Origin of the sequence: Escherichia sp. WS568, assembly GCF_046486085.1 — a bacterium.
GTDB classification, from domain to species: domain Bacteria; phylum Pseudomonadota; class Gammaproteobacteria; order Enterobacterales; family Enterobacteriaceae; genus Escherichia; species Escherichia coli.
This window is the reverse complement of record NZ_JBJQMC010000008.1, coordinates 57,672-171,120: the sequence shown is the minus strand read 5'-3', so window position 1 is coordinate 171,120 and position 113,449 is coordinate 57,672. Positions and strand designations below refer to the sequence as shown.

The 113,449-nt window shown below is 50.2% G+C and carries 116 protein-coding genes and 5 pseudogenes (2 of these 121 only partly in view); 66 read left to right on the top strand and 55 right to left on the bottom strand.

Annotation, left to right across the window (positions count from 1 at the left end; translation table 11 throughout):
• From ACJHWR_RS11670 to murJ, 3 genes are all read left to right on the top strand, one after another.
• On the top strand, positions 1-98 hold the final stretch of the coding sequence (locus ACJHWR_RS11670; protein WP_000877109.1) for a YceH family protein. 550 nt of this gene lie to the left of the window's left edge; 98 of the gene's 648 nt are visible here — the last part of the coding sequence; its start codon lies beyond the left edge, outside the window; the stop codon is at positions 96-98.
• A gap of 1 nt (position 99) precedes the next feature.
• Positions 100-1,023, top strand: coding sequence for a Gfo/Idh/MocA family protein (locus ACJHWR_RS11665; protein WP_000736133.1), 924 nt, complete (start codon positions 100-102; stop codon positions 1,021-1,023).
• 109 nt (positions 1,024-1,132) lie between these two features.
• On the top strand, positions 1,133-2,668 hold the full coding sequence (gene murJ / locus ACJHWR_RS11660; RefSeq protein ID WP_001050672.1) for a murein biosynthesis integral membrane protein MurJ: 1,536 nt from the start codon (positions 1,133-1,135) through the stop codon (positions 2,666-2,668).
• 39 nt (positions 2,669-2,707) lie between these two features.
• Here the strand turns inward: murJ and flgN are convergent, their stop codons facing one another.
• From flgN to flgA, 3 genes are all read right to left on the bottom strand, one after another.
• Positions 2,708-3,124, bottom strand: coding sequence for a flagella biosynthesis chaperone FlgN (gene flgN, locus ACJHWR_RS11655; RefSeq protein WP_000197351.1), 417 nt, complete (start codon positions 3,122-3,124; stop codon positions 2,708-2,710).
• Between the two features lie 4 nt (positions 3,125-3,128).
• Positions 3,129-3,422, bottom strand: coding sequence for a flagellar biosynthesis anti-sigma factor FlgM (gene flgM / locus ACJHWR_RS11650; RefSeq protein ID WP_000020883.1), 294 nt, complete (start codon positions 3,420-3,422; stop codon positions 3,129-3,131).
• 75 nt (positions 3,423-3,497) lie between these two features.
• Positions 3,498-4,157, bottom strand: a complete 660-nt coding sequence (gene flgA, locus ACJHWR_RS11645; RefSeq protein ID WP_000879684.1) for a flagellar basal body P-ring formation chaperone FlgA — start codon at positions 4,155-4,157, stop codon at positions 3,498-3,500.
• A 155-nt stretch (positions 4,158-4,312) separates the two neighbouring features.
• On the opposite strand from flgA, the gene flgB reads away from it, so the two are divergent.
• From flgB to flgL, 11 genes are all read left to right on the top strand, one after another.
• Positions 4,313-4,729, top strand: coding sequence for a flagellar basal body rod protein FlgB (flgB, locus tag ACJHWR_RS11640; protein WP_000884702.1), 417 nt, complete (start codon positions 4,313-4,315; stop codon positions 4,727-4,729).
• Positions 4,730-4,732: 3 nt separating this feature from the next.
• Positions 4,733-5,137, top strand: coding sequence for a flagellar basal body rod protein FlgC (flgC, locus tag ACJHWR_RS11635; RefSeq protein ID WP_001196452.1), 405 nt, complete (start codon positions 4,733-4,735; stop codon positions 5,135-5,137).
• Between the two features lie 11 nt (positions 5,138-5,148).
• Positions 5,149-5,844 carry a flagellar hook assembly protein FlgD gene (gene flgD / locus ACJHWR_RS11630; protein WP_000020471.1) on the top strand — a complete coding sequence of 232 codons (696 nt, stop codon included), beginning with the start codon at positions 5,149-5,151 and terminating at the stop codon, positions 5,842-5,844.
• A 24-nt stretch (positions 5,845-5,868) separates the two neighbouring features.
• A complete protein-coding gene (flgE, locus tag ACJHWR_RS11625) occupies positions 5,869-7,074 on the top strand; it encodes a flagellar hook protein FlgE (RefSeq protein ID WP_000885845.1) in 1,206 nt (401 codons plus the stop codon).
• A gap of 19 nt (positions 7,075-7,093) precedes the next feature.
• Positions 7,094-7,849 (top strand): flagellar basal-body rod protein FlgF, encoded by a 756-nt coding sequence (flgF, locus tag ACJHWR_RS11620; protein ID WP_000349311.1) that lies wholly within the window; start codon positions 7,094-7,096, stop codon positions 7,847-7,849.
• Between the two features lie 136 nt (positions 7,850-7,985).
• The gene (flgG, locus tag ACJHWR_RS11615) at positions 7,986-8,768 is read left to right on the top strand and encodes a flagellar basal-body rod protein FlgG (RefSeq protein ID WP_000625837.1); all 783 of its coding nucleotides are present in this window, start codon (positions 7,986-7,988) and stop codon (positions 8,766-8,768) included.
• Positions 8,769-8,820: 52 nt separating this feature from the next.
• Positions 8,821-9,519, top strand: coding sequence for a flagellar basal body L-ring protein FlgH (gene flgH, locus ACJHWR_RS11610; protein ID WP_001305886.1), 699 nt, complete (start codon positions 8,821-8,823; stop codon positions 9,517-9,519).
• 11 nt (positions 9,520-9,530) lie between these two features.
• Positions 9,531-10,628 carry a flagellar basal body P-ring protein FlgI gene (gene flgI, locus ACJHWR_RS11605; RefSeq protein WP_001441925.1) on the top strand — a complete coding sequence of 366 codons (1,098 nt, stop codon included), beginning with the start codon at positions 9,531-9,533 and terminating at the stop codon, positions 10,626-10,628.
• Complete coding sequence (gene flgJ / locus ACJHWR_RS11600; protein ID WP_012311956.1) at positions 10,628-11,569, top strand: flagellar assembly peptidoglycan hydrolase FlgJ; 942 nt, start codon at positions 10,628-10,630, stop codon at positions 11,567-11,569. The genes flgI and flgJ overlap by 1 nt, the downstream gene beginning before the upstream one ends.
• A 65-nt stretch (positions 11,570-11,634) precedes the next feature.
• Positions 11,635-13,278, top strand: a complete 1,644-nt coding sequence (flgK, locus tag ACJHWR_RS11595) for a flagellar hook-associated protein FlgK (protein ID WP_000096448.1) — start codon at positions 11,635-11,637, stop codon at positions 13,276-13,278.
• Positions 13,279-13,289: 11 nt separating this feature from the next.
• Positions 13,290-14,243, top strand: coding sequence for a flagellar hook-associated protein FlgL (gene flgL / locus ACJHWR_RS11590; RefSeq protein ID WP_001212763.1), 954 nt, complete (start codon positions 13,290-13,292; stop codon positions 14,241-14,243).
• Positions 14,244-14,337: 94 nt separating this feature from the next.
• Here flgL and ACJHWR_RS11585 read toward each other — a convergent pair whose 3' ends face one another.
• The 3 genes from ACJHWR_RS11585 to rne all read right to left on the bottom strand — a co-directional run bounded on the left by ACJHWR_RS11585 (position 14,338) and on the right by rne (position 18,429).
• Entirely contained in the window at positions 14,338-14,832 is a 495-nt protein-coding gene (locus tag ACJHWR_RS11585) for a GNAT family N-acetyltransferase (protein WP_000613626.1), read from the bottom strand.
• The gene (locus ACJHWR_RS11580) at positions 14,829-15,122 is read right to left on the bottom strand and encodes a DUF1778 domain-containing protein (protein WP_001110446.1); all 294 of its coding nucleotides are present in this window, start codon (positions 15,120-15,122) and stop codon (positions 14,829-14,831) included. Before ACJHWR_RS11580 ends, ACJHWR_RS11585 begins: the two co-directional genes overlap by 4 nt.
• Before the next feature lie 133 nt (positions 15,123-15,255).
• Positions 15,256-18,429, bottom strand: a complete 3,174-nt coding sequence (rne, locus tag ACJHWR_RS11575; RefSeq protein ID WP_000827403.1) for a ribonuclease E — start codon at positions 18,427-18,429, stop codon at positions 15,256-15,258.
• A gap of 572 nt (positions 18,430-19,001) precedes the next feature.
• On the opposite strand from rne, the gene rluC reads away from it, so the two are divergent.
• Positions 19,002-19,961, top strand: a complete 960-nt coding sequence (gene rluC, locus ACJHWR_RS11570; protein ID WP_000846337.1) for a 23S rRNA pseudouridine(955/2504/2580) synthase RluC — start codon at positions 19,002-19,004, stop codon at positions 19,959-19,961.
• A 110-nt stretch (positions 19,962-20,071) separates the two neighbouring features.
• Here the strand turns inward: rluC and yceF are convergent, their stop codons facing one another.
• Positions 20,072-20,656: a 7-methyl-GTP pyrophosphatase gene (gene yceF, locus ACJHWR_RS11565; RefSeq protein WP_001125202.1), complete on the bottom strand. Its 585-nt coding sequence runs from the start codon at positions 20,654-20,656 to the stop codon at positions 20,072-20,074.
• A gap of 198 nt (positions 20,657-20,854) precedes the next feature.
• Between yceF and yceD the strand changes: the two genes are divergently transcribed.
• From yceD to ptsG, 14 genes are all read left to right on the top strand, one after another.
• Positions 20,855-21,376, top strand: a complete 522-nt coding sequence (gene yceD / locus ACJHWR_RS11560) for a 23S rRNA accumulation protein YceD (RefSeq protein ID WP_001174481.1) — start codon at positions 20,855-20,857, stop codon at positions 21,374-21,376.
• A 51-nt stretch (positions 21,377-21,427) separates the two neighbouring features.
• On the top strand, positions 21,428-21,601 hold the full coding sequence (gene rpmF / locus ACJHWR_RS11555; RefSeq protein WP_000290727.1) for a 50S ribosomal protein L32: 174 nt from the start codon (positions 21,428-21,430) through the stop codon (positions 21,599-21,601).
• A gap of 80 nt (positions 21,602-21,681) precedes the next feature.
• Positions 21,682-22,752 (top strand): phosphate acyltransferase PlsX, encoded by a 1,071-nt coding sequence (gene plsX, locus ACJHWR_RS11550; RefSeq protein ID WP_000197578.1) that lies wholly within the window; start codon positions 21,682-21,684, stop codon positions 22,750-22,752.
• 67 nt (positions 22,753-22,819) lie between these two features.
• Entirely contained in the window at positions 22,820-23,773 is a 954-nt protein-coding gene (fabH, locus tag ACJHWR_RS11545) for a beta-ketoacyl-ACP synthase III (protein WP_000288132.1), read from the top strand.
• Between the two features lie 15 nt (positions 23,774-23,788).
• Positions 23,789-24,718, top strand: a complete 930-nt coding sequence (gene fabD, locus ACJHWR_RS11540) for an ACP S-malonyltransferase (RefSeq protein WP_000191372.1) — start codon at positions 23,789-23,791, stop codon at positions 24,716-24,718.
• Positions 24,719-24,730: 12 nt separating this feature from the next.
• On the top strand, positions 24,731-25,465 hold the full coding sequence (fabG, locus tag ACJHWR_RS11535) for a 3-oxoacyl-ACP reductase FabG (RefSeq protein WP_001008535.1): 735 nt from the start codon (positions 24,731-24,733) through the stop codon (positions 25,463-25,465).
• A gap of 210 nt (positions 25,466-25,675) precedes the next feature.
• Positions 25,676-25,912, top strand: a complete 237-nt coding sequence (acpP, locus tag ACJHWR_RS11530) for an acyl carrier protein (protein WP_000103754.1) — start codon at positions 25,676-25,678, stop codon at positions 25,910-25,912.
• A gap of 87 nt (positions 25,913-25,999) precedes the next feature.
• Positions 26,000-27,241 (top strand): beta-ketoacyl-ACP synthase II, encoded by a 1,242-nt coding sequence (gene fabF / locus ACJHWR_RS11525; protein WP_000044679.1) that lies wholly within the window; start codon positions 26,000-26,002, stop codon positions 27,239-27,241.
• 119 nt (positions 27,242-27,360) lie between these two features.
• On the top strand, positions 27,361-28,170 hold the full coding sequence (gene pabC, locus ACJHWR_RS11520) for an aminodeoxychorismate lyase (protein WP_000478679.1): 810 nt from the start codon (positions 27,361-27,363) through the stop codon (positions 28,168-28,170).
• Positions 28,171-28,172: 2 nt separating this feature from the next.
• Positions 28,173-29,195 carry a cell division protein YceG gene (gene yceG, locus ACJHWR_RS11515; RefSeq protein ID WP_000756812.1) on the top strand — a complete coding sequence of 341 codons (1,023 nt, stop codon included), beginning with the start codon at positions 28,173-28,175 and terminating at the stop codon, positions 29,193-29,195.
• Positions 29,185-29,826 carry a dTMP kinase gene (gene tmk / locus ACJHWR_RS11510; protein ID WP_001257007.1) on the top strand — a complete coding sequence of 214 codons (642 nt, stop codon included), beginning with the start codon at positions 29,185-29,187 and terminating at the stop codon, positions 29,824-29,826. The genes yceG and tmk overlap by 11 nt, the downstream gene beginning before the upstream one ends.
• Positions 29,823-30,827 (top strand): DNA polymerase III subunit delta', encoded by a 1,005-nt coding sequence (holB, locus tag ACJHWR_RS11505; RefSeq protein ID WP_001267967.1) that lies wholly within the window; start codon positions 29,823-29,825, stop codon positions 30,825-30,827. The genes tmk and holB overlap by 4 nt, the downstream gene beginning before the upstream one ends.
• A gap of 10 nt (positions 30,828-30,837) precedes the next feature.
• Positions 30,838-31,635, top strand: coding sequence for a metal-dependent hydrolase (locus ACJHWR_RS11500; RefSeq protein ID WP_000480245.1), 798 nt, complete (start codon positions 30,838-30,840; stop codon positions 31,633-31,635).
• A gap of 294 nt (positions 31,636-31,929) precedes the next feature.
• The gene (gene ptsG / locus ACJHWR_RS11495; protein WP_000475719.1) at positions 31,930-33,363 is read left to right on the top strand and encodes a PTS glucose transporter subunit IIBC; all 1,434 of its coding nucleotides are present in this window, start codon (positions 31,930-31,932) and stop codon (positions 33,361-33,363) included.
• Between the two features lie 59 nt (positions 33,364-33,422).
• Here ptsG and fhuE read toward each other — a convergent pair whose 3' ends face one another.
• Positions 33,423-35,612 (bottom strand): ferric-rhodotorulic acid/ferric-coprogen receptor FhuE, encoded by a 2,190-nt coding sequence (gene fhuE, locus ACJHWR_RS11490; protein WP_000953418.1) that lies wholly within the window; start codon positions 35,610-35,612, stop codon positions 33,423-33,425.
• A 333-nt stretch (positions 35,613-35,945) separates the two neighbouring features.
• Here fhuE and hinT point away from each other — a divergent pair, with 333 nt between their 5' ends.
• The 8 genes from hinT (at position 35,946) to ACJHWR_RS11450 (ending at position 42,216) form a co-directional block, all read left to right on the top strand.
• Positions 35,946-36,305 (top strand): purine nucleoside phosphoramidase, encoded by a 360-nt coding sequence (gene hinT / locus ACJHWR_RS11485; RefSeq protein ID WP_000807125.1) that lies wholly within the window; start codon positions 35,946-35,948, stop codon positions 36,303-36,305.
• A gap of 2 nt (positions 36,306-36,307) precedes the next feature.
• Positions 36,308-36,685 carry a YcfL family protein gene (locus tag ACJHWR_RS11480; protein WP_001225289.1) on the top strand — a complete coding sequence of 126 codons (378 nt, stop codon included), beginning with the start codon at positions 36,308-36,310 and terminating at the stop codon, positions 36,683-36,685.
• 13 nt (positions 36,686-36,698) lie between these two features.
• A complete protein-coding gene (gene lpoB / locus ACJHWR_RS11475) occupies positions 36,699-37,340 on the top strand; it encodes a penicillin-binding protein activator LpoB (protein WP_000164439.1) in 642 nt (213 codons plus the stop codon).
• The gene (gene thiK, locus ACJHWR_RS11470; protein ID WP_001116603.1) at positions 37,321-38,145 is read left to right on the top strand and encodes a thiamine kinase; all 825 of its coding nucleotides are present in this window, start codon (positions 37,321-37,323) and stop codon (positions 38,143-38,145) included. Before lpoB ends, thiK begins: the two co-directional genes overlap by 20 nt.
• A gap of 10 nt (positions 38,146-38,155) precedes the next feature.
• Positions 38,156-39,181 carry a beta-N-acetylhexosaminidase gene (gene nagZ / locus ACJHWR_RS11465; protein WP_000529284.1) on the top strand — a complete coding sequence of 342 codons (1,026 nt, stop codon included), beginning with the start codon at positions 38,156-38,158 and terminating at the stop codon, positions 39,179-39,181.
• A 22-nt stretch (positions 39,182-39,203) separates the two neighbouring features.
• A complete protein-coding gene (gene ycfP, locus ACJHWR_RS11460) occupies positions 39,204-39,746 on the top strand; it encodes an alpha/beta hydrolase YcfP (protein WP_000587933.1) in 543 nt (180 codons plus the stop codon).
• A 399-nt stretch (positions 39,747-40,145) separates the two neighbouring features.
• Complete coding sequence (ndh, locus tag ACJHWR_RS11455; protein WP_012311941.1) at positions 40,146-41,450, top strand: NADH-quinone dehydrogenase; 1,305 nt, start codon at positions 40,146-40,148, stop codon at positions 41,448-41,450.
• A gap of 226 nt (positions 41,451-41,676) precedes the next feature.
• Complete coding sequence (locus tag ACJHWR_RS11450; protein WP_001043459.1) at positions 41,677-42,216, top strand: glycine zipper 2TM domain-containing protein; 540 nt, start codon at positions 41,677-41,679, stop codon at positions 42,214-42,216.
• A 61-nt stretch (positions 42,217-42,277) separates the two neighbouring features.
• On the opposite strand, the gene comR is transcribed toward ACJHWR_RS11450, so the two are convergent.
• Positions 42,278-42,910 carry a TetR family copper-responsive transcriptional repressor ComR gene (comR, locus tag ACJHWR_RS11445; RefSeq protein ID WP_001308562.1) on the bottom strand — a complete coding sequence of 211 codons (633 nt, stop codon included), beginning with the start codon at positions 42,908-42,910 and terminating at the stop codon, positions 42,278-42,280.
• Between the two features lie 240 nt (positions 42,911-43,150).
• On the opposite strand from comR, the gene bhsA reads away from it, so the two are divergent.
• Entirely contained in the window at positions 43,151-43,408 is a 258-nt protein-coding gene (gene bhsA, locus ACJHWR_RS11440) for a multiple stress resistance protein BhsA (protein WP_000800153.1), read from the top strand.
• Positions 43,409-43,489: 81 nt separating this feature from the next.
• Here bhsA and ldtC read toward each other — a convergent pair whose 3' ends face one another.
• The 3 genes from ldtC to ACJHWR_RS11425 form a co-directional block, all read right to left on the bottom strand.
• On the bottom strand, positions 43,490-44,452 hold the full coding sequence (gene ldtC / locus ACJHWR_RS11435; protein WP_019842382.1) for a L,D-transpeptidase LdtC: 963 nt from the start codon (positions 44,450-44,452) through the stop codon (positions 43,490-43,492).
• A 144-nt stretch (positions 44,453-44,596) separates the two neighbouring features.
• Positions 44,597-48,043 carry a transcription-repair coupling factor gene (gene mfd, locus ACJHWR_RS11430; protein ID WP_012311878.1) on the bottom strand — a complete coding sequence of 1,149 codons (3,447 nt, stop codon included), beginning with the start codon at positions 48,041-48,043 and terminating at the stop codon, positions 44,597-44,599.
• Positions 48,044-48,170: 127 nt separating this feature from the next.
• Entirely contained in the window at positions 48,171-49,244 is a 1,074-nt protein-coding gene (locus ACJHWR_RS11425; protein WP_000810223.1) for an acyltransferase family protein, read from the bottom strand.
• 260 nt (positions 49,245-49,504) lie between these two features.
• On the opposite strand from ACJHWR_RS11425, the gene lolC reads away from it, so the two are divergent.
• Genes lolC through cobB form a run of 5 tightly spaced genes read left to right on the top strand, consistent with a single transcriptional unit; the run spans position 49,505 to position 54,419 of the window.
• Positions 49,505-50,704, top strand: a complete 1,200-nt coding sequence (gene lolC, locus ACJHWR_RS11420) for a lipoprotein-releasing ABC transporter permease subunit LolC (RefSeq protein WP_000284714.1) — start codon at positions 49,505-49,507, stop codon at positions 50,702-50,704.
• Complete coding sequence (gene lolD, locus ACJHWR_RS11415; RefSeq protein WP_001033701.1) at positions 50,697-51,398, top strand: lipoprotein-releasing ABC transporter ATP-binding protein LolD; 702 nt, start codon at positions 50,697-50,699, stop codon at positions 51,396-51,398. Before lolC ends, lolD begins: the two co-directional genes overlap by 8 nt.
• A complete protein-coding gene (lolE, locus tag ACJHWR_RS11410) occupies positions 51,398-52,642 on the top strand; it encodes a lipoprotein-releasing ABC transporter permease subunit LolE (protein ID WP_001251368.1) in 1,245 nt (414 codons plus the stop codon). The genes lolD and lolE overlap by 1 nt, the downstream gene beginning before the upstream one ends.
• Positions 52,643-52,670: 28 nt before the next feature.
• Complete coding sequence (gene nagK, locus ACJHWR_RS11405) at positions 52,671-53,582, top strand: N-acetylglucosamine kinase (protein ID WP_000291270.1); 912 nt, start codon at positions 52,671-52,673, stop codon at positions 53,580-53,582.
• Between the two features lie 15 nt (positions 53,583-53,597).
• Positions 53,598-54,419 (top strand): Sir2 family NAD+-dependent deacetylase, encoded by an 822-nt coding sequence (gene cobB, locus ACJHWR_RS11400; RefSeq protein ID WP_000952736.1) that lies wholly within the window; start codon positions 53,598-53,600, stop codon positions 54,417-54,419.
• Positions 54,420-54,556: 137 nt separating this feature from the next.
• Here the strand turns inward: cobB and ACJHWR_RS11395 are convergent, their stop codons facing one another.
• Genes ACJHWR_RS11395 through potA form a run of 6 tightly spaced genes read right to left on the bottom strand, consistent with a single transcriptional unit; the run spans position 54,557 to position 59,672 of the window.
• Positions 54,557-55,345: a TPM domain-containing protein gene (locus tag ACJHWR_RS11395; RefSeq protein ID WP_000723291.1), complete on the bottom strand. Its 789-nt coding sequence runs from the start codon at positions 55,343-55,345 to the stop codon at positions 54,557-54,559.
• Positions 55,342-55,803: a DUF3592 domain-containing protein gene (locus tag ACJHWR_RS11390; RefSeq protein WP_001313748.1), complete on the bottom strand. Its 462-nt coding sequence runs from the start codon at positions 55,801-55,803 to the stop codon at positions 55,342-55,344. The genes ACJHWR_RS11395 and ACJHWR_RS11390 overlap by 4 nt, the downstream gene beginning before the upstream one ends.
• 57 nt (positions 55,804-55,860) lie before the next feature.
• Positions 55,861-56,907, bottom strand: coding sequence for a spermidine/putrescine ABC transporter substrate-binding protein PotD (gene potD / locus ACJHWR_RS11385; RefSeq protein WP_000759309.1), 1,047 nt, complete (start codon positions 56,905-56,907; stop codon positions 55,861-55,863).
• On the bottom strand, positions 56,904-57,698 hold the full coding sequence (gene potC, locus ACJHWR_RS11380) for a spermidine/putrescine ABC transporter permease PotC (protein ID WP_000580316.1): 795 nt from the start codon (positions 57,696-57,698) through the stop codon (positions 56,904-56,906). Before potC ends, potD begins: the two co-directional genes overlap by 4 nt.
• Positions 57,695-58,552 (bottom strand): spermidine/putrescine ABC transporter permease PotB, encoded by an 858-nt coding sequence (gene potB / locus ACJHWR_RS11375; protein WP_410226696.1) that lies wholly within the window; start codon positions 58,550-58,552, stop codon positions 57,695-57,697. The genes potC and potB overlap by 4 nt, the downstream gene beginning before the upstream one ends.
• Positions 58,536-59,672 carry a spermidine/putrescine ABC transporter ATP-binding protein PotA gene (gene potA / locus ACJHWR_RS11370; RefSeq protein ID WP_000531594.1) on the bottom strand — a complete coding sequence of 379 codons (1,137 nt, stop codon included), beginning with the start codon at positions 59,670-59,672 and terminating at the stop codon, positions 58,536-58,538. Before potA ends, potB begins: the two co-directional genes overlap by 17 nt.
• A gap of 249 nt (positions 59,673-59,921) precedes the next feature.
• Here potA and pepT point away from each other — a divergent pair, with 249 nt between their 5' ends.
• Entirely contained in the window at positions 59,922-61,148 is a 1,227-nt protein-coding gene (pepT, locus tag ACJHWR_RS11365; RefSeq protein ID WP_000359446.1) for a peptidase T, read from the top strand.
• Between the two features lie 48 nt (positions 61,149-61,196).
• Here pepT and roxA read toward each other — a convergent pair whose 3' ends face one another.
• From roxA to rluE, 8 genes are all read right to left on the bottom strand, one after another.
• Complete coding sequence (roxA, locus tag ACJHWR_RS11360; protein WP_001295435.1) at positions 61,197-62,318, bottom strand: [50S ribosomal protein L16]-arginine 3-hydroxylase; 1,122 nt, start codon at positions 62,316-62,318, stop codon at positions 61,197-61,199.
• A 75-nt stretch (positions 62,319-62,393) separates the two neighbouring features.
• Positions 62,394-63,854: a two-component system sensor histidine kinase PhoQ gene (phoQ, locus tag ACJHWR_RS11355; protein ID WP_000735408.1), complete on the bottom strand. Its 1,461-nt coding sequence runs from the start codon at positions 63,852-63,854 to the stop codon at positions 62,394-62,396.
• The gene (gene phoP / locus ACJHWR_RS11350) at positions 63,854-64,525 is read right to left on the bottom strand and encodes a two-component system response regulator PhoP (protein ID WP_001265481.1); all 672 of its coding nucleotides are present in this window, start codon (positions 64,523-64,525) and stop codon (positions 63,854-63,856) included. The genes phoQ and phoP overlap by 1 nt, the downstream gene beginning before the upstream one ends.
• A 168-nt stretch (positions 64,526-64,693) precedes the next feature.
• Positions 64,694-66,064, bottom strand: a complete 1,371-nt coding sequence (gene purB / locus ACJHWR_RS11345) for an adenylosuccinate lyase (protein WP_000423739.1) — start codon at positions 66,062-66,064, stop codon at positions 64,694-64,696.
• Between the two features lie 3 nt (positions 66,065-66,067).
• On the bottom strand, positions 66,068-66,709 hold the full coding sequence (gene hflD, locus ACJHWR_RS11340; protein ID WP_001295971.1) for a high frequency lysogenization protein HflD: 642 nt from the start codon (positions 66,707-66,709) through the stop codon (positions 66,068-66,070).
• Positions 66,710-66,744: 35 nt separating this feature from the next.
• Positions 66,745-67,851 (bottom strand): tRNA 2-thiouridine(34) synthase MnmA, encoded by a 1,107-nt coding sequence (gene mnmA, locus ACJHWR_RS11335; RefSeq protein WP_001353282.1) that lies wholly within the window; start codon positions 67,849-67,851, stop codon positions 66,745-66,747.
• A gap of 53 nt (positions 67,852-67,904) precedes the next feature.
• Positions 67,905-68,366, bottom strand: coding sequence for a phosphatase NudJ (gene nudJ, locus ACJHWR_RS11330; RefSeq protein ID WP_000476093.1), 462 nt, complete (start codon positions 68,364-68,366; stop codon positions 67,905-67,907).
• A 9-nt stretch (positions 68,367-68,375) separates the two neighbouring features.
• Entirely contained in the window at positions 68,376-69,029 is a 654-nt protein-coding gene (rluE, locus tag ACJHWR_RS11325; protein ID WP_001248701.1) for a 23S rRNA pseudouridine(2457) synthase RluE, read from the bottom strand.
• Between the two features lie 171 nt (positions 69,030-69,200).
• Between rluE and icd the strand changes: the two genes are divergently transcribed.
• Positions 69,201-70,451 carry an NADP-dependent isocitrate dehydrogenase gene (gene icd / locus ACJHWR_RS11320; protein ID WP_000444487.1) on the top strand — a complete coding sequence of 417 codons (1,251 nt, stop codon included), beginning with the start codon at positions 69,201-69,203 and terminating at the stop codon, positions 70,449-70,451.
• Positions 70,452-70,553: 102 nt separating this feature from the next.
• On the opposite strand, the gene ACJHWR_RS11315 is transcribed toward icd, so the two are convergent.
• The 6 genes from ACJHWR_RS11315 to bluF form a co-directional block, all read right to left on the bottom strand.
• Positions 70,554-70,877: an anti-adapter protein IraM gene (locus tag ACJHWR_RS11315; protein WP_000871294.1), complete on the bottom strand. Its 324-nt coding sequence runs from the start codon at positions 70,875-70,877 to the stop codon at positions 70,554-70,556.
• Between the two features lie 258 nt (positions 70,878-71,135).
• Positions 71,136-71,180, bottom strand: coding sequence for a protein YmgK (locus ACJHWR_RS11310; protein WP_120795380.1), 45 nt, complete (start codon positions 71,178-71,180; stop codon positions 71,136-71,138).
• 236 nt (positions 71,181-71,416) lie between these two features.
• Complete coding sequence (locus tag ACJHWR_RS11305; protein WP_019842521.1) at positions 71,417-71,527, bottom strand: hypothetical protein; 111 nt, start codon at positions 71,525-71,527, stop codon at positions 71,417-71,419.
• Between the two features lie 52 nt (positions 71,528-71,579).
• Positions 71,580-71,984 carry a DUF1398 domain-containing protein gene (locus tag ACJHWR_RS11300; RefSeq protein WP_000373096.1) on the bottom strand — a complete coding sequence of 135 codons (405 nt, stop codon included), beginning with the start codon at positions 71,982-71,984 and terminating at the stop codon, positions 71,580-71,582.
• A 220-nt stretch (positions 71,985-72,204) separates the two neighbouring features.
• Positions 72,205-72,936 (bottom strand): DNA-binding transcriptional repressor BluR, encoded by a 732-nt coding sequence (bluR, locus tag ACJHWR_RS11295; RefSeq protein ID WP_000332300.1) that lies wholly within the window; start codon positions 72,934-72,936, stop codon positions 72,205-72,207.
• 204 nt (positions 72,937-73,140) lie between these two features.
• Positions 73,141-74,352 (bottom strand): blue light-responsive regulator BluF, encoded by a 1,212-nt coding sequence (gene bluF, locus ACJHWR_RS11290; RefSeq protein WP_012311660.1) that lies wholly within the window; start codon positions 74,350-74,352, stop codon positions 73,141-73,143.
• A gap of 313 nt (positions 74,353-74,665) precedes the next feature.
• On the opposite strand from bluF, the gene ycgZ reads away from it, so the two are divergent.
• From ycgZ to ACJHWR_RS11255, 7 genes and pseudogenes are all read left to right on the top strand, one after another.
• Complete coding sequence (gene ycgZ / locus ACJHWR_RS11285; RefSeq protein ID WP_000554153.1) at positions 74,666-74,902, top strand: regulatory protein YcgZ; 237 nt, start codon at positions 74,666-74,668, stop codon at positions 74,900-74,902.
• A 42-nt stretch (positions 74,903-74,944) separates the two neighbouring features.
• On the top strand, positions 74,945-75,217 hold the full coding sequence (locus tag ACJHWR_RS11280; protein WP_000858011.1) for a hypothetical protein: 273 nt from the start codon (positions 74,945-74,947) through the stop codon (positions 75,215-75,217).
• A gap of 28 nt (positions 75,218-75,245) precedes the next feature.
• Entirely contained in the window at positions 75,246-75,512 is a 267-nt protein-coding gene (ariR, locus tag ACJHWR_RS11275; RefSeq protein WP_000888777.1) for a biofilm/acid-resistance regulator AriR, read from the top strand.
• Positions 75,513-75,624: 112 nt separating this feature from the next.
• The gene (ymgC, locus tag ACJHWR_RS11270) at positions 75,625-75,873 is read left to right on the top strand and encodes a protein YmgC (protein ID WP_001330600.1); all 249 of its coding nucleotides are present in this window, start codon (positions 75,625-75,627) and stop codon (positions 75,871-75,873) included.
• Positions 75,874-76,204: 331 nt separating this feature from the next.
• Positions 76,205-77,728, top strand: coding sequence for a cyclic diguanylate phosphodiesterase (locus ACJHWR_RS11265; protein ID WP_012602364.1), 1,524 nt, complete (start codon positions 76,205-76,207; stop codon positions 77,726-77,728).
• 131 nt (positions 77,729-77,859) lie between these two features.
• Positions 77,860-78,078, top strand: coding sequence for a cell division-associated protein YmgF (ymgF, locus tag ACJHWR_RS11260; RefSeq protein ID WP_001065862.1), 219 nt, complete (start codon positions 77,860-77,862; stop codon positions 78,076-78,078).
• Between the two features lie 399 nt (positions 78,079-78,477).
• Positions 78,478-81,126: pseudogene (locus ACJHWR_RS11255) on the top strand (ECIAI39_1904 family autotransporter adhesin).
• 57 nt (positions 81,127-81,183) lie between these two features.
• Here ACJHWR_RS11255 and ACJHWR_RS11250 read toward each other — a convergent pair.
• The 3 genes and pseudogenes from ACJHWR_RS11250 to ACJHWR_RS11240 all read right to left on the bottom strand — a co-directional run bounded on the left by ACJHWR_RS11250 (position 81,184) and on the right by ACJHWR_RS11240 (position 82,041).
• A complete protein-coding gene (locus ACJHWR_RS11250) occupies positions 81,184-81,519 on the bottom strand; it encodes a YmgD family protein (RefSeq protein WP_000979977.1) in 336 nt (111 codons plus the stop codon).
• Between the two features lie 3 nt (positions 81,520-81,522).
• Positions 81,523-81,867, bottom strand: a complete 345-nt coding sequence (locus ACJHWR_RS11245) for a YMGG-like glycine zipper-containing protein (protein ID WP_000726974.1) — start codon at positions 81,865-81,867, stop codon at positions 81,523-81,525.
• A gap of 1 nt (position 81,868) precedes the next feature.
• A pseudogene (locus tag ACJHWR_RS11240) lies at positions 81,869-82,041 on the bottom strand (hypothetical protein).
• Between the two features lie 100 nt (positions 82,042-82,141).
• Between ACJHWR_RS11240 and ACJHWR_RS11235 the strand changes: the two are divergent.
• The 3 pseudogenes from ACJHWR_RS11235 to ACJHWR_RS11225 all read left to right on the top strand — a co-directional run.
• A pseudogene (locus ACJHWR_RS11235) lies at positions 82,142-82,326 on the top strand (hypothetical protein).
• Positions 82,296-82,406: pseudogene (locus tag ACJHWR_RS11230) on the top strand (ATPase); the annotation flags it as partial. The pseudogenes ACJHWR_RS11235 and ACJHWR_RS11230, both read left to right, overlap by 31 nt.
• Before the next feature lie 34 nt (positions 82,407-82,440).
• Positions 82,441-82,785: pseudogene (locus ACJHWR_RS11225) on the top strand (autotransporter outer membrane beta-barrel domain-containing protein); the annotation flags it as partial.
• Positions 82,786-83,151: 366 nt separating this feature from the next.
• Here ACJHWR_RS11225 and minE read toward each other — a convergent pair.
• Genes minE through minC form a run of 3 tightly spaced genes read right to left on the bottom strand, consistent with a single transcriptional unit; the run spans position 83,152 to position 84,953 of the window.
• Positions 83,152-83,418 carry a cell division topological specificity factor MinE gene (minE, locus tag ACJHWR_RS11220; RefSeq protein ID WP_001185665.1) on the bottom strand — a complete coding sequence of 89 codons (267 nt, stop codon included), beginning with the start codon at positions 83,416-83,418 and terminating at the stop codon, positions 83,152-83,154.
• Between the two features lie 3 nt (positions 83,419-83,421).
• Positions 83,422-84,234, bottom strand: coding sequence for a septum site-determining protein MinD (gene minD / locus ACJHWR_RS11215; RefSeq protein ID WP_000101055.1), 813 nt, complete (start codon positions 84,232-84,234; stop codon positions 83,422-83,424).
• 23 nt (positions 84,235-84,257) lie between these two features.
• Positions 84,258-84,953: a septum site-determining protein MinC gene (minC, locus tag ACJHWR_RS11210; RefSeq protein ID WP_000072536.1), complete on the bottom strand. Its 696-nt coding sequence runs from the start codon at positions 84,951-84,953 to the stop codon at positions 84,258-84,260.
• A 519-nt stretch (positions 84,954-85,472) separates the two neighbouring features.
• Here minC and ACJHWR_RS11205 point away from each other — a divergent pair.
• Positions 85,473-85,841, top strand: coding sequence for a YcgJ family protein (locus ACJHWR_RS11205; protein ID WP_001056845.1), 369 nt, complete (start codon positions 85,473-85,475; stop codon positions 85,839-85,841).
• A 102-nt stretch (positions 85,842-85,943) separates the two neighbouring features.
• On the opposite strand, the gene pliG is transcribed toward ACJHWR_RS11205, so the two are convergent.
• A complete protein-coding gene (gene pliG, locus ACJHWR_RS11200; RefSeq protein ID WP_000693755.1) occupies positions 85,944-86,345 on the bottom strand; it encodes a g-type lysoyme inhibitor PliG in 402 nt (133 codons plus the stop codon).
• Positions 86,346-86,587: 242 nt separating this feature from the next.
• On the opposite strand from pliG, the gene ACJHWR_RS11195 reads away from it, so the two are divergent.
• From ACJHWR_RS11195 to ACJHWR_RS11185, 3 genes are all read left to right on the top strand, one after another.
• Positions 86,588-86,881: a YcgL domain-containing protein gene (locus ACJHWR_RS11195; RefSeq protein WP_001295992.1), complete on the top strand. Its 294-nt coding sequence runs from the start codon at positions 86,588-86,590 to the stop codon at positions 86,879-86,881.
• A gap of 71 nt (positions 86,882-86,952) precedes the next feature.
• Positions 86,953-87,612, top strand: a complete 660-nt coding sequence (locus ACJHWR_RS11190) for a fumarylacetoacetate hydrolase family protein (RefSeq protein ID WP_000284279.1) — start codon at positions 86,953-86,955, stop codon at positions 87,610-87,612.
• Positions 87,613-87,703: 91 nt separating this feature from the next.
• On the top strand, positions 87,704-88,150 hold the full coding sequence (locus ACJHWR_RS11185; protein ID WP_001306825.1) for a YcgN family cysteine cluster protein: 447 nt from the start codon (positions 87,704-87,706) through the stop codon (positions 88,148-88,150).
• A gap of 206 nt (positions 88,151-88,356) precedes the next feature.
• Here ACJHWR_RS11185 and hlyE read toward each other — a convergent pair whose 3' ends face one another.
• Positions 88,357-89,268, bottom strand: a complete 912-nt coding sequence (gene hlyE / locus ACJHWR_RS11180; protein WP_001306826.1) for a hemolysin HlyE — start codon at positions 89,266-89,268, stop codon at positions 88,357-88,359.
• A 371-nt stretch (positions 89,269-89,639) separates the two neighbouring features.
• Here hlyE and ACJHWR_RS11175 point away from each other — a divergent pair, with 371 nt between their 5' ends.
• Entirely contained in the window at positions 89,640-90,059 is a 420-nt protein-coding gene (locus ACJHWR_RS11175; protein WP_000897372.1) for a translesion error-prone DNA polymerase V autoproteolytic subunit, read from the top strand.
• On the top strand, positions 90,059-91,327 hold the full coding sequence (gene umuC, locus ACJHWR_RS11170) for a DNA polymerase V catalytic protein (RefSeq protein ID WP_000457628.1): 1,269 nt from the start codon (positions 90,059-90,061) through the stop codon (positions 91,325-91,327). The genes ACJHWR_RS11175 and umuC overlap by 1 nt, the downstream gene beginning before the upstream one ends.
• 45 nt (positions 91,328-91,372) lie before the next feature.
• On the opposite strand, the gene dsbB is transcribed toward umuC, so the two are convergent.
• Both dsbB and nhaB read right to left on the bottom strand, forming a co-directional pair.
• Entirely contained in the window at positions 91,373-91,903 is a 531-nt protein-coding gene (dsbB, locus tag ACJHWR_RS11165) for a disulfide bond formation protein DsbB (RefSeq protein WP_000943459.1), read from the bottom strand.
• A 145-nt stretch (positions 91,904-92,048) separates the two neighbouring features.
• The gene (gene nhaB / locus ACJHWR_RS11160; protein ID WP_000406366.1) at positions 92,049-93,590 is read right to left on the bottom strand and encodes a Na(+)/H(+) antiporter NhaB; all 1,542 of its coding nucleotides are present in this window, start codon (positions 93,588-93,590) and stop codon (positions 92,049-92,051) included.
• Between the two features lie 222 nt (positions 93,591-93,812).
• Here nhaB and fadR point away from each other — a divergent pair, with 222 nt between their 5' ends.
• Positions 93,813-94,532 (top strand): fatty acid metabolism transcriptional regulator FadR, encoded by a 720-nt coding sequence (gene fadR / locus ACJHWR_RS11155; RefSeq protein ID WP_000234823.1) that lies wholly within the window; start codon positions 93,813-93,815, stop codon positions 94,530-94,532.
• Between the two features lie 51 nt (positions 94,533-94,583).
• Here the strand turns inward: fadR and ACJHWR_RS11150 are convergent, their stop codons facing one another.
• On the bottom strand, positions 94,584-96,116 hold the full coding sequence (locus ACJHWR_RS11150; protein WP_000190853.1) for a SpoVR family protein: 1,533 nt from the start codon (positions 96,114-96,116) through the stop codon (positions 94,584-94,586).
• A gap of 329 nt (positions 96,117-96,445) precedes the next feature.
• Here ACJHWR_RS11150 and dadA point away from each other — a divergent pair, with 329 nt between their 5' ends.
• Together dadA and dadX are read left to right on the top strand one after the other, a co-directional pair.
• Entirely contained in the window at positions 96,446-97,744 is a 1,299-nt protein-coding gene (dadA, locus tag ACJHWR_RS11145) for a D-amino acid dehydrogenase (protein WP_001266908.1), read from the top strand.
• Between the two features lie 9 nt (positions 97,745-97,753).
• A complete protein-coding gene (gene dadX, locus ACJHWR_RS11140) occupies positions 97,754-98,824 on the top strand; it encodes a catabolic alanine racemase DadX (protein ID WP_000197872.1) in 1,071 nt (356 codons plus the stop codon).
• Between the two features lie 169 nt (positions 98,825-98,993).
• Here the strand turns inward: dadX and ACJHWR_RS11135 are convergent, their stop codons facing one another.
• From ACJHWR_RS11135 to ldcA, 4 genes are all read right to left on the bottom strand, one after another.
• Positions 98,994-100,430, bottom strand: a complete 1,437-nt coding sequence (locus ACJHWR_RS11135) for a hypothetical protein (RefSeq protein ID WP_000135820.1) — start codon at positions 100,428-100,430, stop codon at positions 98,994-98,996.
• Between the two features lie 338 nt (positions 100,431-100,768).
• Positions 100,769-100,930 carry a hypothetical protein gene (locus ACJHWR_RS11130; protein WP_000342121.1) on the bottom strand — a complete coding sequence of 54 codons (162 nt, stop codon included), beginning with the start codon at positions 100,928-100,930 and terminating at the stop codon, positions 100,769-100,771.
• 119 nt (positions 100,931-101,049) lie between these two features.
• Positions 101,050-102,786 carry a potassium/proton antiporter gene (locus ACJHWR_RS11125; RefSeq protein ID WP_000340206.1) on the bottom strand — a complete coding sequence of 579 codons (1,737 nt, stop codon included), beginning with the start codon at positions 102,784-102,786 and terminating at the stop codon, positions 101,050-101,052.
• 94 nt (positions 102,787-102,880) lie between these two features.
• A complete protein-coding gene (gene ldcA, locus ACJHWR_RS11120) occupies positions 102,881-103,795 on the bottom strand; it encodes a muramoyltetrapeptide carboxypeptidase (RefSeq protein WP_000051558.1) in 915 nt (304 codons plus the stop codon).
• A 99-nt stretch (positions 103,796-103,894) separates the two neighbouring features.
• Here ldcA and emtA point away from each other — a divergent pair, with 99 nt between their 5' ends.
• A complete protein-coding gene (emtA, locus tag ACJHWR_RS11115) occupies positions 103,895-104,506 on the top strand; it encodes a membrane-bound lytic murein transglycosylase EmtA (RefSeq protein ID WP_001295994.1) in 612 nt (203 codons plus the stop codon).
• 1 nt (position 104,507) lies between these two features.
• Here the strand turns inward: emtA and ACJHWR_RS11110 are convergent, their stop codons facing one another.
• Positions 104,508-105,242: a flagellar brake protein gene (locus tag ACJHWR_RS11110; RefSeq protein ID WP_000020130.1), complete on the bottom strand. Its 735-nt coding sequence runs from the start codon at positions 105,240-105,242 to the stop codon at positions 104,508-104,510.
• A 200-nt stretch (positions 105,243-105,442) separates the two neighbouring features.
• Here ACJHWR_RS11110 and ACJHWR_RS11105 point away from each other — a divergent pair, with 200 nt between their 5' ends.
• The gene (locus tag ACJHWR_RS11105) at positions 105,443-105,697 is read left to right on the top strand and encodes a GlsB/YeaQ/YmgE family stress response membrane protein (protein ID WP_000511315.1); all 255 of its coding nucleotides are present in this window, start codon (positions 105,443-105,445) and stop codon (positions 105,695-105,697) included.
• A gap of 49 nt (positions 105,698-105,746) precedes the next feature.
• Here the strand turns inward: ACJHWR_RS11105 and ACJHWR_RS11100 are convergent, their stop codons facing one another.
• The 7 genes from ACJHWR_RS11100 to treA all read right to left on the bottom strand — a co-directional run.
• Positions 105,747-107,717, bottom strand: coding sequence for a TonB-dependent receptor plug domain-containing protein (locus ACJHWR_RS11100; RefSeq protein ID WP_023141939.1), 1,971 nt, complete (start codon positions 107,715-107,717; stop codon positions 105,747-105,749).
• Positions 107,718-107,742: 25 nt separating this feature from the next.
• Entirely contained in the window at positions 107,743-108,597 is an 855-nt protein-coding gene (gene modD, locus ACJHWR_RS11095; protein ID WP_000576819.1) for a ModD protein, read from the bottom strand.
• Entirely contained in the window at positions 108,594-109,406 is an 813-nt protein-coding gene (locus ACJHWR_RS11090) for a class I SAM-dependent methyltransferase (RefSeq protein ID WP_000904007.1), read from the bottom strand. Before ACJHWR_RS11090 ends, modD begins: the two co-directional genes overlap by 4 nt.
• A 9-nt stretch (positions 109,407-109,415) precedes the next feature.
• On the bottom strand, positions 109,416-110,174 hold the full coding sequence (locus ACJHWR_RS11085; protein WP_000173310.1) for an ABC transporter ATP-binding protein: 759 nt from the start codon (positions 110,172-110,174) through the stop codon (positions 109,416-109,418).
• Positions 110,171-111,151: a FecCD family ABC transporter permease gene (locus ACJHWR_RS11080; RefSeq protein WP_001261263.1), complete on the bottom strand. Its 981-nt coding sequence runs from the start codon at positions 111,149-111,151 to the stop codon at positions 110,171-110,173. Before ACJHWR_RS11080 ends, ACJHWR_RS11085 begins: the two co-directional genes overlap by 4 nt.
• Entirely contained in the window at positions 111,151-112,173 is a 1,023-nt protein-coding gene (locus tag ACJHWR_RS11075) for an iron ABC transporter substrate-binding protein (RefSeq protein ID WP_000060153.1), read from the bottom strand. The genes ACJHWR_RS11080 and ACJHWR_RS11075 overlap by 1 nt, the downstream gene beginning before the upstream one ends.
• 329 nt (positions 112,174-112,502) lie before the next feature.
• Positions 112,503-113,449, bottom strand: the 3' portion of a protein-coding gene (gene treA, locus ACJHWR_RS11070; protein ID WP_000841922.1) for an alpha,alpha-trehalase. The gene runs 751 nt beyond the window's last position; the window shows 947 of its 1,698 coding nt (coding positions 752-1,698); the start codon falls outside the window, past its right edge; the stop codon is at positions 112,503-112,505.

Genomic DNA, 113,449 nt, shown 5'->3' with positions numbered 1-113,449 from the left:
TTGACGGTGATTTACAGGCACGCGTCGAAGCCCTGGAAATCGAAGTGGCAGAACTGAAACAGCGTCTTGATTCGTTGCTGGCCCATCTGGGAGATTAAAGTGAAAAAATTACGTATCGGCGTAGTGGGGTTAGGCGGCATCGCGCAAAAAGCGTGGTTACCGGTGCTGGCGGCAGCGTCTGACTGGACGTTACAAGGTGCGTGGTCGCCTACGCGCGCCAAAGCCCTGCCAATTTGTGACAGCTGGCGCATTCCTTATGCTGATTCGTTATCCAGCCTTGCCGCCAGTTGCGATGCGGTTTTTGTGCATTCCAGCACCGCCAGCCACTTTGACGTGGTCAGTACGTTACTCAATGCGGGGGGACATGTCTGTGTCGATAAACCGCTGGCAGAAAATCTGCGCGATGCTGAACGGCTGGTGGAACTGGCGGCGCGGAAAAAATTGACGTTGATGGTCGGTTTTAACCGTCGTTTCGCACCACTCTACGGTGAGTTAAAAACGCAACTCGCCACCGCAGCCTCGCTAAGAATGGATAAACATCGTAGCAATAGCGTCGGGCCACACGATCTTTATTTCACGTTGCTGGATGATTATCTGCATGTGGTGGATACCGCGCTGTGGTTGTCGGGCGGTAAAGCCTCTCTGGATGGCGGTACGCTACTGACTAATGACGCTGGCGAAATGCTGTTTGCCGAGCACCATTTTTCGGCCGGTCCTTTGCAGATCACCACCTGTATGCATCGCCGTGCCGGAAGTCAGCGTGAAACCGTGCAGGCCGTGACTGACGGTGCGCTCATCGACATTACGGATATGCGCGAATGGCGTGAGGAGCGCGGGCAGGGCGTAGTGCATAAACCGATTCTTGGTTGGCAGAGTACGCTTGAGCAACGTGGATTTGTCGGCTGTGCGCGGCACTTCATTGAATGCGTGCAAAATCAGACAGTTCCGCAAACCGCCGGCGAACAGGCAGTGCTGGCGCAACGTATCGTTGACAAGATCTGGCGCGATGCGATGAGTGAATAAACCCTGTAACATCTGGCGGTAGCAATTCACCATAATCCAGGTAGACTATTCGCCTCTTTCAGCGCCTGCCTTGCAGGCGTTTTGCCCGTGGGTCTGGATTAGAACACCGATGAATTTATTAAAATCGCTGGCCGCCGTCAGCTCGATGACCATGTTTTCGCGTGTGCTTGGCTTCGCACGTGACGCAATTGTCGCCAGAATCTTTGGCGCAGGGATGGCAACCGACGCCTTTTTCGTCGCTTTTAAACTTCCTAACTTGTTGCGCCGTATTTTTGCCGAAGGGGCATTTTCCCAGGCATTTGTACCGATTCTGGCGGAATATAAAAGCAAGCAGGGTGAAGACGCCACGCGGGTCTTTGTCTCTTATGTTTCTGGCCTGCTGACACTTGCGCTGGCGGTTGTGACGGTCGCTGGCATGCTCGCTGCACCGTGGGTGATCATGGTGACCGCGCCTGGCTTCGCTGACACTGCCGACAAATTTGCCCTGACCAGCCAGCTACTAAAGATAACCTTTCCCTATATCTTGCTGATCTCCCTGGCGTCGCTGGTGGGAGCGATTCTGAATACCTGGAACCGCTTCTCAATTCCGGCGTTTGCCCCGACATTGCTCAATATCAGCATGATTGGCTTTGCGCTGTTTGCCGCACCGTACTTTAATCCACCGGTGCTGGCGCTGGCCTGGGCTGTTACGGTCGGCGGCATCCTGCAGCTGGTGTATCAGCTACCGCATCTGAAGAAGATCGGCATGCTGGTTTTGCCACGCATTAACTTCCACGATGCCGGAGCAATGCGCGTGGTGAAACAGATGGGACCGGCGATCCTTGGCGTCTCTGTGAGCCAGATCTCCTTAATCATCAACACCATTTTTGCCTCGTTTCTTGCTTCCGGTTCGGTGTCTTGGATGTATTACGCCGACCGCTTAATGGAGTTTCCGTCCGGTGTACTGGGCGTGGCGCTTGGCACCATTTTGCTGCCGTCGCTGTCGAAAAGTTTTGCCAGTGGCAATCATGATGAATACAACCGTTTGATGGACTGGGGGCTGCGTCTTTGTTTCCTGTTGGCGCTGCCGAGTGCGGTTGCGTTGGGCATTCTTTCCGGTCCGTTAACCGTTTCGCTGTTCCAGTACGGTAAATTTACCGCCTTTGATGCGCTGATGACCCAGCGGGCGTTAATTGCCTACTCGGTGGGTTTGATTGGCCTGATTGTAGTGAAAGTGTTGGCTCCTGGCTTTTATTCCCGCCAGGACATTAAAACGCCAGTGAAAATTGCCATCGTTACGCTGATTTTAACGCAATTGATGAACCTGGCGTTTATCGGTCCGTTGAAACATGCCGGGCTGTCACTTTCTATTGGTCTGGCGGCGTGTCTGAATGCTTCGCTGCTTTACTGGCAGTTGCGTAAGCAGAAAATCTTTACCCCGCAACCTGGCTGGATGGCGTTTCTGTTGCGTCTGGTAGTGGCGGTACTGGTGATGTCGGGCGTGCTTTTAGGTATGTTACATATCATGCCGGAGTGGTCATTGGGTACCATGCCCTGGCGCTTACTGCGTTTAATGGCGGTCGTGCTGGCGGGGATTGCCGCGTACTTCGCTGCACTGGCGGTACTGGGCTTCAAAGTTAAAGAATTTGCCCGCCGGACGGTGTAACAATGCATTCCGGCCTGCAGTGCAGGCCGGAGATAATCTTCAGATCGAAATCTTTTTACTGCCGCGATGGGTTGTTGAGGTCTGACCGTTCGCCCCATATAGCGTCGGTTCCTGATGCGGTTTCAACATTTCCAGCGCCTGTTGATTGCGCTCAATCTGTCCTTCCAGTAACCAGCCGTTATGTTGATTCATTTGACGTAGTTGCTGCGTTTTCACAGTAATTTCCTGCCAGCGTTGACTAATATCAACGCTATTTGCTGAATTGGGTTCTTTCCTGCGTAACTGTTCGAGGTAATCCAGCGTCGCCAGCAGTGAGCTTTTTTGTTCTGTAATCCATTGCAACTGGCTGCCGTTGATCTGCCCCATTGAGAGATGTTGCTGCTCTTGATCCATTACCGTTTTGAGATCGTTAAGCACAGCGGACATCTGGTCGAGGATCTCTGCAAGACGCGTCATACGATCAGTTACTCTGCAAGTCTTGCTGCGCTTCGTTGATCAGCGCATCGGCAATTTTGCCGGTGTCCATTTTTAGTTCACCGTTACGAATCGCCAGCTTTAACGCTTCGACACGTTCAGGATTGATATCACTGCTGCCGGGTTGCATCAGTTTTGCTTGCGCGTCGCTTAACGTCACACTGGTGCTGGTGGCGGCGGTTGTTTTTGCCGCCCGGGTATTCGTTACCGGCGCGTCAGTGGTTTCACGCGGTTGAACGGTGCTTACGGGCTTCAGAGGTGAAGTGCGGTCAATACTCATGGTTTATTCCTCATTGAGGGCGCTTTTATCATGTGTTGCTTATTTATCGGCAAGGGACGGGTAATCTTTAACAGCTTACAGGTTTATAAGAATATTCCCATCTGCATCAACAACGCCGCTGACCACCTGTCCCGATACCATGCGCACCCGCGCATTCTGTGCGACGGCAGCATTGTTCAGCGCCTGACCTTCTGCGTTGGCGCTAAACCCATCACCGCTGGCGATCACGTTGACGCGTTGTCCCGCTTTTACCCGCCATGCCTGGCGAAACTGGGTTAACTGGATAGGTTGATCGGGTGATATATCGCGCAGGCTAACGGCATCAACAAGTTGATTGATATCCAGCACCGTACGCGGTGGCAGGGTATCCAGCCTGCCGCGTTTCAGTTTGACATTGCCAGCTTCCAGTTTTCCTCCCCGCACAATGGGCATCGCGGCAACCACATAATTTCCTGTAGCCTGCACATTAACTTGTAAATATCGTTTGTCGTTACCGCAGCGAGCCAACACATTCACATTGCCCCACAGGCGGGAATTATTGCTCATCGAAAGCAATGGCTGCTCGCACGGCGGTAGTAGATTGGGCGCTGTACGAATAGAAACACGAACCTCATCACTTACCCCCGCGAGCTGGGCGCTAAAAAAGGTGTGCAATTGCGATGTGAGATTGCTCGCCGCACTTAACGGACTGAACAGTATCGCGATGATCGCCACGCGACGTTTTATTGCCAGCATTTTCGCCCCCCAGCCATTTCTACAACGTGAATTGTACCTGTCCGCAATGACCATCAACGGCATAAATAGCGACCCATTTTGCGTTTATTCCGCCGATAACGCGCGCGTAAAGGCATTTAAGCTGATGGCAGAATTTTGATACCTGCGGAGGAGATATGCTCGATAAGCTCGACGCCGCCTTACGTTTTCAACAAGAGGCGCTCAATCTGCGCGCCCAGCGTCAGGAAGTGCTGGCAGCAAACATCGCCAATGCCGATACCCCTGGTTATCAGGCTCGCGATATCGATTTTGCCAGTGAACTTAAAAAAGTCATGCAACGTGGACGGGATGCAACAAGTGTGGTTGCACTGACGATGACCTCAACGCAACACATTCCGGCGCAGGCGCTGACGCCTCCTACCGCAGAACTGCAATACCGTATTCCGGACCAGCCTTCGCTTGACGGTAATACCGTCGATATGGATCGCGAACGCACCCAGTTTGCCGATAACAGCCTGCAATACCAGATGAGCCTTAGCGCGTTGAGCGGGCAAATCAAAGGCATGATGAACGTTTTACAGAGCGGAAATTAACGGATGGCACTGCTGAATATTTTTGATATCGCCGGTTCGGCGTTAACTGCCCAGTCCCAGCGCCTGAACGTGGCGGCCAGTAATCTGGCGAATGCTGATAGCTTGACCGGTCCCGATGGACAGCCATATCGGGCAAAACAGGTGGTATTTCAGGTTAACGCTGCGCCAGGTGCTGCGACAGGCGGCGTAAAAGTTGCCGATGTTATAGAAAGTCAGGCCCCGGACAAACTGGTTTATGAACCGGGTAATCCGCTGGCGGATGCAAAGGGCTACGTGAAAATGCCAAACGTTGATGTCGTCGGGGAGATGGTTAACACCATGTCGGCGTCACGCAGTTATCAGGCCAATGTTGAAGTGCTCAACACGGTGAAAAGCATGATGCTGAAAACCCTTACGCTCGGTCAATAAAGGAGAAAGCTATGTCCATTGCGGTAACAACCACCGATCCGACAAATACCGGCGTCAGCACCACCAGTAGTAGTTCGCTCACGGGCAGCAACGCCGCAGATTTACAAAGCAGTTTTCTGACTTTGTTGGTGGCGCAGCTGAAAAACCAGGACCCGACCAATCCAATGGAAAACAACGAGCTGACGTCGCAATTGGCACAAATCAGCACGGTCAGCGGGATTGAAAAACTCAATACCACGCTCGGATCTATTTCCGGACAGATTGATAACAGCCAGTCGTTACAGGCCAGTAACCTGATCGGTCACGGTGTGATGATCCCCGGTACCACAGTTCTTGCGGGAACCGGCAGTGATGAAGGGGCTGTGACCACGACCACGCCGTTTGGTGTTGAGCTGCAACAGGCGGCAGACAAAGTTACGGCCACCATCACCGATAAAAACGGTGCAGTTGTCCGTACCATTGATATCGGTGAACTGACTGCCGGAGTCCACAGTTTCACCTGGGACGGTACGTTGACTGACGGCAGCACTGCGCCGAACGGTTCTTACAATGTAGCGATTAGCGCCAGTAGCGGTGGTACACAACTGGTTGCCCAGCCGCTGCAGTTTGCTCTGGTGCAGGGTGTGATCCGCGGCAACAACGGTAATACGCTGGATCTCGGCACTTACGGCACCACCACCCTCGACGAAGTACGGCAGATAATTTAAGCCTTCACATTTCAGGAGTCAGTCATGGCCTTTTCTCAAGCGGTTAGCGGATTAAACGCTGCCGCCACCAACCTCGATGTTATTGGCAACAATATCGCCAACTCCGCCACCTACGGCTTTAAATCAGGCACGGCCTCTTTTGCCGATATGTTTGCCGGTTCGAAAGTGGGACTGGGGGTAAAAGTTGCCGGTATCACTCAGGACTTTACCGATGGCACGACCACCAACACCGGGCGAGGTCTGGACGTTGCTATCAGCCAGAACGGTTTTTTCCGTCTGGTAGACAGCAACGGTTCGGTGTTCTACAGCCGTAACGGACAATTTAAGCTGGATGAAAACCGTAACCTGGTGAATATGCAAGGTTTACAGCTGACGGGTTACCCGGCAACCGGTACGCCGCCGACTATTCAGCAAGGGGCGAATCCGACCAATATTTCGATCCCGAATACCCTGATGGCAGCGAAAACTACCACCACGGCGTCGATGCAGATCAACCTGAATTCCAGTGATCCGCTTCCCTCTGTTAAAGCATTCGATGCCAGCAATGCGGATAGCTATAACAAAAAAGGTTCGGTGACTGTTTTCGATAGTCAGGGTAATGCTCATGATATGAGCGTTTATTTTGTGAAGACCGGGGATAACAACTGGGATGTTTACACCCTGGATAGCAGTGATCCAACAGGCACAGCTAACCCTGCAACGACGCTGGTGTTTAATGCCAATGGCGTTCTGACCTCAGATCCAACAAAGGATATTACCACCGGCGCAATTAACGGCGCAGATCCCGCCACGTTTAGCCTGAGCTTCCTCAACTCCATGCAGCAAAATACCGGCGCGAACAACATTGTGGCAACCACCCAGAACGGCTACAAACCGGGCGATCTGGTGAGTTATCAAATCAATGATGACGGTACGGTTGTCGGCAACTATTCCAACGAACAAACCCAACTGCTGGGGCAGATTGTACTGGCGAACTTTGCCAACAACGAAGGTCTGGCATCCGAAGGCGACAACGTCTGGTCTGCGACGCAATCTTCTGGCGTGGCGCTGTTGGGGACAGCCGGGACGGGCAACTTTGGCACCCTGACCAACGGTGCGCTGGAAGCGTCCAACGTCGATCTCAGTAAAGAACTGGTCAATATGATCGTTGCCCAGCGTAACTATCAGTCTAACGCCCAGACCATCAAAACCCAGGACCAGATCCTCAACACGCTGGTTAACTTACGCTAATCGCTGACGGGATAGCTCAATGGATCACGCAATTTATACCGCGATGGGAGCAGCCAGCCAGACGCTGAATCAACAGGCGGTAACCGCCAGTAATCTGGCCAATGCCTCTACGCCCGGTTTTCGCGCGCAGTTAAACGCCTTGCGCGCAGTGCCGGTGGAAGGGCTTTCACTGCCCACGCGCACGCTGGTAACGGCGTCAACGCCGGGTGCAGACATGACGCCCGGTAAGATGGATTACACCTCGCGCCCGCTGGACGTTGCGTTGCAGCAGGATGGCTGGCTGGCCGTGCAGACCGCTGACGGTAGCGAAGGGTATACGCGTAATGGCAGCATTCAGGTTGATCCCACCGGGCAACTGACAATTCAGGGACATCCGGTGATAGGCGAGGCTGGGCCAATTGCTGTGCCGGAAGGGGCGGAAATCACTATTGCTGCCGATGGCACAATCTCGGCGCTGAATCCGGGCGATCCGGCAAATACGGTTGCGCCAGTGGGGCGTCTGAAACTGGTGAAAGCCACGGGCAGCGAAGTGCAGCGCGGTGACGACGGCATTTTTCGTTTAAGCGCGGAAAGCCAGGCCACGCGTGGGCCGGTACTGCAGGCAGATCCAACCTTGCGTGTGATGTCGGGAGTTCTGGAAGGCAGTAACGTCAATGCCGTTGCGGCAATGAGCGACATGATTGCCAGCGCGCGGCGTTTTGAAATGCAGATGAAGGTGATCAGCAGCGTCGATGATAACGCAGGCCGTGCCAACCAACTGCTGTCGATGAGTTAATTAAACGATTGATGACATTGCAATAAAAGCGCGCGGACTATTCTCTCGCCCATTTTGGGAGAGGTTAGGGTGAGGGGAAATTCGCACCGTCGCGTGCTTCTGCTCTGCTTGTCACTAATCCACTACAGGACAATTTATGATCAGTTCATTATGGATCGCCAAAACGGGCCTTGACGCCCAGCAAACCAATATGGACGTCATTGCCAACAACCTGGCAAACGTTAGTACCAACGGTTTTAAGCGTCAGCGCGCGGTGTTTGAAGATCTGCTGTATCAAACCATTCGCCAGCCGGGGGCACAGTCTTCCGAACAAACCACCTTACCATCCGGATTACAAATCGGTACGGGGGTACGCCCGGTCGCCACTGAACGCTTACACAGCCAGGGCAACCTGTCGCAAACCAATAACAGCAAAGATGTCGCGATTAAAGGGCAGGGCTTTTTCCAGGTGATGTTGCCAGATGGCTCATCAGCCTATACCCGTGACGGCTCTTTCCAGGTGGATCAGAACGGGCAGCTGGTGACGGCTGGTGGTTTTCAGGTGCAGCCAGCGATCACCATTCCGGCGAATGCGTTAAGTATCACCATCGGTCGTGATGGCGTGGTCAGCGTAACCCAACAAGGCCAGGCAGCTCCGGTTCAGGTTGGGCAGCTCAATCTCACCACCTTTATGAATGATACCGGACTGGAGAGTATTGGCGAAAACCTCTACACCGAAACGCAATCCTCCGGTGCACCGAACGAAAGCACGCCGGGCCTGAACGGCGCGGGACTGCTGTATCAAGGGTATGTTGAAACGTCTAACGTCAACGTGGCGGAAGAACTGGTCAATATGATTCAGGTGCAACGCGCTTACGAAATCAACAGTAAAGCGGTATCCACCACCGATCAGATGCTGCAAAAACTGACGCAACTCTAAGGCATAACCGGTGGCAGATTCACCGGTTTACTGATTTTTGAAGATGATAGCCATGCAAAAAAACGCTGCGCATACTTATGCCATTTCCAGCTTGTTGGTGCTTTCACTAACCGGCTGCGCCTGGATACCCTCCACGCCGCTGGTACAGGGGGCGACCAGTGCACAACCGGTTCCCGGTCCGACGCCCGTCGCCAACGGTTCTATTTTCCAGTCTGCTCAGCCGATTAACTATGGCTATCAACCGCTGTTTGAAGATCGTCGACCACGCAATATTGGCGATACGCTGACCATCGTGTTGCAGGAGAACGTCAGCGCCAGCAAAAGCTCCTCTGCGAATGCCAGCCGTGACGGTAAATCTAATTTTGGCTTTGATACTGTGCCGCGCTATTTGCAGGGGCTGTTTGGTAACGCTCGTGCCGATGTCGAAGCCTCCGGTGGTAACACGTTCAACGGAAAGGGCGGGGCCAATGCCAGCAATACCTTTAGCGGCACGTTGACGGTGACGGTTGACCAGGTACTGGTCAACGGCAACCTACATGTGGTGGGTGAAAAACAGATTGCCATTAATCAGGGTACCGAATTTATTCGCTTCTCTGGCGTGGTTAATCCACGCACCATCAGCGGCAGCAATACCGTACCGTCTACTCAGGTGGCGGATGCGCGCATTGAATACGTAGGCAATGGCTACATTAACGAAGCGCAAAATATGGGCTGGTTGCAGCGTTTCTTCCTTAACCTGTCGCCAATGTAAGTGAGGCTGTGGTGATTAAATTTCTCTCTGCATTAATTCTTCTACTGGTTACGACGGCGGTTCAGGCTGAGCGTATTCGCGATCTCACCAGTGTTCAGGGGGTAAGGCAAAACTCACTGATTGGCTATGGCCTGGTGGTGGGGCTGGATGGCACCGGTGACCAGACAACTCAGACGCCGTTTACCACACAAACGCTTAATAACATGCTCTCACAGCTGGGAATTACCGTTCCGACGGGCACCAATATGCAGCTAAAAAACGTCGCTGCGGTAATGGTGACGGCGTCACTTCCACCGTTTGGACGCCAGGGGCAAACCATTGACGTGGTGGTTTCTTCCATGGGAAATGCCAAAAGTCTGCGTGGCGGTACGTTATTGATGACACCGCTTAAGGGCGTTGACAGTCAGGTGTATGCGCTGGCACAGGGCAATATTCTGGTTGGCGGCGCAGGGGCCTCCGCTGGCGGTAGCAGTGTTCAGGTGAACCAACTGAACGGTGGACGGATCACCAATGGTGCGGTTATTGAACGTGAATTGCCCAGCCAGTTTGGCGTCGGGAATACCCTTAATTTGCAACTTAACGACGAAGATTTCAGTATGGCGCAGCAAATCGCTGACACCATCAACCGCGTGCGTGGATATGGCAGCGCCACCGCGTTAGATGCGCGGACTATTCAGGTGCGCGTACCGAGTGGCAACAGTTCCCAGGTCCGTTTCCTTGCCGATATCCAGAATATGCAGGTTAATGTTACCCCGCAGGACGCTAAAGTAGTGATTAACTCGCGCACTGGTTCGGTGGTGATGAATCGCGAAGTGACCCTCGACAGCTGCGCGGTAGCGCAGGGGAATCTCTCGGTTACGGTAAATCGGCAGGCCAATGTCAGCCAGCCAGATACACCGTTTGGTGGCGGGCAGACTGTGGTTACTCCACAAACGCAGATCGATTTACGCCAGAGCGGCGGTTCGCTGCAAAGCGTACGTTCCAGCGCCAGCCTCAATAACGTGGTGCGTGCGCTCAATGCGCTGGGCGCTACGCCGATGGATCTGATGTCCATACTGCAATCAATGCAAAGTGCGGGATGTCTGCGGGCAAAACTGGAAATCATCTGATGATCAGCGACAGCAAACTACTGGCAAGTGCGGCCTGGGATGCACAATCGCTCAACGAACTTAAGGCGAAAGCGGGCGAAGATCCGGCGGCAAATATCCGTCCGGTGGCCCGCCAGGTGGAAGGGATGTTCGTGCAGATGATGTTGAAAAGCATGCGCGACGCTTTACCAAAAGATGGCCTGTTCAGCAGCGAGCACACTCGCCTGTATACCAGTATGTATGACCAGCAGATTGCCCAACAGATGACGGCGGGCAAAGGTCTGGGGCTGGCAGAGATGATGGTTAAACAGATGACGCCAGAACAACCATTGCCAGAGGAGTCCATGCCAGCAGCACCGATGAAATTCCCGCTCGAAACCGTGGTGCGTTATCAAAATCAGACGCTTTCGCAGCTGGTGCAAAAGGCCGTACCACGTAACTACGATGATTCGCTGCCGGGTGACAGTAAAGCATTCCTCGCGCAACTCTCGTTGCCCGCCCAACTGGCAAGCCAGCAAAGCGGTGTGCCACATCATTTGATCCTCGCTCAGGCGGCGCTGGAATCTGGCTGGGGACAACGGCAAATCCGCCGTGAAAACGGCGAGCCGAGCTATAACCTGTTTGGCGTCAAAGCCTCTGGCAACTGGAAAGGGCCAGTCACTGAAATCACCACGACTGAATATGAAAATGGCGAAGCGAAGAAAGTAAAAGCGAAGTTTCGGGTCTACAGCTCGTATCTGGAAGCATTGTCGGATTACGTTGGGCTGTTAACGCGTAACCCGCGCTACGCCGCCGTGACGACCGCCGCGAGTGCGGAGCAGGGGGCGCAGGCCCTACAGGACGCGGGCTATGCCACCGATCCTCACTATGCCCGCAAACTCACCAGCATGATTCAGCAGATGAAATCGATAAGCGACAAGGTGAGCAAAACCTACAGCATGAACATTGATAATCTGTTCTGAATAACTCAAGTCCGGCGGGTCGCTGCCGATAATACTCTGTAATTGAAGGCTTATAAGGAACCTCCATGTCCAGCTTGATCAATAACGCCATGAGCGGACTGAACGCGGCCCAGGCGGCGTTAAATACGGCAAGTAATAATATCTCCAGCTATAACGTTGCCGGATATACCCGCCAAACCACTATTATGGCGCAGGCCAATAGCACGTTGGGCGCTGGCGGCTGGGTTGGCAATGGCGTCTACGTTTCTGGTGTGCAGCGTGAGTATGATGCGTTTATTACCAACCAGTTACGTGCTGCGCAGACGCAAAGTAGCGGCCTGACTGCCCGCTATGAGCAGATGTCGAAAATCGACAATATGCTCTCCACCAGTACCTCTTCGTTGGCAACACAGATGCAGGATTTCTTCACCAGCCTGCAAACGCTGGTGAGTAACGCGGAAGACCCGGCAGCGCGCCAGGCGCTGATTGGGAAATCAGAAGGGTTGGTGAATCAGTTTAAAACCACCGATCAATATCTGCGCGACCAGGACAAACAGGTCAATATCGCGATAGGTGCCAGCGTTGATCAGATCAACAATTACGCTAAACAAATCGCCAGCCTGAACGATCAGATCTCCCGCCTGACAGGCGTGGGGGCAGGGGCGTCACCTAACAATCTGCTGGATCAACGCGATCAACTGGTGAGCGAATTAAACCAGATTGTTGGCGTAGAAGTCAGCGTTCAGGATGGTGGCACTTATAACATCACGATGGCCAATGGCTACTCACTGGTTCAGGGAAGTACGGCGCGGCAGCTGGCGGCAGTTCCTTCCAGCGCCGACCCTTCTCGTACGACTGTCGCTTATATTGATGGGACGGCTGGCAATATTGAGATCCCGGAGAAATTGCTGAATACCGGGTCGCTGGGCGGCATTCTGACATTCCGTTCTCAGGATCTGGACCAGACGCGTAATACGCTCGGACAACTGGCGCTGGCATTTGCCGAGGCTTTCAACACCCAACACAAAGCCGGATTTGATGCTAACGGCGATGCCGGTGAAGATTTCTTTGCTATCGGTAAGCCCGCGGTTCTGCAAAACACGAAAAACAAAGGTGACGTTGCGATCGGTGCAACGGTAACTGATGCCTCCGCGGTACTGGCGACAGATTACAAAATCTCGTTCGATAATAATCAGTGGCAGGCCACCCGCCTTGCCAGCAATACCACTTTTACGGTGACGCCGGATGCCAACGGTAAAGTGGCATTTGATGGTCTGGAGTTGACGTTTACAGGAACGCCTGCCGTTAACGACAGCTTCACGTTGAAACCGGTAAGTGACGCCATCGTCAACATGGATGTATTAATCACTGACGAAGCGAAAATCGCCATGGCGAGCGAAGAAGATGTGGGTGATAGCGACAACCGCAACGGTCAGGCCCTGCTGGATCTGCAAAGCAACAGTAAAACGGTGGGCGGTGCGAAATCCTTTAACGACGCTTATGCCTCGTTAGTGAGTGATATCGGTAATAAAACCGCGACGTTGAAAACCAGTAGCGCCACGCAAGGTAATGTGGTGACGCAGCTTTCCAATCAGCAGCAGTCGATTTCCGGTGTCAATCTCGATGAGGAGTACGGAAATCTGCAACGTTTTCAGCAGTATTACCTGGCGAATGCGCAGGTTCTGCAGACGGCAAACGCGATTTTTGATGCGCTGATTAACATTCGCTAAGGGGAGATAAAATGCGTTTCAGTACCCAGATGATGTACCAGCAAAACATGCGCGGCATCACCAATTCTCAGGCAGAATGGATGAAGTACGGTGAACAGATGTCGACGGGTAAGCGAGTCGTTAACCCTTCAGATGATCCCATTGCTGCATCACAAGCTGTTGTTCTCTCCCAGGCACAGGCGCAAAACAGCCAGTACACGCTGGCGCGTACTTTCGCCACTCAAAAAGTGTCACTGGAAGAGAGTGTACTTAGCCAGGTCACCACTGCTATCCAGAATGCTCAGGAAAAAATTGTCTACGCCAGCAATGGCACCTTGAGTGACGATGACCGGGCCTCGCTGGCTACGGATATTCAGGGGCTTCGTGACCAGTTGCTGAATCTGGCGAACACCACTGACGGTAACGGGCGCTACATTTTTGCCGGTTATAAAACAGAATCCGCACCGTTTAGCGAGGTGGATGGCAAATACGAAGGCGGAGCAGAAAGTATTAAACAACAGGTCGATGCTTCGCGTTCGATGGTGATAGGGCACACGGGGGACAAAATTTTCGACAGTATTACCAGCAACGCGGTAGCGGAACCAGACGGTAGCGCTTCTGAAACCAATCTTTTTGCCATGCTGGATAGCGCCATCGCAGCCCTGAAAACGCCGGTCGCGGATAGCGAAGCGGATAAAGAAACCGCCGCTGCGGCACTGGATAAAACCAACCGCGGACTGAAAAACTCGCTGAACAATGTGCTGACTGTTCGCGCGGAATTAGGCACGCAGCTGAACGAACTGGAGTCGCTGGATTCATTAGGTAGCGATCGCGCTTTAGGGCAAACGCAGCAGATGAGCGATCTGGTTGATGTGGACTGGAATGCAACTATTTCATCTTACATCATGCAGCAAACGGCATTGCAGGCGTCGTATAAAGCATTTACCGATATGCAGGGATTGTCGCTCTTCCAGCTCAACAAATAATTTCGCTTTAAAACATATCATGAAACTGGGTATGTTTTGTCTGCCTGCTCTGGGATCGCCGGGGCGGGCATTTTTTTGCATGAGACATAACGAACTATTTAAGACATTCCTGCAAATCAGCCAATGTTGCCATCAGTATCATAGAATCGACAGGCGATGGTTCAAACCCCACTCGCAGATAAAACTCACGGGCCTGGTCTGATAACGCATGGACCAACATTCCGCGAATACCAATGACTTCAGCCGCCTGTAGTACTCGTAGACCGGCATCTCTGACCATCGCACGACCGATGCCCTGACCCTGTAATGATTTATCTATTGCCAGACGACCAAGTACTACAACAGGGATCGGTTCTGGCATATTTCGGCGAAATCGTCCTGTCGCGACATACGTTTCAACGGCGCTGGAAGCAAGCGAATAATATGCCAAAACGTTGCTATACGTATCACAGCTAACAAATGTACGTGATGCGCCGGCAAGCTGATTTTTTAGGGCTCTCTGCTTTAGCCAGTTATCCATCGTTTCTACTCCCGAGCAAAAAGAGGTGAATTGATGCCTTGCCATGAGTGGCTCGGGGGCCTGAATCATTTTTTTTGCTCCCACGGCGCGGGTGTTTGCATGGTTTTGCGTAATGCAGCATTGGGCGCGGGGGGCTGATCCAGACGATTCAAAAATAGCTGGTAATCATCAGAATCGATCCTGAAAATTCTCTGCTCAATGAGCGCCTCTTCAGCTGCGGCTCTGGCGGCCTCAAGGACAAATTCGGTGCGATTTTTTCCTCGGGCTTTAGCGGCCCGGTCAATAAGATCGCGTTCTGCGGGTTTTATGCGCAAGTTTAAAGATTCGCGCCTGGCTGGAATGTTATTGGCTGCTGGCATAAATATATCCTTCGGCTTTGCGTGGATGATAATTATACAGCACATGTAACGCTAATGTCATTACAGCAAAGATGCTACCCCTGAAATAAAAAAGCCCTGGCAGTTACCAGGGCTTGATTACTTGAGCTAATTATTACTCAACAGGTTGCGGACGCGCAGGAGCGGCAGAGGCATGATGCGTTGCCGTATGACCTCCTGCGGCACCTTTGCCTTCGAAGGCAAAAGTAGGGCGCTGCCAGTCACTGTGACGCGGTGCCTCCGGAACATATTCCGGTGCCGGAGCGCGCGTCATTGGCGCGGTAGCGTGGTTATGCTCAACGGTGATCTCTGGTTCAACCGCGGCTACCGTTTCAACTTCTGCTGCGACTGGTGCGGCAGGTTGAGCAACAACTTCAGGTTCAGCAACCACAACCTCAGCAGTTTCGGCAACTTCTTCAATATCAGCCGTCTCTTCCTGCGGTTCAACTACCGGTTCTGCGTGTTCTGCAACTTCCTGGGCTACGGCAACATCAGACTCGGTAATCACCTGCGGCTGTTCAGTTACCGCGGCGGCAATTACTTCAGGATGCGTCGTTTCAACCACTTCCGGTTGCGGTTCGGCAACGTGAACGGGGGCTTCTACGACTTCAGCCACTTCTTCAACAACCGGTGCGCTAACAACCGGTTCGACAGCGGCGGCGACAGGGACCTCAGTCACCATCGGCTGCACTTGTACTTCTTCCTGTTCGCGCTGCTCTTCAACCTGTACATCTTGTGGACGTACAATCGGATAGCGGATCCAGACTTTGCCAGAGGCCAGTTCCGGAGACGCGCACGCTACGGTCAACGGCATTGGCGATTGGGTTGGATAACGCTCGTCACGATAGCGACGACGACGCTGACCACTCACGCGCAGGTGACGAGGCGAGCGGCGAGAACGACGCGGCATGCCACCGTTGTCACGGTTATCGGCATTGTTCTCTTCTTGCTGTTCTGGTGCAGCTTGCGCTACGACTGGCAGCGGGACTTTCACCAGTTCTGTGCGTGGAGCTGGCGCTTCCTGAACAATTGGTTCGCCAGCGACAGTTTCTTCAACCACCGGTGCGACTACCGCTTCTTCGGCTACGCTTTGCTCGTAACGCACTTTCTGATTGAGCTGACGCTGTTTACGACGCGGCTGAACCGGACGTACACGTTCTTCCTGTTCGGTTTCCTGAACAGATTGCTCTTCAACATTCAGCGCCTTCGCTTCTTGTTGCGCCTGACGTTTATCATCGTTACGGCGGCGGCTACGTTCACGACGCGGCGCTTGCTGCTCGTCGGTGGTACGCGCTTTTTCCGTTACCTCAGCCTGCTGACGGCTCTCACGCGTCTCGACAGTCTGCTGCTGTGCCTGGCGACGATTACGACGGTTTTCTTCGCGATTATCGCTGCCTTCTGTACGTTCACTACGGGAGTCGCGGCGCTCATTACGGTCACGGCGGTTGTTCTGACGAGGCTTGCGACGATCCTGTTGACGTTCCGGTTTCGCTTCTGCTTTCGGTGCTGGTTGCTCGGCCGGTTTGGTTTCTTCACCACCGCTGAACAGCGCTTTCAGTGCGCTGAAGAAGCGGCTCAACAACCCTGGTTGTGCAGGAGATGCTGGTGTTGCCGTTGCAGCTTTAGGTGCTGGGGCTACAACAGGCGCGGCAGGTTCAGCTGGGGTTGGCGCTGGCGGCACATCCGGCATGGCAAAGGTTGCCAGCGCAGGTTGTTCCGGACGCTTACGTTCAGCGAACTCTTCTTCAGACGGCAGCGCCATCGCTTCTTCATGCAGCTTCGGCAGCATGTAGCTTAAGGTTGGAGTTTCTTCCCCTTTACGCACGCGCAGCACATGGTAGTGCGGGGTTTCCATCTGATCGTTTGGCACAATCACACAGCGCACGCCGTCCTGACGAGTTTCAATCGCATTCACTGCAGAACGTTTTTCATTCAGCAGGTAAGACGCGATTGGCACAGGAACAATGGCGTGAACTTCCTGAGTGTTCTCTTTCAGCGCTTCTTCTTCGATCAGACGCAGAATAGAGAGCGACAACGATTCGTTGTCACGCACGGTACCAGTACCGGAGCAGCGCGGGCAGACGTGATGGCTGGATTCACCCAGTGATGGGCTCAGACGCTGACGGGACATTTCCAGCAGGCCAAAGCGAGAAATATGGCTGATTTGAATACGCGCACGGTCCTGACGCACCGCTTCACGCAGACGATTTTCTACCGCACGCTGGTGGCGTACAGGCGTCATGTCGATGAAGTCGATAACAATCAGGCCGCCGAGGTCACGCAGGCGCAGCTGACGAGCAATCTCATCGGCAGCTTCGAGGTTAGTGTTAAACGCGGTTTCTTCGATATCGCCGCCGCGGGTCGCGCGTGCGGAGTTGATGTCGATGGCCGTTAACGCTTCGGTGCTGTCGATAACAATCGAACCACCGGATGGCAGACGAACTTCACGCTGGAAGGCGGACTCGATCTGCGACTCGATCTGGTAGTGGCTGAACAGCGGGATCTCGCCGGTGTACAGTTTGATTTTGCTGCTGAAATCCGGGCGGCCTAATGCAGCGATATGCTGACGTGCCAGTTCGAGCACTTTCGGGTTATCGATAAGGATTTCACCGATGTCCTGGCGTAAGTAATCGCGGAATGCGCGAACGATTACGTTGCTCTCCTGATGAATCAGGAACGGAGCCGGGCGGCTTTCAGCGGCTTTTTTGATGGCTTCCCAGTGTTTCAGACGGAAGCTTAAATCCCATTGCAGCGCCTCAGCAGATTTGCCGACGCCAGCGGTGCGCACGATAAGCCCCATGCCTTCCGGCAGTTCAAGGCTTGCCAGTGCTTCTTTTAATTCGGTACGGTCGTCGCCTTCGATACGACGAGAAATGCCACCCGCGCGCGGGTTGTTCGGCATCAGAACCAGATAGCTACCCGCCAGACTGATAAAGGTGGTTAATGCCGCGCCTTTGTTGCCGCGCTCTTCTTTATCGATCTGAACAATGACTTCCTGACCTTCACGCAACACATCTTTAATGTTGGGACGACCATGAGCACTGTAGTTAGCAGGGAAATATTCGCGGGCAATTTCTTTTAGTGGGAGGAAACCGTGACGTTCAGCGCCGTAATCAACAAAAGCAGCTTCCAGACTCGGTTCAATGCGGGTGATTTTACCTTTGTAGATGTTTGCCTTTTTCTGCTCGTGCCCTGGACTTTCGATATCCAGGTCATACAGACGCTGCCCATCTACAAGGGCAACGCGCAACTCTTCCTGCTGAGTTGCGTTGATTAACATTCTTTTCATCGTAACTTACTCATTATTCTTACATTGACGACTAAGCTGCGGGCAAAGTAACGCCTTTCCGGGTGTGAACCGATGGCCTCGTGTCTAGTCGCGTCGCCAACCTCACGGTTATCGTCAGCTCAAAGAGGCGCAGAGTGTCGGTTGCCCGTTTTTCATGCGGAAAAACAGCGCAATTATCAAAGAAACAGACTGGGTATTACTCTCCAGAAATATTTCCATCTACCGGTAAGGACTGCAACCCGCAGCCCGCTAACTGCCTGAAAGATCAATACGTCTTACGCCATTGCTGCGTGGATGATCGGTCGGGCAAAATGGGTTATTCCGTAAAATTTCTTGTTTTAACAAGGATGGACACGGAAACGGCCTCATTATTCCACTGCAAGCCTTGTTATAGCAAGATGACTTTTACCATTTATCACCCGCTTACTCACAGTTTTTTCACTTCTTGCTGGTGATTGGTTTAATAACCATCAATAAAGTGATCACGTAGTGAAGTAATAAGGTGCAAAACTAAATATAAGCATAGAAAAATGAGTGGCGCGAATCCTGTTGGCTAATTAGAATCGCCCACCATGAAAACAGAGACTCCATCCGTAAAAATTGTTGCTATCACCGCTGACGAAGCGGGGCAACGTATCGATAACTTTTTGCGTACCCAATTGAAAGGTGTACCAAAAAGTATGATTTACCGTATTTTGCGTAAAGGCGAAGTGCGGGTGAACAAAAAACGTATTAAGCCTGAATATAAACTCGAAGCGGGTGATGAGGTACGTATCCCACCGGTTCGCGTTGCTGAACGGGAAGAAGAGGCGGTTTCGCCACATCTGCAAAAGGTGGCAGCGCTGGCGGACGTCATCTTATATGAAGATGACCATATCCTGGTGCTGAATAAACCTTCCGGTACGGCGGTACATGGCGGCAGTGGTTTAAGCTTCGGCGTTATCGAAGGTTTGCGGGCGTTGCGCCCGGAAGCGCGGTTCCTTGAACTGGTTCATCGTCTCGACCGGGACACTTCAGGTGTGTTGCTGGTAGCGAAAAAACGCTCGGCGTTGCGTTCTCTGCATGAGCAATTACGTGAAAAAGGGATGCAAAAAGATTACCTGGCGCTGGTGCGCGGTCAGTGGCAGTCGCATGTGAAGAGCGTTCAAGCGCCGTTATTGAAAAATATTTTGCAAAGCGGCGAACGTATCGTGCGTGTCAGTCAGGAAGGCAAACCGTCGGAAACACGCTTTAAAGTGGAAGAACGCTATGCATTTGCCACCCTGGTGCGTTGTAGCCCGGTAACAGGGCGTACTCATCAGATCCGTGTGCATACACAATATGCGGGTCATCCGATTGCCTTTGACGATCGCTACGGTGACCGTGAATTTGACAGACACCTCACTGAAGCAGGCACGGGATTAAATCGCCTGTTCCTGCACGCCGCAGCGTTGAAGTTTACTCATCCGGGGACCGGTGAGGTGATGCGTATTGAAGCGCCGATGGATGAAGGTTTGAAGCGTTGTTTGCAAAAGCTGCGTAACGCGCGCTAATACAAGCATATAAACCTGATAATGGGTGTTGGGGTTCAGTTCAGTTTACGCCGCATCAGGCCGCCAGCACCGATTGCCGGATGCGACGTAACCGCATCCGGCGCAAACAACTATCCCATCAGCGGGTTTTTCCCTTCCCGACGTAACATCTGACACAGCGCGATTAGCGGTAAACCAACCAGCGTGTTAGGATCACGCCCCTCTAAACGCTCAAACAGCGTAATGCCAAATCCTTCACTCTTAAAGCTACCCGCGCAGTGCAGAGGATGCTCCTTACGCACGTAATTATCAATCTCCGCCTCGCTCAGGTGACGGAAATGGACGTCAAAAGGCTCCACTTCTGTTTGCAGATGCCCATTCGCCGAATTAAACAACGCCAGTCCAGTATAGAAGGTGACGATATTGCCGCTGGCTTTGCGTAATTGCAGACGGGCATTTTCTTCCGTTAACGGTTTACCGGTGATTTCGCCATCAAGAACACATACCTGGTCTGAACCAATAATTAAATGATCCGGATAACGTGACGCCAGAGATTGCGCTTTTTCTTGTGCCAGTCGAAGCACCAACTGTCGCGGTGATTCGTCGCTGCGTGGGGTTTCGTCGACCTCTGGTGCTGCACATTCAAAAGAGATTTGCAGTTTTTCCAGAAGAGCGCGACGCCAGGGCGAAGTGGAGGCTAAAATAAGTTTAGGCATATTTTTTTCCATCAGATATAGCGTATTGATGATAGCCATTTTAAACTATGCGCTTCGTTTTGCAGGTTGATGTTCGTTATCAGCACTGAACGAAAATAAAGCAGTAACCCGCAATGTGTGCGAATTATTGGCAAAAGGCAACCACAGGCTGCCTTTTTCTTTGACTCTATGACGTTACAAAGTTAATATGCGCGCCCTATGCAAAAGGTAAAATTACCCCTGACTCTCGATCCGGTTCGTACGGCTCAAAAACGCCTTGATTACCAGGGTATCTATACTCCTGATCAGGTTGAGCGCGTCGCCGAATCCGTAGTCAGTGTGGACAGTGATGTGGAATGCTCCATGTCGTTCGCTATCGATAACCAACGTCTCGCAGTGTTAAACGGCGATGCGAAGGTGACGGTAACGCTCGAGTGTCAGCGTTGCGGGAAGCCGTTTACTCATCAGGTCTACACAACGTATTGTTTTAGTCCTGTGCGTTCAGACGAACAGGCTGAAGCACTGCCGGAAGCGTATGAACCGATTGAGGTTAACGAATTCGGTGAAATCGATCTGCTTGCAATGGTTGAAGATGAAATCATCCTCGCCTTGCCGGTAGTTCCGGTGCATGATTCTGAACACTGTGAAGTGTCCGAAGCGGACATGGTCTTTGGTGAACTGCCTGAAGAAGCGCAAAAGCCAAACCCATTTGCCGTATTAGCCAGCTTAAAGCGTAAGTAATTGGTGCTCCCCGTTGGATCGGGGATAAACCGTAATTGAGGAGTAAGGTCCATGGCCGTACAACAGAATAAACCAACCCGTTCCAAACGTGGCATGCGTCGTTCCCATGACGCGCTGACCGCAGTCACCAGCCTGTCTGTAGACAAAACTTCTGGTGAAAAACACCTGCGTCACCACATCACTGCCGACGGTTACTACCGCGGCCGCAAGGTCATCGCTAAGTAATCACGCGTCTGCGTGATGAAGCTTAGTGAGGATTTTCCCCAGGCAACTGGGGAAAGACCAAACCGGGCGGCGACGATACCTTGACACGTCTAACCCTGGCGTTAGATGTCATGGGAGGGGATTTTGGCCCTTCCGTGACAGTGCCTGCAGCATTGCAGGCACTGAATTCTAATTCGCAACTCACTCTTCTTTTAGTCGGCAATCCCGACGCCATCACGCCATTACTTGCTAAAGCTGACTTTGAACAACGTTCGCGTCTGCAGATTATTCCTGCGCAGTCAGTTATCGCCAGTGATGCCCGGCCTTCGCAAGCTATCCGCGCCAGTCGTGGGAGTTCAATGCGCGTGGCCCTGGAGCTGGTGAAAGAGGGTCGAGCGCAAGCCTGTGTCAGTGCCGGTAATACCGGGGCGCTGATGGGGCTGGCAAAATTATTACTCAAGCCCCTGGAGGGGATTGAGCGTCCGGCGCTGGTGACGGTATTACCGCATCAGCAAAAGGGCAAAACGGTGGTCCTCGATTTAGGGGCCAACGTCGATTGTGACAGTACAATGTTGGTGCAATTTGCCATTATGGGCTCAGTTCTGGCTGAAGAGGTGGTGGAAATTCCTAATCCTCGCGTGGCGTTGCTCAATATTGGTGAAGAAGAAGTAAAGGGTCTCGACAGTATTCGGGATGCCTCAGCGGTGCTTAAAACAATCCCTTCTATCAATTATATCGGCTATCTTGAAGCCAATGAGTTGTTAACTGGCAAGACAGATGTGCTGGTTTGTGATGGCTTTACAGGAAATGTCACATTAAAGACGATGGAAGGTGTTGTCAGGATGTTCCTTTCTCTGCTGAAATCTCAGGGTGAAGGGAAAAAACGGTCGTGGTGGCTACTGTTATTAAAGCGTTGGCTACAAAAGAGCCTGACGAGGCGATTCAGTCACCTCAACCCCGACCAGTATAACGGCGCCTGTCTGTTAGGATTGCGCGGCACGGTGATAAAAAGTCATGGTGCAGCCAATCAGCGAGCTTTTGCGGTCGCGATTGAACAGGCAGTGCAGGCGGTGCAGCGACAAGTTCCTCAGCGAATTGCCGCTCGCCTGGAATCTGTATACCCAGCTGGTTTTGAGCTGCTGGACGGTGGCAAAAGCGGAACTCTGCGGTAGCAGGACGCTGCCAGCGAACTCGCAGTTTGCAAGTGACGGTATATAACCGAAAAGTGACTGAGCGTACATGTATACGAAGATTATTGGTACTGGCAGCTATCTGCCCGAACAAGTGCGGACAAACGCCGATTTGGAAAAAATGGTGGACACCTCTGACGAGTGGATTGTCACTCGTACCGGTATCCGCGAACGCCACATTGCCGCGCCAAACGAAACCGTTTCAACCATGGGCTTTGAAGCGGCGACACGCGCAATTGAGATGGCGGGCATTGAGAAAGACCAGATTGGCCTGATCGTTGTGGCAACGACTTCTGCTACGCACGCTTTCCCGAGCGCAGCTTGTCAGATTCAAAGCATGTTGGGCATTAAAGGTTGCCCGGCATTTGACGTTGCAGCAGCCTGCGCAGGTTTCACCTATGCATTAAGCGTAGCCGATCAATACGTGAAATCTGGGGCGGTGAAGTATGCTCTGGTCGTCGGTTCCGATGTACTGGCGCGCACCTGCGATCCAACAGATCGTGGGACTATTATTATTTTTGGCGATGGCGCGGGCGCTGCGGTGCTGGCTGCCTCTGAAGAGCCGGGAATCATCTCCACCCATCTGCATGCCGACGGTAGCTATGGTGAGTTGCTGACGCTGCCTAATGCTGACCGTGTGAATCCAGAGAATTCAATTCATCTGACGATGGCGGGCAACGAAGTCTTCAAGGTTGCGGTAACAGAACTGGCGCACATCGTTGATGAGACGCTGGCGGCGAATAATCTTGACCGTTCTCAACTGGACTGGCTGGTTCCGCATCAGGCTAACCTGCGTATTATCAGTGCAACGGCGAAAAAACTCGGTATGTCGATGGACAATGTCGTGGTGACGCTGGATCGCCACGGTAATACCTCTGCGGCCTCTGTCCCGTGCGCTCTGGATGAAGCTGTACGCGACGGGCGCATTAAGCCGGGGCAGTTGGTTCTGCTTGAAGCCTTTGGCGGTGGATTCACCTGGGGCTCCGCGCTGGTTCGTTTCTAGGATAAGGATTAAAACATGACGCAATTTGCATTTGTGTTCCCTGGACAGGGTTCTCAAACCGTTGGAATGCTGGCTGATATGGCGGCGAGCTATCCAATTGTCGAAGAAACGTTTGCTGAAGCTTCTGCGGCGCTGGGCTACGACCTGTGGGCGCTGACCCAGCAGGGGCCAGCTGAAGAACTGAATAAAACCTGGCAAACCCAGCCAGCGCTGTTGACTGCATCTGTTGCGCTGTATCGCGTATGGCAGCAGCAGGGCGGTAAAGCACCGGCAATGATGGCTGGTCACAGCCTGGGGGAATACTCCGCGCTGGTTTGCGCTGGTGTGATTGATTTCGCTGATGCGGTGCGTCTGGTTGAGATGCGCGGCAAGTTCATGCAAGAAGCCGTACCGGAAGGAACGGGCGCTATGGCGGCAATCATCGGTCTGGATGATGCGTCTATTGCGAAAGCGTGTGAAGAAGCTGCAGAAGGTCAGGTCGTTTCTCCGGTAAACTTTAACTCTCCGGGACAGGTGGTTATTGCCGGTCATAAAGAAGCAGTTGAGCGTGCTGGCGCTGCCTGTAAAGCTGCGGGCGCAAAACGCGCTCTACCGTTACCAGTGAGCGTACCGTCTCACTGTGCGCTGATGAAACCAGCAGCCGACAAACTGGCAGTAGAATTAGCGAAAATCACCTTTAACGCACCAACAGTTCCTGTTGTGAATAACGTTGATGTGAAATGCGAAACCAATGGTGATGCCATCCGTGACGCACTGGTACGTCAGTTGTATAACCCGGTTCAGTGGACGAAGTCTGTTGAATACATGGCAGCGCAAGGCGTAGAACATCTCTATGAAGTCGGCCCGGGCAAAGTGCTTACTGGCCTGACGAAACGCATTGTCGACACCCTGACCGCCTCGGCGCTGAACGAACCTTCAGCGATGGCAGCGGCGCTCGAGCTTTAAAAGAGGAAAATCATGAATTTTGAAGGAAAAATCGCACTGGTAACCGGTGCAAGCCGCGGAATTGGCCGCGCAATTGCTGAAACGCTCGCAGCCCGTGGCGCGAAAGTTATTGGCACAGCGACCAGTGAAAATGGCGCTCAGGCGATCAGTGATTATTTAGGTGCCAACGGCAAAGGTCTGATGTTGAATGTGACCGACCCGGCATCTATCGAATCTGTTCTGGAAAAAATTCGCGCAGAATTTGGTGAAGTGGATATCCTGGTCAATAATGCCGGTATCACTCGTGATAACCTGTTAATGCGAATGAAAGATGAAGAGTGGAACGATATTATCGAAACCAACCTTTCATCTGTTTTCCGTCTGTCAAAAGCGGTAATGCGCGCTATGATGAAAAAGCGTCATGGTCGTATTATCACTATCGGTTCTGTGGTTGGTACCATGGGAAATGGCGGTCAGGCCAACTACGCTGCGGCGAAAGCGGGCTTGATCGGCTTCAGTAAATCACTGGCGCGCGAAGTTGCGTCACGCGGTATTACTGTAAACGTTGTTGCTCCGGGCTTTATTGAAACGGACATGACACGTGCGCTGAGCGATGACCAGCGTGCGGGTATCCTGGCGCAGGTTCCTGCGGGTCGCCTCGGCGGCGCACAGGAAATCGCCAACGCGGTTGCATTCCTGGCATCCGACGAAGCAGCTTACATCACGGGTGAAACTTTGCATGTGAACGGCGGGATGTACATGGTCTGACCGCGATTTGCACAAAATGCTCATGTTGCGCGCAGTCTGCGTGGTTATGAGTAATAATTAGTGCAAAATGATTTGCGTTATTGGGGGGTAAGGCCTCAAAATAACGTAAAATCGTGGTAAGACCTGCCGGGATTTAGTTGCAAATTTTTCAACATTTTATACACTACGAAAACCATCGCGAAAGCGAGTTTTGATAGGAAATTTAAGAGTATGAGCACTATCGAAGAACGCGTTAAGAAAATTATCGGCGAACAGCTGGGCGTTAAGCAGGAAGAAGTTACCAACAATGCTTCTTTCGTTGAAGACCTGGGCGCGGATTCTCTTGACACCGTTGAGCTGGTAATGGCTCTGGAAGAAGAGTTTGATACTGAGATTCCGGACGAAGAAGCTGAGAAAATCACCACCGTTCAGGCTGCCATTGATTACATCAACGGCCACCAGGCGTAAGTGAACATCTCCAGGCGGTCGTTCGACCGCCTGAGTTTTATCTTTTTGTCCCACTAGAATCATTTTTTCCCTCCCTGGAGGACAAACGTGTCTAAGCGTCGTGTAGTTGTGACCGGACTGGGCATGTTGTCTCCTGTCGGCAATACCGTAGAGTCTACCTGGAAAGCTCTGCTTGCCGGTCAGAGTGGCATCAGCCTAATCGACCATTTCGATACTAGCGCCTATGCAACGAAATTTGCTGGCTTAGTAAAGGATTTTAACTGTGAGGACATTATCTCGCGCAAAGAACAGCGCAAGATGGATGCCTTCATTCAATATGGAATTGTCGCTGGCGTTCAGGCCATGCAGGATTCTGGCCTTGAAATAACGGAAGAGAACGCAACCCGCATTGGTGCCGCAATTGGCTCCGGGATTGGCGGCCTCGGACTGATCGAAGAAAACCACACATCTCTGATGAACGGTGGTCCACGTAAGATCAGCCCATTCTTCGTTCCGTCAACGATTGTGAACATGGTGGCAGGTCATCTGACTATCATGTATGGCCTGCGTGGCCCAAGCATCTCTATCGCGACCGCCTGTACTTCCGGCGTGCACAACATTGGCCATGCTGCGCGTATTATCGCGTATGGCGATGCTGACGTGATGGTTGCAGGTGGCGCAGAGAAAGCCAGTACGCCGCTGGGCGTTGGTGGTTTTGGCGCGGCACGTGCATTATCTACCCGCAATGATAACCCGCAAGCGGCGAGCCGCCCGTGGGATAAAGAGCGTGATGGTTTCGTACTGGGCGATGGTGCCGGTATGCTGGTACTTGAAGAGTACGAACACGCGAAAAAACGCGGTGCGAAAATTTACGCTGAACTCGTCGGCTTTGGTATGAGCAGCGATGCTTATCATATGACGTCACCGCCAGAAAATGGCGCAGGCGCAGCTCTGGCGATGGCAAATGCTCTGCGTGATGCAGGCATTGAAGCGAGTCAGATTGGCTACGTTAACGCGCACGGTACTTCTACGCCGGCTGGCGATAAAGCTGAAGCGCAGGCGGTGAAAACCATCTTCGGTGAAGCTGCAAGCCGTGTGTTGGTAAGCTCCACGAAATCTATGACCGGTCACCTGTTAGGTGCGGCGGGTGCAGTAGAATCTATCTACTCCATCCTGGCGCTGCGCGATCAGGCTGTTCCGCCAACCATCAACCTGGATAACCCGGATGAAGGTTGCGATCTGGATTTCGTACCGCACGAAGCGCGCCAGGTAAGCGGAATGGAATACACGCTGTGTAACTCCTTCGGCTTCGGTGGCACTAATGGTTCTTTGATCTTTAAAAAGATCTAAGTTGTCATTTCCCACCCTTATAAAAGGTCCGCTTGCGGGCCTTTTTTCTTAGCTTTTATTCCGACTTGTTCCGTAGTGAACATGCTGCCACACTAACAATTCTCTGATAAGGAGCCGGTATGTTCTTAATTAACGGTCATAAGCAGGAATCGCTGGCAGTAAGCGATCGGGCAACGCAGTTTGGTGATGGTTGTTTTACCACCGCCAGAGTTATCGACGGTAAAGTCAGTTTGTTATCGGCGCATATCCAGCGACTACAGGATGCTTGTCAGCGGTTGATGATTTCCTGTGACTTCTGGCCTCAGCTTGAACTAGAGATGAAAACGCTGGCAGCAGAACAGCAAAATGGTGTGCTGAAAGTGGTGATCAGTCGCGGTAGTGGCGGGCGAGGATACAGCACATTGAACAGCGGACCGGCAACGCGGATTCTCTCCGTTACGGTTTATCCCGCACATTACGACCGTTTGCGTAACGAGGGGATGACGTTGGCGCTAAGCCCGGTGCGGCTGGGGCGCAATCCTCATCTGGCAGGTATTAAACATCTTAATCGGCTTGAGCAAGTATTGATCCGCTCTCATCTTGAGCAGACAAACGCTGATGAGGCGCTGGTCCTTGACAGCGAAGGGTGGGTTACGGAATGCTGTGCGGCTAATTTGTTCTGGCGGAAGGGCAACGTAGTTTATACGCCGCGACTGGATCAGGCAGGTGTTAACGGCATTATGCGACAATTCTGTATCCGTTTACTGGCACAATCCTCTTATCAGCTTGTCGAAGTGCAAGCCTCGCTGGAGGAGGCGTTGCAGGCAGATGAGATGGTTATTTGTAATGCGTTAATGCCAGTGATGCCCGTACGTGCCTGTGGCGATGTCTCCTTTTCGTCAGCAACGTTATATGAATATTTAGCCCCACTTTGTGAGCGCCCGAATTAGTCATGAAAAAAGTGTTATTGATTATCTTGTTATTGCTGGTGGTACTGGGTATCGCCGCTGGTGTGGGCGTCTGGAAGGTTCGCCATCTTGCCGACAGCAAATTGCTTATCAAAGAAGAGACGATATTTACCCTGAAGGCTGGGACCGGACGTCTGGCGCTCGGTGAACAGCTTTATGCCGATAAGATCATCAATCGCCCACGGGTTTTCCAATGGCTGCTGCGTATCGAACCGGATCTTTCTCACTTTAAAGCCGGGACTTACCGCTTTACACCGCAGATGACCGTGCGCGAGATGCTGAAATTGCTGGAAAGCGGTAAAGAAGCACAGTTCCCTCTGCGACTGGTAGAAGGGATGCGTCTGAGCGATTACCTCAAGCAATTGCGTGAGGCCCCGTATATCAAGCATACGCTGAGCGACGATAAGTACGCCACCGTAGCGCAGGCACTTGAACTGGAAAACCCAGAGTGGATTGAAGGTTGGTTCTGGCCAGACACCTGGATGTATACCGCCAATACCACCGATGTCGCGTTACTCAAGCGAGCGCACAAGAAAATGGTGAAAGCGGTCGATAGCGCCTGGGAAGGGCGTGCGGACGGTCTGCCCTATAAAGATAAAAACCAGCTGGTGACGATGGCATCAATTATCGAAAAAGAAACCGCCGTTGCCAGTGAACGCGATCAGGTTGCCTCGGTATTTATCAACCGGTTACGCATTGGTATGCGCCTGCAGACCGACCCGACCGTGATTTACGGGATGGGAGAGCGTTATAATGGCAAACTTTCTCGTGCAGACCTGGAAACGCCGACAGCGTATAACACCTATACCATTACCGGTTTGCCGCCAGGTGCAATAGCTACGCCGGGGGCGGATTCGCTGAAGGCTGCTGCGCATCCGGCAAAAACGCCGTATCTCTATTTTGTGGCCGATGGTAAAGGTGGTCACACGTTTAATACCAATCTTGCCAGTCATAACAAGTCTGTGCAGGATTATCTGAAAGTGCTTAAGGAAAAAAATGCGCAGTAAGTATATCGTCATTGAGGGGCTGGAAGGCGCAGGCAAAACTACCGCGCGTAACGTGGTGGTTGAGACGCTCGAGCAACTGGGTATCCGCGACATGGTTTTCACTCGGGAACCTGGCGGTACGCAACTTGCCGAAAAGTTAAGAAGCCTGGTGCTGGATATCAAATCGGTAGGCGATGAAGTCATTACCGATAAAGCCGAAGTTCTGATGTTTTATGCCGCGCGCGTTCAACTGGTAGAAACGGTCATCAAACCAGCGCTGGCTAACGGCACTTGGGTGATTGGCGATCGCCACGATCTCTCCACTCAGGCGTATCAGGGCGGCGGACGTGGTATTGACCAACATATGCTGGCAACATTGCGTGATGCTGTTCTCGGGGATTTTCGCCCCGACTTAACGCTCTATCTCGATGTTACCCCGGAAGTTGGCTTAAAACGTGCGCGTGCTCGCGGCGAGCTGGATCGTATTGAGCAAGAGTCTTTCGATTTCTTTAATCGCACCCGCGCCCGCTATCTGGAACTGGCAGCACAAGATAAAAGCATTCATACCATTGATGCCACCCAGCCGCTGGAGTCCGTGATGGATGCAATCCGCACTACCGTGACCAATTGGGTGAAGGAGTTGGACGCATGAGATGGTATCCATGGTTACGACCTGATTTCGAAAAACTGGTAGCCAGCTATCAGGCCGGAAGAGGTCACCATGCGCTACTCATTCAGGCGTTACCGGGTATGGGCGAGGATGCTTTAATCTACGCCCTGAGCCGTTATTTACTCTGCCAACAACCGCAGGGCCACAAAAGTTGCGGTCACTGTCGTGGATGTCAGTTGATGCAGGCTGGTACGCATCCCGATTATTACACCCTGGCTCCCGAGAAAGGGAAAAATGCGCTGGGCATTGATGCGGTACGTGAAGTCACCGAAAAGTTAAATGAGCACGCACGTTTAGGTGGTGCGAAAGTTGTCTGGGTAACCGATGCTGCCTTACTGACCGACGCCGCGGCTAACGCATTGCTGAAAACGCTTGAAGAGCCACCAGCAGAAACCTGGTTTTTCCTGGCTACCCGCGAGCCTGAACGTTTACTGGCAACATTACGTAGTCGTTGTCGGTTACATTACCTTGCGCCGCCGCCGGAACAGTACGCCGTGACCTGGCTTTCACGCGAAGTGACAATGTCACAGGATGCATTACTTGCCGCATTGCGCTTAAGCGCCGGTTCGCCTGGCGCGGCACTGGCGTTGTTTCAGGGAGATAACTGGCAGGCTCGTGAAACATTGTGTCAGGCGTTGGCATATAGCGTGCCATCGGGCGACTGGTATTCGCTGCTGGCGGCCCTTAATCATGAACAAGCTCCGGCGCGTTTACACTGGCTGGCAACGTTGCTGATGGATGCGCTAAAACGCCATCATGGCGCTGCGCAGGTGACCAATGTTGATGTGCCGGGCCTGGTCGTCGAACTGGCAAACCATCTATCTCCCTCGCGCCTGCAGGCTATACTGGGGGATGTTTGCCACATTCGTGAACAGTTAATGTCTGTCACAGGCATCAACCGCGAGCTTCTCATCACCGATCTTTTACTGCGTATTGAGCATTACCTGCAACCGGGCGTTGTGCTACCGGTTCCTCATCTTTAAGAGAGACATCATGTTTTTAGTCGACTCACACTGCCATCTCGATGGTCTGGATTATGAATCTTTGCATAAGGACGTGGATGACGTTCTGGCGAAAGCCGCCGCACGCGATGTGAAATTTTGTCTGGCAGTCGCCACAACATTACCGGGTTATTTACACATGCGGGATCTGGTAGGCGAACGTGACAACGTCGTATTTTCTTGTGGCGTGCATCCACTCAACCAGAATGATCCCTACGATGTAGAAGATTTACGCCGTCTGGCGGCAGAAGAGGGCGTTGTTGCGCTGGGTGAAACCGGGCTGGATTATTATTACACGCCGGAAACTAAAGTACGTCAGCAAGAGTCCTTCATCCATCATATCCAGATTGGTCGTGAACTGAACAAGCCGGTTATCGTCCACACCCGTGACGCCCGCGCCGATACGCTGGCAATTCTGCGCGAAGAAAAAGTGACGGATTGCGGTGGCGTACTACACTGTTTTACAGAGGATAGAGAAACGGCGGGTAAATTACTGGATCTCGGATTTTACATCTCCTTTTCCGGCATTGTGACCTTCCGTAATGCGGAGCAACTGCGCGATGCTGCGCGTTATGTCCCCCTGGATCGGTTACTGGTGGAAACTGACTCACCTTACCTTGCGCCGGTACCGCATCGAGGAAAAGAGAATCAACCTGCGATGGTTCGTGACGTTGCAGAATACATGGCTGTGTTGAAAGGTGTTGCCGTTGAAGAACTGGCGCAGGTAACCACCGATAACTTCGCCCGTCTGTTTCACATCGACGCTTCCCGCCTTCAATCCATCCGTTGAATGAGTTTTTTTAAAGCTCGTAATTAATGGCTAAAACGAGTAAAGTTCACCGCCGAAAATTGGGCGGTGAATAACCACGTTTGAAATATTGTGACATATGTTTTGTCAAAATGTGCAACTTCTCCAATGATCTGAAGTTGAAACGTGATAGCCGTCAAACAAATCGGCACTGAATTATTTTACTCTGTGTAATAAATAAAGGGCGCTTAGATGCCCTGTACACGGCGAGGCTCTCCCCCCTTGCCACGCGTGAGAACGTAAAAAAAGCACCCATACTCAGGAGCACTCTCAATTATGTTTAAGAATGCATTTGCTAACCTGCAAAAGGTCGGTAAATCGCTGATGCTGCCGGTATCCGTACTGCCTATCGCAGGTATTCTGCTGGGCGTCGGTTCCGCGAATTTCAGCTGGCTGCCCGCCGTTGTATCGCATGTTATGGCAGAAGCAGGCGGTTCCGTCTTTGCAAACATGCCACTGATTTTTGCGATCGGTGTCGCCCTCGGCTTTACCAATAACGATGGCGTATCCGCGCTGGCCGCAGTTGTTGCCTATGGCATCATGGTTAAAACCATGGCCGTGGTTGCGCCACTGGTACTGCATTTACCTGCTGAAGAAATTGCCTCTAAACACCTGGCGGATACTGGCGTACTCGGGGGGATTATCTCCGGTGCGATCGCAGCGTACATGTTTAACCGTTTCTACCGTATTAAGCTGCCTGAGTATCTTGGCTTCTTTGCCGGTAAACGCTTTGTGCCGATCATTTCTGGCCTGGCTGCCATCTTTACTGGCGTTGTGCTGTCCTTCATTTGGCCGCCGATTGGTTCTGCAATCCAGACCTTCTCTCAGTGGGCTGCTTACCAGAACCCGGTAGTTGCGTTTGGCATTTACGGTTTCATCGAACGTTGCCTGGTACCGTTTGGTCTGCACCACATCTGGAACGTACCTTTCCAGATGCAAATTGGTGAATACACCAACGCAGCAGGTCAGGTTTTCCACGGCGACATTCCGCGTTATATGGCGGGTGACCCGACTGCGGGTAAACTGTCTGGTGGCTTCCTGTTCAAAATGTACGGTCTGCCAGCTGCCGCAATTGCTATCTGGCACTCTGCTAAACCAGAAAACCGCGCGAAAGTGGGCGGTATTATGATCTCCGCGGCGCTGACCTCGTTCCTGACCGGTATCACCGAGCCGATCGAGTTCTCCTTCATGTTCGTTGCGCCGATCCTGTACATCATCCACGCGATTCTGGCAGGCCTGGCATTCCCAATCTGTATTCTTTTGGGGATGCGTGACGGTACGTCGTTCTCGCACGGTCTGATCGACTTCATCGTTCTGTCTGGTAACAGCAGCAAACTGTGGCTGTTCCCGATCGTCGGTATCGGTTATGCGATTGTTTACTACACCATCTTCCGCGTGCTGATTAAAGCACTGGATCTGAAAACGCCGGGTCGTGAAGACGCGACTGAAGACGCAAAAGCGACAGGTACCAGCGAAATGGCACCGGCTCTGGTTGCTGCATTTGGTGGTAAAGAAAACATTACTAACCTCGACGCATGTATTACCCGTCTGCGCGTCAGCGTTGCTGATGTGTCTAAAGTGGATCAGGCTGGCCTGAAGAAACTGGGCGCAGCGGGCGTAGTGGTTGCTGGTTCTGGTGTTCAGGCGATTTTCGGTACTAAATCCGATAACCTGAAAACCGAGATGGATGAGTACATCCGTAACCACTAATCCGTAAGACGTTGGGGAGACTAAGGCAGCCAGATGGCTGCCTTTTTTACAGGTGTTATTCAGAATTGATACGTGCCGGTAATGCTGAAATTACGCGGTGCGCCGTAGACGATAGAACCTTCCACGTTGGTATCGTAGGTTTTGTCGAACAGGTTATTGACGTTCCCCTGTAACGAGAAGTTTTTCGTCACCTGGTAGCGGGTGAAGAGATCCACCAGCGCGTAGCTACCTTGCTCGGCGCGGAAGGTGCCATACGGTGTCACGGTGTCGGTATACACGCGATTTTGCCAGTTAACACCACCGCCGACCGTCAACTCTAGCATGACAGGCAACCGATAGCTGGTGAACATTTTAATCGTGGAGCGTGGCAGATTAGGATTAACGGCGTTTCCTTCGTTATCCTCTGCAATATAGCGCGTTGCGCCAAACGTCAGCTGCCAGTTGTCGGTAATTGCGCCGTTGAGTTCAAATTCCACACCTTTACTGACTGTCCCATCCACCGCTTTATAGGCGGTTTCGCCGTTGCTGCCGGGGATAGGTGTACCGGTGGACTGAGCGACATTATCCTGCTCAATACGGAAGATGGCTAACGTGGTGGTCAGACGGCTATTCATCCAGTCCGATTTCAGACCCAACTCGTAGTTGTTACCGGTGATTGGAGTCAGATATTTACCTGAACTGTCACGATCATTTTGCGGCTGGAAAATAGAGGTATAGCTGGCGTAGGTCGACCAGTTGTCATTGATGTCAAACACCAGACCAGCATAAGGCGTGGTGTGGTTTTTCTCCATGCTGTAAGTCAGCGTATCAACCCGCCAGTTGGTATAACGAGCGCCGAGGATCAGATGCAGCGGATCGGCAAGGGTGACACGAGTGGCAGCATATAACGATTTCATATGTGTGGTATCGTCCTGCGCCAGGCTCTGTGGTGACCAGTCGGTTTGTGGGAAATTGCCATTAAAGTTGTAGAAACTGCCAATTTCATCCGGGAAGATGTTGGCCCATGAACTGAAGTAACGATTGTTTTGTTTGCTGTAACTGCCACCAAACATTAGATTGTGCTGACGACCAAACAATTCATAACTACCGTCAGCGAACAAATCCAGCGCATCAACTTTACGTTTGCCGCTGTTCCAACCGGTGCCGCCGACATAATCAAAACCAGGTCCATAATTACTGTATGGCCCAACCAGCATACCATCCGCTTTGTTTACATAGGCATCGACATACATCATTTTGCTGTCAAATTCGACTTCAGAGTGGGTGGCATTCAGCGTCGCTTGCCAGGTATCAGCAAACCGCTGCTTCAGGGTCATAAAGACCTTGTTGATCTCTTTATCGTTGTACGCCCAGTCAGGTGCGGTACTGCGTGCGCGATCGTAACTGTTGCTGCTGCCATCAGTATTCCAGCGCGGTAAACCGCCCCAGGTTGGGCTATTAACATCAATACGCTGATATTCGTAACCGGCTGAAAGCATCGTAAGATCGCCTAAATCAGCATCGACAATGCCGGAGAAGAAGGTCTTTTCACTGTTGTAGCGGTCCAGCCATGAGTCGTTATTCTGGTAGCCGCCGACAATTCGTGCGCGGATTTTACCATCTTCGGTGAGTGGGCTTTGTAAATCCGCCACATACCGTTCTTTGTTCCAGCTACCGTATTCCGCCGAGACATCGCCTTTAAATTCACGACTGGTCGCGTGTTTTCGAACCATATTAATTGCCGCAGATGGATTACCCGTCCCGGTCATGAGGCCTGTCGCGCCACGCACTACTTCTACGCGTTCAAACAGTGCCATATCAGAAAGTGCGTCGCCCAGATTCCAGCGCGATTCAAAATAGGTGGGGATACCATCAACCATATAGTTATCGATCTGGAATCCGCGGGAATAATAAAGAGCACGATCGGAATCCGCCTGACTTTTGCTGATCCCCAGCGTGTTTTCCATCACTTCGCCCAGCGTTTGTAACTGCTGATCTTCCATCCGCTGCTGGCTAACAATAGTGACCGACTGAGGAATATCACGTTGAGTCATCTGCATTTTTGTACCCGCAGAGGTAGACGTTACGTTGTAATCATTTTCGCCATCATCTGGGGCTGTGGCTGAACCCTCAACAATCACCGTTTCTTCAGTGACTGGTGCAGCAAAAGCGGCGGAAGGTAATAGTGCCAGTGCTATGCAACCGGCAAGGAGTGACGATTTGATGATAGCTTGATGTTGATTATCCCTGTTAAATTGTGTCGAAAGCATTTGAAATCTCTTGGTTTATGTTGGCGTCAGGCTCATGCCGGAGCAGGGTGATGAGCGGTTATATTTAGTGTGCGAATAATTTTGTATGTAAATGCAAATGAGAAATATACGCATTCATATTTAGTGTGTAAACCAAACAGAGAATGTCTTTTCAGCGCATTCGCAGGCAGAAATGGGAATAATGGCGATATATACGGCAGCAAAACGATTTTTTGCTTAAGAAATCGTGAGTTAAGGTTGAAAGAGCAGGTTTAACTCGACCATACTCTATACTCGCAGTGTGGCGCGGCGTAGCATGGCGCAACGCATGGCTATTTGAAAAAGGAAAATGTCGTGGCAGAAGAAACTATATTCAGCAAAATTATTCGTCGTGAGATCCCCTCCGATATCGTCTACCAGGATGATCTGGTAACGGCGTTTCGCGATATTTCGCCGCAAGCGCCAACGCATATTCTGATCATTCCGAATATCCTCATTCCGACTGTGAACGACGTGTCTGCTGAGCATGAGCAGGCGCTGGGACGCATGATCACCGTAGCGGCAAAAATTGCTGAGCAAGAAGGTATTGCCGAAGATGGCTATCGTCTGATCATGAACACCAACCGCCACGGCGGACAAGAGGTTTACCACATCCATATGCACTTGTTGGGTGGCCGTCCGCTTGGACCAATGCTGGCGCATAAAGGTCTGTAACGATGAGAAAAGGATGCTTTGGGCTGGTGTCTCTGGCGTTGTTAGTGCTGTTGGGCTGTCGTTCACATCCGGAAATTCCGGTGAATGATGAGCAATCGCTGGTGATGGAGTCATCTTTATTGGCTGCGGGCATCAGTGCAGAAAAGCCCGTCCTTTCGACATCTGATATTCAACCTTCAGCATCCTCAACGCTTTATAACGAAAGGCAAGAACCCGTTACCGTTCATTATCGTTTTTACTGGTATGACGCCAGAGGGCTGGAGATGCATCCTCTGGAAAGGCCACGCAGCGTTACCATTCCCGCACATTCGGCGGTCACGCTGTACGGCAGCGCCAATTTTCTGGGGGCGCACAAAGTCAGACTTTATCTATATTTGTAAGGGGTGAATCTTGATGACAAAAATGAGTCGCTACGCCTTGATTACCGCGCTGGCGATGTTTCTCGCCGGGTGTGTGGGGCAACGTGAACCTGCGCCGGTAGAAGAAGTGAAACCAGCGCCGGAACAACCAGCCGAGCCGCAACAGCCTGTCCCCACAGTGCCATCGGTGCCGACGATACCGCAGCAGCCAGGCCCAATTGAGCACGAAGATCAAACTGCACCGCCTGCGCCGCATATTCGCCATTATGACTGGAATGGCGCAATGCAGCCGATGGTCAGTAAGATGCTTGGGGCTGATGGCGTGACTGCGGGTAGCGTCCTGCTGGTTGATAGCGTTAACAACCGTACTAACGGTTCGCTGAATGCCGCAGAAGCGACCGAAACGCTGCGAAATGCGCTGGCTAATAACGGTAAATTTACCCTGGTTTCCGCCCAGCAGCTGTCGATGGCTAAGCAACAATTAGGTTTGTCGCCGCAGGACAGTTTAGGCACCCGTAGTAAAGCCATAGGCATTGCCCGCAATGTTGGCGCTCATTACGTGCTGTACTCCAGCGCCTCTGGCAACGTTAACGCTCCGACCCTACAAATGCAGCTGATGCTGGTGCAGACGGGCGAAATTATCTGGTCAGGTAAAGGTGCCGTTTCGCAGCAATAATCCCCTCACGCGCGACGAATTGCTGTCGCGCTTTTTCCCGCAGTTTCATCCCGTCACGACGTTTAATAGTGGGCTTAGTGGCGGGAGTTTTCTCATTGAACATCAGGGCCAGCGTTTTGTTGTGCGTCAGCCGCACGATCCTGATGCGCCGCAGTCCGCGTTCTTGCGCCAGTATCGGGCTTTATCACAACTACCCGCATGCATTGCACCGAAGCCGCATTTATATCTCCGTGACTGGATGGTAGTCGACTATCTGCCCGGCGAGGTAAAAACGTATTTGCCGGATACTAACGAACTGGCAGGCTTGCTGTATTATCTACATCAACAACCGCGTTTTGGCTGGCGAATAACGCTGTTGCCGTTACTGGAACTGTACTGGCAGCAAAGCGATCCGGCGCGGCGGACAGTGGGTTGGCTGCGAAGGTTAAAACGTCTGCACAAAGCGCGGGAACCACGGCCTTTACGCTTAAGTCCATTGCATATGGATGTCCACGCCGGAAATTTAGTGCATAGCGCGTCAGGGTTAAAACTCATCGACTGGGAGTATGCCGGAGATGGTGATATCGCGCTGGAACTGGCGGCGGTCTGGGTGGAAAATACTGACCAGCACCGGCAATTGGTCAATGACTATGCCACTCGCGCGAAGATTTATCCGGCGCAATTATGGCGTCAGGTCAGGCGATGGTTTCCCTGGCTGCTGATGCTCAAAGCAGGGTGGTTTGAGTACCGCTGGCGACAAACCGGCGATCAACAATTTATCAGGCTGGCCGATGACACCTGGCGGCAGCTATTAATAAAACAATAAGGAGAGCAGTGTGGGTCCAGTAATGTTGGATGTCGAAGGTTACGAACTGGACGCGGAAGAGCGTGAAATACTGGCGCATCCGCTGGTGGGAGGGCTGATTCTCTTTACGCGTAACTATCATGATCCTGCCCAGTTACGTGAACTGGTGCGCCAGATCCGCGCAGCTTCGCGCAATCATCTGGTGGTGGCGGTTGATCAGGAAGGTGGACGCGTGCAGCGTTTTCGTGAAGGTTTTACCCGCTTGCCAGCGGCACAATCATTTGCTGCGCTGTTGGGAATGGAAGAAGGCGGAAAACTGGCGCAAGAGGCAGGTTGGTTGATGGCCAGCGAAATGATTGCTATGGATATTGATATCAGCTTTGCGCCAGTGCTGGACGTCGGGCATATCAGCGCGGCGATTGGCGAGCGTTCTTATCATGCCGATCCCGAAAAAGCCCTGGCAATTGCCAGCCGGTTTATTGATGGTATGCATGAAGCCGGAATGAAAACTACCGGGAAACACTTCCCAGGTCACGGTGCAGTAACGGCAGACTCACACAAAGAAACACCGTGCGACCCACGTCCGCAAGCGGAGATTCGCGCTAAAGATATGTCGGTCTTCAGTTCCTTAATCCGCGAAAATAAACTCGACGCCATTATGCCTGCGCATGTGATCTACAGTGATGTTGATCCGCGTCCGGCGAGCGGTTCTCCCTACTGGCTGAAAACCGTTTTGCGTCAGGAATTGGGTTTTGACGGCGTGATTTTCTCTGACGATTTATCGATGGAAGGCGCAGCGATTATGGGCAGTTATGCCGAGCGTGGACAGGCATCACTGGATGCAGGTTGCGATATGATCCTGGTCTGCAATAATCGTAAAGGGGCCGTCAGCGTGTTAGATAATCTGTCACCGATCAAGGCAGAACGTGTTACACGTTTGTATCATAAAGGTTCATTTTCGCGACAGGAACTGATGGACTCGGCTCGCTGGAAAGCGATCAGCGCCCGTCTGAATCAGTTACATGAACGCTGGCAGGAAGAGAAGGCAGGTCATTAACCCTGGCTTATGTGAGGAAGCGATGATTATCTATTTGCACGGTTTTGACTCTAACAGTCCGGGTAACCACGAGAAAGTCTTACAATTGCAGTTTATTGACCCGGATGTACGGCTAATAAGCTACAGTACGCGGCATCCGAAACATGATATGCAGCATTTGCTCAAAGAAGTGGACAAAATGTTGCAACTGAACGTCGACGAGCGCCCGCTCATTTGTGGTGTTGGTCTGGGCGGTTATTGGGCTGAGCGGATTGGTTTTCTCTGTGATATCCGCCAGGTGATCTTCAACCCCAATTTGTTCCCTTATGAGAACATGGAAGGGAAGATTGATCGCCCGGAAGAGTATGCCGATATTGCCACTAAGTGTGTGACCAACTTCCGTGAGAAGAATCGCGATCGTTGCCTGGTGATTTTGTCGCGTAATGATGAAGCGCTTAACAGCCAGCGGACATCTGAAGAGTTGCATCATTATTACGAGATTGTCTGGGACGAAGAGCAGACGCACAAATTCAAGAATATCTCCCCGCATTTACAGCGCATTAAAGCGTTCAAAACCCTCGGGTAAATGCCCTCGTCGCATCAGGTAACCTTGCCGGTACCTGATGCGCTCCGGATTCTGTGGGTCGGATAAGGCGTTCACGCCGCATCCGACAGTCGAGCATCAATGCCTGATGCGCTTCTTATCAGGCCTACCAAACGCCCTCCATACACACCTCACTCTATATCATTCTCACAAATCAGCTCAAATAATAAACAACAAACTCTGTTTTTTGATCTCACCCGGTAAAGTCGCCTATCTTTTCAGCAACAAAACTTGATTAACATCAATTTTGGTATGACCAATGCACCATTCATGTTATTCTCATTAGCGAAGAACATTTTCATTGCTGTAACCTGTTGTTAATTAAGAGCTATGTTAATAACTATTAGTTAACAATTGGTTAATAAATTTAAGGGGGTCACGTTGACTACGCCATTGAAAAAAATTGTGATTGTCGGCGGCGGTGCTGGTGGGCTGGAAATGGCGACACAGCTGGGACATAAGCAGGGACGCAAGAAAAAAGCCAAAATTACGCTGGTCGATCGTAACCACAGCCACTTGTGGAAACCGCTGCTGCACGAAGTGGCGACTGGCTCGCTTGATGAAGGCGTCGATGCGTTGAGCTATCTGGCCCATGCGCGCAATCATGGTTTCCAGTTCCAGCTGGGTTCCGTCATTGATATCGATCGTGAAGCGAAAACAATCACTATTGCAGAACTGCGCGACGAAAAAGGTGAATTGCTGGTTCCGGAACGTAAAATCGCCTATGACACCCTGGTAATGGCGCTGGGTAGCACCTCTAACGATTTCAATACGCCAGGTGTCAAAGAGAACTGCATTTTCCTCGATAACCCGCACCAGGCGCGTCGCTTCCACCAGGAGATGCTGAATCTGTTTCTGAAATACTCCGCCAACCTGGGCGCGAATGGCAAAGTGAACATTGCGATTGTCGGCGGCGGCGCGACGGGTGTAGAACTCTCCGCTGAATTGCACAACGCGGTCAAGCAACTGCACAGCTACGGTTATAAAGGTCTGACCAACGAAGCCCTGAACGTAACGCTGGTAGAAGCGGGCGAACGTATTTTGCCTGCATTGCCGCCACGTATCTCTGCTGCGGCCCATAGTGAGTTAACGAAACTTGGCGTTCGCGTGCTGACGCAAACCATGGTCACCAGTGCTGATGAAGGCGGCCTGCATACTAAAGATGGCGAATATATTGAGGCTGATCTGATGGTGTGGGCAGCCGGGATCAAAGCGCCAGACTTCCTGAAAGATATCGGTGGTCTTGAAACCAACCGTATCAACCAGCTGGTGGTGGAACCGACGCTGCAAACCACCCGCGATCCAGACATTTACGCTATTGGCGATTGCGCGTCATGCCCGCGTCCGGAAGGGGGCTTTGTTCCGCCGCGCGCTCAGGCTGCACACCAGATGGCAACTTGCGCAATGAACAACATTCTGGCGCAGATGAACGGTAAGCCGCTGAAAAGTTATCAGTATAAAGATCACGGTTCTCTGGTATCGCTGTCGAACTTCTCCACCGTCGGTAGCCTGATGGGTAACCTGACGCGCGGCTCAATGATGATTGAAGGACGAATTGCGCGCTTTGTATACATCTCGCTATACAGAATGCATCAGATTGCGCTGCATGGTTACTTTAAAACCGGATTAATGATGCTGGTGGGGAGTATTAACCGCGTTATCCGTCCACGTTTGAAGTTGCATTAATCGGCTTGTACTGGCGGATGGGGCATAAACGCCTCATCCGCCCTGGACAAATGGTACGAGCGGTAGGCCTGATAAGACGCGTTAAGCGTCGCATCAGGCATTCCTTCAGACTCCTCCGAATCCTTAAGTATTTCCAGCCATTCTCGCGCTTTTCATCTTCTGTCTGATAGCTGCTTTTCTCCTTCGCTTGCATGATTGGCATAACTGCAAAGAAGGAGGTGTTCCCGTGAATAAATCAATGTTGGCGGGTATCGGGATTGGTGTCGCAGCTGCGCTGGGCGTAGCGGCAGTGGCCAGTCTGAACGTGTTTGAACGTGGCCCGCAATACGCTCAGGTTGTTTCTGCAACCCCAATCAAGGAAACGGTTAAAACACCGCGTCAGGAGTGTCGCAACGTCACAGTGACCCATCGTCGACCGGTGCAGGATGAAAATCGCATTACCGGGTCGGTGCTCGGCGCTGTTGCTGGTGGCGTGATAGGGCATCAGTTTGGTGGTGGTCGCGGTAAAGATGTCGCTACTGTTGTGGGGGCGCTGGGTGGTGGATATGCCGGTAACCAGATCCAGGGCTCTCTCCAGGAAAGCGATACTTACACGACTACGCAACAGCGTTGTAAAACGGTGTATGACAAGTCAGAAAAAATGCTCGGTTATGATGTGACCTATAAGATTGGCGATCAGCAGGGCAAAATCCGCATGGACCGCGATCCGGGTACGCAGATCCCGCTAGATAGCAACGGGCAACTGATTTTGAATAACAAAGTATAACAAGGCTGTACTCTGCAATTTAGCCCCTCATTCGCTCAGGCTGAGGGGCTTTTTTTGCGCCTTATTTCACCAGTTCGGGCCATAAACGCAAAGTCGTTCGGGCAATCTGCATCAGTTTTTCCAGCGATGCACCTTCGCGTGCGCTGATCGACATCCCCTGAATAATACAATTAAGGAATTCTGCCAGATGCGTCACGTCACAGTGGGTCGGGATTTCCCCGCGCGCTTGTCGTTGACATAAAAACTGCTGCAAAGTGCGCTCTTGCATCGCATGGCGTGATTTCAGCGTATTGCCGATATCTCCGGAATCCGGGGAGAGGGTGGTGCAGTTGTTGATCATAAAGCAGCCAGCCGGGGTGTCTTTGCTGGTAAAGCAGTTGGCGATGGCAGCAAAATAGTCAGCCAGCGCAGACTCCACGCTTTTCTCTTCACAAAACAGCTGTGCTTCATGCTTAGCGGCAAAACGATCGATATAGCGGTCGAGTACGGCGCGGAATAACCCCTCTTTGTTGGTAAATTCCGCGTATAGCGTGGGCGCTTTAGCTCCGGTCGCTTCAACGAGGTCCGCAAGAGAAGTCGCTTCATAACCGTGTTGCCAGAACAATTTCATGGCCTTATCAAGCGCGGCATCCCTGTCGAACACTTTTGGGCGGCCACGGCTTTTTTTTACACATTGTGTTGAGTCAGTTGCCATGATGCCGTTGTACCTGGTGACTGTGAATGAAAGGTTATTATAAAAATAATCACCTCCGTTCACCAGTCCAGATCCCATAAAAATAATTGCTTTCTATTTAACTGAAATTTAAAGATTTTCAAATTAATTAATGATTGTTATAAAAAATATCTTGTATGTGATCCAGATCACATCTATCATTTAGTTATCGATCGTTAAGTAATTGCTTGCGACGTCATTCATCTGCATAAGGCCACTATTATGAAAAACGTAAAAACCCTCATCGCTGCGGCGATTTTAAGCTCAATGTCATTTGCCAGCTTTGCGGCTGTCGAAGTTCAGTCAACGCCAGAAGGCCAACAAAAAGTCGGTACTATCAGTGCTAACGCGGGGACAAATCTGGGATCGCTGGAAGAGCAGCTGGCGCAAAAAGCGGATGAGATGGGCGCAAAATCTTTCCGTATTACTTCTGTAACCGGTCCGAATACCCTCCATGGAACAGCAGTAATTTATAAATAAGCATTAACCCTCATTAATGCCTGCTACTGCTGATTTTTTCCCCGCGACATGCCGTGTCGCGGGGATTTTTTTATCCAGGATTTACAGAGTTTGTGGGCTCACTTGATGACGGCGGACATCCACCGGCATCCCGGAACGGACATCCATCACATGTTGCATCACTTCAGCGTCAGTTTGTGCTGCATCTTTAAATGATTGCATTGCGCTATTCAGCGTAATTGGCAGCAGCTGCGGATCGTCATCAATCTTCTCAGACAGCGGCTGATGTACTTCAACCAGACGCGCACCGTTTGGTTCGGCAGAGACTTTTATCGGAGTGTTGATGATATTCACTTTGGTGCCTGGGGTGACCTGGCTAAAGAGTGTTTTGATATCGTCATCCCGCAGACGAATACAGCCAGAACTTACCCGCATGCCAATGCCGAAATCGGCGTTCGTACCATGAAGCAAATAAACGCCGCCATAGGCCGCCAGACGAATCGCATGATGGCCCATTGGGTTATCCGGTCCAGCCGGCACTACCGCAGGCAACTCAATTCCCTGTGCTTTATAACGGGCGCGGATGTTTGCCGTTGGCGTCCAGGTTGGGTTTGCACGTTTGTCTGAAACGGTGGTCACCATTGTTGGTGTCAGCGTGTCACCACCCAACTGACCAATGCCGATGGGATACACGGTTACCGAATTTTTACCCGGCGGGTAGTAATAGAGACGCAGCTCCGCAATGTTGATCACAATGCCTTCACGCGGCGCGTCTGGAAGTAGGGTTTGCAACGGGATCGTTAACACGCTACCCGCGCGCGGTACGTAAGGATCAACGCCGGGGTTAGCCTGTAACAGCGCGAGAAAGCCGACGTTATATTTTTTGGCGATGGCTTCCAGAGAACCACCGTCATTTTCCACAACATGAAATTTGTTTTCACCAACCAGACGACTGCCCGCAGGCGGCAGCGGCCAGGTGTTGGCTTTTGCCGGTAGCGCCAGCGCCACGGCAGCGGCGAACGTAAAAAACGTTAGCCAGCGAGAAAAATGCGTTTTGATCATCACCAAAAATCCATAATAAATATAAGGTTATTGTAATAAACAGATAAGCCTGAATTATGGATGGTGACAGTGTCGGATAGTGCAGGGAAGTGCAAAGAATTTGTAAATGTTGCAGATGGGGGCGCAGAAACGCCCCTAATCTAACCATCAAGCGATCGCGTTCTCTTCCAGTTCACGCATAAACTGGCGTACCCATTCGATACGCGTTTTCCGCTCACTCAAATCCTGAATAAACTTCAGGCGCGTCGGGCCATCGAGGCGATAATGCTGCGGCTGTTTTTGCAGCAAACCAATCAACCAGGCCGGATTAACGTGATTCTTCTCGGCAAATTCGATCACGCCGCCTTTCTCATTACCTTCCAGCTTCCTGATCCCCAGTTTCTGCGCTTGCTGGCGCAGACGGGCAATATCCAGCAGGGTACGCGCCGGATCCGGCAGCAGGCCGAAGCGATCGATAAGCTCGACTTTGATCTCTTCCAGTTCGTTTTCCGTTTTGGCGCTGGCAATACGTTTATAGAACGACAAACGCGTATTCACGTCAGGAATGAAATCATCTGGCAATAGCGACGGTATCCGCAGCTCGACTTCTGTTTGCTGGCTGGTGAGATCTTCCAGCGACGGCTCGCGTCCGGCTTTCAGCGCATCGACGGCGTTTTCCAGCAACTCCATATACAGCGAGAAACCGATGGTTTCCATTGAGCCGCTTTGTTCTTCGCCAAGCAGTTCACCCGCGCCGCGGATCTCCAGATCGTGCGTTGCCAGCGCAAAACCTGCACCGAGATCTTCCAGCGAGGCAATCGCTTCAAGACGTTTTTGTGCATCGGTAGTCATCGCTTTTGGATGCGGTGTCAGCAACCATGCATATGCCTGATGATGCGAACGTCCGACGCGACCGCGTAACTGGTGCAGCTGCGCCAGACCGAAGTGATCCGCGCGTTCAATGATAATGGTGTTGGCTGTCGGGATGTCGATCCCGGTTTCGATAATGGTGGTACAAACCAGCACGTTGAAACGTTGATGATGGAAATCATTCATCACCCGTTCCAGTTCGCGCTCACGCATTTGCCCGTGACCGATGGCGATCCGCGCTTCTGGCACCAGTTCTGCCAGCCGTTCGGCGGCTTTCTGGATGTTTTCCACATCATTGTAAAGATAATAAACCTGCCCCCCGCGCAAAATTTCACGCAGGATCGCCTCCCTGACCACCAGGCTGTCATACTCACGGACAAAGGTTTTAACTGCCAGACGACGGGCGGGCGGCGTGGCGATAATCGACAGGTCACGCATTCCGCTCATTGCCATATTCAGCGTACGTGGGATCGGCGTTGCGGTAAGTGTCAGAATATCCACGTTCGCCCGCATCGCTTTAATGCGCTCTTTATGACGCACCCCGAAGCGGTGTTCTTCATCGACAATCAGCAGACCTAAATCTTTAAACTTGACGTCATTTTGCAGCAGTTTGTGCGTACCGATCAGAATATCGATTTTCCCTTCCGCCACTTCCGCAAGGATTTGCGTCTGCTCTTTGGCGCTACGGAAACGGGAGATCATTTCGATGCGTACTGGCCAGTTAGCGAAACGGTCGCGGAAGTTGTCGTAATGCTGCTGCGCGAGAAGGGTGGTAGGCACCAGCACCGCCACCTGCTTGTGGTTATCTACTGCCAGGAAAGCGGCGCGCATCGCCACTTCTGTTTTACCAAAGCCAACATCGCCGCACACCAGACGATCCATTGCCAGCGGCTGACACATGTCGCTAAGTACCGCATTAATGGCCTGTGCCTGATCCGGCGTGGTTTCAAACGGGAAGCTGTCGCAGAACAACTGATACTGCTCACGATCGTGTTTAAACGCGAAGCCCTCTTTGGCGGCTCGTTGCGCGTAGATATCCAGCAATTCTGCTGCCACATCACGCACTTTTTCCGCCGCTTTCTGCCGAGCGCGTGACCACGCATCGCCGCCAAGTTTATGCAGCGGGGCGTTTTCTTCCGCGCCACCCGCGTAACGGCTAATCAGATGCAGTGACGACACCGGAACATACAGTTTGGCGTCGTTGGCATAGGTGAGCATCAAATACTCGCCAGTAATGCCGCCCGCTTCGAGCGTGGTCATTCCGGCATAGCGGCCGACACCGTGCTCCAGATGGACCACCGGCTGACCAATATGCAGCTCCGCGAGGTTACGGATCAGTGTATCGGGGTTGATGGTGCGGCGAGAGTCCTGACGACGACGGGCAACACGTTCACCGAGCAGATCGCTTTCGCAAATCAGCGCCAGATTACGCACCGTATCGACAAAACCATGTTCGGCAGCGCCAATCATCAGATAACGCCCACGGTCTTTGGCTTCATCAAGACGCATAATGCGTTGAGGAGCAATTTTAATTCGCGCGAGCAGTTCACCCAGCGCTTCACGGCGACCTTCACTTTCTACCGAGAACACCACCGGACCGTCGAAAGACTCGAGGAACTTACGCAGCGCATCCAGCGGTGCTTTTTGTTGTGCCTGAACGGCCAGGTCTGGCAGTTTCTGGAAACCTAAATTGGCATTCGCGGCTTTTGTCGGTAAATGTTCAGTTTTTAGCTGCACTCGGGGCCAGTTTTTCAGCTCTGAGAAGAGCTCGTCCACCCGCAGCCAGAGCGATTGTGGTGGCAACAGTGGGCGCATCGGATCGACGCCGCGATTCTCAAAACGCGCCAGCGTGTCAGCCTGGAAACGTTCGGCACTGTTTTCCAGATCGCCAGTATTCACCAGCAAGGTATTGGCAGGGAAATAACTGAACAGCGGCGGCAGTGGTTCGCTGAAGAATAGCGGCTGCCAGTACTCGATCCCGGCAGGTAATGTGCCTTTACTCACTTGCTGGTAAATATGTTCCGGATCGCGCTTCACTTCGAAGGTATCGCGCCACTGGCTGCGGAACAGTTCAATTGCCGCTTTATCGGTCGGAAATTCGTGCGCGGGCAGCAGATTGATCGCTTCTACTTCCTCCAGCGTGCGCTGGCTGTCGACGTCAAACACCCGCAGGCTGTCGATTTCATCATCAAAGAAATCAAGACGATAAGGCAGCTCACTCCCCATCGGGAAGAGATCCAGCAACGCGCCGCGCGTGGCGTATTCGCCGTGCTCCATCACCTGGTCAACATGGCGATAACCGGCGCTGTCCAGTTGGGTTCGTAATGCATCTCGTGACAGGCGCTGACCTTTTTTCATCACCAGCGCATGGCCGTGGAGAAAACTGTGCGGGCAAACGCGCTGCATAAGCGTATTCACCGGAACAATCAGTACGCCACGCTGCATCGTCGGTAGCTGGTAAAGGGTGGAAAGGCGCGAGGAGATAATGTCCTGATGAGGCGAAAAACTGTCGTAGGGAAGAGTTTCCCAGTCCGCCAGATTCATCACCATCTGGTCGGTAAACTGGCTAATTTCATCATGCAAACGCAGAGCATTTTGCATATCTGGCGCAATAAGCACCACTGGTCCGGCGTGACGTTCGGCAATTTCCGCTACCAGCGTCGCGCAGGCAGCGCCAGTTAACTCGCCCAGCAGACGCTGCTCACCCGCTTTGACGGGCAGCGTATAACGATATTGTTCAGGCATAACGGTTGTCAGATTCTCGTTAGGATATGCCTCAACATATGGGGGCATATCTCTGATAAGCAATGCTGTTCATTATCCGTAATCGACATGGTTTAGCAAATTGAATCGCCCCGGCTGGGGCGATGGCTTAGCGGGAGTAACTGACGGCCGCGGGCAGAGAAGGCGGGGAGAACAACAGATCGCTGAATGCGCGCTGTGAAAGTTTTCTTACCAGCAAGCCCGCAACAGTACAGATGAACAAACTAACAAAGGGGTAAACCAGCAGGAGTGTCAGTTCGACTTGCGGCGACCAGCGTGCTGCGTTCATTTGCGCAAGCAGAGTTAAGCTGAATATTTCAACCAGAATGCGATGGGTGGTGTAGATAGCAATGGTGTTGGAACCAATCACATTCAGCAGGCTGGAGGAACGCATACCGAAACGCTGCTCGTACTGATAAAACAGCTTCATGATTACCACAATCGATACCAGCGACAACAGCAGCGAGATAGTAAACAACCAGGCACCGACCGCCAGAACGGTCAGCAAAGAAGCCATCAGCAGATGGCGGCGCAACGGCACCTCTTTAACACAGGTCATTATTGTTGCGCCAAACCATGCGCCAAGGCTGTAATAAGGCAAATTGCGGATCACACTGTTCATTCCCCACCACGGCGTGGGAACGAAATTAACCGCCACACTCAGCAGTACAAACAAGGCGAATAGTGGCAGCGCCAGGCGGTTAAAAATTTTACATATCACGAAATAGACAATTAAAGCATACAGATACCACAAGCTGGTGCTGGCGGTGATCATCCCGTGCAGGAACTCACCGGTAGAATCGGCATAAGCGGCATTGGAGGCATTACTTAAATTGCGCTCAGGTGCCAGCCACTGATTTAGTGCACTTATCGCCAGCCACTGCACTACGCCCCAAAGTGCCAGCACCCAGAAGATGCTCCAGATGCGTTTATCAAGACAATTTCCCCATGGCACGCTGTCGATATAGCGGCGAATTAAATAGCCAGAGATAAAGAAAAAAACCGGCATACGAAAGGGGGCAAGGTAAAGATTGAAATAGATCCAGCATTTGCTCAGGACTTCCGATAACGGATGCTGAAAAGTGCTCAGATGCGGATAAAAGGTAATCACCGAGTGATAAATCACTACCAGACAAATACATAACCCTTTGATCTGGTTAATCCATAGCTCTTTTTGTTTCATCAGGACAACACGCTCTTTTTATTTAACATGCTGTTGATCCTGAGGGGCCAGTCGCGTGGTGTAATGCGTATCTGTCTGTATTTGGTTATTTTTCAGATAAAGATCAGGCCACAAGGCCAATGAGAAAATGAGGCCCTTTAGTCGATTGATTTGCTGGTACTTTTCAGATTAGCCCTGACGATCACTTACAGTTCAGACGTTTACCCATCCCGCTTTCGCTTATATACTCGTGTCTTTGCTACAGCAACCAGACGGATTTCATGTACCAACCTGTCGCTCTATTTATTGGCCTGCGTTACATGCGTGGGCGTGCAGCGGATCGCTTCGGTCGTTTCGTCTCCTGGCTTTCTACCATCGGCATTACCCTCGGGGTGATGGCGCTGGTCACAGTATTGTCAGTGATGAACGGCTTTGAGCGCGAGCTGCAAAACAACATCCTTGGCCTGATGCCACAGGCAATTCTCTCTTCTGAGCATGGCTCTCTTAACCCGCAGCAACTCCCGGAAACGGCAGTCAAACTGGACGGCGTTAATCGCGTCGCACCTATTACTACCGGTGATGTGGTACTGCAAAGCGCGCGCAGCGTGGCGGTCGGGGTGATGCTGGGTATCGACCCGGCGCAAAAAGATCCACTAACGCCGTATCTGGTCAATGTGAAACAAACTGACCTCGAGCCGGGGAAATATAATGTCATCCTCGGTGAACAGCTTGCCTCACAGTTGGGCGTCAATCGCGGTGATCAAATCCGCGTGATGGTGCCATCTGCCAGCCAGTTCACGCCGATGGGGCGTATTCCAAGCCAGCGCCTGTTCAATGTGATTGGCACTTTCGCCGCCAACAGTGAAGTCGATGGCTATGAAATGCTGGTGAATATTGAGGATGCCTCGCGTCTGATGCGTTATCCGGCAGGCAATATTACCGGCTGGCGTTTGTGGCTGGATGAGCCGCTGAAAGTCGACTCATTAAGTCAGCAAAAACTGCCTGAAGGCAGCAAATGGCAGGACTGGCGTGACCGTAAAGGCGAGCTTTTCCAGGCCGTACGCATGGAAAAAAATATGATGGGCTTACTGCTGAGCCTGATTGTCGCCGTTGCGGCGTTTAACATTATTACCTCGCTAGGGCTGATGGTGATGGAGAAGCAGGGCGAAGTAGCGATCCTGCAAACGCAAGGCTTAACTCCGCGACAAATCATGATGGTCTTTATGGTGCAAGGGGCCAGCGCTGGGATTATCGGTGCGATCCTCGGAGCGGCGCTTGGCGCACTGCTTGCCAGCCAGTTGAATAATCTGATGCCGATAATCGGCGTCCTGCTTGATGGCGCGGCGCTGCCGGTCGCTATCGAACCTTTACAGGTCATTGTTATTGCGCTGGTGGCGATGGCTATCGCGCTGCTGTCTACGCTTTACCCTTCATGGCGCGCTGCCGCCACTCAACCCGCTGAGGCTTTACGTTATGAATAAGATCCTGTTGCAATGCGACAACCTGTGCAAACGCTATCAGGAAGGCAGTGTGCAAACCGATGTACTGCACAATGTCAGTTTCAGCGTCGGCGAAGGTGAAATGATGGCGATCGTCGGTAGCTCTGGTTCCGGTAAAAGTACCTTGCTGCACCTGCTGGGCGGGCTGGATACACCAACCTCCGGCGATGTGATCTTTAACGGTCAACCGATGAGCAAACTGTCTTCGGCGGCAAAAGCAGAACTGCGCAACCAGAAGCTGGGCTTTATTTATCAGTTTCACCACCTGCTGCCGGATTTTACTGCCCTGGAAAACGTGGCTATGCCACTGCTGATTGGCAAGAAAAAGCCCGCTGAAATCAACAGCCGTGCGCTGGAGATGTTAAAAGCGGTGGGGCTGGGGCATCGTGCGAATCACCGCCCATCTGAACTTTCTGGCGGCGAACGCCAGCGTGTGGCGATTGCCCGTGCGCTGGTCAATAACCCGCGTCTGGTACTGGCGGATGAACCTACCGGTAACCTCGATGCGCGTAACGCCGACAGCATCTTCCAGTTGCTTGGGGAATTGAATCGCTTGCAGGGCACCGCCTTCCTGGTGGTTACTCACGACCTGCAACTGGCGAAACGTATGAGCCGCCAACTGGAGATGCGTGATGGTCGTCTGACGGCGGAACTGAGCCTGATGGGGGCGGAGTAATGGCGATGCCTTTATCGTTATTAATTGGCCTGCGTTTTAGTCGCGGACGGCGGCGCGGCGGCATGGTGTCGCTGATCTCCGTCATTTCTACCATCGGCATTGCCCTCGGCGTGGCGGTATTGATCGTCGGCTTAAGCGCGATGAACGGCTTTGAACGCGAACTGAATAACCGCATTCTGGCGGTGGTGCCGCATGGTGAAATCGAAGCGGTGGATCAGCCGTGGACTAACTGGCAGGAAGCACTGGATAACGTGCAGAAAGTGCCGGGTATTGCCGCCGCTGCGCCGTATATCAATTTCACCGGGCTGGTGGAAAGTGGCGCGAATCTGCGCGCAATCCAGGTGAAGGGCGTTAACCCGCAACAGGAACAGCGTCTGAGCGCATTACCCTCGTTTGTTCAGGGGGATGCCTGGCGCAATTTTAAAGCGGGCGAACAGCAAATTATCATCGGCAAAGGCGTGGCGGATGCGCTGAAAGTGAAGCAGGGCGATTGGGTGTCGATTATGATCCCCAACTCGAATCCTGAGCATAAACTGATGCAGCCAAAACGTGTGCGTTTGCACGTTGCCGGTATTTTGCAGTTGAGTGGTCAACTCGATCACAGTTTTGCCATGATCCCGCTGGCGGATGCCCAACAATATCTTGATATGGGTTCCAGCGTGTCAGGTATTGCCCTTAAAATGACGGATGTTTTCAACGCCAATAAGCTGGTACGCGATGCGGGTGAAGTGACCAACAGCTATGTTTATATTAAAAGCTGGATTGGTACTTACGGCTATATGTATCGCGATATCCAGATGATCCGCGCCATTATGTATCTGGCGATGGTACTGGTGATTGGCGTGGCCTGTTTCAACATCGTCTCCACCTTAGTGATGGCGGTGAAAGACAAGAGTGGCGATATCGCAGTATTAAGAACGCTGGGGGCGAAAGATGGTTTAATTCGCGCCATCTTTGTCTGGTATGGATTGCTGGCAGGGCTGTTCGGCAGCCTGTGTGGGGTGATTATCGGCGTAGTGGTTTCACTGCAACTTACCCCGATTATTGAGTGGATTGAAAAGCTGATCGGTCATCAGTTCCTCTCCAGCGATATCTATTTTATTGACTTCTTGCCATCGGAATTGCACTGGCTGGACGTCTTCTACGTACTGGTCACAGCATTGTTGCTGAGTCTTTTGGCAAGTTGGTATCCGGCGCGGCGCGCCAGTAATATTGACCCTGCGCGAGTCCTTAGCGGCCAGTAAAGGCAGTACATTAAAACAAGGAGCGGCAATGTATTACGGGTTTGATATTGGTGGAACAAAAATTGCGCTAGGCGTGTTTGATAGCGGTCGGCAGTTGCAGTGGGAAAAGCGGGTGCCGACACCGCGTGACAGCTATGACGCATTTTTAGATGCAGTGTGTGAGCTGGTAGCTGAAGCTGACCAACGTTTTGGCTGTAAAGGCTCTGTCGGCATCGGTATTCCGGGAATGCCGGAAACAGAAGATGGTACGCTGTATGCCGCCAATGTCCCCGCTGCCAGCGGTAAACCGCTGCGTGCCGACCTGAGCGCACGTCTTGATCGCGATGTACGCCTTGATAACGATGCCAACTGTTTTGCCCTTTCAGAAGCCTGGGATGATGAATTTACTCAATATCCACTGGTGATGGGGTTGATTCTCGGCACCGGCGTTGGCGGCGGGCTGATTTTCAACGGTAAACCAATTACCGGTAAAAGCTATATTACCGGCGAATTTGGCCATATGCGTCTGCCGGTTGATGCGTTAACCATGATGGGGCTGGATTTCCCGTTACGCCGCTGCGGCTGTGGTCAGCATGGCTGCATTGAAAATTATCTGTCTGGTCGCGGTTTTGCGTGGCTGTATCAACACTATTATCATCAACCGTTGCAGGCTCCTGAGATCATTGCGCTTTATGATCAAGGCGATGAGCAGGCAAGGGCGCACGTTGAGCGTTATCTGGATTTATTAGCGGTTTGTCTGGGAAATATCCTGACCATTGTTGACCCTGACCTGGTCGTCATTGGTGGAGGCTTATCGAATTTCCCGGCAATCACAACGCAACTGGCGGACAGGCTGCCTCGTCATCTCTTACCTGTAGCTCGTGTTCCGCGCATTGAACGCGCGCGCCACGGTGATGCGGGGGGAATGCGTGGTGCGGCCTTCCTACATCTAACCGATTAATCAACAGAGGTTGCTATGCTGTCGCGTCGGGGTCATCGGTTAAGTCGTTTTCGTAAAAATAAACGCCGCCTGCGCGAGCGTTTGCGTCAGCGTATTTTTTTCAGAGATAAAGTGGTGCCGGAAGCAATGGAAAAACCAAGAGTACTCGTACTGACAGGGGCAGGGATTTCTGCGGAATCAGGTATTCGTACCTTTCGCGCCGCAGATGGCCTGTGGGAAGAACATCGGGTTGAAGATGTGGCAACGCCGGAAGGTTTTGATCGCGATCCTGAACTGGTGCAAGCGTTTTATAACGCCCGTCGCCGACAGCTGCAGCAGCCAGAAATTCAGCCTAACGCCGCGCATCTTGCGCTGGCTAAACTGCAAGACGCCCTCGGCGATCGCTTTTTGCTGGTGACGCAGAATATCGACAACCTTCATGAGCGTGCCGGTAACACCAATGTTATTCATATGCATGGGGAACTGCTGAAAGTTCGTTGTTCACAAAGTGGTCAGGTTCTCGACTGGACCGGAGACGTTACCCCAGAAGATAAATGCCATTGCTGCCAGTTCCCGGCACCCTTGCGACCGCACGTAGTGTGGTTTGGCGAAATGCCACTCGGCATGGATGAAATTTATATGGCGTTGTCGATGGCCGATATTTTCATTGCCATTGGTACTTCGGGGCATGTTTATCCAGCGGCTGGGTTTGTTCACGAAGCGAAACTGCATGGCGCGCACACCGTGGAACTGAATCTTGAACCAAGTCAGGTCGGTAATGAATTTGCCGAGAAATATTACGGCCCGGCAAGCCAGGTGGTGCCAGAATTTGTTGAAAAGTTGCTGAAGGGATTATAAAGCGGGAAAAATTGCCTGATGCGCTACGCTTGTCAGGCCTGTGAAGGGGCGCAATTAATTGAATTTGCAGGTTTTGTGGGCCGGATAAGGCGTTCGCGCCGCATCCGGCATAATACATGCGAACTTTACTGCCTCTTTTACCGTTTACTCGTCCATAGTAACGCGGCAATAAACGTACAGACACCAATCAGCCCTGCCCAGAGTGGCGATATTCTGGTAATCGCAAAGCTGTTATCGATATACAAACATAAAGCCTGATAACCCATATTGGCAACAGCCATCGCCACTGCAAATTTTAACGCATAATAAAGGCGCGTTGTGTAGTTAAAAAATGCAGCAAAGACGATGAATGCAACTGCCCAGGCAAAAAGGCCTAATGTCGTGGTACTGCCGGGTGGATCATTTTCATGCTGTTGTCCGGGATGCGGATAATATGTCAGTGGCGGCGTCGGTTGTTTTAATATCTGTGCTTGTAAAACAGCCAATGCATTATTGATTCCCTGATACCAGAGATCTGCATGTAAATAAGCCAGAGTGTGATTTTCTACCAGAAGGCCGAGATGTTTATCGTCCATACTGCTTTCGACCTGGCCGTTGGTTATCATAATTAACCGTGGCTCGCGGGTAGTAAAGAGTAACAGAATACTTCCTTTTACATTACTCATTGAAGATGCCGCATGCGCCAGCATCGCTTTGCCATTTTGCCTGAGACTGGCTTCATTATTAATGTCGGGTAAAACCACAATAAACGGTACAACTCCGGTTTGTTGGCGAAAAAGTTCGGCTTTATGCGCGATCTCTTCAGCATCTGGTACAGTACCGGTAACATCCGTAAAAAGTGTCTTCATTATTGGAATTAAGGGCTTACTGATTGCCGTCAGAGGCAGGAACATCAGTAAACTGAGCAGTATCATGATTTTTTTCATGGGCGGGACTTCCGTTTCCTGCGTGTCTTTTTAGAGGAGGGCATACTGATTAATAAACCGACGGCGATAAAAATAACGCCCATAATGCCGATAAACCCCCATTTAAAAAAATTAACCCACGGGTTATTTATCTCAGCCTTTTCAGGATGTCCTGGAGAATAATAAACATTAACTTTATCGCCTTCGCTGTCTTCATAAAAATCGCTGCCAATACTCGAATTGAAAATTAGCGTGTAATCTGGCGTCGGACGAAAGGCAACGACGGGATACCACGAACCATTTTTACCCGTGCGATGAGAATGACTGGAGTGCCAGACGGTATCAACAATGACGCCTTCAGTATGAATCGCGTCTTTGCTATAGGTGAACTGGTTATAAAAGATAACAACAGAAATGAGGATCAGTACCAGACCGATACCGAAGAATATACGAAAGAAAACTTTACTGTCCTGACTCATTAGCCACATCCTTGCTAAATAAAAAACGGGCGGTAATACCACCGCCCGCTTGCTGAATTAACGTCCTGCTTTCAGCTTCTGATAATACTCTTCATAAATGCTGCTGGCTGCGCCAACGTCATTCTGCCATTCACCATTTTTAATGGTTTCAGCATCCGGGTAGAGCGTTTTGTCGTTCGCCACTTCAGGACTTAACAGCTTACGCGCCGCAAGGTTTGGCGTTGGATAACCGATAGTTTCAGCAACCTGTTTTGCCACATCGGGGCGCAGCAGGAAGTTGATCAATTTCAGCGCACCTTCTTTGTTTTTGGCATTTGCCGGGATCGCCAGGCTGTCCATCCAGAAAATGCCGCCTTCTTTCGGCCACACCACGTCAATTGGCGTACCCGCCTGCCGTGCAACGAAAGCAGAACCGTTCCAGATCATGCCGAGGTTAACTTCGCCTTCCATGTACGGGTTAGCCGGGTTATCGGAGTTAAACGCTGCGACGTTTGGCATCAGTTTTTTCAGCTCGTTATATGCAGCTTCAATCTCTTTCGGATCGGTAGTGTTACCGGAGTAGCCCAGTTTGCGCAGCGCCATCTGGAACACTTCACGGGCATCGTCGGTCAGCAGCAGGCTGCCTTTGTACTCAGGTTTCCACAGATCGGCCCAGCTGGTGACAGATTTCGGATCCACCGCATCACCGTTAACGCCAATCGCCGTCGCACCCCAGATATACGGAATGGAGTAGTCGTTATTCGGGTCAAACGGCTTGTTGAGCATGTCTGGATCGAGGTTGCTGAAATTGCTTAACTTCGACTTGTCGATCTTCTGGATCATCCCTTCTTTACGCATTTTATCGACGTAATAGGTTGAAGGAACCACCAGGTCATAGGCACCGTCTTTGTACGTTTTCAGCTTCGCGTACATGGTTTCGTTCGACTCGTAAGTCGAATAGATAACCTTAATACCGGTTTCTTTGGTGAACTGTTCAAGCAGTCCTGGCGGCACGTACTCGGTCCAGTTGTAGAAATACAGCGTGTTGTTGTCATCGGCGTGAGCGGCGCTCATGCCCAGTGCCAGAGCACCCGCCGCGAGCAGGTGGCGTGACCATTTTTTCATTTAACGTCCCCTGTGTTACCTTTCGTTTTATCACGAGCAATAAGCTGGCTGGCAATTACCATCACCAGCGACAGCACCAGTAATATGGTTGCCAGCGCGTTAACTTCCGGCGATACGCCGACTTTGACCATCGAATAAATTTTTAACGGCAGAATTTCATAACTCGGCCCGGTGACAAACGAAGAAACTACCACATCGTCCATCGACAGGGTAAAGCTTAACACCCAGCCCGCCGCTACCGCTGGCATTGCCAGTGGCAGAATGATTTTTCGCAGAATGGTAAATTCGCTGGCACCGAGATCTTTCGCCGCTTCCAGCATTCGCACGTCAAAACCTTTCAGGCGCGAATACACTGTCACTACCACAAATGGCAGGCAGAAGGTGATATGCGAGAACAGCAGCGACCAGAAGCCAAGCTGAATACCCAGCAGCATAAACAGCACCAGCAGCGAAATCGCCATCACGATATCTGGTGACATCATCACCACAAACAGCATTCCGCTAACGAACGGCTTACCACGAAAGCGATAACGGTACAGCGCAACTGCCGTCAGTGAACCGATAAGCGTAGCAAACGTCGCCGAAAACACCGCCATTGTTAGTGAATGCTGCGCTGCCTGTAACAGGCTGTCGTTGTTCATCAGCAGGCTATACCATTTGGTGGTAAAACCTTGCCAGTTGATGCCAAAGCGCGAGCTGTTAAAGGAGTTCACAATCAAAATAATGATTGGGATATACAGGTACGCGTAGATAGCGGTCATAAAACCGCCGCGAAGCAGTCGACCGATCATTCGAGTTCCACCTTCTTATTCAGCAAACGAGAAGCGCGCCAGTAAACCAGCAACATCAGGCCCATTACGATAGTCAGCGTAATGCTGGTGGCTGCACCAAACGGCCAGTCACGAATATTGAGGAACTGTACCTTGATGACGTTACCGATCAGCAGGTTTTTCGCACCGCCCATCAGGTCGGACACATAGAACAGGCCCATCGCTGGCAGCATCACCAGCAGACATCCGGCAATAATCCCCGGCATCGTCAGTGGAATAATGATGCGGATAAAAGTCTGTAACTTGCTGGCACCGAGATCGCGCGCCGCCTCAAGCAACGGCTTATCCAGTTTTTCGATACTGGAGTACAGCGGCATCACCATAAACGGCAGCAGAATGTAAACCAGACCGATAATCACCGCACTGGGCGTGAACATGATGCGAATTGGTGTATCAATAACGCCCAGCCAGAGCAAAAACTCGTTGAGATAGCCTTTGGTGCTGAGGAAAATTTTCAGCCCGTAGATACGAATCAATGAGTTGGTCCAGAACGGAACAATCAGCAGAAACAGCAGCAGCGGACGCACCTTGTGTGGCAACTTCTCCAGAAACCAGGCAAAAGGATAGCCCAGCACCAGGCAGGCGAGGGTGGCGATCAGCGCCATATTCAGCGAGTGCAATAGCACTTCAAAATAGAGCGGATCGAGCAGACGCGTGTAGTTATCCAGCGTAAAGACCATTTTGACGAAACTGGCGTCGTCGCGGGTCAAAAAGCTGGTGCCAATGATCATCAGGTTGGGCAGAAAGACAAACAACACAAGCCAACCGACAATAGTGACAATCACTACATTCTGGAACTTACTTGTGTTCTTCATCAGCCAGTACGACCTCCCAGCTTTCTACCCAATTAATGGCCATTTTTTGGTCGAGAGAGTGGTCAAAGTCAGGGTCGTCTTCATTGAAGAATTCGCTGACCATCACCATCTTGCCATTTTCCAGTTCAACAACCGACTCCAGCGTCATGCCTTTGTAGTTACGCTCGCGAACGTAACCAATCAGCCCTTCAGCGTGGTTGTCGTCGTTAATCTCTTCAACACGTAAGTCTTCCGGGCGCAGCAGAACATGCAGTTTTTGCCCCGGTTCAACGGCGAAGTTAACGTAGATATTACATTCGCGGCCTTCAACGTTGGCGCGTACCCGCTGCTCGTCGAGACGTTCGATGACAGTGGCGTTAAACATATTGATTTCGCCAATAAACCCAGCAACAAACAGGTTTTTCGGCTCTTCATAGATTTCACGCGGCGTGCCGTCTTGCTCAATGCGACCATCGCGCATCACCACAATCCTGTCCGACATGGTGAGTGCTTCTTCCTGGTCGTGAGTCACGAAGACGAATGTAATGCCAAGCTTACGCTGTAACGCTTTCAGCTCGTTCTGCATTTGCTTGCGCAGTTTGTAATCCAGCGCTGAGAGCGACTCATCCAGCAACAACAGACGAGGCTTGTTAACCACCGCGCGGGCAATGGCGACGCGTTGCTGTTGACCACCAGAGAGCTGATGCGGTTTGCGTTGAGCGAAGGTTTCCAGCTGCACCATCCGCAGGGCTTCCATCACGCGGGGCGTAATTTCAGCAGCGGGGGTTTTTTGCATGCGCAACCCAAAGGCCACATTTTCGAACACGGTCATGTGGGGGAAAAGTGCGTAGCTTTGGAAAACAGTATTCACATAGCGGTTTTCCGCCGGAACGTGGGTGATGTCCTCGTTATCCAGCATGATGCGTCCGGAATCAACAGTTTCCAGACCTGCAATCAGGCGAAGAACGGTTGTTTTACCGCAGCCAGAAGGGCCAAGCAGCGTGAGGAACTCGCCATTGTTGATAGTCAGATCCAGCTGGGGAATGACCTCTTTACCATCAAAGCATTTGCGAATTCCCGCCAATTGCACCAGCGGTGAAAGCGAACTCGGTTGTTTATTCAATTTTTTACTCTGTCCCATGTAAACGCAACGGATGGCTTACCGATGCGGGGTTTGTGGTTAACCACCTTGGTGACTCTTAATGAGGGCGGTAATTCTACGGCAAACCGCTTGAATCGCCAATCTTTGTTGTGAATTACTGGCTTAGCTTTATATTCATTAAGGTAATGCTGATAAATATTCCCGCTTGCAGGGGTAAAAGTGACCTGACGCAATATTTGTCTTTTCTTGCTTCTTAATAATGTTGTCACAAAAAGTGAGGGTGACTACATGGATAAACTACTTGAGCGATTTTTGAACTACGTGTCTCTGGATACCCAATCAAAAGCAGGGGTGAGACAGGTTCCCAGCACGGAAGGCCAATGGAAGTTATTGCATCTGCTGAAAGAGCAGCTCGAAGAGATGGGGCTTATCAATGTGACCTTAAGTGAGAAGGGCACTTTGATGGCGACGTTACCGGCTAACGTCCCTGGCGATATCCCGGCGATTGGCTTTATTTCTCATGTGGATACCTCACCGGATTGCAGCGGCAAAAATGTGAATCCGCAAATTGTTGAAAACTATCGCGGTGGCGATATTGCGCTGGGTATCGGCGATGAAGTTTTATCACCGGTTATGTTCCCGGTGCTTCATCAGCTACTGGGTCAGACGCTGATTACCACCGATGGTAAAACCTTGTTAGGTGCCGATGACAAAGCAGGTATTGCAGAAATCATGACCGCGCTGGCGGTATTGCAACAGAAAAACATTCCGCATGGTGATATTCGCGTCGCCTTTACCCCGGATGAAGAAGTGGGCAAAGGGGCGAAGCATTTTGATGTTGACGCCTTCGATGCCCGCTGGGCTTACACCGTTGATGGTGGTGGCGTAGGCGAACTGGAGTTTGAAAACTTCAACGCCGCGTCGGTCAATATCAAAATTGTCGGTAACAATGTTCACCCGGGCACGGCGAAAGGCGTGATGGTAAATGCGCTGTCGCTGGCGGCACGTATTCATGCGGAAGTTCCGGCGGATGAAAGCCCGGAAATGACAGAAGGCTATGAAGGTTTCTATCACCTGGCGAGCATGAAAGGCACCGTTGAACGGGCCGATATGCACTACATCATCCGTGATTTCGACCGTAAACAGTTTGAAGCGCGTAAACGTAAAATGATGGAGATCGCCAAAAAAGTGGGCAAAGGGTTACATCCTGATTGCTACATTGAACTGGTGATTGAAGACAGTTACTACAATATGCGCGAGAAAGTGGTTGAGCATCCGCATATTCTCGATATCGCCCAGCAGGCGATGCGTGACTGCGATATTGAACCGGAACTGAAACCGATCCGCGGCGGTACCGACGGCGCGCAGTTGTCGTTTATGGGATTACCGTGCCCGAACCTGTTCACTGGCGGTTACAACTATCATGGTAAGCATGAGTTTGTGACTCTGGAAGGTATGGAAAAAGCGGTGCAGGTGATCGTCCGTATTGCCGAGTTGACGGCGCAACGGAAGTAAGCGAAAAGGGATGCGGCATGTGATGCCGCATCCGGCTTAAATCCAAACTTACCCTTCGAAGAACCAGTATCCGCTATTGACCAGCGCCGCGAGCATCGCGAGGAATGACGGATCTTCCAGCGCATCGCCAAAATTCTCCGCAGTCAGCGCAATGTTGCTGGCGAGTGCATCCAGTGCCGGACGGTGCGGGGAATCGATCTTCTCACCATTGGCATACACGTCGTCGCCAATGCGCAATACGCGTAGACCACCCAGGCGCACCAGCACATCACCTTGTTTCAGCGCATCGTAGATTTCATCCGGCTGATAAGGCGGCTCTGGCGGCGCGATATCCAGTTCATGACGTGACTGGGATATAAACTCCCCAAACCATTGCTTAAAGTGTTCCGGCTGGTTGATCAATTCGAGCATCATCTCACGCAGTTTATCCATCTCTTGCGGCAGAACATCCGCAGGATGAGCGCGAGGTGGAACATCAGGATCGCTGTAGTAGTTGCCGCCCAGTTCACGTTGCAGCACATAATCGGCAAATCCGCTAATCAGTTCCCGCGTATTTGGCGCGCGAAAACCTACGGAATAGTTCATCGCATTTTCCAGCGCGTAGCCTTCATGCGGGAATCCTGGCGGAATATAAAGAATATCGCCAGGCTCCAGCTCTTCATCGATGATGGCTTCGAACGGATCGACCTGTAACAGATCCGGGTGCGGGCAGTGCTGTTTCATTTGCAGCTTTTCGCCCACTCGCCAGCGACGACGTCCGGTACCCTGAATGATAAACACGTCGTACTGATCGAGATGCGGGCCGACGCCGCCGCCTGGTACAGAAAAAGAGATCATCAGATCATCAATACGCCAGTCCGGTAGTTCACGGAACGGTCGCATTAGCGCGGCGGTCGGCTCATGCCAGTGGTTCACTGCTTGCACTAACAATGACCAGTTAGTTTCACCGAGATGATCGTAGCTTTCGAATGGACCGTGGCTGACCTGCCATTTGCCATCCTGATGACTGACCAGTCGACTGTCGACTTCGCTTTCCATCGCCAGACCCGCCAACTCGTCTGGAGAGATCGGGTCAATAAAATTATTAAAGCCGCGTTTTAACACCACCGGGCGTTTCTGCCAGTGACGTTCAAGAAAATCGGGCCAGTTAAGAGTGAGTTGGTATTCCATGTTAAGCATCCACAGGCTGGTATCTGCAACCGATTATAACGGATGCTTAACGTAATGCGTGAAGTATGGACATATTTATTCATCTTTCGGCGCAGAATGCTGGCGACCAAAAATCACCTCCATCCGCGCACCGCCCAGCATGCTCTCTCCGGCGACGATTTTACCCTCATATTGCTCGGTGATTTCGCGGGCTACCGCCAGCCCTACACCTTGCCCAGGGCGTAAAGTATCAACCCGTTGACCACGGTCGAAAATGACCTCTCGCTTGCTTAATGGAATACCGGGGCCATCATCCTCGACCACAATATAGAGATGCTCGTCGGTTTGCCTTGCAGAAATTTCGACAAACTCGAGGCAATATTTACAGGCATTATCCAGCACATTGCCCATCACCTCGACAAAATCGTTCTGCTCACCAACAAAGCTGATCTCTGGCGAAATATCGAGAGAGATATTGACCCCTTTGCGTTGATACACTTTGTTCAGCGCCGAGGTGAGCTTGTCCAACAGTGGGGCGACCGGATGCAGCTCGCGGCTAAGCAATGTCCCGCCGCGCATACTGGCACGATGCAGGTAGTAGCCAATTTGCTGTGAAATGCGGCTGATTTGCTCCAGCATTACCGGCTCAGCATCACTGACGCTCATCTTCTCACTACGCAGAGAACGCAGCGTACTTTGCAGCACCGCCAGTGGCGTTTTCAGACTATGGGTCAGGTCGGTGAGCGTTGTACGATATTTGTCGTAACGTTCGCGTTCACTTTTTAACAATCGGTTCAGGTTTCGTACCAGACTGGTCAGTTCTCGCGTTGTGGCTGGATTGAGCAATTCGCGGTTATGTTCTTCCAGTTCGCGGACTTCTTTTGCCAGGGCTTCGATGGGGCGTAAACTCCACCAGGCGGCGACCCACAGCAGCGGGATCACTAACAGCAGATTGGCTGAGAGCACATAGATAAACCAGCTCCAGACCATATAGGAACTTTTTAGCTCCACCGGAATGGTATCCACCACCACAATGGTTAACTTTGGCATCCGCGATGTTGCCGGGTAGACGTTTACCGCTACCGAGTGGGTCATCTCCGCGTCGTCATCATCTTCCCGCACTTCCTGCAACTGTTGCTGTATCGAATGATCTCCACTCAGCAAGAGGCTGGTATCGTTAACATCCGCTTCAATTTCATGAAAACCATTCGATTTCAGCCAGTCAGGCTGGATCATCTTCATCAGCCAGGGCACGTCACGTTGCGCCCATAAAAGCTGCCCGTTCTCATCATAAATTAGCGTCATGGTGGGGCTTTGCTTGTCGATATTTTCGGGTAACTCGACATGCAACTTATTGTTTTCCCACTTCGCAAGGGTATAGAACAGATTGCTCTCGCCACGTAACAGCCGAAACGTGGTTTTATCGAAACTGACGCTATAACCGATCAGCGCAACCATTCCGTAGGCAAGCGAAAGCACCAATACTACTGCTGCCGTTGCTAACAGAAAACGTACCCGCAGCGAGAGCGGGAAAAAAAGACGCAGTAATTTTTTCATCAGCGCAATTCGAACAGATAGCCCTGGCCGCGAACGGTGGTAATCACTTCTTGCGGATATTGTGCCTGAATTTTTTTGCGCAGACGTCCCATCAGTACATCAATGGTATGGCTTTCCCGCAGCTCCGCATCCGGGTAGAGTTGTAGCATTAACGAATCTTTGCTGACCACTTTGCCATTATTGCGTATCAACGTTTCCATAATGGTGTATTCGAACGCGGTTAGTTTGATCACTTCGTCATTAATAGATAATTCACGGCGGGAGAGATCAACCTGAAACGGTGGTAGCGAAATGACCTGTGAAGCCAGACCGCTATTACGCCGCATTAATGCCTGCATTCGCGCCATCACCTCTTCAATATGAAACGGTTTAGTCACGTAATCATCAGCACCGGCACTTAATACTTCGACTTTGTCCTGCCAGCTTTCACGGGCGGTTAATACCAGAATCGGCAGTGAAACATCATTGCTACGCCAGCGGCGAATCAGTGACAGACCATCCTCGTCAGGCAATCCGAGATCGACAATCGCAATATCCGGTAAATGTTCATTGAGATAATAATCGGCTTCTTTGGCATCTTCTGCGTCATCGACCTGATGACCAGCATCCTGAATCTGAACTTTAAGATGGTGACGTAACAACGCATTGTCTTCAACAACCAGTACGCGCATTTTTATTTCTCCCTGTCTTAATTATTAAAATAGTGTAACGCGATTATGTGGTTATGGGGGTAAACATTAAATAAACCAGCGGGGGAGGGGAGGTAAAGTGAAAAAATAAAAAGCGGATAATCTTAATAAGCAGGCCGGACAGCATCGCTATCCGGCACTGATACGAGTTTATTTCAGCTCATCAACCATGGTGATGGCGCGACCAATGTAGTTTGCCGGCGTCATCGCTTTAAGGCGGGCTTTCTCTTCTTCCGGCAGCGCCAGACCGTCGATAAACTGCTTCATGCCTTCGGCGTCAACGCGCTTACCGCGAGTCAGCTCTTTCAGCTTCTCGTACGGTTTTTCGATGCCATAGCGACGCATAACTGTCTGGATTGGCTCAGCCAGCACTTCCCAGTTGTGATCCAGTTCATCCAGCAGATGGCCACGGTTCACTTCCAGTTTGCTCACGCCTTTCAGGGTGGATTGATACGCAATCAGCGCATAACCGATACCCACGCCGAGGTTACGCAGCACGGTGGAGTCGGTCAGGTCACGCTGCCAGCGGGAAACTGGCAGTTTGCTTGCCAGGTGCTGCAATACCGCGTTGGAAAGGCCCAGGTTTCCTTCGGAGTTTTCGAAGTCGATCGGGTTAACTTTATGCGGCATGGTGGAAGAACCAATCTCACCAGCAATGGTTTTCTGTTTGAAGTGGTTAAGGGCGATATAACCCCAGACGTCACGGTCAAAGTCGATCAGAATGGTGTTGAAGCGCGCAACGCAATCAAACAGTTCGGCAATGTAGTCGTGCGGTTCGATCTGGGTGGTGTACGGGTTCCACTGAATACCCAGCGAGGTGACGAACTCTTCGCTGAACTGATGCCAGTCAACTTCCGGGTAAGCGGCGATGTGGGCGTTATAGTTACCGACCGCACCGTTGATTTTGCCGAGGATCTCCACCTGGTTAAGCTGGCGGTACTGGCGCTCCATACGGTAGGCGACGTTAGCCATCTCTTTACCGATGGTTGACGGCGTGGCTGGCTGACCGTGGGTACGGGACAGCAGCGGGATATCGCGGTACTGAGCGGCGAGATCTTTAATGCCATCAATCAGTTGACGCCAGTACGGCAGGATCACTTCATCACGCGCGGTTTTCAGCATTAATGCGTGGGAGAGGTTATTGATATCTTCCGAAGTACAGGCAAAGTGGATGAATTCAGAAACCGCGTGCAGTTCCGGGATCTCCGCCACTTTTTCTTTCAGGAAATACTCAACCGCTTTAACGTCGTGGTTAGTGGTACGCTCGATGGTTTTGATGCGTGCGGCATCTTCTTCGCTGAAACTGGCGACAATTGCATCAAGGTAACCGATTGCGTCGGCAGCAAAAGCAGGAACTTCCTTGATCGCTGCGTGCGCGGCCAGTTTTTGCAGCCAACGTACTTCAACTTGTACACGGAATTTCAGCAAACCATATTCGCTGAAAATCCCGCGCAGCGCGCTGACTTTATCGCCGTAGCGTCCATCGACAGGGGAAACGGCGGTCAGTGAGGATAATTCCATAGATCACAACTCCGGGGTTAAATGAGCAAGAATTTGTTTTGCCTGAGTGGTCAGGCGATTACGAGAAAACATCAGTTGCAGACGTCCGCCGCCGACCTGGTGCCAGAGCACGGCGGCGCGAATGCCTGCCAGCAGGGTAGCGCGGACTTTCGCCTGTACCTGTGGACTTTGCAGTACAGCAGGGGAACCGGTGACCTGAATGCGTGGGCCAAGCGGGCTAATCACATCAACATAGATAGCAGCCATCGCGCTCATCAGCGTTTCGGACTGTAAATCGAAGTGTTCGAGCTGGCGTTGCAGGCCGTTGATCCGGTTGCCCAGAGTGTCGAGCGCACCTTTCGCTGAGGAGAGTTTGCGCTCAAGCACCATCAGACTGAGTGTGTAGCGGGTTAATTCGGCGTTTAAGCCCTGGCGACTGCTGGCATTGAGTACGCCGAGCAAGGTTTCCAGCCCGACGCGCAGGTTGGCTTCGCTGCCGCCAAAAACCGCCAGCGTTGAGCTGGGGTTCATATCGATAATACTGTTGAGTGAGACGTGTAGCGCATCGCCATCACAATGCCCCTGGTGAGCGAGTTGTTGCACCAGGCGTGCCGACTGACAAATACCGGCCAGGGCGAGGGTGATGTCATAGTAATTCTTTGCCACGTTCACTGCTTCCTTGTTTTAAGTAAAGATAATAATCAGACCGGCAGCGGCAGACGCTGCTCAATAATACCGCCACCGAGGCACACCTCACCGTTATAAAAAACGGCAGACTGGCCCGGCGTCACGGCGGCAACCGGCTCATCGAAAATCACTTCAATGCGATCATCGTCCAGCGCCTTGACGGTGCAGGGGATATCGGTCTGGCGATAGCGGGTTTTTACCGTGCAACGCATAGTGCCGGTGAATGGTTCGCGATCGACCCAGTGCAGCTGCTGGGCAATCAGACCGACAGACATCAGACGCGGGTGTTCATGGCCCTGCGCAACAATCAGAATGTTGTTTTCGACGTCTTTATCGACCACATACCACGGTTCTTCGGTGCCTTCTTTGGTGCCACCGATACCCAGACCTTTACGCTGACCGAGAGTGTGATACATCAGCCCCTGGTGCTCACCAATTTCATCGCCATCGACGGTAATGATTTTGCCCGGTTGCGCCGGGAGATAACGGCCCAGGAACTCGCGGAATTTACGTTCGCCAATGAAGCAAATGCCGGTAGAGTCTTTTTTCTTCGCGGTGACCAGACCAAGATCTTCAGCAATCTTACGCACCTGCGGTTTTTCCAGTTCGCCGACCGGGAACAGGCTTTGCGCAATCTGCTCATGGCTAAGCGTATAAAGGAAGTAGCTCTGGTCTTTATTGCTGTCCAGACCACGCAGCAGGCGGCTCTTGCCATCGACATCTGCCCGACGTACGTAATGACCGGTAGCGATATAATCGGCACCTAAATCTTCGGCGGCAAATTCGAGGAAGGCTTTAAATTTGATCTCTTTGTTGCACAGAATATCCGGATTCGGCGTGCGACCGGCTTTATATTCGGCAAGGAACAGTTCGAAGACGTTGTCCCAGTACTCGGCAGCAAAGTTAACGGTGTGCAGTTCAATGCCGAGCTTGTCGCAGACAGCCTGGGCATCAGCCAGATCCGCTGCCGCTGTGCAATATTCCTCACCGTCGTCTTCTTCCCAGTTCTTCATAAACAGGCCTTCGACCTGATATCCCTGTTGTTGCAACAGCCAGGCAGAAACGGAGGAATCGACACCGCCGGACATGCCGACGATTACTTTTTTTGCGGTTTCAGACATTGGATCACTCACGACATTGAACTTCAAGGCGGCGTATTCTATCACGCAGCCTTTTAGATGACACCCTTTGTAAAAGGCCAGTTAAAATCGCCAATCATCTCCAGCGGATAGCGTTGCCCGCTTTGATAACAACGAATACTTTCCGCCACCAGCGGCGAACGAAGATTTGACGCCTGTAAAATTTCTTCGGCGCTGACCCAACGGCAGCAGTCGATATCGCTGTCATGAGGCTGGGTCGGGCATATTTGCTCAAGCTCAATGGCAAAGAGGAAACGCAAAAACGGCGTTTTATCTGGCGCAATCCACTGATGCATACGAATAAAGTGTTGCGGCTGCGCGCTGATGCCGGTTTCTTCCCACAGCTCACGGGCGGCGGCTTCCACTAAGGTTTCATCGGCTTCCAGATGCCCGGCAGGTTGGTTCCATAACGCTTTACCATTAATCGTCTCTTCAACGACTAAAAATTTGCCTTCTGCGTGCACCACGCAAGCAACGGTAACGTGCGGTTTAAACATTTTGCGTCCTTAATCTGTCGCTTCTCGCCATTCGCCGTTGGCAAGATTATCCAAAGAGTAATCACCCATCGCATAGCGAATCAGTCGCAGCGTGGGGAAACCAACATGGGCGGTCATGCGGCGCACCTGGCGATTACGTCCTTCATATAAAGTAATCTTCAGCCAGCTGGTGGGAATACTTTTACGTTCACGAATCGGCGGATTACGCGGCCATAACCACTCCGGCTCTTCAACCAGGTCCACGCCTGCGGGCAGGGTAGGGCCATCATTTAAGGTCACGCCATTGCGCAAGGCCTCAAGTGCGTCTTGTGTGGGAATACCTTCCACCTGCACATAATAGATTTTCCCGGTGCGTTTACCCGGCTGGGTTAAACGCGCCTGCAACGCACCGTTATTGGTCAGCACCAGTAACCCTTCGCTATCGCGGTCAAGACGACCTGCTGCATAAACGCCCTGAACCGGGATGAATTCTTTTAATGTTTTGCGTCCGGCTTCATCGGTGAACTGCGGAAGAACATCGTAGGGTTTATTGAACAGGATCACACGCGTGGGCTGGTTTTCAGGTTTACGCCTGGTAGAACGTTGCGAGCTGAATCGCTTAACCTGGTGATTTCTAAAAGAAGTTTTTTGCATGGTATTTTCAGAGATTATGAATTGCCGCATTATAGCCTAATAACGCGCATCTTTCATGACGGCAAACAATAGGGTAGTATTGACAAGCCAATTACAAATCATTAACAAAAAATTGCTCTAAAGCATCCGTATCGCAGGACGCAAACGCATATGCAACGTGGTGGCAGACGAGCAAACCAGTAGCGCTCGAAGGAGAGGTGAATGGAAAGTAAAGTAGTTGTTCCGGCACAAGGCAAGAAGATCACCCTGCAAAACGGCAAACTCAACGTTCCTGAAAATCCGATTATCCCTTACATTGAAGGTGATGGAATCGGTGTAGATGTAACCCCAGCCATGCTGAAAGTGGTCGACGCTGCAGTCGAGAAAGCCTATAAAGGCGAGCGTAAAATCTCCTGGATGGAAATTTACACCGGTGAAAAATCCACACAGGTTTATGGTCAGGATGTCTGGCTACCTGCTGAAACCCTTGATCTGATTCGTGAATATCGCGTTGCCATCAAAGGCCCGCTGACCACTCCGGTTGGTGGCGGTATTCGCTCTCTCAACGTTGCTCTGCGCCAGGAACTGGATCTCTACATCTGCCTGCGTCCGGTACGTTACTATCAGGGCACTCCAAGCCCGGTTAAACACCCTGAACTGACCGATATGGTTATCTTCCGTGAAAACTCGGAAGACATTTATGCGGGTATCGAATGGAAAGCAGACTCTGCCGACGCTGAGAAAGTGATTAAATTCCTGCGTGAAGAGATGGGCGTGAAGAAAATTCGCTTCCCGGAACATTGCGGTATCGGTATTAAGCCGTGTTCTGAAGAAGGCACCAAACGTCTGGTTCGTGCAGCGATCGAATACGCAATTGCTAACGATCGTGACTCTGTGACCCTGGTGCACAAAGGCAACATCATGAAGTTCACCGAAGGCGCGTTTAAAGACTGGGGCTACCAGCTGGCGCGTGAAGAGTTTGGCGGTGAACTGATCGACGGCGGCCCGTGGCTGAAAGTTAAAAACCCGAACACCGGCAAAGAGATCGTCATTAAAGACGTGATTGCTGATGCATTCCTGCAACAGATCCTGCTGCGTCCGGCTGAATATGATGTTATCGCCTGTATGAACCTGAACGGTGACTACATTTCTGACGCCCTGGCAGCGCAGGTTGGCGGTATCGGTATCGCCCCTGGCGCAAACATCGGTGACGAATGCGCCCTGTTTGAAGCCACCCACGGTACTGCGCCGAAATATGCCGGTCAGGACAAAGTAAACCCAGGCTCTATTATTCTCTCCGCTGAGATGATGTTACGCCATATGGGTTGGACTGAAGCCGCAGACCTGATTGTTAAAGGTATGGAAGGCGCGATCAACGCGAAGACTGTAACCTATGACTTCGAACGTCTGATGGAAGGCGCTAAACTGCTGAAATGTTCAGAGTTTGGTGATGCGATCATCAAGAACATGTAATCTCTACATGTGTTAAATATTGAAACGGGCGTATAACACGCCCGTTGTTTTATTTATGTGGATATTATTAATAGCATGTCGAGAATATTTATATGAAGCCCATTACTTGAGTCCATATGGGCATATTTTTATAATGCAACTATTATGCAAACATTTATTTGTTATTTTGCTTTCTCCTGGAGGACACTCTTGACTGCTTTTGAGTAAACTCCATAAATCCTTGTTGAATGATGCGATGTTATAAATAGTAATAGGATATTCTTTATCCTTAAGGATAATACCAGACTTAACCGGTGTAAATATCCTGCCAGGAGGGAGAAATATAGTAGATTGATACCAGATGATCATTTTCATATCACCCCATATGGCTGAAAAAGATATGCCGCATGTAGGTTGAATTACCGTGTCAATTACTATCCACTTCATTTGTTATGTCTTATCCCACGGTGCTTAATATAGTTCATTTGGATGTTCATTTCTTGATTTTGCATATGTGTATATTACTCCCAAAAAAATAAATTAATTAAAAATTAATGTCATTATCTATATAAAACAAAATTTAAAGCAAGGAATCTCAATAGAGATTAAACAAAATGAGATTTAGTGAAAACATTAAATTATTCACTTCGTTTTAGATTTGTTTAGCTAAAATGTTATACATTCAAATGACTGAATATTCTGTAATTAAAACATAGCCTTTATGCTACTTTGAGCCAATTTGCTAAACATTATGGTTGGCCTTTTAATATAACGATAATGATGAATATAAGCATGACATGAGAATAATGTTTCAATTTTTTAGTTATATAGGAATGGTTTGACCCATTCCTGGCTAAAATACATATAACCGGATGATGACTAAACCAAAACACATGTGCGTTAAGTATTGAAACGGGCGTATGGCACGCCCGTTGGTTTTATAAATATGTTAACCGTTATAAAATAACGTATAGAAAGTCAAGTGATCACATTTCAAATATCAAGTTGATAGTATTGATCTGGTGATTATTTATGGGTGGCAATAAAAAGATAGTATTACTCATCCATATGAATAGTCTCTGCACTTTTATTTCCATTATGCTAATGCCTTACTGAATTATGAAGCATTTTTTAAGCATCCAACTTTAGCTAGATTAATGGTTTATTGTTTTCTACATCTTCAATATATAAAAGCGTATTATCAATGGCGTAGTAACTGCGTTTGTTATGATTAACATCAGTAACCCACCGGAAAACGCCAGCGTCTGCCAGTGTTGAACAGTATTCCCGAAATGTAGATTTTCCGCAAATATGAAGCAATGCGGCCTCTTTTATTTTAGCAGGGTTCTTGGTCGTACTAACTTTTAACAGGTTCCTGGTTCCTCTTAATAACAAAACCGTGTCATCGTGAGTAATAATTCTGATGTTATCCGTAGCTAGATAATAAATGTAATGTGCAATACGGTGATGTTTTAATTCTGAATAAAACCAGGAGAAGTTTTGCTCTTTTCTCACTTGCTCAAACATCTTTTGAAAAACAACGACCTGATCCATCAGGATAATAACCTCTTGTTAGTTGTGAGATTGCGTAGTGTGCACGATCGGTTTTACCACTTCAATCTGGTCTGTCCTTTGGCTGTGATATGTACAAAGTGTGAAAGGGGGATTACCTGAATTCTCCCGGTGAACATTTTGTAATGGACCAGCTCCGGTACAAACGCTGTTGTGGGTTCAGATTATAACATTCTGTCTAAGGGGCGGGATAAAGGTGAAATTAGGGGGCATGGAAGATGACTTTATAACCTTGCTCACCCCAGTGTTGTAAAAGTTCGTTTTGCCTTCTCGTTGGTGCCATGCCTGTCCAGACAATCAATGTTTGCGTCGGGAACAGTTCCGGGCGCGGCGATTCAATGGGATCAGCAAGAACAGAAATGTGCCATCCTGACAATGATAAACGCCATGCTTCCAGCCACAATCGTGCTCTCTCTTCAACATTCCACGCCATCAGAATGGCTTCTTTACCGGGCTTACGGCGCATTTCGAAAAGCGAGGCTGCTGCGTATTCAATTAATGCGCCGTCAAACATACTGCTCATAATGCGGGAGGTGTTGTGATCAAGCACGAGACGCTGGCGAACAGGAAGGTAAACATGATTAATCAATTGATCTACTGGGTACTCTCGGCCCAGTGAAATAATTCTCGCGCGTAGTTTGGCAGGATTAGCCATACGAAGAATTGACATCATCTCTTCTTGCAGGCGGCTCCAGTCATCTTCCGTATCCTGGCTGGTGGTTTCCAGTAATGCTTTAACTTTGCCTACAGGGACGCCATTACTTATCCAACGCTTGATCTCTTCGATGCGTTGTATGTCTTCTTCATCAAAGAGTCGGTGTCCGCCTTCACTGCGCTGTGGTTTTAACAAACCGTAGCGGCGTTGCCAGGCCCGGAGAGTGACAGGATTAATCCCGCAACGTTCAGCAACATCACCAATGCTGTAATAAGCCACAATTCCTCCTTGCGGTCACAAATCTCCGTCGCCTGTACACGACCCAATAATACTTTGTACAATATACGCTAAAATTGTACAAAGTATAAATAAGATTTCAGCTAAATTGAATGAAACATTATTTTTAATGTGGATTAAATTTAAACATAACGTATTCATTTTCACGATGATTTTCAGAAATCATACGAAATAATGTGCTGAAAATTATTTTTTCTCCGGCCACGCAACTGAAGGGATACCATTCAATTTAGCTTTCGCAAACAGATCTCCCTGAAACATCTCAATTCCTGCAGATTCAAGCCACATCCACTCTTCTGGTGTTGTCACACCCATAGCAGAGACTTGAATTTCAAGTGATGTACAGCATTTTATGATCGCTTGAATAATTGCCTGCCGTGGCCCGCTTTTATGAACATTGGTAATCAATTCCTGACTGATTTTAATTCTGTCAGGCTGGAAGCGTGACAGGAGTAACAAACCGGCAAAACCTGCGCCAAAATGATCAATTGCTACACTGATACCGGCAGCCTTAAGCGATTTAATCGCTTCTGCAAACTCATCAAACCGAGATATGACTTCACTTTCAGTAAATTCAACGATGATTTGTTCAGGCACCAGAGCATTGGCCTTTATTTCATCAAGTAAAAAAGAGACTGCGTCAGGTTCGTTAACCAGGGTCATAGGTAATAGATTGATTGAAATCATTTTATCACCGAGCTCAAGTGCGTGTGCCATCGCGAATGCAAGCGCCTTACTTTTGAGATCCGCTTTGTAGATTTCCCCGTCTTTACGCTGCCCAACCGCTATAGCTGATGGGCTATCTTCATTTTTTTGCACAATGGCTTCAAAAGCGATTATCCGCCGCGATAAGGGATCGACAATAGGATGAAAGGCAAAGTGGTCATTTATAGTTGGTGAAAGGGTACAGGAATCAAGTTCTTTATCAGATCCGTCAGCGATAAAAAGCCAGGAGTCTTCGGCAGGGATCTCGAAATAGGTTGCTTGTTCGGTTGCAAGGACAAAAGTACGAAAAAATTGTAGCGCTCTGTCATCATAAGTTAGCTGAAATTTTGATGTGCCTTTGTCGAATACGGCCTGTAAAACGTCATCTCGCTCGTGCAGGCGCAAATCAAATAATTCCATTCCCGCTTTGCCAAAACGGCGAGCAGGCGCGTAATCGCACATCAGCTCAACAATATTATAGTGCCGTGGATCCTGGCATATAGCCCGATATATCATTTTAACCTGTTCTTCCGGACCTTCCAGAAGCTGGAAAAAATGAGAACCATTAAACAGTAAGATCCCTGTTACGTCAGACTGCATGTTCCTGCGATTTGCTATCGAAACCATTTCTTCGATTTTTTTGACAGGTTCGTCGTCACGTATATGGCTACGATAAATAAGGGTGGTAAGCATTAACTGTCCAGGGTAATGGGAGAGGCGAGAGTAAGACGGTAACAGACATATCTTCCGGTGTCTTTCTTTTAATACCAAAACATAACTGTTTCTTTACATTGATAAAAAATGGAAAAAGTTGAAGATGAGTTGGCGAAAATTCTTGTATAGGTTGTTATCTAAATGATGCAATATTTTTTATCATAACATGTTGTTTTGTATGTATTAGCACTAAATGCAAAAAATTAATTTATCATTCTGTACACATATTTCGTACAAGTTTGCTATTGTTACCTCACTTAACATTGATTAACATTTTTAACAGAGGCGTAGCATGCATCAAAATTCAGTGACTTCAGATTCTGCGGGAGCAATCACTCGTTACTTTGCAAAAGCTAACTTGCCTACTCAGCAGGAAACTCTCGGGGAAATTGTGACTGAGATTTTGAAAGATGGACGTAATCTGAGTCGAAAGTCGCTTTGTGCCAAACTTCTTTGCCGACTGGAACAAGCGACAGGGGAAGAGGAACAGAAACATTATAATGCACTAATTGGGTTGCTTTTTGAATAATGCAACAGCCTGATTATTTAACAGGTTAGCTATGAAGTCGTTATGAAGACATCTGATAATGAAAGTATAAAATATGAAATTACTGGCCAGGCGGTGCTCCATATACTGCGCATGAAGATAAATTTTTCGTTGCAGACTCTTATTAAGCAATTACTCGTAATGAAATCGGCTGAGGAAAATGCTTTCCGACGAGATTTAATTGACAGCATTATTCGTGATTTTAGCAACAGTGATACAGGAGGGCCAAACAGAAGAACAGCGATAGCTGACAATAAAAGTATGTTCAATGGTAAGAAAATAAACAGAATACATTAAAATTTCATAAGTAAGATGAGAGGTTACCATGCTTGAAGATACTACAATTCATAATGCAATAACTGATAAAGCGTTATCAAGTTACTTTCGCAGTTCGGGTAATTTGTTAGAAGAAGAGTCAGCAGTGTTAGGGCAGGCTGTCACCAATTTAATGCTTTCAGGCGATAATGTTAATAATAAAAATATTATCTTAAGTCTGATACACTCCCTGGAAACAACAAATGATATCCTCAAAGCTGATGTGATCAGAAAAACACTGGAAATCGTGTTGCGATACACAGCGGATGATATGTGACTTTTAATTATTAAGTATAAATTTATAGAAAACTCATTCATCTTATTTTTGTCTGTCGCTTTAGACTATACACAGCATAATTTTATTGGGTTAATATTTCTACGAGGCTGACATGAATAATTCAATCCCAGAGAGATTTATTTTGCAATGTGCTTTGTTTAAAAATCTCGAGAGGGAGGTGTTCATGACGCATGGGTATGTTGATAGTTATATTATTGATCAGGCTTTACGCTTGCGTTTAAAAGATGAAACCAGTGTGATTCTTTCTGATCTCTATCTGCAAATATTGCAGTACATTGAAATGCATAAGACTACACTAACGGATATCATTATTAATGACAGGGAATCCGTGATCTCTTAGAACTTGAGTAAGGTTATAGAATAAACATCAGCTGTATTACCATGCTGGTGCAAAGTGAGCATTTCAGGCGTTATGCTTTCTTAATATGTCCGCAATATCAGGTGCCAAGAATGGAGAGTTCTCGCTCTCCATTCTTGACACCTGATATCCCGCCTAATTTATTTTATCCTATCTACATTATGCTCAATAATTAATGGGTTAGATCAAGATGGAGAAAATTTTATCTTCGGCGTGGATATTTCTTATGCTCTCTACCATGCTCTCTGTAGATGCCAGCGCGAGCGAATGAATGGCATTTTCATGTATTAAACCCTTTGGCCGGGACAAGCAAATGCGCAATACACTCATACCCATCCTCGTTGCGATATGCTTGTTTATAACCGGTGTCGCTATTTTGAACATCCAGCTCTGGTATTCCGCAAAAGCAGAGTACCTGGCAGGAGCGAGATATGCCGCCAACAATATCAATCATATACTTGAAGAAGCGTCACAGGCGACTCAAACAGCGGTTAACATTGCCGGGAAGGAATGCGACCTCGAGGAGCAATATCAGCTTGGCACTGAAGCAGCTCTGAAACCTCACCTGCGCACAATCATCATTCTCAAACAGGGAACGGTCTGGTGTACATCCTTACCGGGGAATCGGGTCCTGCTGTCTCGTATTCCTGTTTTCCCGGACAGTAATTTACTGTTGGCTCCGGCAATCGACACCGTTAATAGATTACCTATCCTGCTCTATCAGAGCCAATTTGCAGATACGCGCATTTTGGTTACGATAAGTGATCAGCATATTCGCGGGGCGCTTAATGTACCCTTGAAAGGGGTAAGGTATGTATTACGCGTGGCGGATGACATTATTGGACCTACGGGTGATGTGATGACGCTTAATGGACATTATCCCTATACCGAGAAGGTTCACTCCACAAAATATCATTTCACTATTATCTTTAACCCGCCACCACTCTTTAGCTTCTACAGACTTATCGATAAAGGCTTTGGGATATTGATATTTATTCTGTTAATCGCCTGCGCCGCTGCTTTGCTGCTTGATAGGTATTTCAATAAAAGCGCAACGCCTGAAGAGATCCTGCGACGGGCTATAAATAATGGGGAGATCGTCCCTTTTTACCAACCTGTGGTAAATGGTCGGGAAGGGACATTGCGGGGAGTTGAGGTGTTAGCCCGCTGGAAACAACCTCACGGTGGATATATATCACCCGCGGCATTTATTCCACTTGCTGAAAAATCCGGATTAATCGTTCCGCTTACGCAAAGCCTGATGAATCAGGTTGCCAGACAGATGAACGCTATCTCGAGTAAACTGCCGGAGGGTTTTCATATTGGAATTAATTTTAGCGCCTCGCATATTATTTCGCCGACGTTTGTCGACGAGTGCTTAAATTACCGTGACAGTTTTACCCGCCGCGATTTAAACCTCGTTCTGGAAGTCACCGAGCGTGAGCCATTAAATGTTGATGAAAGTCTGGTTCAGCGGTTGAACATTCTGCATGAAAATGGTTTTGTCATCGCGCTGGATGATTTCGGTACTGGCTACTCAGGGCTTTCTTATCTGCATGACCTGCATATTGATTATATCAAAATTGATCACAGTTTCGTTGGCCGCGTCAACGCAGACCCAGAATCAACCCGAATTCTGGATTGTGTATTGGATCTGGCGCGTAAACTTTCGATCAGTATCGTCGCTGAAGGTGTCGAAACGAAAGAACAACTTGATTATCTGAACCAAAATAATATCACATTTCAGCAGGGTTATTATTTCTATAAACCTGTTACATACATCGACCTGGTCAAAATTATCCTTTCTAAACCGAAGGTGAAGGTTGTGGTTGAGTGAAAATTGATCAGTAAGGCCATGGTGCGGTGTAATTATAGACAGCTAATTAGCTCGTTGCCTCTTGTTACTATTGTTCATTATTTTGTTTGCTATAATTGTTTGAAAGTTTTGACAGGATTGCCATTAGTAGCATGAACAATAGTAATAATCTGGATTATTTCACTCTCTATATCATCTTTTCCATTGCATTTATGCTGATCACTCTCCTGGTCATCCTTATTGCAAAACCCAGTACCGGGCTGGGAGAAGTGCTTGTGACGATAAATTTGCTTAATGCCCTTGTTTGGCTGGCGATCAATCTGGTTAATCGATTAAGGGAAAGACTCGTCAGCCACAGGGATCAGCACTAATCTTTCAGTTTCTCACTGTCAGTATGCGGCTGAATGGGTTGCTGGCAGTGAACGCCTGGATCATTGAAGGAAAGGTATTATTGCGCAAATAGTTGTCAACCCTGGTGTTATCACAGTTGTTTTTATATATCATCGAAATAATTCTCATGGCAACTATTAATAGTTTTGATGTCGAAGAGTTATTTGTTAAACAAAATCGTCACTCCAAAGTGATCAATGTCATGAAAATAAGGTGAAAAATGATAATGCTGACTTATTTATCATTTATGCATTGTCGCTGTTTATCTATTTAAATTTCTTGTGCTTTTGTTTTTGTCTTTACCCTCCGTTTTGGTAATCTGAACTCATAGGTTATTTGACCAGGAATGTTTGTTAATCCAATGAATGGATGGTTAATCTATGAAACTGAAAAAACTCCCCGGGTTTAGTTTAGGACTTATTGCTTTGGCGGTGGGTAATGCATAAACTGGATAGTTTATTCAGCACGATGAACCTAAACATGTTGTTGAAATAAAAGATGGAGAAGTAAAAGATATTGATAATGCGCTAGTTATAACAACGGGTAATGGAAGTTACGGTGTATCTGTTGCAGGAAAGGGTAGCAATTTAACCATTAACAATGGCGTCATTGTAACAACGGGTGGTTTATATCCTTCTGGCAATAGTCCTCTAAGCACAGTATATACAGCTAGCGCAGTCGTAAGTGAATATGGCGGTGCAGTTATTTTGCAGGGTAATAATACGATTGTCACAACGGGGGATTACTCAATTGGTTTGCTAAGTCAAACGAATGGAAACCTGAATACTGATACCATAATAAGAGTCAACACTGACGGTTCGGTTAACCCCCATTTATCTGACGAAGGTAATACTTTTATTGTTACTGCGGGTAATCACGCAGTCGGCGTTCTTGCTTGTGCATCTCCCGGAAGCGCGCGTGCGTGTGTATCTTCTCTTGATGAAGAAAGTACTGCCGATACAGGAAGTAATGAAAATAACGCCAAAGCAAAACTGGATATGGCAAAAGGGGAGATAACAACCCACGGAACAGAAAGTTATGCCGCTTACGCTAATGGCACTGTCGTCAAGGCGGGTAGCAAGCTTGATTATACCAATGCCAGCGTTACATTAACCGATGTTGATATTACCACGCATGGGGACAATGCTCATGCCATCGCTGCTCGCCAGGGGACTGTTTCATTTAACCAGGGAGAAATTCATACAACGGGTCCTGACGCCGCGATTGCTAAAATTTATAATGGCGGCAAGGTGACGCTGAAAAATACATCTGCAGTCGCGCATCAGGGGGCTGGAATTGTGCTGGAGTCTTCCATAAATGGTCAGGAAGCAACGGTAGATATTTTATCAGGTAGCTCACTACGGTCAGCAAATGAAATCCTCTACAATAAAAATGAGACGAGTAACGTGACCATTACGGATAGTGAGGTATCATCGGCTGCAGATGTTTTTATTAATAATATTAAAGGTCATTTGGTCATCGATGCATCTAATTCAAAAATAACGGGTTCAGCCAATCTTTCAACAGATGATAGCACTCATACCTATCTGTCGCTTTCAGATAATAGTACCTGGGATATTAAAACTGACTCAACGGTGAGCAAGCTCACGGTTGACAATAGTACGGTCTATATTTCCCGGGCAGATGGAAAGGCTTTCGAACCAACAAGATTAACAATAACTGAAAATTACGTTGGTAATAATGGCGTATTGCATCTCAGAACTGAATTGGGTGATGATAATTCAGCTACGGATAAAGTCGTTATTAATGGAAATACCTCTGGAACAACCCGAGTTAAAGTTACCAATGCTGGCGGCAGCGGGGCTTACACGTTAAATGGGATAGAGATTATCAGCGTTGAGGGGGAATCAAATGGAGAATTTATTAAGGATTCGAGGATTTTCGCCGGTGCCTACGAATATTCATTAACCCGAGGTAATACCGAAGCGACCAATAAAAACTGGTATCTGACTAACTTCCAGGCAACGAGCGGCGGTGAAACAAACTCCGGAGGAAGTTCAGCGCCTACTGTTGCGCCTACCCCCGTCCTGCGCCCCGAAGCTGGAAGTTACGTCGCCAACCTGGCAGCCGCTAACACTCTTTTTGTTATGCGTCTGAACGATCGTGCAGGTGAAACGCGCTACATCGATCCTGTAACTGAACAGGAGCGTTCAAGCCGACTTTGGCTACGTCAAATTGGCGGGCATAATGCCTGGCGTGACAGCAACGGACAGTTGAGAACGACCTCGCATCGCTACGTCTCGCAGTTAGGGGCCGATCTGTTAACCGGTGGTTTTACCGACAGTGACAGTTGGCGTTTGGGAGTGATGGCTGGTTATGCCCGCGACTACAACTCAACTCATTCCAGCGTGTCGGATTATCGTTCGAAAGGGAGTGTCAGAGGCTATAGCGCAGGGCTGTATGCCACCTGGTTTGCCGATGACATCAGTAAAAAAGGCGCATACATTGACGCCTGGGCGCAATATAGCTGGTTTAAAAACTCGGTGAAAGGGGATGAGTTAGCCTATGAATCCTATAGCGCGAAAGGCGCAACCGTCTCGCTGGAAGCGGGTTACGGCTTTGCCCTGAATAAATCCTTTGGTCTGGAAGCGGCGAAATATACGTGGATCTTCCAGCCACAGGCACAGGCTATCTGGATGGGCGTCGATCATAATGCGCACACGGAAGCCAATGGCTCACGTATTGAGAATGACGCAAATAACAACTTCCAGACCCGACTTGGTTTCCGCACCTTTATTCGTACTCAGGAGAAAAACAGCGGTCCTCACGGTGACGACTTTGAACCTTTTGTTGAAATGAACTGGATCCATAACAGTAAAGATTTTGCTGTCTCAATGAATGGTGTGAAAGTCGAACAAGACGGGGCGCGTAATCTGGGGGAAATTAAACTTGGCGTAAATGGCAATCTGAATCCGTCGGCCAGCGTCTGGGGTAATGTGGGCGTGCAGCTGGGTGATAATGGCTACAATGACACCGCAATGATGGTGGGCCTGAAATATAAGTTCTGATCCCGCCATTAGCTAAAAAACCGCGTCGATTTCATCGACGCGGTAACATATGAAATATTATTTTTTGCCGATAGCACGCATGGTGTCATCAATTGCCGTGATCAACAGCATTTGCGGGTCTTTAGCGCAAACCTGATTCAGTTTTTCTACCACTTTGGCGCTCAGTTCCGGAGATTGTTCAATTTTTAAATCACGGCTGGCAACGCTGGCATTACCCATTACCGCAACAATTTCTGCAACCTGTGCGCTGTCAGTTTTTGCCATTTCGTTGGCTTCTGCGCAAGTAATATAGGTTTCTGACGGCAAACCGTTTTTAATATTGTAGTCCTGCGCCCAGGTCATTGGTGCGAAAACAAACAGACCCGCCAGTAAAGCAAATTTTTTCATCATCATTCCTTATTTCATTTTACCCAGAATTGCACCACCCGTACCGCCAATCACGGCACCTTTAATCGCCCCTTCGAGGCCATTGCCGGTCAGAACGCCAGTGACAGCACCAACGGCGGCACCCACTTTTGCACCTTTACGTGCATTTTTACCGTCGCGGCCTTTTTCTGTTACTGCACCAACACCAGCGCCAACAGCTGCACCTTTCAGTACGCCATTAACACCATTGCCAGTAAGTAAACCAACGCCTGCGCCTAGCAATGCACCTTTCGTGGTGCGATTCATATCCGCCATCGCTGGCGTGGAGCAGAACAATGCTGAGATAAGCCCGAAGGCAAGTATTTTTTTCTTCAACTTAGATGTCCGGTATTAAGTAAGTTGCACACACAATAATTTCGTCTTCAATTAAGATCTGCTTAACTAAAGAACGCTCGCTATTATTCAGATAATTCAAAATGAGCGTGACTGTGATGATAGGAATTATGTTTTTACGGGAATAAGAATAATCTCAAATGAGAAATAACTCATTGATTGACAATATTTTTATTCAAGAAGTGTCATTGAGTGTTAATACAATGTTGTAAAGGTAAGATAATCTGATTTATGAATATTATTGTGTGATTTTTATGTGAGCAGAAAATATTCATCAGCAATGATTACATTAGTCATTTTATTTTGCCGACGGCCTCATTGTCGAAAAATAAGCGTACAACAGTATTATCAGAAAAGAGTGATTTTTTATCCAACTACACTTCAGCGCACTGCGTTTAAAAAATGCCTTTTCTTATGCGGGATATCATTATTTCATCATGATGTCTTTGATGAGCGGTGAACACAATACACCTGCGCTGTCTCTTCAGGATCAATCCCCTGGTCTGGTGCCTGCGGGCTGATGTTGCAGCAGAGCTAAGGTCACTTAGACGCTACTATCATTTATCCAATGGCATGGGGTCGAAATCAGTCGATACCCGCAGTATATATCGTGAACTGGGCGCAACGCTGAGTTACAACATGCGTCTGGGTAACGGTATGGAAGTTGAGCCGTGGCTGAAGGCGGCTGTGCGCAAAGAATTTGTCGATGATAACCGGGTGAAAGTGAATAATGACGGTAATTTTGTCAATGATTTGTCGGGCAGACGTGGAATATATCAGGCAGGTATTAAAGCCTCATTCAGCAGTTCGTTAAGCGGGCATCTCGGGGTGGGGTATAGCCATGGTGCCGGTGTGGAATCCCCGTGGAACGCGGTGGCTGGTGCGAACTGGTCGTTCTGACCATCAACGATTAAACTGCGCTTCGGCGTAGTTTTCGTTTACAGGGTGTTAAAAGGGAAAATTCTGCGGCAAAAAAAGCCCGCCAGTTACGGCGGGAAACCTCATCCTATGGGAGAACAATGAATAATGAAATTGCGGGGTTATCATCTCCCAGTATACCCATACTAACAATAAGGTTATTTACTCAGCCAGGTATAAACATTTTGTTCTGTGTGGGGGGAACGGCATTAAGGTGTAAAGGGGGGGGAAGCAATGAGTAGCATCAGCAAGAATACTCGCCGCTCTTATCAAACGTGGATGAGGGGGATGAAAAACTCAAGGCAGAGATGACTCTGCCTTGAAGATAAATGCGCTTTTACAGCGGGCTTATTTCAGCTCTTCTGCTTCCGGCAAGGTCACGTTCAGCTCAAGAATAGAAATATCGCCATCTTTTTGCTCAAGCTGTACGGTTACCATCTCAGGATCAATTTGTACGTATTTACAAATGACCTCAAGAATATCTTTACGCAACTGCGGCAGATAGTGCGGTTCTGCATCGCTGCGACGGCGTTCAGCAACAATAATCTGCAGCCGTTCTTTTGCAATGTTGGCCGTGTTTTTCTTCCGCGAGAGAAAGAAATCGAGTAATGCCATAACTTATCCTCCGAACAAGCGTTTGAGGAAGCCTTTCTTCTCTTCTTCAATGAAGCGGAAAGGACGTTCTTCTCCCAACAGACGTTCTACGGTATCTGCGTAGGCTTTACCCGCATCGGCGTTAATGTCGAGAATGACCGGTTCACCCTGGTTAGAGGCGCGCAATACTGATTGATCCTCAGGGATCACGCCGACGAGTTTGATGCGCAGGATCTCCAGCACATCTTCCATGCTCAGCATGTCACCTCTGCTTACGCGGCCTGGGTTATAGCGCGTTAACAGCAGGTGCTCTTTAATAGGCTCTTCGCCATTTTCTGCGCGGCGTGATTTCGACGCCAGAATGCCTAAAATACGGTCAGAGTCGCGTACTGAGGAGACTTCCGGGTTGGTGGTAATAATGGCTTCGTCTGCAAAATAGAGTGCCATTAGCGCACCGGTTTCAATCCCTGCCGGGGAGTCGCAAACGATAAATTCAAAATCCATCGCTTTCAGATCATCAAGAACTTTGGCGACCCCTTCACGGGTGAGGGCATCTTTATCGCGAGTTTGCGATGCCGGAAGAATATAGAGATTTTCAGTACGCTTATCTTTAATTAACGCCTGATTTAGCGTTGCATCGCCCTGAATGACGTTGACGAAATCGTAAACGACCCGACGTTCACAACCCATAATCAGGTCGAGATTACGCAGGCCGATATCAAAATCTATCACGACAGTTTTCTTTCCCTTCTGGGCCAAACCAGTGGCGATGGCCGCGCTGGAGGTTGTCTTACCAACACCCCCTTTGCCCGAAGTAACAACAATAATGCGTGCCATAGAAATTCCTTGTTAAAAAGGGATCAATTTAACGGTTGAACGGTCAAAGCGTTTTCAACTAACTGCAGTCGTGCCGCTTTGCCATAAAATTCTGCTGGGATTTGATCACTCAGCCAGTATTCACCTGCGATGGACACCAGTTCCGCCATCAGGTTCGTACAAAATATTTGCGTTTCCCGGTCACCACTTGCCCCTGCCAGCGCACGACCGCGCATCATGCCATAGACATGAATGTTACCATCGGCAATCAATTCGGCCCCAGCGCTAACGTGGCTTGTAACAATCAGATCACATTGTGGAGCATAAATACGCTGACCGGAACGCACCGGGGTATCTATTAAACGCGTTTTTGTGACCGGCGTTGTATTTTGCGCTGGAGCCTGCGGTGCGGGAGCTGGACGCGGCGCTTTTTCCTTTCCTTCCGTCAGGATAGGCAGCCCCATTTTTTCAATTTCGGCTTTAAGTTGCGCATCTTTGCAGCCACTTACGCCAATAACCCGCAAACCGGTTGCCGAAACCGCCTTATGCATCGCTGACCAGTTTACCGGGTCTTCCAGTGCACTGACGTTGAGTACAACGGGGGCATGTTTTAAAAATGCGGGGGCCTGAGCGATTTTGTCTTCCAGCGCCTGATGGATAACCTTAGGTTCTGCCTCATGCAGATGAACCACAGATAAAGTGAAGCTACTGCCTTTAAGCTCGATTGGCGTGTTTGACATCCTGGCCTTACTCAATTAGCTATTAATCATCGCCAGCGCGCGATGATGTTCCGAAGACTATAAGGCATGTTATAGTCTGGATTATATTGAGGCAAGTCACCCTCCCATTTATTCAGAGTAAAAGTCTATTCTGTGATAAATGGCGCTGATACATAGCTTAAAAAATACCCTTGTCAATCAACCCATTGCCGTCGTACTTTTGATTGTTCTTATTTACGCTTCCTTTTTCCGCACCCTAATCGTAACAGCATCTTCAGACCTGTTTAAATATCCAGTATTGAGGCGAGTGTATTTTTTCACCACGCCAGGCTTTCTTAACTTTCCATTTTTTGCGGCATCATTAAAGAACAGATACCCGTTATCTTAATATCCGCCACAGAATTGCTCTATCATAGAAACCGCAGAAGACGTCTGATACTTCTGTCAGGTCATCGTAACTCGTCCAGGTCAGCGGTTTTGATTACGGATTGATGATGAAATGAGCATAAGTGTTGTACGGTTGGATTATCAGGATGTGCTATGAATATGATGCGTATTTTTTATATCGGATTGTCAGGTGTGGGGATGATGTTCTCATCAATGGCGTCTGGAAATGACGCTGGCGGACTTCAATCTCCGGCGTGCGGCGTTGTTTGCGACCCGTATATTTGTGTTAACTCAGATGGCATTTCCCCAGAGTTAACAAGGAAATATCTCGGCGAAAAAGCCGCTGAAAACTTACAATCAGTACAAGGTTACGATCCCAGCGAATTTACATTCTCTAACGGTGTATTTTGCGATGTTAAAGAAAAATTATGTCGTGATGATCGTTATTTTGGTGTAGATGGTAAGCGGAGTGGAAAAATCAATCAAACCACCACAAAGATGTTATTTATGTGTCGTGAGTGATGTCTTGTTTACATGATGTTCTATTCGTCATTAACCTCTTGAGCGACAGAGAGGAGTGGGGCGTTAACGTTTATGACGGGGAGAGTCCCCGTCGGTTGACATTTACTTAATTTGAATATCGACGTTATATTTTTTAGTTTTGTTTTTACGGGCGTCGTTTCGGGTTTGCAGCACTCGCAGCTCATATTTGCCAGAAGCAGGGAGTGAGTATTGTCCGTGACTATCGAGTTCTGGGGAATATCTGGATAAATCAACAGAATCATCGATTCCTGGCCCGAAGAGGTAAGTATCAGCGCCTTCATTAGAGATACTCACATGCACTTTCTGACCTTTTTTGGCATAGAAGGTATATGTATCGTAATCGTATCCCTTTATTTCGCCGGAGTACTGAGCGCTGCTATGGCCTTTTCTGAACTCAACATTGACATTCTTACCCGCAGCAAAGCTCGTGGAGGTTAGCAGTGCAAGTAACAATACAGCCTTACTGATGCCCTTAATTTTCATTGGTAGTCTCCTGTTCAGAATGAGTACGATGAACTGTTATAATATAACAATTCATCACAGGAGAATTCCAGTGGCTTTCCTGCGTTCGGTTAAATCCCGGCGCGGCATTTTTGCCGGGGGGGATTACTTATAAAGGGGGCATGGACTGAACAAACCGTAGGAATCTACAGCTGGCTGGCTTGTGGCGCGGGTTTCATTGATGTTAGCTTATGCCAAAACCTGGCATCTTAAAGAGTAAAAGTATGTTTTGTGTGATTTATCGAAGCAGCAAGCGTGATCAGACCTATTTATATGTCGAAAAAAAAGACGATTTTTCGCGTGTTCCTGAGGAACTGATGAAAGGTTTTGGTCAGCCTCAGTTAGCGATGATTCTTCCGCTGGATGGGCGGAAGAAACTGGTCAATGCCGATATTGAAAAGGTTAAACAGGCATTAACCGAGCAAGGTTACTATTTGCAGTTACCGCCACCACCCGAAGATTTGCTGAAGCAACATCTTTCCGTCATGGGGCAGAAAACAGACGACACGAACAAATAACCGATATCCGGCGGTGGCATTATCTTTGTCGGCGCGGGTTTTCATATCCACGATAAGGTGAGGGGAACGTTATGTATCAACATCACAACTGGCAAGGTGCGCTGCTGGATTATCCGGTGAGTAAAGTAGTCTGTGTTGGCAGTAACTATGCCAAACATATTAAAGAGATGGGCAGCGCAGTGCCCGAAGAGCCAGTGCTGTTTATTAAACCAGAAACGGCACTGTGCGATCTGCGGCAGCCATTGGCGATCCCATCCGATTTCGGTTCAGTTCATCATGAAGTCGAACTGGCGGTGTTGATTGGCGCGACGCTGCGTCAGGCTACGGAAGAGCATGTCCGCAAAGCCATTGCCGGTTACGGCGTGGCGCTTGATCTGACATTGCGTGATGTTCAGGGAAAAATGAAGAAAGCCGGGCAGCCGTGGGAAAAGGCTAAAGCGTTTGATAACTCTTGTCCGCTTTCCGGGTTTATTCCCGCGGCGGAATTTACCGGCGATCCACAAAATACAACGCTGGGCCTGAGCGTAAACGGCGAACAACGCCAGCAAGGTACGACTGTGGACATGATCCATAAAATCGTTCCGCTGATCGCTTATATGAGCAAGTTCTTTACCCTCAAGGCCGGTGACGTTGTGCTGACAGGCACGCCTGATGGCGTCGGCCCGTTGCAAAGCGGTGATGAGCTGACAGTCACTTTCGATGGGCATTCTTTGACAACTCGCGTTTTGTAATACTTTTTGCCGCCTGAAAGCGGCGGCAAAACTTGCATCGCTGTGCCAGACTGGTTATAAGGTGCGTTTTAACGTAATGGCGGAACACCTGATGAGCGATGTACCTTTCTGGCAAAGTAAAACCCTGGACGAAATGAGCGATGCGGAATGGGAGTCGTTGTGTGATGGTTGCGGTCAGTGTTGCCTGCATAAACTGATGGATGAAGACACCGACGAAATCTACTTCACTAACGTCGCCTGTCGCCAGCTCAATATTAAAACCTGTCAATGTCGGAACTACGAACGTCGTTTCGAGTTTGAACCTGACTGCATTAAATTAACCCGTGAAAATCTGCCAACATTCGAATGGCTGCCAATGACCTGCGCTTATCGCTTGCTGGCGGAAGGTAAAGATTTACCTGCGTGGCATCCGCTGCTTACTGGTTCGAAAGCGGCAATGCATGGCGAACGTATCTCTGTGCGTCATATCGCAGTGAAAGAATCAGAAGTGATTGACTGGCAGGATCATATCTTAAATAAACCTGACTGGGCGCAGTGATAAATTTAATAGATGTTGATGGGGGCTTTCTTAATATACGTCTGGATACTCGCCATTTCGTAGCCCTGTTTTTGAAAGCGCTCTGTCATAATGAGAGTTACCCGATACCTTATTATCAACAGGTAACTCTCAATCTTTAAAAAACGTCTGTATTTTTAAATGTGATAAACTTTATACCTTGAGTACATGGAGAGAATAATCGCTTATCAGACTTCAGGTACCTCAAAGAGTGTCTTCTTACCGTGTCTTTTCTGATACTCATTACAGGTGTTAATCATTTTTTTTGCCGCTTCTTTTAGCAAAGAAAGCATTAAATCATCATAATCAACGTAGAATCTGGTTGTTTCAGTTTCCGTTTTTATCTCCCCGATGGCGGCTATTTCGGTGGTTAATTTCAATTTGGCGGCATCGATATCTTTATTCGCTTGTTTAACCGTGTTAGACAGGGTGGTAAAGAAACTCTGCACAGATTTTAACTTGTTCTTCAATTCTGGAATCAGTTTCCCTTCAACTACGCCCGCAGCAATAGAATAGGAAATGATTAAACCAAATGGACCGGCGACGACACCGGCTGCGGCACCGGCATACGCTTCCTTCCTGATTTTATCTACCTGTGACTGGAAATAGCTGCTTTTTTCTGAAAAATCATTGGTTAACTGGCTATCTAACGCCAGCAGTTTCCCGGAAGCGTTGTTGAAACTTTGTGAGCTTACCAGCAGGGATTTTTGCGCTTCATTCAGCTTCGTGATACCGTCATCCAGTACCTTAATGAGAATGTCTTTCTGGGCGGATGCTTTCTTCTCATTGTACTCATCAAATAGCAAAATATACGCTGCGAGCAATTGCGTCGCAACACCACACCATTCATACACTGTTTGGGTTGCTTCAAAATACTTATCCTGGCTATCCATAAGTAAGGTTTTAATATCGCCAACTAAAACGGAGGCTGCCTGTGAATACTCCTGTTTAAAGCGACTTAACTCTTTTATGGTTTCATCAAAGGTCTGCCAGGGGATGACCTGATCGAGATATTTATTATAAAGATCTAATGCTCCATCTGCGGTTTCGATTGCGTTTTTAACTACCTCTACCGTTTTATCTGCAACGATTTCAGTCATAATCATTCGCCTCTTTAAATATATAAATTGTAATGAAACTCCTGTTTTACAACTATTAAAGAATTTTACATCATCTAATTCATAGTTAGCCGGGCGGGATGCGTCAATGTCTTTATTTCTATTAATATGATAAATATCAAACAATGTTTAATGTCATTATGGCTGATGCTTCTATTCTATTTTTTAGCCGGGTGATATTTTTCATTTCTGCTGGATGAGCGTCGTCGCCAGAAGGCGCGTGAGCACAGGATAAGATAACGAAAAATCAGCAGTCTATGCAGCGACAAATATTGATAGCCTGAATCAGTATTGATCTGCTGGTAAGAACAGACTACTGTATATAAAAACAGTATAACTTCAGGCAGATTATTATGTTGTTTATCAAGCCTGCGGATCTCCGCGAAATTGTGACTTTTCCGCTATTTAGCGATCTTGTTCAGTGTGGCTTTCCTTCACCGGCCGCAGATTACATTGAACAGCGCATCGATCTGAATCAACTGTTGATCCAGCATCCCAGCGCGACTTACTTCGTCAAAGCAAGTGGTGATTCTATGATTGATGGTGGAATTAGTGACGGTGATTTACTGATTGTCGATAGCGCTATTACCGCCAGCCATGGTGATATTGTCATCGCTGCTGTTGACGGCGAGTTTACGGTGAAAAAATTGCAACTACGCCCGACTGTACAGCTTATTCCCATGAACAGTGCGTACTCGCCCATTACCATCAGTAGCGAAGATACGCTGGATGTCTTTGGTGTGGTGATCCACGTCGTTAAGGCGATGCGCTGATGTTTGCCCTCTGTGATGTAAACGCGTTTTATGCCAGCTGTGAGACGGTGTTTCGCCCTGATTTATGGGGTAAACCAGTGGTTGTGCTATCGAATAATGACGGTTGCGTTATCGCCCGAAACGCTGAGGCAAAGGCGCTGGGTGTTAAAATGGGCGATCCCTGGTTCAAACAAAAAGATCTGTTTCGTCGCTGTGGCGTGGTTTGCTTTAGCAGCAATTATGAGCTTTACGCAGACATGAGCAATCGGGTGATGTCGACGCTGGAAGAACTATCGCCCCGCGTCGAGATTTACAGTATTGATGAGGCATTCTGCGATCTGACCGGTGTGCGTAATTGTCGCGATCTGACTGATTTTGGCAGAGAAATTCGCGCAACGGTGCTACAACGTACCCATCTTACTGTTGGTGTGGGGATCGCCCAGACCAAAACGTTGGCTAAGCTTGCCAATCATGCGGCAAAAAAATGGCAGCGGCAGACGGGTGGGGTGGTGGATTTATCAAATCTGGAACGCCAGCGTAAATTAATGTCTGCTCTCCCCGTGGATGAAGTCTGGGGGATTGGACGGCGGATCAGCAAAAAACTGGATGCGATGGGGATCAAAACCGTTCTCGATTTGGCGGATACAGATATCCGGTTTATCCGTAAACATTTTAATGTCGTGCTCGAAAGAACGGTGCGTGAACTGCGCGGCGAACCCTGTTTGCAACTGGAAGAGTTTGCACCGACGAAGCAGGAAATTATCTGTTCCCGTTCGTTTGGTGAACGCATCACGGATTATACGTCGATGCGGCAGGCCATTTGTAGTTACGCTGCCCGGGCGGCGGAAAAACTTCGCAGCGAGCATCAATATTGTCGGTTTATCTCCACGTTTATTAAGACGTCACCATTTGCGCTCAATGAACCTTATTACGGCAATAGCGCGTCGGTAAAACTGCTGACGCCCACTCAGGACAGCAGGGATATCATTAACGCCGCTACGCGATCTCTGGATGCCATCTGGCAAGCGGGCCATCGTTATCAAAAAGCGGGCGTGATGCTGGGGGATTTCTTCAGTCAGGGAGTCGCGCAGCTCAATTTATTCGATGACAACGCACCGCGCCCCGGGAGTGAGCAATTGATGGCGGTAATGGATACGCTAAATGCTAAAGAGGGCAGAGGAACACTCTATTTTGCCGGGCAGGGGATCCAGCAACAATGGCAGATGAAGCGTGCCATGCTTTCACCACGTTATACAACGCGAAGTTCTGATTTACTGCGGGTCAAATAAACATAGCGGCAGGAAAAAAGCGCTCCCGCAGGAGCGCTGAATGGATTAGCGACCGAACAGGTCACGTTTTTTCGCTTTAAACGGCTGGGAAATCACCACCAGCACCGCGACAATCAGGTAAGCGATAAAAATACCGAGCAACCACTGCGGCATTTCCAGACCTAAAAAATCCCACTGACGCTCGGCACAATCGCCAGAGGCGACAAACACTTGCGGCACCCATTTATCCAGCGGCAGCCATTCCGGGAAACGAACCATAAAATCACAGGTGGCAAACGGCGAAGGATAGAGCTGAAGCATGGTGTGCTCGTAAGTTAACTGCACACCGCGGAACGCACTATACAACCAGATAACCATCGCTACATAACGCAGTGGCGTTTTTGGGGCGATCGCGCCAATCAGCGCAGCACCCAGAACGCCGAATAATGCGCAGCGTTCATAAATACAGAGCACGCAAGGTTTCAGTAACATCACATGCTGGAACCACAGCGCCGTCAGTTCCAGTGCCAGAGCAGTAAACGCCATCAACAGCCACGCGCCCCGGCCTTGTGAACATTGGTTCAAAAATCGCAACATAATCATTTCCCTGCAATATGCATAGAGTGCGCAGTTTAAACCAATTCATTCGCTGCGCCACCAGGAGGCAGCAAAAATAGGACGCAATTGGACAATTATCGGGCGAAAAGGCAAACCGGGCATTTATATGCCCGGTAAGTTGTTATCAAAGCGTTGCTATCCAGCCCATTTGCATAAACCATTCGGTTACAGGGGCAAGCGTAAACTCGACGCAGAGCAGTCCGACGAGTGTCAGTACGAGGGTGTAAGGCAGGGCCATCCACACCATGCGGCCATAAGAGAGGCGAATCAATGGCGCGAGTGCAGAGGTCAGCAGGAACAGGAACGCAGCCTGACCGTTCGGTGTAGCGACAGAGGGCAGATTGGTACCGGTATTAATGGCGACCGCCAGCAGCTCGTATTGCTTCAACGTGATAGCGCCACTTTCCATTGCCGCTTTCGCTTCGTTGATATAAATCGTCCCCACGAAGACATTATCCGAAATGGATGACAGCAGGCCGTTAAAAATATAGAACAACGACAGCTGGGCGTGTTCCGATGCCTGTAGGACAAAATGAATGATTGGTGAGAACAGTTGCTGATCAATAATTACCGCGACGACCGAGAAAAAGACAGTCAACAGTGCGGTGAATGGCAGAGATTCGGTGAAGGCTTTACCGATAGCATGTTCATCAGTGACACCAGTCAATGATGTCGCCAGAATAATGACCGACAAACCAATCAGGCCAACCTCCGCCAGATGCAACGCCAGCGCGGTGACCAGCCAGACGCCGATAATCGCCTGGACAATCAGACGAATTTTATCCTGACGGGTACGCTGGTGGCGACTTTGATCGTCAAACTGTTGCAGCACTTCGCGGACTTTCTCCGGCAGCGTTTCGCCGTAGCCAAAACAACGCAGCTTCTCCACCAGCAGGCAGGTCAACAGGCCACAAATCAGAACCGGAACGGTCACTGGCGACATGCGCAGGAAGAAATCGCCAAAATGCCAGCCAGCTGCTTTAGCGATGATCAAGTTCTGTGGTTCGCCCACCATGGTCATCACGCCGCCTAATGCGGTGCCAACACCGGCATGCATCATCAGGCTGCGCAAAAAGCCACGGAACTGTTCCAGAACCACTTTGTAATGCTTGTCGATATGACTATCGTCTTGCAGGTCGGTATCTTCAGTACGGGAAGAGGCAACACGATGATAAATACCATAAAAACCGACTGCGACGCTGATCACCACCGCCACGACGGTTAAGGCATCGAGGAACGCGGAGAGGAACGCCGCCGCCATGCAAAAAGAGAGCGACAGCAGCATTTTGGAGCGAATGCTTAGCAGCAAACGGGTAAATATGAACAGCAACAGCTGTTTCATAAAATAGATACCCGCCACCATAAACATCAGTAACAGCAAGACTTCAAGATTCGCCGCCACCTCTTCACGAACATGTTCCGCGCTGGTCATGCCGATGAATACCGCTTCGATAGCCAACAGGCCACCGGGGAGTAGCGGGTAGCATTTGAGGGCCATCGCCAGAGTGAAAATAAATTCCGCCACCAGCAGCCAACCGGCAACAAAGGGGCTGATGATGAAAATTAACGGATTAAGAATTAAGAAAATAATGAGGGCGAGTTTGTACCAGTCGGGGGACTGGCCCAAAAAGTTGCGCCATAGGGCACGGCCCCAGGAGATCTCCATGATGGTTTCCCTTACCTTACAAATAATCAATGATGTTTTTATCTTAGAACGCAAAGCTTAACGGTCAGGAGGGGATCGAGGCAAGTGTTGATGGTCTGGAGAAAAGAGATGTAGAAAATGAAGCCTTGATCCCTTTTTTCTTCTTTTTGTGTGCTATCAGCGTAGATAGCCCTCTGGTATGATGAGTCCAACTTTGTTTTGCTGTGTTATGGAAATCTCACTATGGTCATTAAGGCGCAAAGCCCGGCGGGTTTCGCGGAAGAGTACATTATTGAAAGTATCTGGAATAACCGCTTCCCTCCCGGGACTATTTTGCCCGCAGAACGTGAACTTTCAGAATTAATTGGCGTAACGCGTACTACGTTACGTGAAGTGTTACAGCGTCTGGCACGAGATGGCTGGTTGACCATTCAACATGGCAAGCCGACGAAGGTGAATAATTTCTGGGAAACCTCCGGTTTAAATATCCTTGAAACGCTGGCGCGACTGGATCACGAAAGTGTGCCGCAGCTTATTGATAATTTGCTGTCGGTGCGTACCAATATTTCCACTATTTTTATTCGCACCGCGTTTCGTCAGCATCCCGATAAAGCGCAGGAAGTGCTGGCTACCGCTAATGAAGTGGCCGATCACGCCGATGCCTTTGCCGAGCTGGATTACAACATATTCCGCGGTCTGGCGTTTGCTTCCGGCAACCCGATTTACGGTCTGATCCTTAACGGGATGAAAGGGCTGTATACGCGCATTGGTCGTCACTATTTCGCCAATCCGGAAGCGCGCAGTCTGGCGCTGGGCTTCTACCACAAACTGTCGGCGTTGTGCAGTGAAGGCGCACACGATCAGGTATACGAAACAGTGCGTCGCTATGGGCATGAGAGCGGCGAGATTTGGCACCGGATGCAGAAAAATCTGCCGGGTGATTTAGCCATTCAGGGGCGATAATCCCTTCCGTTTAAAAAGCAAACCCCTCAAACGAGGGGTTTTTTGTTGTTTTTACAGATTTCCCATTCTCGGCGGGCAACGTTCCAGCAACTCGACGCTGCCGTCTTCGTTTTGCTGTTCCAGCATCACATCAAATCCCCACAGGCGATGCACATGCTTCAGTACTTCTTTGCGCCCCCGATCCAGCGGTGCGCGATTATGTGGAATGTAACGCAGCGTCAGCGAACGGTCGCCGCGCAAATCCACGTTCCAGATCTGAATATTCGGCTCCAGATTACTTAAATTATATTGCGACGATAACCGGTTACGGATCTCCCGATAACCTTCTTCATTATGAATAGCGGAAATCTCCAGATAATTATGCCGATCGTCGTCCAGCACGGTGAAGAAGCGGAAATCACGCATCACTTTCGGTGACAGGAACTGACTGATAAAGCTCTCATCTTTGAAATCACGCATCGCAAAATGTAATGTGTCCAGCCAGTCAGAACCGGCGATATCCGGGAACCAGTATTTGTCTTCTTCCGTTGGCGACTGACAAATCCGTTTAATATCCTGGAACATGGCGAACCCGAGGGCATACGGGTTGATGCCGCTGTACCACGGGCTGTTATAGGGCGGCTGGAAGACCACATTGGTGTGGCTGTGCAAAAACTCCAGCATAAAACGTTCCGTTACTTTCCCTTCATCATACAGATGGTTAAGGATGGTGTAGTGCCAGAAGGTCGCCCAGCCTTCGTTCATCACCTGAGTCTGTTTTTGCGGATAAAAATACTGGCTCACCTTACGCACAATACGCAGAATTTCACGCTGCCATGATTCCAGCAGTGGCGCATTTTTCTCCATAAAATAGAGCAGGTTTTCTTGTGGCTCGGACGGATAGCGGCGCGCTTCAGCAACCGTTTTCTCTTCCTCGCGCTTCGGCAGGGTACGCCAGAGCATATTGACCTGACTTTGCAAGTACTCTTCGCGGCTTTTCTGCCGGGCTTTCTCCTCTTGCAGCGAGATTTTTTGTGGGCGTTTATACCGGTCCACGCCGTAGTTCATCAGCGCATGGCACGAGTCCAGCAGCCGTTCTACTTCATCCACACCATAGCGCTCTTCGCACTCGGTAATATATTTACGGGCAAAAATCAGATAATCGACAATCGAACTGGCGTCGGTCCAGCTACGGAATAAGTAATTGTTTTTGAAGAAAGAGTTATGCCCATAGCAGGCGTGTGCCATCACCAGCGCTTGCATGGTAATGGTGTTTTCTTCCATCAGGTAAGCGATACACGGGTTAGAGTTAATGACGATTTCATAGGCCAGTCCTTGCTGACCGTGCTTATACAGCCGTTCAGTCTCGATAAACTTTTTACCGAATGACCAGTGCGGATAGTTAATTGGCATGCCGACGCTGGAGTAGGCATCCATCATCTGTTCTGAGGTTATCACTTCAATCTGGTGCGGGTAGGTATCCAGCCGGTAGAGTTTCGCCACCCGGTCTATCTCTGCCAGATAAACATCCAGCAGGTCGAACGTCCAGTCGGGTCCATCGCTCAAACGTGTGGTGTCCTTATTCATAGAATCGATCGTCGCCATACGCGCACCTCATTGTTGTCGGCGCTCTCTGTGTGGAGCACCTCATTTCAAGCATAGAACACCTGTTAAAAACCGCGTCGCCGGAGAATTTTTTTCTTTGCGATTTCTTATTATCAGAGTACCACTAATCCGCTTCTGAACGGAATTTTATGCTGGATAAAAAGGGCGTTCAGCAGGAGATACTAAAGACGCCATATTGCCGCAGAGTCAGGGAGATGTGAGCCAGCTCACCATAAAAAAGCCGTATGTTGAATAATATTTTCAACTGAGTTATCAAGATGTAATTAGATTATTATTCTTTTACTGTATCTACCGTTATCGGAGTGGCTATGCGAGTTGTCATACTGGGAAGTGGTGTGGTAGGCGTTGCCAGCGCCTGGTACTTAAATCAGGCAGGACATGAGGTCACCGTCATTGATCGGGAGCCGGGGGCCGCCCTGGAAACCAGTGCCGCGAATGCCGGGCAAATCTCCCCCGGATATGCAGCACCGTGGGCGGCACCAGGTGTGCCTTTAAAAGCGATTAAATGGATGTTCCAGCGCCATGCGCCGCTGGCGGTTCGTCTCGACGGTACGCAGTTCCAGTTGAAATGGATGTGGCAAATGTTACGTAACTGCGACACCAGCCACTACATGGAAAACAAAGGGCGGATGGTGCGTCTGGCGGAATACAGCCGTGATTGCCTGAAAGCATTGCGCGCCGAAACCAATATTCAGTATGAAGGGCGTCAGGGTGGGACGCTGCAACTGTTCCGTACCGAACAACAGTATGAAAATGCGACCCGCGATATCGCCGTGCTGGAAGATGCCGGCGTACCGTACCAGCTGCTGGAATCCAGCCGTCTGGCGGAAGTGGAGCCCGCGCTGGCAGAAGTGGCGCACAAACTGACGGGGGGGCTCCAGCTGCCCAATGATGAAACCGGAGACTGCCAGCTGTTTACCCAGAATCTGGCGCGGATGGCGGAGCAGGCGGGGGTTAAATTCCGCTTTAATACGCCCGTTGACCAACTACTTTGCGACGGCGAGCAAATCTACGGCGTGAAGTGTGGCGATGAAGTGATTAAGGCCGATGCATATGTGATGGCATTTGGTTCTTACTCGACGGCGATGCTCAAAGGCATTGTTGATATTCCGGTGTATCCGCTGAAAGGCTACTCGCTGACTATTCCGATTGCACAGGAAGATGGTGCGCCGGTGTCTACCATCCTTGATGAAACCTACAAAATCGCCATTACCCGTTTCGATAACCGCATTCGTGTTGGTGGAATGGCGGAAATTGTTGGCTTTAATACCGAGCTGTTGCAACCGCGTCGTGAAACGCTGGAGATGGTGGTTCGCGATCTCTATCCACGCGGCGGTCATGTCGAGCAGGCGACTTTCTGGACTGGTCTGCGCCCGATGACGCCAGACGGCACGCCGGTTGTCGGGCGTACACGCTTTAAAAATCTGTGGCTGAATACCGGTCACGGCACGCTCGGCTGGACGATGGCTTGCGGTTCCGGTCAGTTGTTAAGCGATCTGCTCTCTGGTCGCACGCCAGCGATCCCGTATGAAGATCTAAGCGTAGCGCGCTACAGCCGTGGATTTACGCCATCACGCCCGGGCCATTTACATGGCGCACACAGCTAAGGAAACGAGATGACCCGTCCGATACAGGCCAGCCTCGATCTGCAGGCATTAAAACAGAATCTGTCCATTGTCCGCCAGGCCGCGCCGCGCGCGCGCGTCTGGTCGGTGGTAAAAGCGAACGCTTACGGGCACGGTATTGAGCGTATCTGGAGCGCGCTCGGGGCCACCGATGGCTTTGCATTACTTAACCTGGAAGAGGCAATAACGTTACGTGAGCGCGGCTGGAAAGGACCGATCCTGATGCTGGAAGGATTTTTCCATGCTCAGGATCTGGAGATTTATGACCAGCACCGCCTGACCACCTGCGTACACAGCAACTGGCAGCTCAAAGCACTGCAAAATGCACGGCTAAAAGCACCGTTGGATATTTATCTTAAAGTGAACAGTGGGATGAATCGGTTGGGCTTCCAGCCCGATCGCGTGCTTACCGTCTGGCAGCAGTTGCGGGCGATGGCGAATGTTGGCGAAATGACCCTGATGTCGCATTTTGCCGAGGCGGAACATCCTGATGGAATTTCCAGCGCGATGGCGCGTATTGAGCAGGCGGCGGAAGGGCTGGAGTGTCGGCGTTCGTTGTCCAATTCGGCGGCGACTCTGTGGCACCCGGAAGCGCATTTTGACTGGGTTCGGCCTGGCATTATTTTGTATGGCGCTTCGCCGTCCGGTCAGTGGCGTGATATCGCCAATACCGGATTACGCCCGGTGATGACGCTAAGCAGTGAGATTATTGGTGTCCAGACGCTAAAAGCGGGCGAGCGTGTGGGCTACGGCGGTCGCTATACTGCGCGCGATGAACAGCGAATCGGCATTGTCGCCGCAGGATACGCCGACGGTTATCCGCGCCATGCGCCTACCGGTACTCCTGTTTTAGTGGACGGCGTGCGCACCATGACGGTGGGGACCGTCTCGATGGATATGCTGGCGGTTGATTTAACGCCTTGCCCGCAGGCCGGTATTGGTACGCCGGTTGAGCTGTGGGGCAAGGAGATCAAGATTGATGATGTCGCCGCCGCTGCCGGAACGGTGGGCTATGAGTTGATGTGCGCGCTGGCGTTACGCGTCCCGGTTGTGACGGTGTAACTTGTTGTAAGCCGGATCGGAGGCAACGTCTTCTGGTTGCAAAAAAAAATCATCCATCCGGCTGGTCAGCAACTGTAGTTGTTAATGTGACAGAGCCATTGCCCATGATAGTGTCCATTAAAAGAATGGACACTATTTCCCCGGAACCTGAACTCACCGCACAGGCGTTCTACATAAAACGCTTACGCTTCATTGTTGACTCGGAGTCGACTTCAGATAAATCACGCTTCACCTTTGATGCAGATTCGGGTTCATGTTCAGATTGTTGATTAACAGGCTGCGAGTCCTGTTGTTTTTCCAGACTCAACAGGCCCAACTGTTGATCCAGGAGCTCCAGGTCCTCCTGTACCTTCACGCGCTCCAGGAGTTCCGGGTCATCCAGGAACTCCAGATCCATAAGGTCATCCAGGTCCTCCAGCTCCTCGAGTCCTTCCAGGTCAACCAGACCTTCCTTGTGCAAAAAGTCCAAAAGCTCCTCCAGACCCTCCTGGTTTTTCAGGCCCTCGACGGCTTTGAGCAGCGTCGGTAAATTGTCTTTGTCCCACGGGTTACCATTACAGCTAAACACCTTCAGGCTTCGGGGCTGCGGCACCGGTACAGTTTTAAACTGGTTTTCTCCACAGTAGTATATGATTAGTTTGGGCGGCAGCCGTGGTGAAGAGATCAAATCGTTACTAGAACAGTCAAATACCTTCAGGCGAGTCAAGTTCTCCAGCATCTCATCAGGTATTAAGCTAATACTGTTGAAAGCACAGCGCAGTGTATACAGGTACTGGGGCATCGACGGCGGTAAAAATTGCAAGAAGTTTTCAGAACAGTCAATCACTCTCAGGTTAGTCGACAGCTCAGGCAGCCAGATAATATAGTTTTCATAGCACTTCAGTACCATCAGTTTCGGGGGCTGCACCTTCGGTAACAAGATCAAAAAGTTCTCCATACATTCAAGCACTCTCAGCCCCTTTGGCATTACCTCCGGTAACGCGGTCAACATGTTTCTACTGCAGTTAAATTCAATCAGATGTGGAGGCAAATTTTCAGGGAGTGAAGTCAGTCCAAGGTTGCTAAGATCGAGCATACTCTGTCTTGTTATGAGACATTCCTTCATTCTGCGCAATGCTTCTGCCCGGTCTTCAATCTGGCTTGCTGACTGGTTTTCTTTCAGGATATCTTCCTTGATTTCTTTCAGCCTTTCTTTCAGGTCTTCTTGGGGAATTTCTGACTGTTTGTTTTGCCGGTTTTCTTCCAGGACCTCGTGCAGTTTTTTTTGCAGGTTTTCTTGCAAACCATCCTGCTGTATAGCCCATTCGCACCATTTGGCGACCATCATGAACTCGTTATGTTGCTGATTCAGGGGAGTCCCCAACGTGATGATGGTATTGTTGTCCACCTGTATGTTCACTTTGCCCGCGGTACTAAGGTCAATGATCTGCCAGGGGGCATCACCCCAGCTGAATTTTTGCGGGCTGAGATACTTCATGTTCTGCAAAATTTGATTCTTGAGTTCCGCCGACAGGAAGAGCCGCCCTGGCGGGCGTCGTACGCCTGGGTTAACGGAAGATGGAGGAATGGCGGGGGCGAATGGGCAGATGTCTTTAAAGCTAGCCATAATGCTACGTATCCTTGAAATAAATATCCTCTGGCAGCGCCGGAGACGTGAATGTGGTCACCGCAAAGGAGCCACAGGACGTCATTTGCGCTGATATAACTACTCATCGTTGACTTTTTCCCTGGTCAGAAATGCCGTGTCGGGTCTGGTACATGCTGTATTACGGCCCAGGTAGCTCTGACGTATTAAAGAAAATACGAGAGCGAACGACCCGGAAATAATCGTTATTAAGCAAAGGAATAACTATAAGAAATCGCTCATGCATCCGGTGCTACAGGCGGATGAAACGCCTATTGTGTGGGCTACGTCAGTGCGGCAGGTTGCGTGGGGGAATATGTTCAGGCGATGTCAGGCAGGGGCCCCTGATGGTTGACGGGGATACCGGTAATGCGGGGCTGGTTTTTCTTCACCTGTTGCAGTCGGAAGAAACCCTTACGCTGACTTTCTTGAGCCGGTGTTTTGAGTTCATTAGCCAGAGCCTGCAATGGTTTGTCATCCATAATTTAACTTTCTTCTGATGTTGGAATGAACATATCAAAATCAGGAAATGACAAGTTTATTACAGGCTCAGGCAGCGGTCAGTAAAGCATCGCATCCGGCGATAGATGCTGCATTAAATTTAAGATTCAGCTTCCTCTTCAGCCACCCGTACGCCAATCTTCAACACTTCATTATCTTCTTTCTCGGCCACCGTCCAGATCATCCCGGCAAACTCTACCTGGTCACCGACAACCGGTGCCGCGCCTAACAACTGCTGGACGATTTCACCAAGCGTTTGCTGCTTATCACGATATTCTCGCCCGTCTTCCAGGCCATATATCAGCGCCACATCAGCATATTTGGCGCTGGCTTCGAGAATGAAGTCACCAAAGAAGCGTTGATCCAGCGCGACCGGTGGCGACTGGCTGAACAGTTTACCGAGCGCCGGAAGATCGCGTTCCCGACCAATTACACACAATACATCGCCTTCGCGCAGTCGGGTGCTGCCGGTAGGATGAAGCAGCTGGTTATCACGAAACAGTGCCGCAATACGCGTCTCTTTTGGCATATGCAAATCGCGCAGTGCCGCGCCCACGCACCATTTATCGGCACTCAATTGATAAACAAACTGCTCCCACGGATTTTCCGGATGAATATCCAGGCCAACGCGTGACACCGGACGTCCGACGGGCGGAACCACCACTTTGGCTTTTTTCGCCGCCCACGAGAGTGATGTTCCCTGCAAGAGCAGTGAAACCAGAACCACAAAGAAGGCGACATTAAAGAACAGACGTGCATTCTCCAGCCCCGCCATCATCGGGAACACGGCCAGAATAATCGGCACCGCGCCGCGTAATCCCACCCAGCTGATAAACACGCGCTCACGCAGATTGAAGCCACGGAATGGTAGCAATCCGGCAAATACCGAAAGAGGACGGGCGAAGAAAATCATCCATGCGGACAAAATGAGCGCCGGAATGGCAATAGGTAGCAGATCGCTTGGGTTAACCAACAGCCCCAGCACCAGGAACATGGCGATTTGCGCCAGCCAGGCGAGGCCGTCGAAATTTTGCAGAATGCCGTAGCGGTTGCGAATCGGGCGATTACCCAGCAGAAAACCGCACAGATAAACAGCCAGAATACCGCTGCCTTCCAGCGCCGTGGTTAAAGCAAAAATTAAAATACCGCCGCTTAATGCCAGCAATGGATATAATCCGGCGGGCAGGGCGATGCGATTAATCATTTGCAGCAGTAAATAACCACCGCCAAGCCCGATGACAATCCCGAGGCCAAATTGCTGCAGAATATCGACCACGAACATCCAACTGACACTGCTTTCATGTTGCTGGATCATCGCAATCAGCGTAATCGTCAGAAAGACCGCCATTGGATCATTACTGCCGGATTCAATTTCCAGCGTCGAGCCAACACGTTCGTTAAGCCCCTTACCACCCAGCAGAGAAAAGACCGCTGCAGCATCGGTGGAACCGACGATAGCGCCGATTAATAATCCTTCAATCAAATCAAGATTAAACAGCCACGCCGCCATCATGCCGGTTAAACCTGAGGTGATAAGTACGCCCAGCGTCGCCAGCGACAGTGCCGGTCCTAACGCCACACGAAAGGAACTGGCCTGAGTGCGCATTCCGCCGTCGAGCAAAATAATCGCCAGCGCCAGGTTACTTACCATGTAGGCGAAGGGGTAATTATCAAACGGGATACCGCCGACGCCATCGACTCCCGCCAGCATGCCGATCGCCAGAAAAATAACCAGAATAGGAATGCCAAGACGGGAAGAAAATGAACTAAGTAATATACTGCTGGTGACAAGGATGGATCCTAAGATGAAAAGGCTAATTATTGTTGTGGCATCCAACGGTCGGTTACTCCTGATTACGCTGTCTCTTATATAAACCCTACCATATTAGCGGCAGAGACAGCGTTTTACTTAGCCCTGAAGCGTGATTTTTTTACATTTTAAGAACAGGATGACCGTTAATCGTCAACTGAGTGCCTTCGTGGGTGTTATTAAGAATGGCATGTGCGCCCAACGGCAGCGTAACCGTACGTTGTTCATGACCAAAATCGAGGCCGGTAATGAGTGGAGTCGACAGGCGGGAACGCAAAAACGCGTACACTGACTCCAGGTTGTAACCTGCGTCATAATCATTGGGCGTGCTGCCGCTAAAGCTACCGAGAATAATCGCCTTCTGACGTGGCAAAATTCCAGCATGATAGAGCTGCAACAGCATACGTTCGACGCGGAAAGGATGCTCGTTAATATCTTCCAGCACCAGAATACCGTTTTCGATTTGCGGCATCCACGGTGTACCAATCAGTGAAATCAGCATCGCGAGATTGCCTCCCCATAACGTGCCTTCGGTCTGACATGTCGGGCCTTCCCCTTGCCATTCAATGGTGAAGGTTTCATTGCGTAACGCCAGCCAGAAATGGTGCTCGGTAAAGGCGTTCAGTTCATCCGCGCCAAAGTTTGCTACCAGCATGGGGCCGCTAAAGGTGATGACATTGCCATGCGCCAGAAGACCGCACTGAATGGCGGTAAAATCGCTATGTCCGCAAATGAGCAACGGGTCATGTTGTTGGCGAGCCACTAGTGCCTGCCAGTCAATATCTGCCAGTAAACGACTGGCACCGTAACCGCCGCGTACAGCCAGCACGATGGTGTTGGGGGTGGTCAGTCTGGCAAGGGAATTGAGATCTTCCAGACGCTCCGTTTCCGTACCCGCAAAACGCTCACAACGACGGGCAATAACCTCGACGTTATTGACCTGATGCCCCGCGTCGGTAAGGCGCTGGATACCACGCAGCGCGGCGTGCTGTTTAATGCAGTAACCCGATGGGGCAATTAAGTGAAACAGAGACATGGCAATTCCTTGCTGACAACAGAAACGAAATGTATATCATGCCGCTTAGGTGTGCCGTTGTCACCTCAACGGCGATTCCAGGCTATAAGGATAGAAGAAGTGAAATTGAGATGGTTTGCCTTTTTGATTGTGTTATTAGCGGGTTGTTCATCAAAGCATGACTATACGAACCCGCCGTGGAACGCGAAAGTTCCGGTGCAACGTGCGATGCAGTGGATGCCAATAAGCCAGAAAGCCGGTGCAGCCTGGGGCGTCGATCCACAATTGATCACGGCGATTATCGCTATCGAATCGGGTGGTAATCCGAACGCGGTGAGTAAATCGAATGCCATTGGTTTGATGCAGATAAAAGCTTCAACCTCCGGACGTGATGTATATCGTCGTATGGGCTGGAGTGGTGAGCCGACGACCAGCGAGCTGAAAAATCCGGAGCGTAATATTTCAATGGGAGCGGCTTACCTGAATATTCTGGAAACCGGCCCGCTGGCAGGCATTGAAGATCCGAAGGTACTGCAATATGCGCTGGTGGTGTCATATGCTAACGGGGCAGGTGCGCTGCTACGGACTTTCTCGTCAGATCGGAAAAAGGCGATCAGCAAAATCAACGATCTGGATGCTGACGAGTTCCTCGATCACGTAGCGCGAAATCATCCTGCGCCGCAGGCTCCGCGCTATATCTACAAACTTGAGCAGGCACTGGACGCGATGTAAATCAGTCGCGCACTTTGTCCGCTTTTTTCCGGGCTTCTCGCTCGAGAGAGAAAATAATCCGCTGTAATTGCCGCTCCACCGTCGGGCTGACGTTAAGAAAACGGAAGCTCAGACGGGGAGTGGTGATGGTTTCATTCTTGCCATCAATCACTTTGCGCTCGCTGATGGAGATTAACTGGGCGTCAAAGTGAAAAACACCCCATTGCCCCATGTTGACTTCAATCTGAGCGAAGCGCATGCCTTCGTGCAATCCGGCAGGCTTTGCTGTTTCCAGTAATGCGCCCATGCCGCCTAACGATAAATCATACAGGCGGAAACGTAACGTACTGTTATCCGCCAGTTTGGTCTGGCAAAAATAAGGCGGATGGAGTGGGGCGGAGATGCGGAAATATCGGCGTCGTTGTACAAACCACAAGGTGGGAGGCGGTACGGTAATAAATGCCGGAAGCTGCAAGTATTCACTCTGCTGTAGTTGTTCAACAGTAAACTCGACTTTCGCACCCTGAGTTTCGGCGGTAATGGTAATGTGCTGCGCCTTTAGCACGGCGATGTTGTCTTCGGCCTGGCTGCCGAAATCCAGCACCAGTTTATCCGGAGTTATTGCCAGTATTTTGCTGATCAGCTGCCCGCCATTCCAGCTAATACGCAAAGGAATTGCGGCTTTGTGCAAATCGCGTAACACGCCCAGGACGGCTAACGGATTTTGTTTCAGGAACTGCTCATGGTAATGACTCACGCGGAAAAACTCCTGACTGACAAACTGTCTTAGGTTTATCGGTCACAGTTAACAAAACTTAATACAAATGCGTGAATATTTTTTACATGTCGTTCTTAAATCAGCCGACATACGCCCAGCATCGATCCCGCCCTTGCCTATACTTAGAGCGTTGACGTAAGCATTTCTTGCGTCCGATTCATCGAAACGAGGGCCTGAACATGGGAATTATTGCCTGGATTATTTTTGGCCTGATAGCCGGCATAATCGCCAAGCTAATCATGCCGGGACGTGATGGTGGTGGATTTTTCCTGACCTGTATTCTCGGGATAGTCGGTGCGGTGGTCGGCGGCTGGCTGGCGACCATGTTTGGCATTGGCGGCTCCATCAGTGGTTTTAATCTGCACAGCTTCCTGGTGGCGGTAGTGGGCGCTATCCTGGTGCTGGGCGTATTCCGCCTCCTGCGAAGAGAATAAGATTTTCATAAGGCGGATAGCGATACAGATGCCGCTATCCGCTTTCACATCAGAACGTATACGCGATACCTGCCCAGAAATTGCGACCTTCTTCAATAAACCCTTCACTGTAGGCATATTTGGTATCAAACAGGTTATTGACCGACGCATTGACGCTGAAGCCATGACCTAAGGTGTAATCGGCTCGAATGTGGGTCACCGCAAAACCGGCGGCTTTTTGTGAACCGTCACTGTTGCTGTAGCTGGAGGAACGCGCCTCTTCCGACAGCGTTACGCTTAACGGCTCCCACGGTTTGAGAGTCATCCATGCGGTCATTGTCTGCGTTGGCAGATCGGTTATCTTGCCGATGTCTTTGCGTTTGGCGTCAGCGTGGATCAGGGCGTAGCTCAATCCTACATCCAGTATATTGCTGATTTTCCCCTTAATACCGGCATCCAGACCGCTGTAATCCACCGTGCCGCTGTTCTGATTTTGAATGGTATCGGCATCGATATTGTGCGAGAGGATGGCATCACTCACCCGGTTATAGTAAACGCTGACCTCAAACCCCCAGTCGTGCGTGAAGGCACCATTCCAGGTTAAATCCACCCCGCGCGCGCGTTCCGGTTTGAGCTGCGGGTTAACAATCGCTATCTGGTTATACGCAGGTTTGGACGTGGTATAGCGTTCTTTCAGCGTCGGAAAGCGTGTGCGGTCATAGTACGAAAGCGCCAGCGTGTCTTCATTGGCAAAGTGGTATTTCCCCATCACCTGCCAGTTAAAAGCTGACTGATTGTTGTCGTCATAATGGGTGATACTGCCATCTTTCTCATGTTTTTTCGCTTCTACGCTATCGCGCCAGTCATAGCTGATTCCAGCCACGACATCGACATTATCGGCAGCAGCCCATTGATATTCACTGGCGAGCGACCAGGTACGATCTTCATAGCGATCGTAAGCGGCGTGTGGCGCACCTTTTTCCCGGTGTACGTCATCTTTCCAGTTAACGGCAAACGACAGCAGATCGTTTTCACGCACATCGGCTGCCAGTTGTAACCCGGCACCGTCGCTGTAATCGGAATAATGGCTGTAGCTGCCTTTTTTATTTTTCAAATCAGCCAGCGAGTTGTACATCATTAGCGTATTTTCAAAGGTGTCGCGATACAGCCGACTTTTCAGGGTAAAACGATCGTTTAGTTGGGTCGTTCCCTGATAATAAAAACTTTCTTTGTCATACTCTGGCCACTGCCAGTAGCGTGATTTTTGACCACTATTTCCACTGTATGGCGGGTTATCTTTTTCACCATCCTGCTTAATGTAAGTCAATGTGTATTCATCGTTTTCGCGTGGTGTAAAACCGAGCTTCACAATGCCGCGTTTATCATCAGCCGATGAATTAATCATCTTGCCGTGTTTGCCTGCAATATCATTATTTACACCATGCGGCAGGCCGAGAAAATCCTGCTTTAGCTGGCTACCGCTGACTTGCAAATACCCCAGATCGCTGCTGGCGGCAAATGAAGCATGCATATCGTAGGCATTGTCCTGGCTACGGCTCCATCCCTGGCGATATCCCAGATTTGCTTCCAGAGGTTTTGTTGGCTTCTGGGTGGTGATATTAATGGCTCCGCCCATCTGATTAGGCCCCTGAAGCAGCGACGAATACCCTTTGGAAACTTCAACTGCCCCCAAATTGTTGGTCAGAATCCGCGCCAGATCGAGGTTGCCGTCATAGGGAACATAAATGGGCACACCGTCGAAATAGACTGGCACCTGACGACTATCAAAGCCGCGAACTTTGACCTGTTCTTCGTTGCGGCTACCTGACTTTTGCAGCACCACGCCGGGGACGACACTTAATGCCTGAGCGACATTCTGTTTATCCAGGGCCTTCATGGTGGGTTGATCGAGAACGGTGGTCGTCGTCGATGATACCGGACTGGACCATACGGTCAGCGTGTCACTCTCCTGAGCCGCTACGGCCTGCTGGGTAAAGGCAAGTGATAATGCTGTGCAGAGATAACGTTTTTTGAGTCTCATAGAATAAATTCCGTTTAACAAAGAATTAAATAGAGACTGCGGGTTGCAGACTGACTTTAATGTCAGCTGGTGTCGCGTAATAAGGCGCGGAGGTAATAAAAAGGCGAATGCCGCAGTCGAGGTAATTTTTGAGTGTTGTCAGATTAATTCCGCCGGTCAGAGCCAGCGTGCAGTGAGGAGCCAGCGACGGTGCTATTTGCGCAATTTCAGTTGCCTGTTGCGGATTAAATTTGTCGAGCTGAAGTACGTCTGGTTGCGCGCGTAACGCGGCGATTGCCTCTTTCGGCGTGTCGGCTTCAACAACTATTTTCTTCTCGGGTGCGTGGCGACGTAACTGATTGATTGCGCCTGACCAGTCCTGATTGTCATGAAGAAAATGACGGTGGTTGGCAAACAATAATATGGTTTCCGCACATCCGGCACGATGAATCAGTCCTCCGGCAGCCAGAATTGCCTGCGAGGCCAGTAAGCGGGTGCCCGGAATTGCTTTTCGGGTGCAGGCGATATTGCCATCAGGGTAACGTTCACGAAGTAACGCCAGCATTTGAGCGAGATAATCAGAAACACCGCAACTCCACTCCAGCACATTCTGGACTGCCTTCCATCCCTGATGAAGTGCTGCGGCATTACCTTGCGCACGGATTAGCCGCTGACCCGCGTTCGCTTGTGAACCGTCGCTGACCGCGTTATCAATAGTTAATCCCAGCGTAGTTAACATCTTACACGCGACAGAAATTCCGCTGACGCAGCCGCCCTGACGGTGAAAAAACTCTATATAGCCATGCTGGTGTCCAATATTTAATGCTCGCGTGGTCAGGTCACCGCCCTGGATATCTTCCAGAAGTAACGCATCGATTTGTGCCTGAGAAAGGAAAATCATCGCAGTGCCTCTTGCGGTACGCTATCCCACCAGATGAGCGCCCAGTCGCGGCTGGCAGGGGCGAGGGCACGAGCATCTTGTTGTTGATACCAGTGATATAACCGCTCACGCTCATCGTCGTTAAGCGCGCCAAGACTCCAGCTGACGTTCTGCTCAAAACGTTCCCAGGTGCTGTTATCCTGTTGGCAATTTTGTCCACGGATAAAATCAACGTGGGCATAAATTCCCATCTGATACAGGACGTTGAGCGCAAATATATAGTTGGGTAATTCGATCACTTCCCGACCAGCCGCCCGCTGAATGGCTGGAGAGACGAACGAGGTGCTGACCAGATGAGTCGTATAGACGCGAAGCCGTGCCTGATTATTCAGTTTGCTCATTGCCTGGCGCATATCAGCCACCAGAGTGGAGCGGGAAGCCACGGCAATATCGCAGCGTGGCAGGTCACTCCAGTCCTCTTCCCAGGCGCGCTGGATCCAGTGGACATTGTCTGCCTTTAGCGCGGCGGCGCGACGGGCGGCAACGTTCAGCATCCCCTGACTGTAATCAACGCCATAAATCGTCGTGAGTTTGTCAGCCAGCGCCAGCGATACGGTACCCGGTCCGCAGCCCATATCGAATAAGGTTTGTGCGCCTTGCAGATCAATTTTAGCGGTCAGTTGTTGCAGGTAGCTGTCCGTAGGCGAGGCGCAATTTTCCGCCATTTTTTCCGCCCGTTGATCCCAGTGATCCGGCGTTTTTTCTGTGCGATGGGCCAGCCTGAGTTGCTGAAGGTAAAGGTCTGCAAAATCAATATCATCAATGAGCATGATTTTTCCTTAGTGCTTAATTGCAGAGAGGTGATGGTGAATCTGGTCGGCAGAAACCCGGTACAGGGCAGCCAGTTTTTTCGTTGTTAACTGTTCGGTCGGTAAGCCTTGTGTTACACGTCCATCTGGCTCTACCTGGATAATGCTGTCGGCAATGGCGTTGGCATGGAGCGGATGATGAGTCGACATTAACATTGTCATGCCGTTATTTTTGAGCTGCGCCAGCGTGTCCAGTAGTTGGATCTGATGACCGAAATCGAGGCTGGAGGCAGGCTCATCCAGTAATAACAAGCGCGGTTGCTGGACGAGTGCACGGGCGATTAAAGCCAGCTGACGTTCACCGCCGCTAAGCGTATTCCAGCGTCGTGTCGCCAGATGCAAAATGCCCAGCTTTTCCAGTTGCTCCGTTGCTTTCAGGCGTTCTTGCTTACCGGGAACGGAAAAAGCGCCTATGGTGGGGGCCAGGCCCATCAACACCATATCCAGCACACTAAAAGCAAAAATGCCGTCGTGCGCCTGCGGCACCCAGGCAATAGCCTGCGCGCGCTGGCGATGGCTGAGTGTCTGCACAGGGAGGCTATCCAGTAAGATCTCGCCTTTTAATAACGGTATAACGCCAAGAATGGAGCGCATGAGTGTGGTTTTGCCGCAACCATTGGCTCCTAACAGACAACAAATTGTTCCTTGCGACAGGGTGAAGGACACGTCGCGTAGCACCGGATGGCGGGAGTAACCCAGAGACGCATGACGGACGGCAAGCAAAGTCACTGGCGACCTCCGCGTAACAACAAAAACAGGAAAAACGGTGCGCCAACAAAAGCGGTCAGAATGCCAAGTGGGATTTCTGTTGTTCCAATGCTGCGTGCCAGCGTATCGGTAAGCAGGAGCAGAATCGCGCCAGTACACATTGCCATGGGCAACAGCTGCTGATGGTTATGACCGGTCAACAAGCGGGCAATGTGCGGAACGACCAGGCCGACCCAACCAATTATGCCCGCTATTGCTACCGTGCTGGCGGTGATGAGTGTGGCGCAGACAATCAATCCAAAGCGCAGACGTGTCACGTTCAGTCCCAGCGAACGGGCTTCGTCGTCGGAAAGTGTGAGTAAATTCATGCGCCAGCGGAGAAAAAACAGGGGCAAGGAGCCTATGAGAATGATCGGTGCAGCATAGCAGAGATCGCGTAAGGTCACGGTGGACAGCCCCCCCAGCAACCAGAAGGTAATTGACGGTAACTGGGTGTAAGGATCGGCCAGCGTTTTTATTAGCGATATCCCCGCTCCGCACAACGTGCCTAACGCAATACCTACCAGCACCAGGGTTAAGATCGGATCGTGGCGGGTCACCCGACGCGTAATCAACCAGACGCCCGCGACCACCATCAGCCCGCCGCAAAATGCGTACAGCTGGATGTAAACAATGGATAATCCCCACAGGATTGCCGCGCAGGCACCAAGTCCGGCACCGGCGGAGACGCCTAAAATATCCGGTGACACTAAGGGATTACGGAACATTCCCTGATAGGTGGTTCCAGCCCCTGCCAGCGCCGCGCCCAGAAACAGCGCAGCAAGAATACGCGGCACGCGGATTTGCCAGAAGACAATTTGTTCCTGCACAGGAACATTTTCTTGACGAAGAATGAGCGCCAGCAGTTGCTGCATATCGAGATGATAAGCCCCACTTACGGCGGCAAAAGTGATACTGATAGCTGCCAGCAGCAAAATACATCCGTTTACGGTTCTCATTAGCTCGCCACCAATTTTTGATAGTCGGCGTCACTGAGTGAACAATGCCAGAACAGTTGGGCGTAATGCTGCATGTCACTTTTAAACTGGCGATTGATGGCGGGATCCAGCCAGGCGTGAAGTCTGCGTAATCCCAGAAGACGGTTGATTCCCGGCGGGGCATCCAGCCAGCCAAAGGGCAGGCCACTTAAAAATAAGATGCGTTGTTCCGCAACCGCTTTCACGCCCTGCCAGAGAGGATCACGACGAATAAAATCTGCAGTAACGGCCTCCTGAACCAGAATAATATCCGGCTGCCAGCGCAGGAGATTTTCCATGGAAACCTGTGTCAGACCGTGGCGATCGGCTATTTGCGCGACGTTGTGCAAACCTAATAATTCCGCCGCCTCGGTATGCAACGAACCCTGTAAGCCCGTTTCCAGCCCTCGAGGACCGCGCGCAGCATAAAAGCTGAGGTTAGCGGCGGGTGAGGTGGCGAATGCCTGAGCTTCACCAACGAAGCGGCTGGCGAGATTGGCTTGTTCTGCGGCGCGGTGCTCTTCGCCTAACGTTTTGCCAAGCGTTGTTAACTGTTCTGCTGATTGTTCCAGTTTCCCGTTAAGCAATAACCAGGGTATTTGTGTCTGTTCGCTAACCTGCCGTGCCTGGGAGATCCAGGTTTCATCCGTATTGCCGCAATCAACGACCAAATCGGGATGTAACGCCATAAGCCCTTCCAGCGAGAGTGTGCTGGCGCGCCCGGCGAGTCGTCCCAGCCTGGGGAACTGGCGAATGTGCTCTGGCAATGGAATTAATGCCTGACGGGCAAAATCAAAAGAGGAAAAACCGACCATTTTTTCTGGCGCGACAGCCAGCAATAGTAAATCGGCGGGCGCGCCTGCGCTGACGATGCGTGTAATGTTTTGGGCTTCGGGAAGCGTCAGTGAGGACCAGAATTTGACTGATTGTGCAAAGGACGGCAGATGATGCAGGAACAATGTCGACGCAAGAATCTGTGTAAACCTCCGTCTGGTTAGTGACATAAGTAATATCCTGATAATTAAAACCGCTATATACTTACACATATAGCGAAAAAGATCATGTTTGATGTCAAAATTTGTCTAAAGAGACAGAATGATTTGCTTGTTTCTTAAATAACACTTTGTTCCACAAGAAAATTGTCAGGGAGAATGGGGAGTGGGGGAAAATATAAATAGAGGTGTAATGATTAACAAGTTGATAAAATAAAATTAAAATCTTCTCTAATAAAAGAAAATAAAGGCATAGACCGTAGAAAGAGTGGTATTTCGTGGTGAAGAAAGAGCAATGCCAATTTTATGCATGTAATGGCATTGCTCGATATACAGTAAAGTTAAGGCGTAGGTTCCGCCTCTTTTTGTTTTAGCGGCTGTGTTGTTGATTCACTGAGTGGACGCGTCGCCGGAACATTGTCACACGGTTGCTCTTTCGGGCAGATCAAATCCAGCATTTTCAGCGTCACGCCATTGGTCCAGCCAAAGCCATCCTGTAATGGATATTCGCCACCGCCGCCCCCTGTTCCGGTGGCGCTGACATCATATTTTTCCACCAGCTTTTTCTCCCGGTCATAGGTGTTCTGAACATTGGTCAGGAAGTGCCAGCTAATGTCCATCGCCACCTCTTTTTGCCCGTAGTTTTGTAATCCTTCTGTCGCGACCCACTGCAACGGTGCCCAGCCGTTTGGCGCATCCCATTGTTGTCCACTTTTCACCGACGTGGTGTTCAGGCCGCCGGGTTGCAGCAGATGTGTTTTCGTCGCCGTCGCCATTTTGCTGGCGCGATCTTTCGCTGCCGCATTGACGTACAGCGGGAACAGGGCGGCCGCGGTTAACTGATTGCGCACTTTATGACTTTTCAGGTCGTAATCGGCATACCAGCCTTGTTGATCGTTCCACAGGTATTTTTCGATCCCTTTTTGACGGGCATTCGCCAGCGTTTCGTACTGGTTTGCCATCGCGTTATCTCCGGCAGCTTTGCTGGCGCGGGCGAGGATTTTTTCCATTTTAAACATCAGGCTGTTCAGATCGACCGGTACGATGCTGGTGGTGCGTAAGGTATTTAACTGCTGCGGATTGTCCATCCAGCGCGAGCTGAAATCCCAGCCAGACGCAGCGGCAGAGCGCAGATCGCGGTAAATTTCAGTGGCAGGTCGATTCGGATTGCTTTTGGCGGTGGCAATATCTTCCACCCATGACTCTGGTCGTGGCGTATCGCGATCGTCCCAGTAGCGGTTGAGAAGGGTACCATCCTGAAGTTTGACAACGCGTTTTTCCTGTTGTC

What these genes read in the sequence shown, in the direction of transcription:
- bhsA (WP_000800153.1), top strand. Translation starts at nt 43,151, where the DNA reads ATGAAAAACGTAAAAACCCTCATCGCTGCGGCGATTTTAAGCTCAATG.
- dsbB (WP_000943459.1), bottom strand. Translation starts at nt 91,903, where the DNA reads ATGTTGCGATTTTTGAACCAATGTTCACAAGGCCGGGGCGCGTGGCTG.
- lolC (WP_000284714.1), top strand. Translation starts at nt 49,505, where the DNA reads ATGTACCAACCTGTCGCTCTATTTATTGGCCTGCGTTACATGCGTGGG.
- ACJHWR_RS11390 (WP_001313748.1), bottom strand. Translation starts at nt 55,803, where the DNA reads ATGAGTCAGGACAGTAAAGTTTTCTTTCGTATATTCTTCGGTATCGGT.
- umuC (WP_000457628.1), top strand. Translation starts at nt 90,059, where the DNA reads ATGTTTGCCCTCTGTGATGTAAACGCGTTTTATGCCAGCTGTGAGACG.
- ACJHWR_RS11090 (WP_000904007.1), bottom strand. Translation starts at nt 109,406, where the DNA reads ATGCTCATTGATGATATTGATTTTGCAGACCTTTACCTTCAGCAACTC.
- potD (WP_000759309.1), bottom strand. Translation starts at nt 56,907, where the DNA reads ATGAAAAAATGGTCACGCCACCTGCTCGCGGCGGGTGCTCTGGCACTG.
- modD (WP_000576819.1), bottom strand. Translation starts at nt 108,597, where the DNA reads ATGATTTTCCTTTCTCAGGCACAAATCGATGCGTTACTTCTGGAAGAT.
- fabG (WP_001008535.1), top strand. Translation starts at nt 24,731, where the DNA reads ATGAATTTTGAAGGAAAAATCGCACTGGTAACCGGTGCAAGCCGCGGA.
- dadX (WP_000197872.1), top strand. Translation starts at nt 97,754, where the DNA reads ATGACCCGTCCGATACAGGCCAGCCTCGATCTGCAGGCATTAAAACAG.
- ymgC (WP_001330600.1), top strand. Translation starts at nt 75,625, where the DNA reads ATGAATAATTCAATCCCAGAGAGATTTATTTTGCAATGTGCTTTGTTT.
- mfd (WP_012311878.1), bottom strand. Translation starts at nt 48,043, where the DNA reads ATGCCTGAACAATATCGTTATACGCTGCCCGTCAAAGCGGGTGAGCAG.
- roxA (WP_001295435.1), bottom strand. Translation starts at nt 62,318, where the DNA reads ATGGAATACCAACTCACTCTTAACTGGCCCGATTTTCTTGAACGTCAC.
- flgA (WP_000879684.1), bottom strand. Translation starts at nt 4,157, where the DNA reads ATGCTGGCAATAAAACGTCGCGTGGCGATCATCGCGATACTGTTCAGT.
- potC (WP_000580316.1), bottom strand. Translation starts at nt 57,698, where the DNA reads ATGATCGGTCGACTGCTTCGCGGCGGTTTTATGACCGCTATCTACGCG.
- ACJHWR_RS11205 (WP_001056845.1), top strand. Translation starts at nt 85,473, where the DNA reads ATGAATATGATGCGTATTTTTTATATCGGATTGTCAGGTGTGGGGATG.
- ptsG (WP_000475719.1), top strand. Translation starts at nt 31,930, where the DNA reads ATGTTTAAGAATGCATTTGCTAACCTGCAAAAGGTCGGTAAATCGCTG.
- ACJHWR_RS11250 (WP_000979977.1), bottom strand. Translation starts at nt 81,519, where the DNA reads ATGATGATGAAAAAATTTGCTTTACTGGCGGGTCTGTTTGTTTTCGCA.
- pabC (WP_000478679.1), top strand. Translation starts at nt 27,361, where the DNA reads ATGTTCTTAATTAACGGTCATAAGCAGGAATCGCTGGCAGTAAGCGAT.
- flgM (WP_000020883.1), bottom strand. Translation starts at nt 3,422, where the DNA reads ATGAGTATTGACCGCACTTCACCTCTGAAGCCCGTAAGCACCGTTCAA.
- phoQ (WP_000735408.1), bottom strand. Translation starts at nt 63,854, where the DNA reads ATGAAAAAATTACTGCGTCTTTTTTTCCCGCTCTCGCTGCGGGTACGT.
- nudJ (WP_000476093.1), bottom strand. Translation starts at nt 68,366, where the DNA reads ATGTTTAAACCGCACGTTACCGTTGCTTGCGTGGTGCACGCAGAAGGC.
- flgK (WP_000096448.1), top strand. Translation starts at nt 11,635, where the DNA reads ATGTCCAGCTTGATCAATAACGCCATGAGCGGACTGAACGCGGCCCAG.
- ACJHWR_RS11105 (WP_000511315.1), top strand. Translation starts at nt 105,443, where the DNA reads ATGGGAATTATTGCCTGGATTATTTTTGGCCTGATAGCCGGCATAATC.
- rne (WP_000827403.1), bottom strand. Translation starts at nt 18,429, where the DNA reads ATGAAAAGAATGTTAATCAACGCAACTCAGCAGGAAGAGTTGCGCGTT.
- ymgF (WP_001065862.1), top strand. Translation starts at nt 77,860, where the DNA reads ATGAACAATAGTAATAATCTGGATTATTTCACTCTCTATATCATCTTT.
- yceF (WP_001125202.1), bottom strand. Translation starts at nt 20,656, where the DNA reads ATGCCTAAACTTATTTTAGCCTCCACTTCGCCCTGGCGTCGCGCTCTT.
- yceD (WP_001174481.1), top strand. Translation starts at nt 20,855, where the DNA reads ATGCAAAAGGTAAAATTACCCCTGACTCTCGATCCGGTTCGTACGGCT.
- ACJHWR_RS11425 (WP_000810223.1), bottom strand. Translation starts at nt 49,244, where the DNA reads ATGAAACAAAAAGAGCTATGGATTAACCAGATCAAAGGGTTATGTATT.
- ACJHWR_RS11150 (WP_000190853.1), bottom strand. Translation starts at nt 96,116, where the DNA reads ATGGCGACGATCGATTCTATGAATAAGGACACCACACGTTTGAGCGAT.
- fadR (WP_000234823.1), top strand. Translation starts at nt 93,813, where the DNA reads ATGGTCATTAAGGCGCAAAGCCCGGCGGGTTTCGCGGAAGAGTACATT.
- ACJHWR_RS11280 (WP_000858011.1), top strand. Translation starts at nt 74,945, where the DNA reads ATGAAGACATCTGATAATGAAAGTATAAAATATGAAATTACTGGCCAG.
- ldcA (WP_000051558.1), bottom strand. Translation starts at nt 103,795, where the DNA reads ATGTCTCTGTTTCACTTAATTGCCCCATCGGGTTACTGCATTAAACAG.
- rluC (WP_000846337.1), top strand. Translation starts at nt 19,002, where the DNA reads ATGAAAACAGAGACTCCATCCGTAAAAATTGTTGCTATCACCGCTGAC.
- yceG (WP_000756812.1), top strand. Translation starts at nt 28,173, where the DNA reads ATGAAAAAAGTGTTATTGATTATCTTGTTATTGCTGGTGGTACTGGGT.
- ACJHWR_RS11265 (WP_012602364.1), top strand. Translation starts at nt 76,205, where the DNA reads ATGCGCAATACACTCATACCCATCCTCGTTGCGATATGCTTGTTTATA.
- ACJHWR_RS11175 (WP_000897372.1), top strand. Translation starts at nt 89,640, where the DNA reads ATGTTGTTTATCAAGCCTGCGGATCTCCGCGAAATTGTGACTTTTCCG.
- ACJHWR_RS11580 (WP_001110446.1), bottom strand. Translation starts at nt 15,122, where the DNA reads ATGCCAGCAGCCAATAACATTCCAGCCAGGCGCGAATCTTTAAACTTG.
- ACJHWR_RS11100 (WP_023141939.1), bottom strand. Translation starts at nt 107,717, where the DNA reads ATGAGACTCAAAAAACGTTATCTCTGCACAGCATTATCACTTGCCTTT.
- ycfP (WP_000587933.1), top strand. Translation starts at nt 39,204, where the DNA reads ATGATTATCTATTTGCACGGTTTTGACTCTAACAGTCCGGGTAACCAC.
- lpoB (WP_000164439.1), top strand. Translation starts at nt 36,699, where the DNA reads ATGACAAAAATGAGTCGCTACGCCTTGATTACCGCGCTGGCGATGTTT.
- potA (WP_000531594.1), bottom strand. Translation starts at nt 59,672, where the DNA reads ATGGGACAGAGTAAAAAATTGAATAAACAACCGAGTTCGCTTTCACCG.
- ACJHWR_RS11305 (WP_019842521.1), bottom strand. Translation starts at nt 71,527, where the DNA reads ATGGAAATAAAAGTGCAGAGACTATTCATATGGATGAGTAATACTATC.
- ACJHWR_RS11135 (WP_000135820.1), bottom strand. Translation starts at nt 100,430, where the DNA reads ATGGCTAGCTTTAAAGACATCTGCCCATTCGCCCCCGCCATTCCTCCA.
- minC (WP_000072536.1), bottom strand. Translation starts at nt 84,953, where the DNA reads ATGTCAAACACGCCAATCGAGCTTAAAGGCAGTAGCTTCACTTTATCT.
- purB (WP_000423739.1), bottom strand. Translation starts at nt 66,064, where the DNA reads ATGGAATTATCCTCACTGACCGCCGTTTCCCCTGTCGATGGACGCTAC.
- nagK (WP_000291270.1), top strand. Translation starts at nt 52,671, where the DNA reads ATGTATTACGGGTTTGATATTGGTGGAACAAAAATTGCGCTAGGCGTG.
- cobB (WP_000952736.1), top strand. Translation starts at nt 53,598, where the DNA reads ATGCTGTCGCGTCGGGGTCATCGGTTAAGTCGTTTTCGTAAAAATAAA.
- ACJHWR_RS11480 (WP_001225289.1), top strand. Translation starts at nt 36,308, where the DNA reads ATGAGAAAAGGATGCTTTGGGCTGGTGTCTCTGGCGTTGTTAGTGCTG.
- acpP (WP_000103754.1), top strand. Translation starts at nt 25,676, where the DNA reads ATGAGCACTATCGAAGAACGCGTTAAGAAAATTATCGGCGAACAGCTG.
- dadA (WP_001266908.1), top strand. Translation starts at nt 96,446, where the DNA reads ATGCGAGTTGTCATACTGGGAAGTGGTGTGGTAGGCGTTGCCAGCGCC.
- ACJHWR_RS11585 (WP_000613626.1), bottom strand. Translation starts at nt 14,832, where the DNA reads ATGATTCAGGCCCCCGAGCCACTCATGGCAAGGCATCAATTCACCTCT.
- ACJHWR_RS11300 (WP_000373096.1), bottom strand. Translation starts at nt 71,984, where the DNA reads ATGGATCAGGTCGTTGTTTTTCAAAAGATGTTTGAGCAAGTGAGAAAA.
- minE (WP_001185665.1), bottom strand. Translation starts at nt 83,418, where the DNA reads ATGGCATTACTCGATTTCTTTCTCTCGCGGAAGAAAAACACGGCCAAC.
- flgE (WP_000885845.1), top strand. Translation starts at nt 5,869, where the DNA reads ATGGCCTTTTCTCAAGCGGTTAGCGGATTAAACGCTGCCGCCACCAAC.
- ACJHWR_RS11080 (WP_001261263.1), bottom strand. Translation starts at nt 111,151, where the DNA reads ATGAGAACCGTAAACGGATGTATTTTGCTGCTGGCAGCTATCAGTATC.
- ACJHWR_RS11185 (WP_001306825.1), top strand. Translation starts at nt 87,704, where the DNA reads ATGAGCGATGTACCTTTCTGGCAAAGTAAAACCCTGGACGAAATGAGC.
- flgG (WP_000625837.1), top strand. Translation starts at nt 7,986, where the DNA reads ATGATCAGTTCATTATGGATCGCCAAAACGGGCCTTGACGCCCAGCAA.
- rluE (WP_001248701.1), bottom strand. Translation starts at nt 69,029, where the DNA reads ATGCGGCAATTCATAATCTCTGAAAATACCATGCAAAAAACTTCTTTT.
- flgF (WP_000349311.1), top strand. Translation starts at nt 7,094, where the DNA reads ATGGATCACGCAATTTATACCGCGATGGGAGCAGCCAGCCAGACGCTG.
- potB (WP_410226696.1), bottom strand. Translation starts at nt 58,552, where the DNA reads ATGAAGAACACAAGTAAGTTCCAGAATGTAGTGATTGTCACTATTGTC.
- flgC (WP_001196452.1), top strand. Translation starts at nt 4,733, where the DNA reads ATGGCACTGCTGAATATTTTTGATATCGCCGGTTCGGCGTTAACTGCC.
- rpmF (WP_000290727.1), top strand. Translation starts at nt 21,428, where the DNA reads ATGGCCGTACAACAGAATAAACCAACCCGTTCCAAACGTGGCATGCGT.
- fhuE (WP_000953418.1), bottom strand. Translation starts at nt 35,612, where the DNA reads ATGCTTTCGACACAATTTAACAGGGATAATCAACATCAAGCTATCATC.
- ACJHWR_RS11315 (WP_000871294.1), bottom strand. Translation starts at nt 70,877, where the DNA reads ATGAAGTGGATAGTAATTGACACGGTAATTCAACCTACATGCGGCATA.
- flgL (WP_001212763.1), top strand. Translation starts at nt 13,290, where the DNA reads ATGCGTTTCAGTACCCAGATGATGTACCAGCAAAACATGCGCGGCATC.
- ACJHWR_RS11195 (WP_001295992.1), top strand. Translation starts at nt 86,588, where the DNA reads ATGTTTTGTGTGATTTATCGAAGCAGCAAGCGTGATCAGACCTATTTA.
- lolE (WP_001251368.1), top strand. Translation starts at nt 51,398, where the DNA reads ATGGCGATGCCTTTATCGTTATTAATTGGCCTGCGTTTTAGTCGCGGA.
- fabD (WP_000191372.1), top strand. Translation starts at nt 23,789, where the DNA reads ATGACGCAATTTGCATTTGTGTTCCCTGGACAGGGTTCTCAAACCGTT.
- tmk (WP_001257007.1), top strand. Translation starts at nt 29,185, where the DNA reads ATGCGCAGTAAGTATATCGTCATTGAGGGGCTGGAAGGCGCAGGCAAA.
- minD (WP_000101055.1), bottom strand. Translation starts at nt 84,234, where the DNA reads ATGGCACGCATTATTGTTGTTACTTCGGGCAAAGGGGGTGTTGGTAAG.
- flgJ (WP_012311956.1), top strand. Translation starts at nt 10,628, where the DNA reads ATGATCAGCGACAGCAAACTACTGGCAAGTGCGGCCTGGGATGCACAA.
- fabH (WP_000288132.1), top strand. Translation starts at nt 22,820, where the DNA reads ATGTATACGAAGATTATTGGTACTGGCAGCTATCTGCCCGAACAAGTG.
- ACJHWR_RS11130 (WP_000342121.1), bottom strand. Translation starts at nt 100,930, where the DNA reads ATGGATGACAAACCATTGCAGGCTCTGGCTAATGAACTCAAAACACCG.
- comR (WP_001308562.1), bottom strand. Translation starts at nt 42,910, where the DNA reads ATGGCAACTGACTCAACACAATGTGTAAAAAAAAGCCGTGGCCGCCCA.
- ACJHWR_RS11500 (WP_000480245.1), top strand. Translation starts at nt 30,838, where the DNA reads ATGTTTTTAGTCGACTCACACTGCCATCTCGATGGTCTGGATTATGAA.
- murJ (WP_001050672.1), top strand. Translation starts at nt 1,133, where the DNA reads ATGAATTTATTAAAATCGCTGGCCGCCGTCAGCTCGATGACCATGTTT.
- flgD (WP_000020471.1), top strand. Translation starts at nt 5,149, where the DNA reads ATGTCCATTGCGGTAACAACCACCGATCCGACAAATACCGGCGTCAGC.
- pepT (WP_000359446.1), top strand. Translation starts at nt 59,922, where the DNA reads ATGGATAAACTACTTGAGCGATTTTTGAACTACGTGTCTCTGGATACC.
- mnmA (WP_001353282.1), bottom strand. Translation starts at nt 67,851, where the DNA reads ATGTCTGAAACCGCAAAAAAAGTAATCGTCGGCATGTCCGGCGGTGTC.
- lolD (WP_001033701.1), top strand. Translation starts at nt 50,697, where the DNA reads ATGAATAAGATCCTGTTGCAATGCGACAACCTGTGCAAACGCTATCAG.
- ACJHWR_RS11190 (WP_000284279.1), top strand. Translation starts at nt 86,953, where the DNA reads ATGTATCAACATCACAACTGGCAAGGTGCGCTGCTGGATTATCCGGTG.
- flgN (WP_000197351.1), bottom strand. Translation starts at nt 3,124, where the DNA reads ATGACGCGTCTTGCAGAGATCCTCGACCAGATGTCCGCTGTGCTTAAC.
- flgB (WP_000884702.1), top strand. Translation starts at nt 4,313, where the DNA reads ATGCTCGATAAGCTCGACGCCGCCTTACGTTTTCAACAAGAGGCGCTC.
- holB (WP_001267967.1), top strand. Translation starts at nt 29,823, where the DNA reads ATGAGATGGTATCCATGGTTACGACCTGATTTCGAAAAACTGGTAGCC.
- bluF (WP_012311660.1), bottom strand. Translation starts at nt 74,352, where the DNA reads ATGCTTACCACCCTTATTTATCGTAGCCATATACGTGACGACGAACCT.
- ACJHWR_RS11075 (WP_000060153.1), bottom strand. Translation starts at nt 112,173, where the DNA reads ATGTCACTAACCAGACGGAGGTTTACACAGATTCTTGCGTCGACATTG.
- nhaB (WP_000406366.1), bottom strand. Translation starts at nt 93,590, where the DNA reads ATGGAGATCTCCTGGGGCCGTGCCCTATGGCGCAACTTTTTGGGCCAG.
- hlyE (WP_001306826.1), bottom strand. Translation starts at nt 89,268, where the DNA reads ATGACTGAAATCGTTGCAGATAAAACGGTAGAGGTAGTTAAAAACGCA.
- ariR (WP_000888777.1), top strand. Translation starts at nt 75,246, where the DNA reads ATGCTTGAAGATACTACAATTCATAATGCAATAACTGATAAAGCGTTA.
- flgH (WP_001305886.1), top strand. Translation starts at nt 8,821, where the DNA reads ATGCAAAAAAACGCTGCGCATACTTATGCCATTTCCAGCTTGTTGGTG.
- ycgZ (WP_000554153.1), top strand. Translation starts at nt 74,666, where the DNA reads ATGCATCAAAATTCAGTGACTTCAGATTCTGCGGGAGCAATCACTCGT.
- pliG (WP_000693755.1), bottom strand. Translation starts at nt 86,345, where the DNA reads ATGAAAATTAAGGGCATCAGTAAGGCTGTATTGTTACTTGCACTGCTA.
- ACJHWR_RS11395 (WP_000723291.1), bottom strand. Translation starts at nt 55,345, where the DNA reads ATGAAAAAAATCATGATACTGCTCAGTTTACTGATGTTCCTGCCTCTG.
- icd (WP_000444487.1), top strand. Translation starts at nt 69,201, where the DNA reads ATGGAAAGTAAAGTAGTTGTTCCGGCACAAGGCAAGAAGATCACCCTG.
- phoP (WP_001265481.1), bottom strand. Translation starts at nt 64,525, where the DNA reads ATGCGCGTACTGGTTGTTGAAGACAATGCGTTGTTACGTCACCATCTT.